General features: G+C 38.5%; 101 protein-coding genes and 1 tRNA gene (2 of these 102 cut by a window edge). 37 read left to right on the top strand and 65 right to left on the bottom strand.

Annotated features, from left to right (window positions below):
• Positions 1-902 carry the start of an ABC-F family ATP-binding cassette domain-containing protein gene (locus BBI00_RS13235; RefSeq protein WP_065399207.1) on the bottom strand. It extends 991 nt beyond the left edge of the window, so only the first 902 of its 1,893 coding nucleotides appear in the window; its start codon is at positions 900-902; the stop codon falls past the left edge of the window.
• A 226-nt stretch (positions 903-1,128) separates the two neighbouring features.
• Here BBI00_RS13235 and BBI00_RS13230 point away from each other — a divergent pair, with 226 nt between their 5' ends.
• Both BBI00_RS13230 and BBI00_RS13225 read left to right on the top strand, forming a co-directional pair.
• Entirely contained in the window at positions 1,129-1,641 is a 513-nt protein-coding gene (locus BBI00_RS13230; protein ID WP_065399206.1) for a 5' nucleotidase, NT5C type, read from the top strand.
• A gap of 147 nt (positions 1,642-1,788) precedes the next feature.
• Complete coding sequence (locus BBI00_RS13225) at positions 1,789-3,438, top strand: alpha/beta fold hydrolase (protein ID WP_065399205.1); 1,650 nt, start codon at positions 1,789-1,791, stop codon at positions 3,436-3,438.
• A gap of 231 nt (positions 3,439-3,669) precedes the next feature.
• Here the strand turns inward: BBI00_RS13225 and BBI00_RS13220 are convergent, their stop codons facing one another.
• Positions 3,670-4,533, bottom strand: coding sequence for a glycoside hydrolase family 25 protein (locus BBI00_RS13220; protein ID WP_185116319.1), 864 nt, complete (start codon positions 4,531-4,533; stop codon positions 3,670-3,672).
• Between the two features lie 65 nt (positions 4,534-4,598).
• On the opposite strand from BBI00_RS13220, the gene BBI00_RS13215 reads away from it, so the two are divergent.
• The 5 genes from BBI00_RS13215 (at position 4,599) to deoC (ending at position 9,089) form a co-directional block, all read left to right on the top strand.
• Positions 4,599-5,861 (top strand): NAD(P)/FAD-dependent oxidoreductase, encoded by a 1,263-nt coding sequence (locus BBI00_RS13215; protein WP_065399204.1) that lies wholly within the window; start codon positions 4,599-4,601, stop codon positions 5,859-5,861.
• A complete protein-coding gene (gene trmD / locus BBI00_RS13210) occupies positions 5,858-6,529 on the top strand; it encodes a tRNA (guanosine(37)-N1)-methyltransferase TrmD (RefSeq protein ID WP_065399203.1) in 672 nt (223 codons plus the stop codon). The genes BBI00_RS13215 and trmD overlap by 4 nt, the downstream gene beginning before the upstream one ends.
• A 371-nt stretch (positions 6,530-6,900) precedes the next feature.
• The gene (locus BBI00_RS13205) at positions 6,901-7,842 is read left to right on the top strand and encodes an endonuclease/exonuclease/phosphatase family protein (RefSeq protein WP_065399202.1); all 942 of its coding nucleotides are present in this window, start codon (positions 6,901-6,903) and stop codon (positions 7,840-7,842) included.
• 28 nt (positions 7,843-7,870) lie between these two features.
• Entirely contained in the window at positions 7,871-8,341 is a 471-nt protein-coding gene (locus BBI00_RS13200) for an Lrp/AsnC ligand binding domain-containing protein (RefSeq protein ID WP_047490188.1), read from the top strand.
• 4 nt (positions 8,342-8,345) lie between these two features.
• A complete protein-coding gene (deoC, locus tag BBI00_RS13195; RefSeq protein ID WP_065399201.1) occupies positions 8,346-9,089 on the top strand; it encodes a deoxyribose-phosphate aldolase in 744 nt (247 codons plus the stop codon).
• 52 nt (positions 9,090-9,141) lie between these two features.
• Here deoC and dusB read toward each other — a convergent pair whose 3' ends face one another.
• Both dusB and BBI00_RS13185 read right to left on the bottom strand, forming a co-directional pair.
• Entirely contained in the window at positions 9,142-10,137 is a 996-nt protein-coding gene (gene dusB, locus BBI00_RS13190) for a tRNA dihydrouridine synthase DusB (RefSeq protein WP_065399200.1), read from the bottom strand.
• A 187-nt stretch (positions 10,138-10,324) separates the two neighbouring features.
• The gene (locus tag BBI00_RS13185; protein ID WP_083988501.1) at positions 10,325-13,552 is read right to left on the bottom strand and encodes a hypothetical protein; all 3,228 of its coding nucleotides are present in this window, start codon (positions 13,550-13,552) and stop codon (positions 10,325-10,327) included.
• Positions 13,553-13,703: 151 nt separating this feature from the next.
• Here BBI00_RS13185 and BBI00_RS13180 point away from each other — a divergent pair, with 151 nt between their 5' ends.
• The 3 genes from BBI00_RS13180 to BBI00_RS13170 all read left to right on the top strand — a co-directional run bounded on the left by BBI00_RS13180 (position 13,704) and on the right by BBI00_RS13170 (position 16,518).
• Positions 13,704-14,642, top strand: a complete 939-nt coding sequence (locus tag BBI00_RS13180) for a T9SS type A sorting domain-containing protein (RefSeq protein WP_065399199.1) — start codon at positions 13,704-13,706, stop codon at positions 14,640-14,642.
• An 89-nt stretch (positions 14,643-14,731) separates the two neighbouring features.
• Positions 14,732-15,598: a lamin tail domain-containing protein gene (locus BBI00_RS13175; protein WP_065399198.1), complete on the top strand. Its 867-nt coding sequence runs from the start codon at positions 14,732-14,734 to the stop codon at positions 15,596-15,598.
• A gap of 116 nt (positions 15,599-15,714) precedes the next feature.
• Positions 15,715-16,518 carry a T9SS type A sorting domain-containing protein gene (locus tag BBI00_RS13170; RefSeq protein WP_065399197.1) on the top strand — a complete coding sequence of 268 codons (804 nt, stop codon included), beginning with the start codon at positions 15,715-15,717 and terminating at the stop codon, positions 16,516-16,518.
• 153 nt (positions 16,519-16,671) lie between these two features.
• Here BBI00_RS13170 and BBI00_RS13165 read toward each other — a convergent pair whose 3' ends face one another.
• The 8 genes from BBI00_RS13165 to BBI00_RS13130 all read right to left on the bottom strand — a co-directional run bounded on the left by BBI00_RS13165 (position 16,672) and on the right by BBI00_RS13130 (position 25,965).
• The gene (locus BBI00_RS13165) at positions 16,672-19,494 is read right to left on the bottom strand and encodes a gluzincin family metallopeptidase (protein WP_065399196.1); all 2,823 of its coding nucleotides are present in this window, start codon (positions 19,492-19,494) and stop codon (positions 16,672-16,674) included.
• A gap of 53 nt (positions 19,495-19,547) precedes the next feature.
• Entirely contained in the window at positions 19,548-20,927 is a 1,380-nt protein-coding gene (gene pyrF / locus BBI00_RS13160) for an orotidine-5'-phosphate decarboxylase (protein ID WP_065399195.1), read from the bottom strand.
• A 121-nt stretch (positions 20,928-21,048) separates the two neighbouring features.
• The gene (locus tag BBI00_RS13155) at positions 21,049-21,390 is read right to left on the bottom strand and encodes a YkvA family protein (protein ID WP_065399194.1); all 342 of its coding nucleotides are present in this window, start codon (positions 21,388-21,390) and stop codon (positions 21,049-21,051) included.
• 85 nt (positions 21,391-21,475) lie between these two features.
• Positions 21,476-22,015 carry a TlpA family protein disulfide reductase gene (locus BBI00_RS13150; RefSeq protein WP_065399193.1) on the bottom strand — a complete coding sequence of 180 codons (540 nt, stop codon included), beginning with the start codon at positions 22,013-22,015 and terminating at the stop codon, positions 21,476-21,478.
• Positions 22,016-22,024: 9 nt separating this feature from the next.
• The gene (locus tag BBI00_RS13145; protein ID WP_065399192.1) at positions 22,025-22,588 is read right to left on the bottom strand and encodes a thioredoxin family protein; all 564 of its coding nucleotides are present in this window, start codon (positions 22,586-22,588) and stop codon (positions 22,025-22,027) included.
• Between the two features lie 17 nt (positions 22,589-22,605).
• Entirely contained in the window at positions 22,606-23,676 is a 1,071-nt protein-coding gene (gene aroC / locus BBI00_RS13140) for a chorismate synthase (RefSeq protein ID WP_065399191.1), read from the bottom strand.
• 50 nt (positions 23,677-23,726) lie between these two features.
• Positions 23,727-25,361, bottom strand: a complete 1,635-nt coding sequence (locus BBI00_RS13135; RefSeq protein WP_065399190.1) for an LIC_10190 family membrane protein — start codon at positions 25,359-25,361, stop codon at positions 23,727-23,729.
• A 52-nt stretch (positions 25,362-25,413) separates the two neighbouring features.
• Positions 25,414-25,965 carry a YMGG-like glycine zipper-containing protein gene (locus BBI00_RS13130; protein WP_065399189.1) on the bottom strand — a complete coding sequence of 184 codons (552 nt, stop codon included), beginning with the start codon at positions 25,963-25,965 and terminating at the stop codon, positions 25,414-25,416.
• Positions 25,966-26,257: 292 nt separating this feature from the next.
• On the opposite strand from BBI00_RS13130, the gene BBI00_RS13125 reads away from it, so the two are divergent.
• Positions 26,258-26,701, top strand: coding sequence for a hypothetical protein (locus BBI00_RS13125; RefSeq protein WP_065399188.1), 444 nt, complete (start codon positions 26,258-26,260; stop codon positions 26,699-26,701).
• A gap of 451 nt (positions 26,702-27,152) precedes the next feature.
• Here the strand turns inward: BBI00_RS13125 and BBI00_RS13120 are convergent, their stop codons facing one another.
• The 8 genes from BBI00_RS13120 to thrA all read right to left on the bottom strand — a co-directional run bounded on the left by BBI00_RS13120 (position 27,153) and on the right by thrA (position 35,509).
• Positions 27,153-27,380 (bottom strand): glutathione synthase, encoded by a 228-nt coding sequence (locus BBI00_RS13120; RefSeq protein WP_065399187.1) that lies wholly within the window; start codon positions 27,378-27,380, stop codon positions 27,153-27,155.
• 963 nt (positions 27,381-28,343) lie between these two features.
• Positions 28,344-28,414: transfer RNA gene (locus BBI00_RS13115), tRNA-Cys, on the bottom strand.
• A 58-nt stretch (positions 28,415-28,472) separates the two neighbouring features.
• The gene (locus tag BBI00_RS13110) at positions 28,473-28,982 is read right to left on the bottom strand and encodes an RDD family protein (protein WP_065399186.1); all 510 of its coding nucleotides are present in this window, start codon (positions 28,980-28,982) and stop codon (positions 28,473-28,475) included.
• Between the two features lie 31 nt (positions 28,983-29,013).
• The gene (locus tag BBI00_RS13105; RefSeq protein ID WP_065399185.1) at positions 29,014-30,378 is read right to left on the bottom strand and encodes a DUF4403 family protein; all 1,365 of its coding nucleotides are present in this window, start codon (positions 30,376-30,378) and stop codon (positions 29,014-29,016) included.
• A 36-nt stretch (positions 30,379-30,414) separates the two neighbouring features.
• Positions 30,415-30,783 (bottom strand): dihydroneopterin aldolase, encoded by a 369-nt coding sequence (gene folB, locus BBI00_RS13100; RefSeq protein ID WP_065399184.1) that lies wholly within the window; start codon positions 30,781-30,783, stop codon positions 30,415-30,417.
• Positions 30,784-30,787: 4 nt separating this feature from the next.
• Complete coding sequence (gene thrC, locus BBI00_RS13095; protein WP_065399183.1) at positions 30,788-32,092, bottom strand: threonine synthase; 1,305 nt, start codon at positions 32,090-32,092, stop codon at positions 30,788-30,790.
• A gap of 21 nt (positions 32,093-32,113) precedes the next feature.
• Entirely contained in the window at positions 32,114-33,046 is a 933-nt protein-coding gene (locus tag BBI00_RS13090) for a homoserine kinase (RefSeq protein WP_065399182.1), read from the bottom strand.
• A gap of 12 nt (positions 33,047-33,058) precedes the next feature.
• Positions 33,059-35,509, bottom strand: coding sequence for a bifunctional aspartate kinase/homoserine dehydrogenase I (gene thrA / locus BBI00_RS13085; RefSeq protein ID WP_065399181.1), 2,451 nt, complete (start codon positions 35,507-35,509; stop codon positions 33,059-33,061).
• 530 nt (positions 35,510-36,039) lie between these two features.
• Between thrA and BBI00_RS13080 the strand changes: the two genes are divergently transcribed.
• The 5 genes from BBI00_RS13080 (at position 36,040) to BBI00_RS13065 (ending at position 37,298) form a co-directional block, all read left to right on the top strand.
• A complete protein-coding gene (locus tag BBI00_RS13080) occupies positions 36,040-36,237 on the top strand; it encodes a hypothetical protein (protein WP_065399180.1) in 198 nt (65 codons plus the stop codon).
• 153 nt (positions 36,238-36,390) lie between these two features.
• Positions 36,391-36,588, top strand: a complete 198-nt coding sequence (locus BBI00_RS13075; RefSeq protein WP_065399179.1) for a bacteriocin-like protein — start codon at positions 36,391-36,393, stop codon at positions 36,586-36,588.
• Positions 36,589-36,638: 50 nt separating this feature from the next.
• On the top strand, positions 36,639-36,809 hold the full coding sequence (locus tag BBI00_RS23345) for a hypothetical protein (protein ID WP_165602521.1): 171 nt from the start codon (positions 36,639-36,641) through the stop codon (positions 36,807-36,809).
• Positions 36,810-36,843: 34 nt separating this feature from the next.
• The gene (locus tag BBI00_RS13070) at positions 36,844-37,053 is read left to right on the top strand and encodes a hypothetical protein (protein ID WP_065399178.1); all 210 of its coding nucleotides are present in this window, start codon (positions 36,844-36,846) and stop codon (positions 37,051-37,053) included.
• Between the two features lie 41 nt (positions 37,054-37,094).
• Positions 37,095-37,298 carry a bacteriocin-like protein gene (locus tag BBI00_RS13065; protein ID WP_065399177.1) on the top strand — a complete coding sequence of 68 codons (204 nt, stop codon included), beginning with the start codon at positions 37,095-37,097 and terminating at the stop codon, positions 37,296-37,298.
• Positions 37,299-37,358: 60 nt separating this feature from the next.
• Here the strand turns inward: BBI00_RS13065 and nadA are convergent, their stop codons facing one another.
• From nadA to BBI00_RS13050, 3 genes are all read right to left on the bottom strand, one after another.
• Positions 37,359-38,378 (bottom strand): quinolinate synthase NadA, encoded by a 1,020-nt coding sequence (gene nadA / locus BBI00_RS13060; RefSeq protein WP_065399176.1) that lies wholly within the window; start codon positions 38,376-38,378, stop codon positions 37,359-37,361.
• Positions 38,379-38,482: 104 nt separating this feature from the next.
• Positions 38,483-39,046, bottom strand: coding sequence for a guanylate kinase (gene gmk / locus BBI00_RS13055; RefSeq protein WP_065399735.1), 564 nt, complete (start codon positions 39,044-39,046; stop codon positions 38,483-38,485).
• Between the two features lie 92 nt (positions 39,047-39,138).
• Complete coding sequence (locus tag BBI00_RS13050; RefSeq protein WP_229049277.1) at positions 39,139-39,984, bottom strand: YicC family protein; 846 nt, start codon at positions 39,982-39,984, stop codon at positions 39,139-39,141.
• A gap of 183 nt (positions 39,985-40,167) precedes the next feature.
• On the opposite strand from BBI00_RS13050, the gene miaA reads away from it, so the two are divergent.
• Positions 40,168-41,088 carry a tRNA (adenosine(37)-N6)-dimethylallyltransferase MiaA gene (miaA, locus tag BBI00_RS13045; protein WP_065399174.1) on the top strand — a complete coding sequence of 307 codons (921 nt, stop codon included), beginning with the start codon at positions 40,168-40,170 and terminating at the stop codon, positions 41,086-41,088.
• A 196-nt stretch (positions 41,089-41,284) separates the two neighbouring features.
• On the opposite strand, the gene BBI00_RS13040 is transcribed toward miaA, so the two are convergent.
• The 4 genes from BBI00_RS13040 to BBI00_RS13025 form a co-directional block, all read right to left on the bottom strand.
• Positions 41,285-42,697 (bottom strand): efflux transporter outer membrane subunit, encoded by a 1,413-nt coding sequence (locus tag BBI00_RS13040; RefSeq protein ID WP_065399173.1) that lies wholly within the window; start codon positions 42,695-42,697, stop codon positions 41,285-41,287.
• A gap of 169 nt (positions 42,698-42,866) precedes the next feature.
• Positions 42,867-46,049 carry an efflux RND transporter permease subunit gene (locus BBI00_RS13035; RefSeq protein ID WP_065399172.1) on the bottom strand — a complete coding sequence of 1,061 codons (3,183 nt, stop codon included), beginning with the start codon at positions 46,047-46,049 and terminating at the stop codon, positions 42,867-42,869.
• Between the two features lie 40 nt (positions 46,050-46,089).
• Positions 46,090-47,250, bottom strand: coding sequence for an efflux RND transporter periplasmic adaptor subunit (locus tag BBI00_RS13030; protein WP_065399171.1), 1,161 nt, complete (start codon positions 47,248-47,250; stop codon positions 46,090-46,092).
• 365 nt (positions 47,251-47,615) lie between these two features.
• Positions 47,616-48,212, bottom strand: a complete 597-nt coding sequence (locus tag BBI00_RS13025; protein WP_065399170.1) for a TetR/AcrR family transcriptional regulator — start codon at positions 48,210-48,212, stop codon at positions 47,616-47,618.
• Positions 48,213-48,511: 299 nt separating this feature from the next.
• On the opposite strand from BBI00_RS13025, the gene BBI00_RS13020 reads away from it, so the two are divergent.
• A complete protein-coding gene (locus BBI00_RS13020; protein WP_065399169.1) occupies positions 48,512-49,066 on the top strand; it encodes a thioredoxin family protein in 555 nt (184 codons plus the stop codon).
• 186 nt (positions 49,067-49,252) lie between these two features.
• Here the strand turns inward: BBI00_RS13020 and BBI00_RS13015 are convergent, their stop codons facing one another.
• Positions 49,253-50,158 carry an AraC family transcriptional regulator gene (locus BBI00_RS13015; RefSeq protein ID WP_065399168.1) on the bottom strand — a complete coding sequence of 302 codons (906 nt, stop codon included), beginning with the start codon at positions 50,156-50,158 and terminating at the stop codon, positions 49,253-49,255.
• Between the two features lie 123 nt (positions 50,159-50,281).
• Here BBI00_RS13015 and BBI00_RS13010 point away from each other — a divergent pair, with 123 nt between their 5' ends.
• From BBI00_RS13010 to BBI00_RS13000, 3 genes are read left to right on the top strand one after another with little or no spacing between them, the layout of a single operon-like run.
• Positions 50,282-51,511: an MFS transporter gene (locus tag BBI00_RS13010; protein WP_065399167.1), complete on the top strand. Its 1,230-nt coding sequence runs from the start codon at positions 50,282-50,284 to the stop codon at positions 51,509-51,511.
• 2 nt (positions 51,512-51,513) lie between these two features.
• Positions 51,514-52,995, top strand: coding sequence for a trehalase family glycosidase (locus BBI00_RS13005; protein ID WP_065399166.1), 1,482 nt, complete (start codon positions 51,514-51,516; stop codon positions 52,993-52,995).
• A gap of 23 nt (positions 52,996-53,018) precedes the next feature.
• A complete protein-coding gene (locus BBI00_RS13000) occupies positions 53,019-55,460 on the top strand; it encodes a TonB-dependent receptor (protein ID WP_065399165.1) in 2,442 nt (813 codons plus the stop codon).
• 182 nt (positions 55,461-55,642) lie between these two features.
• Here BBI00_RS13000 and BBI00_RS12995 read toward each other — a convergent pair whose 3' ends face one another.
• A complete protein-coding gene (locus BBI00_RS12995; protein ID WP_065399164.1) occupies positions 55,643-56,281 on the bottom strand; it encodes an MBL fold metallo-hydrolase in 639 nt (212 codons plus the stop codon).
• 73 nt (positions 56,282-56,354) lie between these two features.
• Between BBI00_RS12995 and BBI00_RS12990 the strand changes: the two genes are divergently transcribed.
• Together BBI00_RS12990 and BBI00_RS12985 are read left to right on the top strand one after the other, a co-directional pair.
• On the top strand, positions 56,355-57,575 hold the full coding sequence (locus BBI00_RS12990; RefSeq protein WP_065399163.1) for a type IX secretion system plug protein: 1,221 nt from the start codon (positions 56,355-56,357) through the stop codon (positions 57,573-57,575).
• Positions 57,576-57,910: 335 nt separating this feature from the next.
• Entirely contained in the window at positions 57,911-59,866 is a 1,956-nt protein-coding gene (locus BBI00_RS12985; protein ID WP_065399162.1) for a M4 family metallopeptidase, read from the top strand.
• A 78-nt stretch (positions 59,867-59,944) separates the two neighbouring features.
• Here the strand turns inward: BBI00_RS12985 and hemH are convergent, their stop codons facing one another.
• The 3 genes from hemH to BBI00_RS12970 are packed head-to-tail and all read right to left on the bottom strand — an operon-like array spanning position 59,945 to position 62,415.
• The gene (hemH, locus tag BBI00_RS12980; protein ID WP_065399161.1) at positions 59,945-60,979 is read right to left on the bottom strand and encodes a ferrochelatase; all 1,035 of its coding nucleotides are present in this window, start codon (positions 60,977-60,979) and stop codon (positions 59,945-59,947) included.
• Positions 60,980-60,994: 15 nt separating this feature from the next.
• Positions 60,995-61,522 carry an NADPH-dependent FMN reductase gene (locus BBI00_RS12975; RefSeq protein WP_065399160.1) on the bottom strand — a complete coding sequence of 176 codons (528 nt, stop codon included), beginning with the start codon at positions 61,520-61,522 and terminating at the stop codon, positions 60,995-60,997.
• 14 nt (positions 61,523-61,536) lie between these two features.
• Positions 61,537-62,415: a NifU family protein gene (locus BBI00_RS12970; protein ID WP_065399159.1), complete on the bottom strand. Its 879-nt coding sequence runs from the start codon at positions 62,413-62,415 to the stop codon at positions 61,537-61,539.
• 163 nt (positions 62,416-62,578) lie between these two features.
• On the opposite strand from BBI00_RS12970, the gene BBI00_RS12965 reads away from it, so the two are divergent.
• Complete coding sequence (locus BBI00_RS12965; protein WP_065399158.1) at positions 62,579-63,115, top strand: gamma carbonic anhydrase family protein; 537 nt, start codon at positions 62,579-62,581, stop codon at positions 63,113-63,115.
• 137 nt (positions 63,116-63,252) lie between these two features.
• Here BBI00_RS12965 and BBI00_RS12960 read toward each other — a convergent pair whose 3' ends face one another.
• Entirely contained in the window at positions 63,253-63,705 is a 453-nt protein-coding gene (locus BBI00_RS12960) for a hypothetical protein (RefSeq protein WP_065399157.1), read from the bottom strand.
• Between the two features lie 81 nt (positions 63,706-63,786).
• On the opposite strand from BBI00_RS12960, the gene BBI00_RS12955 reads away from it, so the two are divergent.
• Positions 63,787-65,913, top strand: a complete 2,127-nt coding sequence (locus BBI00_RS12955; protein WP_065399156.1) for a helix-turn-helix domain-containing protein — start codon at positions 63,787-63,789, stop codon at positions 65,911-65,913.
• A gap of 31 nt (positions 65,914-65,944) precedes the next feature.
• Here BBI00_RS12955 and BBI00_RS12950 read toward each other — a convergent pair whose 3' ends face one another.
• Both BBI00_RS12950 and BBI00_RS12945 read right to left on the bottom strand, forming a co-directional pair.
• On the bottom strand, positions 65,945-66,787 hold the full coding sequence (locus BBI00_RS12950; RefSeq protein WP_065399155.1) for a M12 family metallopeptidase: 843 nt from the start codon (positions 66,785-66,787) through the stop codon (positions 65,945-65,947).
• A gap of 396 nt (positions 66,788-67,183) precedes the next feature.
• Positions 67,184-67,741, bottom strand: coding sequence for a hypothetical protein (locus tag BBI00_RS12945; RefSeq protein WP_123902271.1), 558 nt, complete (start codon positions 67,739-67,741; stop codon positions 67,184-67,186).
• A gap of 308 nt (positions 67,742-68,049) precedes the next feature.
• Here BBI00_RS12945 and BBI00_RS12940 point away from each other — a divergent pair, with 308 nt between their 5' ends.
• Positions 68,050-69,054 carry an LLM class flavin-dependent oxidoreductase gene (locus tag BBI00_RS12940; protein ID WP_065399153.1) on the top strand — a complete coding sequence of 335 codons (1,005 nt, stop codon included), beginning with the start codon at positions 68,050-68,052 and terminating at the stop codon, positions 69,052-69,054.
• A 67-nt stretch (positions 69,055-69,121) separates the two neighbouring features.
• Positions 69,122-70,243, top strand: coding sequence for a 3,4-dihydroxy-2-butanone-4-phosphate synthase (gene ribB, locus BBI00_RS12935; RefSeq protein ID WP_065399152.1), 1,122 nt, complete (start codon positions 69,122-69,124; stop codon positions 70,241-70,243).
• A gap of 169 nt (positions 70,244-70,412) precedes the next feature.
• Here the strand turns inward: ribB and fmt are convergent, their stop codons facing one another.
• The 6 genes from fmt to folK form a co-directional block, all read right to left on the bottom strand.
• A complete protein-coding gene (gene fmt / locus BBI00_RS12930; protein ID WP_065399151.1) occupies positions 70,413-71,363 on the bottom strand; it encodes a methionyl-tRNA formyltransferase in 951 nt (316 codons plus the stop codon).
• Positions 71,364-71,546: 183 nt separating this feature from the next.
• Positions 71,547-73,454: a RecQ family ATP-dependent DNA helicase gene (locus BBI00_RS12925; RefSeq protein WP_065399150.1), complete on the bottom strand. Its 1,908-nt coding sequence runs from the start codon at positions 73,452-73,454 to the stop codon at positions 71,547-71,549.
• A gap of 78 nt (positions 73,455-73,532) precedes the next feature.
• Positions 73,533-74,969, bottom strand: coding sequence for an OmpA family protein (locus BBI00_RS12920; RefSeq protein WP_065399149.1), 1,437 nt, complete (start codon positions 74,967-74,969; stop codon positions 73,533-73,535).
• A 210-nt stretch (positions 74,970-75,179) separates the two neighbouring features.
• Entirely contained in the window at positions 75,180-76,706 is a 1,527-nt protein-coding gene (locus BBI00_RS12915; protein ID WP_065399148.1) for an OmpA family protein, read from the bottom strand.
• Between the two features lie 45 nt (positions 76,707-76,751).
• Positions 76,752-77,867 carry a flagellar motor protein MotB gene (locus BBI00_RS12910; RefSeq protein ID WP_065399147.1) on the bottom strand — a complete coding sequence of 372 codons (1,116 nt, stop codon included), beginning with the start codon at positions 77,865-77,867 and terminating at the stop codon, positions 76,752-76,754.
• Positions 77,868-77,884: 17 nt separating this feature from the next.
• Positions 77,885-78,301, bottom strand: a complete 417-nt coding sequence (gene folK, locus BBI00_RS12905) for a 2-amino-4-hydroxy-6-hydroxymethyldihydropteridine diphosphokinase (protein ID WP_065399146.1) — start codon at positions 78,299-78,301, stop codon at positions 77,885-77,887.
• Between the two features lie 20 nt (positions 78,302-78,321).
• On the opposite strand from folK, the gene sppA reads away from it, so the two are divergent.
• Complete coding sequence (gene sppA, locus BBI00_RS12900; RefSeq protein ID WP_065399145.1) at positions 78,322-80,079, top strand: signal peptide peptidase SppA; 1,758 nt, start codon at positions 78,322-78,324, stop codon at positions 80,077-80,079.
• 78 nt (positions 80,080-80,157) lie between these two features.
• On the opposite strand, the gene BBI00_RS12895 is transcribed toward sppA, so the two are convergent.
• The 6 genes from BBI00_RS12895 to rpmB form a co-directional block, all read right to left on the bottom strand.
• The gene (locus BBI00_RS12895) at positions 80,158-80,412 is read right to left on the bottom strand and encodes a GlsB/YeaQ/YmgE family stress response membrane protein (protein WP_065399144.1); all 255 of its coding nucleotides are present in this window, start codon (positions 80,410-80,412) and stop codon (positions 80,158-80,160) included.
• Between the two features lie 71 nt (positions 80,413-80,483).
• On the bottom strand, positions 80,484-81,437 hold the full coding sequence (ftsY, locus tag BBI00_RS12890; protein ID WP_065399143.1) for a signal recognition particle-docking protein FtsY: 954 nt from the start codon (positions 81,435-81,437) through the stop codon (positions 80,484-80,486).
• Between the two features lie 15 nt (positions 81,438-81,452).
• Positions 81,453-81,920: a RidA family protein gene (locus tag BBI00_RS12885; RefSeq protein ID WP_065399142.1), complete on the bottom strand. Its 468-nt coding sequence runs from the start codon at positions 81,918-81,920 to the stop codon at positions 81,453-81,455.
• 89 nt (positions 81,921-82,009) lie between these two features.
• Complete coding sequence (locus tag BBI00_RS12880) at positions 82,010-82,162, bottom strand: DUF4295 domain-containing protein (protein ID WP_065399141.1); 153 nt, start codon at positions 82,160-82,162, stop codon at positions 82,010-82,012.
• A gap of 20 nt (positions 82,163-82,182) precedes the next feature.
• Positions 82,183-82,365: a 50S ribosomal protein L33 gene (gene rpmG / locus BBI00_RS12875; RefSeq protein WP_002976756.1), complete on the bottom strand. Its 183-nt coding sequence runs from the start codon at positions 82,363-82,365 to the stop codon at positions 82,183-82,185.
• A 6-nt stretch (positions 82,366-82,371) separates the two neighbouring features.
• Positions 82,372-82,614 carry a 50S ribosomal protein L28 gene (gene rpmB / locus BBI00_RS12870; protein ID WP_002976757.1) on the bottom strand — a complete coding sequence of 81 codons (243 nt, stop codon included), beginning with the start codon at positions 82,612-82,614 and terminating at the stop codon, positions 82,372-82,374.
• Positions 82,615-82,856: 242 nt separating this feature from the next.
• On the opposite strand from rpmB, the gene BBI00_RS12865 reads away from it, so the two are divergent.
• Positions 82,857-84,566, top strand: coding sequence for a T9SS type A sorting domain-containing protein (locus tag BBI00_RS12865; RefSeq protein WP_065399140.1), 1,710 nt, complete (start codon positions 82,857-82,859; stop codon positions 84,564-84,566).
• A gap of 84 nt (positions 84,567-84,650) precedes the next feature.
• Here the strand turns inward: BBI00_RS12865 and BBI00_RS23580 are convergent, their stop codons facing one another.
• Together BBI00_RS23580 and lnt are read right to left on the bottom strand one after the other, a co-directional pair.
• Positions 84,651-84,896, bottom strand: coding sequence for a glycosyl-4,4'-diaponeurosporenoate acyltransferase CrtO family protein (locus tag BBI00_RS23580; RefSeq protein ID WP_262487265.1), 246 nt, complete (start codon positions 84,894-84,896; stop codon positions 84,651-84,653).
• Positions 84,897-85,126: 230 nt separating this feature from the next.
• Complete coding sequence (lnt, locus tag BBI00_RS12855) at positions 85,127-86,761, bottom strand: apolipoprotein N-acyltransferase (protein ID WP_065399139.1); 1,635 nt, start codon at positions 86,759-86,761, stop codon at positions 85,127-85,129.
• 55 nt (positions 86,762-86,816) lie between these two features.
• Here lnt and BBI00_RS12850 point away from each other — a divergent pair, with 55 nt between their 5' ends.
• Positions 86,817-87,230 carry a VanZ family protein gene (locus BBI00_RS12850; protein WP_065399138.1) on the top strand — a complete coding sequence of 138 codons (414 nt, stop codon included), beginning with the start codon at positions 86,817-86,819 and terminating at the stop codon, positions 87,228-87,230.
• On the opposite strand, the gene proC is transcribed toward BBI00_RS12850, so the two are convergent.
• From proC to BBI00_RS12830, 4 genes are all read right to left on the bottom strand, one after another.
• Entirely contained in the window at positions 87,220-88,023 is an 804-nt protein-coding gene (gene proC / locus BBI00_RS12845; RefSeq protein WP_065399137.1) for a pyrroline-5-carboxylate reductase, read from the bottom strand. The two genes, BBI00_RS12850 and proC, sit on opposite strands and share 11 nt — an antisense overlap.
• Before the next feature lie 181 nt (positions 88,024-88,204).
• Entirely contained in the window at positions 88,205-89,218 is a 1,014-nt protein-coding gene (gene murB, locus BBI00_RS12840) for a UDP-N-acetylmuramate dehydrogenase (protein ID WP_065399136.1), read from the bottom strand.
• A gap of 6 nt (positions 89,219-89,224) precedes the next feature.
• Positions 89,225-89,719 carry a hypothetical protein gene (locus BBI00_RS12835; protein ID WP_065399135.1) on the bottom strand — a complete coding sequence of 165 codons (495 nt, stop codon included), beginning with the start codon at positions 89,717-89,719 and terminating at the stop codon, positions 89,225-89,227.
• 9 nt (positions 89,720-89,728) lie between these two features.
• Positions 89,729-90,934 carry a pyridoxal phosphate-dependent aminotransferase gene (locus BBI00_RS12830; protein WP_065399134.1) on the bottom strand — a complete coding sequence of 402 codons (1,206 nt, stop codon included), beginning with the start codon at positions 90,932-90,934 and terminating at the stop codon, positions 89,729-89,731.
• 223 nt (positions 90,935-91,157) lie between these two features.
• On the opposite strand from BBI00_RS12830, the gene BBI00_RS12825 reads away from it, so the two are divergent.
• Both BBI00_RS12825 and BBI00_RS12820 read left to right on the top strand, forming a co-directional pair.
• Positions 91,158-93,638, top strand: a complete 2,481-nt coding sequence (locus BBI00_RS12825) for a GEVED domain-containing protein (protein ID WP_065399133.1) — start codon at positions 91,158-91,160, stop codon at positions 93,636-93,638.
• A gap of 310 nt (positions 93,639-93,948) precedes the next feature.
• Positions 93,949-94,404, top strand: coding sequence for a DUF1801 domain-containing protein (locus BBI00_RS12820; RefSeq protein WP_065399132.1), 456 nt, complete (start codon positions 93,949-93,951; stop codon positions 94,402-94,404).
• 283 nt (positions 94,405-94,687) lie between these two features.
• Here BBI00_RS12820 and BBI00_RS12815 read toward each other — a convergent pair whose 3' ends face one another.
• The 4 genes from BBI00_RS12815 to BBI00_RS12800 are packed head-to-tail and all read right to left on the bottom strand — an operon-like array spanning position 94,688 to position 100,670.
• Positions 94,688-95,923 (bottom strand): TolC family protein, encoded by a 1,236-nt coding sequence (locus BBI00_RS12815; protein WP_065399131.1) that lies wholly within the window; start codon positions 95,921-95,923, stop codon positions 94,688-94,690.
• A gap of 22 nt (positions 95,924-95,945) precedes the next feature.
• A complete protein-coding gene (locus tag BBI00_RS12810; RefSeq protein WP_185116318.1) occupies positions 95,946-99,056 on the bottom strand; it encodes an efflux RND transporter permease subunit in 3,111 nt (1,036 codons plus the stop codon).
• A 26-nt stretch (positions 99,057-99,082) separates the two neighbouring features.
• Positions 99,083-100,183, bottom strand: a complete 1,101-nt coding sequence (locus tag BBI00_RS12805) for an efflux RND transporter periplasmic adaptor subunit (RefSeq protein ID WP_065399129.1) — start codon at positions 100,181-100,183, stop codon at positions 99,083-99,085.
• Between the two features lie 4 nt (positions 100,184-100,187).
• On the bottom strand, positions 100,188-100,670 hold the full coding sequence (locus BBI00_RS12800) for an MgtC/SapB family protein (RefSeq protein WP_065399128.1): 483 nt from the start codon (positions 100,668-100,670) through the stop codon (positions 100,188-100,190).
• A 402-nt stretch (positions 100,671-101,072) separates the two neighbouring features.
• Between BBI00_RS12800 and BBI00_RS12795 the strand changes: the two genes are divergently transcribed.
• Complete coding sequence (locus BBI00_RS12795) at positions 101,073-101,924, top strand: EamA family transporter (RefSeq protein WP_065399127.1); 852 nt, start codon at positions 101,073-101,075, stop codon at positions 101,922-101,924.
• Positions 101,925-102,187: 263 nt separating this feature from the next.
• On the opposite strand, the gene BBI00_RS12790 is transcribed toward BBI00_RS12795, so the two are convergent.
• Both BBI00_RS12790 and BBI00_RS12785 read right to left on the bottom strand, forming a co-directional pair.
• Entirely contained in the window at positions 102,188-103,555 is a 1,368-nt protein-coding gene (locus tag BBI00_RS12790) for a HAMP domain-containing sensor histidine kinase (protein ID WP_065399126.1), read from the bottom strand.
• A 7-nt stretch (positions 103,556-103,562) separates the two neighbouring features.
• Positions 103,563-104,264 (bottom strand): response regulator transcription factor, encoded by a 702-nt coding sequence (locus BBI00_RS12785; RefSeq protein WP_065399734.1) that lies wholly within the window; start codon positions 104,262-104,264, stop codon positions 103,563-103,565.
• Positions 104,265-104,365: 101 nt separating this feature from the next.
• Here BBI00_RS12785 and BBI00_RS12780 point away from each other — a divergent pair, with 101 nt between their 5' ends.
• Both BBI00_RS12780 and BBI00_RS12775 read left to right on the top strand, forming a co-directional pair.
• Positions 104,366-105,034, top strand: a complete 669-nt coding sequence (locus tag BBI00_RS12780; RefSeq protein ID WP_083988495.1) for a YiiX/YebB-like N1pC/P60 family cysteine hydrolase — start codon at positions 104,366-104,368, stop codon at positions 105,032-105,034.
• Between the two features lie 157 nt (positions 105,035-105,191).
• Positions 105,192-105,503: an NIL domain-containing protein gene (locus BBI00_RS12775; RefSeq protein ID WP_065399125.1), complete on the top strand. Its 312-nt coding sequence runs from the start codon at positions 105,192-105,194 to the stop codon at positions 105,501-105,503.
• 232 nt (positions 105,504-105,735) lie between these two features.
• Here the strand turns inward: BBI00_RS12775 and murA are convergent, their stop codons facing one another.
• On the bottom strand, positions 105,736-107,043 hold the full coding sequence (murA, locus tag BBI00_RS12770) for a UDP-N-acetylglucosamine 1-carboxyvinyltransferase (protein WP_065399124.1): 1,308 nt from the start codon (positions 107,041-107,043) through the stop codon (positions 105,736-105,738).
• Positions 107,043-107,711: a DUF4290 domain-containing protein gene (locus BBI00_RS12765; RefSeq protein WP_065399123.1), complete on the bottom strand. Its 669-nt coding sequence runs from the start codon at positions 107,709-107,711 to the stop codon at positions 107,043-107,045. Before BBI00_RS12765 ends, murA begins: the two co-directional genes overlap by 1 nt.
• A 187-nt stretch (positions 107,712-107,898) precedes the next feature.
• On the opposite strand from BBI00_RS12765, the gene BBI00_RS12760 reads away from it, so the two are divergent.
• A complete protein-coding gene (locus BBI00_RS12760) occupies positions 107,899-109,338 on the top strand; it encodes an alpha-amylase (protein WP_065399122.1) in 1,440 nt (479 codons plus the stop codon).
• A 166-nt stretch (positions 109,339-109,504) separates the two neighbouring features.
• Here the strand turns inward: BBI00_RS12760 and BBI00_RS12755 are convergent, their stop codons facing one another.
• Positions 109,505-109,915, bottom strand: a complete 411-nt coding sequence (locus BBI00_RS12755; RefSeq protein WP_065399121.1) for a thiol-disulfide oxidoreductase DCC family protein — start codon at positions 109,913-109,915, stop codon at positions 109,505-109,507.
• 3 nt (positions 109,916-109,918) lie between these two features.
• The gene (locus BBI00_RS12750; protein WP_065399120.1) at positions 109,919-110,386 is read right to left on the bottom strand and encodes a heme-binding domain-containing protein; all 468 of its coding nucleotides are present in this window, start codon (positions 110,384-110,386) and stop codon (positions 109,919-109,921) included.
• A gap of 407 nt (positions 110,387-110,793) precedes the next feature.
• Between BBI00_RS12750 and katG the strand changes: the two genes are divergently transcribed.
• Positions 110,794-113,076 (top strand): catalase/peroxidase HPI, encoded by a 2,283-nt coding sequence (gene katG / locus BBI00_RS12745; RefSeq protein WP_065399119.1) that lies wholly within the window; start codon positions 110,794-110,796, stop codon positions 113,074-113,076.
• Between the two features lie 365 nt (positions 113,077-113,441).
• Here the strand turns inward: katG and BBI00_RS12740 are convergent, their stop codons facing one another.
• On the bottom strand, positions 113,442-113,795 hold the full coding sequence (locus BBI00_RS12740) for a hypothetical protein (protein ID WP_065399118.1): 354 nt from the start codon (positions 113,793-113,795) through the stop codon (positions 113,442-113,444).
• A gap of 6 nt (positions 113,796-113,801) precedes the next feature.
• Positions 113,802-115,343: the 3' portion of a DUF6443 domain-containing protein gene (locus BBI00_RS12735; protein WP_065399117.1), read on the bottom strand. It continues 1,941 nt past the right edge of the window; 1,542 of the gene's 3,483 nt are visible here — the last part of the coding sequence; the start codon falls outside the window, past its right edge; its stop codon occupies positions 113,802-113,804.

Raw genomic sequence — 115,343 nt, 5'->3', positions numbered from 1 at the left:
TCTTTCCGGGTATCGGTCTTGGCCACTTTTTCTGTTTCATAGAAGGCATCAATCCTGCTTTTGGATTTGGTTGTTCTTGCTTTAGGCTGTCTTCGCATCCACTCAAGCTCCTTTCTGTAAAGGTTGTTGGCCTTATCAATAGTGGCATTGAGATTTTCCTCACGAATCATTTTATTTTCAAGATAAGTGGCATATGAACCGTTATGAACATAAAGATTCCTGTCTTCCATTTCCCAGATGATATCGCAGACACTGTCCAGGAAATACCGGTCGTGAGTTACCAGCAGCAAGGTGATTTTTGCTTTGTTCAGATAGTTCTCAAGCCATTCTACCATGTCCACATCAAGGTGGTTGGTAGGTTCATCCATGATCAGAAGTGTATGTCTGTGTTCAGCTCTGGTTTCCGTTAATAATTTTGCCAGGGCCACACGTTTGATCTGCCCTCCAGAAAGAGTTCCCATTTTGGCATCCAGATCAGTGATCTTAAGCTGAGACAGAATCTGCTTCATTTCATTTTCCAGATCCCAGGCTTTGTGAACTTCCATATCTGCCAATGCCTTTTCAATGAAGTCCTGATCTGTAGAGTGAAGGGATTTGTGGTAGTTCTTCAGAGCCAGAATAGGTTCCGAGTCCAAAGTCATCATAAATTCCTCAATGCTGAGATTGGGATCATAATCGATCTCCTGGTCAAACAGAACCACCTGAATATCTTTATTGATGATCACAGTACCGCTGTCTGCAATTTCTTTACCCATTAATATTTTCAGAAGGGTAGATTTTCCGCTTCCGTTTTTGGCAACAATGGCAATTTTGTCTCCTTCATTAATGTGAAAAGAAATGTTTTCAAACAAAACTTTGATGCCGTAAGATTTGGTAAGATTTTCTGCAGAAACGTAATTCATTGGAAATTAATGCTTTGGTTTTGAATTAGAATTGAGCCGCAAAAATACGAAAATGTAACCATAAAATTTTCCTGAACACCTTTTTATAAAATGATTATTCACGTTTTTTTAATAAACTGTATCCACTGCCGGCGGAAACTATTCTGTACATTTGATAGGAATATCAGCGAAACAGCTGGTATTCATAGAAATAATTTAATAATAATGTAAAATCCGATTTGAGGTAATGAAAAAAGTAATTGTCGATATGGACGGGGTGATGGCAGATGTATACCATCAGCTGGTACAGTTTGAAAAAAGAGACACAGGAAGAGAGATCGAAATCAGAGAAATAGCCGGGAAGCCCGAAACAGAAGCTTTTCCCAATGGCAAAAGCCATGTCAATGAAGTAGGGTTTTTCAGGACTTTGCCTGTGATGGAAGGCAGCCGTGAGGCGATGGAGTACCTGAACAGCAAATATGAAGTGTATATTGTATCTGCAGGAATGGAGTTTCCGAACAGCTTAAGAGAAAAGTATGACTGGCTTGTAGAGCATTTTCCTTTCATCAGCTGGGAGCAGATTGTCCTTTGCGGAAGCAAAAAAGTAGTATCAGGCGATGTGATGATCGATGATTATCCTAAGAATCTGGATCATTTCTCAGGAGAAAGACTGATCTTTACACAGCCACACAACGAATTGATAGAAAATGATACTTATAAAAGAGTAAATTCCTGGAAAGAGATTATGGATATTCTGTAAAAATCAGGGAAGCATTTATTGTCAGAGTTTTTCAGCCCGCTAAACGCTGAGTTTTTACAATAAATTTAACTAAAAGAAGGAGAATTTTAATATGACTTTATGAATGTCGGCGGTTTTAAATAAATAAGTTTGCATCAAACTTTTAACATGAAAAAACGCAATACCTTATTCTTCCTTTGTGCAGCATCAGTCCTGGATGCCCAGGTAATTTCGGGAACCATTATCTCCAAAAATGAAAACCAACCTGTTCCTTATGTAAAAATTGGAGTAGCCAAGAAAACAACCGGAACGATTTCTGACGGAAAAGGCAACTTTTCAATTGATCTTACCAGTCTGGATCCCGGGCAAAAGGTAAAGATCGAAGTCCCGGGATATGATCTGTATGAAGAAACGGTGGAGAATTTTAAAAAGCATGATCAGCAGAAGATATTTTTAACGGAACGGCCTAAAAATATAAAGGAAATTGCCATCCGGCCTAAAAAGCTTGTAGATAAAAACTGGGGCGTAAACACGAAAACAAAAAGTGTTATGTATTTCGTTAATCCGGAATTTGACCGAAACAAATTTCTTGGGGAAACCGCTCTGGAGTTTAATGCCAGAAAAAGATCGAAGATTAAAAATATCAATCTGAATATTGCCAGTTTTGTTTCAAAGGAGCCGGTTCTGATGAGATATAGCATCTATAGTGAGAAAAACGGTTTTCCGGATAAAAATATTCTGGATGAGGAAATTACCGTAGAACTTACCGAGGATATGATCAAAGACGGAACCTATACCCTTGATGTTAATGATCGTAATATTTGGGTGCAGGGCAGGTTTTTTGTCGGAATACAGTTCCTAAAAGCTTTTGAGGGCAGGATTAAGATAAGCGCAGCTCTTTTCAGAACAGGTTTTTTAAGAGAGTTTTATGGAGACTGGCAAAAAATGTCTATTGCGGCTCCTGCCATTAATATCGATGTAAAGATGGATAAAAACGGAAAAGATACCGGGGAAGATGATAGGGGCTATACAGATGATAGCCAGGAATGGCTGCGGGATAACAGCAAAAATATAGAAGAGGCCAGCCAATCGATATACGGTAAAAATGAAACGGCAGGACATTATCTTGCCCTGAAAGATACTGATCTTTATTATGAAGTTTATGGTGAAGGCAAACCTCTGGTATTGCTGCATGGCAATTCCGGAAGCATCAGGGATTATTATCAGCAGATTCCTGCTTTAGCAAAGCAGTATAAAGTAATTGTGGTAGATACCAGAGGTCAGGGGAAAAGTAAAGACACTTCCAAAAGAGATTTTACCTATAAATTGTTTGCAGATGATGTAAAAGCATTGGCAGATCATTTAAAGCTCGACAAAATCAATATTGCCGGATGGAGTGATGGCGGTAATACCGGTCTTGAGTTTGCCCTGAAATATCCTGAAAAACTTAACAGGCTCGTCATCATTGGAGCTAATGCATTTCCTGAAGGCGTGCAAGATCAACTGATGGAACGCTTCACCACTCAGATGGCACAACTGAATCAGATGGGAGCAGCAGATACCATCAATGAACGCAGACTTTTAAAGATCATGCTGACAGAACCGAACATCAGCAAAAAGGATTTAAATAGAATAAAGAGCCCGGTATTGGTCATTGCCGGAGACAAAGATGTCATCAAACAGGATCATACGGAAATGATTGCCAGGCAAATTCCTGATGCAGAAAAGATCATTTATAAAGATACCACTCACATGGTTCCTTATGAAAGACCGGACGAATTAAATGCGGATATTCTGAAGTTTCTGGAAAAGAACTAGAGACAGGAAACAGGAAGATGGAGTCTGGAAGAATGAACAATGTAAACATTTACAAAGGGATTTCAATTCCATAGGGCATCATTATTATTTGTTAAATGTAACGCTTTTGTGAACGAAAAATATCCGGTGTAATTTTCTTTGCAATTGTAGGGTTAATAAACTTAAAAAAGACTTTAAGTCAATTTTAAACAGATCATAACTTTCACCTTCCAATATCTGTTTTGCTTCCTTCTAATCCAGTGTTAATCTCTTCAATGACCATGAATTTCCATTGTAAATATCAAGATCTACTTTAGTATTGATACCATGAACGATCCCGTTCTCTGTGAATTGCCAGAAATCCCACTGATCATCAGGAGATGGAGTAGGAACGTCATTATAATTGGCCAGCCAGAGCGGATAATCTTCAAATTCGCCTTTCAGGAAATCTTTATAATAATGATAGTAGGTATAGATAATAGGTTTTTTACCGTAAGATTCTTCCACAATCTTGCACCATGTTTTCAGATCCTCTACCAACTTTTTATTGGTCTTTCGTTTAGGGATTTTTTCAATATCTAAAATAGGGGGAAGGTCTCCGCTTTCCAGTTTTACATTCTCCAGAAAATTATTGGCCTGGATCACAGGATCTTCATCGGCTCTGTAAAAATGATAGGCCCCACGGATCATATCGTGCTTTTTAGCTTCTGCCCAGAAGTCATTGAAGTGCTTGTCTGCACTTCTGTTGCCCATGGTAGCACGCATTACCACAAATTCCAGCGGTATGGTTTTGTTTCCGATACTCAGACTGTCCCACTTGATATCTTCCCGGTTCTGATAATGGGAAATGTCGAATCCATAGGTCTTGTCCAGGTTGCTGCTTATGATCCTCTGAATCCTTGCGGCTTCCTTTTCGCTGTTGTGAAGTTTTTTATGCCTGAATTTATTAAAGTACAAAGCGTAATAATAGCTGACAGATTGTTTTAAATAAAATCCGGTACCTATTAAAGCAATTATCAGGATCGCCAGTATTACCCATCTCCGGAAAAAATACTTCTTCCGTCTGTTCTTATGGATCCGTTTGGCAGTTTTTTTGGTGTACTTTTTTGGTGTCATAAAGTTTTGCAAAACTAACTTTTTTCACTGCTAAATGCTAAATAAAATCAGTAAATTTGTGTATTATGGAAACACGCGAAAAAATCATCATTATTGGAGGAGGATTTGCGGGGCTGCAGCTTGCAAAAACATTAAATAATAAGAACAAAAAAGTAATTGTTCTGGACCGGATGAACCATCATATGTTTCAGCCGCTTTTTTATCAGGTTGCCTCAGGAAGGATAGAGCCTTCCAACATTTCTTTCCCCTTCAGAAAGATTTTTCAGCAGTCCAGAAACACACAGTTCCGGATGACAGACGTCAGGGAGATTGATCCGGTCAACAATAAGGTAATTACGGATGAAGCTGAATTTACCTATGACAAACTCATCATTGCAACAGGCTGTAAAACTAATTTTTTTGGTAATAAAGAACTTGAAGGCAAGGCCTTTGGGATGAAAAATACCCAGGAAGCGATCAGCATCAGGAATCACGTTCTGATGACCTTTGAAAAACTGATCATAGAAAAAAGCCGGAGCGATGACGGAAACTGGAATATCGTAATCGTAGGAAGCGGCCCTACCGGTGTAGAGCTCGCAGGAGCCTTCGCCGAAATGAAAAAAGACATCCTTCCCAGAGATTATCCGTATATGAACTTTGACCAGCTGAAGATTATTCTGGTAAGCTCTACTGAAAAGCCTCTTGCCGTCATGAGCCAGGAAGCACAGGACAAATCTGAGAAATATCTGAAAGATCTGGGAGTGACCTTTATGAGCGGAGAAGTAGTGACAGATTATGACGGCGATAAAGTACATCTGAGAAGCGGAAAGGAAATCCCATCCAATAATGTTATCTGGGCAGCAGGCGTTACAGGAAATGTGATAGACGGTTTCCCCGAAGAAAAATTAGTTCGGAACAGATACATCGTTGACAGATACAATAAAATAAAAGGCTACGATAATATATATGCCATTGGTGATATTGCCTATATGGAAACCCCTAAATATCCTCAGGGGCACCCTCAGGTTGCCAATGTAGCCATAAATCAGGCAAAGAACTTAGGTAAAAATCTTTTAAAGAAAAATCAGAACGAATGGAAAGAATATGAGTATGATGACAAAGGCTCATTAGCTACCATTGGAAAGCACAGAGCAGTTGTTGACCTGCCATTTATCAAGTTCCAGGGATTTCTGGCCTGGTATTTCTGGATGTTTCTGCATTTAATGCTAATTTTGAGCGTTCGAAATAAGCTGGCCATATTCTTCAACTGGATGTGGAGCTATATCAACAAAGATTCTTCTTTAAGATTAATTATTATACCTACTAAGAAAAACGGAACATTACAATGAGAATTGATATCATAAGCGTACTTCCTGAACTGATGGAAAGTCCGTTTAAAACCTCTATTTTGAAGAGAGCGATGGATAAAGGACTGGCAGAAGTACATTTTCATCATTTAAGAGACTGGGCTGTCAATAAGCACAGACAGATCGATGATGAACCTTACGGAGGCGGAGCAGGAATGGTCATGATGGTAGAGCCATTGGATAAATGCATTTCAGAGCTGAAATCTCAAAGAAATTATGATGAGGTGATTTACCTGACCCCGGATGGCGTTACCTTGAACCAGAAAATAGCCAATTCTCTTTCTATAAAAAACAACTTGATCTTCCTTTGCGGACATTATAAAGGTATAGACCAGAGGGTGAGAGATCTTCATATTACAAAAGAGATTTCTATCGGAGATTATGTTCTTACAGGTGGGGAGCTTGCTGCGTGTGTGCTGGCCGATTCTATCATCAGACTGCTTCCGGGTGTTCTGAATGATGAACAGAGCGCTTTAACGGACAGCTTCCAGGATGATCTTCTTTCGCCACCTATTTATACAAGACCCGAAAGTTATAAAGGACTTGAAGTGCCTAAAATCTTACTGAGCGGAAACTTCGGTAAGATTGAAGAGTGGCGTCATGAGGAAGCCGTAAGGATTACCAAAGAAAAACGCCCCGATTTACTGTAAAAAATACATATCCCTATTTGAACAATTTCTTTTTAATAAATTACGTTTGTTGTAATTATAAATGGAATAATATTTGTTATAAATGTAGGTGAATAGAAAAATATTAATATTTTCAATTTTAAATTATAATTTTATTTTTATTATTTCACTTTTTGCATAGATTTGTATTTTGAATTATATGTTAAATTGTGGGAATAATTGAAAAATTAATTCGCTATAACTGGTTTTATTAAGATTTTTTGTTATATTTGAAATATTTCTTATTGGAAATTGATTTGACTGCATCGTGCTAAGAATCAATAAAATTTGAAAAAAAATAATAAATTTACATTGAGAAAAAAGAACATAATAAATTAAAAGTATAGAAATTAATGTTGACGGAACTGTTCTCTTTTTATAATGTTGAAAATTTATTTCTCCCTGATCCGAAACCTGTACACAAATTAGATCCTACCCGTTCAGGTTTAAGAAATTGGGATGAAAAGAGATATAAAAATAAAATTTTTAAGATCTCACACGTATATCAACTGATGAAGGAGGAAAATGGCGTCTTACCGTTTATCATTGGGTTATCTGAAGTTTCCGGAAGGAAGGTTCTTGAAGATCTGGTGGAAATGGAGCCCTTTAATTCGGAATACGGAATTGTACATTACAATTCTATGGATGAACGGAAGGTAGACGTAGCCATGTTATATGATAAAAATAAAGTAGAGGTCATAGATTCTGAAACCATTACTTTCTTTTTTGAAATAGGAAATAAAAACACTGGAAATTACGACACCACGCGAGACGTACTTTTTTCAAAAATTAAATATAAAGATGAGATTATTAATGTCTTCATCGCCCATCTTCCCTCTAAGCGCGAAAAAGATATCAATAAACCCAAAAGAGCCTTTATACTGAACGAAATCCGGCAACGGATCTTGAAAATTGTAGATGAAGATAAGGAGCATGTTATATTGTGTGGTGACTTTAACGAAAACCCGGATGATGAAAATTTAGTACAAATTCTCTATGGCAACGATCATGAGAAGGTTTTGATAAACCCTTTTCAACAGTTGTTTTCTGCAAGAAATTATTCTACTTTTCATTATAAATCTGGATTGCTGTATGATCAGATCATTATGTCAAGATCACTTCTTGATAATAAGACCCTGACTTTTCAGGAGGCACATATATTCAATTCTGAAAAAATCAGCAGCAGAACCAGAAATTTTGAAGGACGACCTTTCCGAACGTATGCCGGCACACGGTATCTGGGCGGATATAGTGATCACTTTCCGGTTTTTGTAACATTTAAAAGCTTACAGTAAAAAAACATAAATAATAAAAAAGTAGAAAATGAAAAATTCGAGCAACACAAGCTATCATTTAGATTCCATCGACAAAGAGATTATTTACATGTTGATGGATAATGCTAAAACTTCTTTAGCCCACATTTCTAAAAATGTAGGGATTTCCACCACTGCGGTACATCAGAGAATTAAAAAACTGGAACACGCAGGCGTTATTGAAAACTCCATTTCTTTCCTTAATCCTAAAAAAATAGGGTATAAGGTAATTTCTTACATCGGTGTATTTCTTGATCAGCCAAGTCATTACCCGGATGTGGTAAAATCTTTGCATGACATCAATGAAGTAGTGGAAGCCCATTACACAACAGGAAATTATACCATATTCCTGAAAGTTCTTTGTAAAGATAATGACCATCTGATGCAGATCCTTAGCAAACTTCAGAAACTGAAAGGAGTAACCAGAACAGAAACCTTTATCTCTTTAGAACAAGGTATTTACAGACAATTGAAAGTATAACGATATGAACATAGCCCAATATTTGGATTCAACTTACCTGAAAACACCGGAACAGTCAGGTATTTCCAACGAAGAAACACTTCAGAAAGATAAAGAACTTGCTCAGGAAGCGATCGATAATGGTATTTTTGCCGTAATGATCCGCCCGGATTATGTAGGAGAGATCAAGAAATATATTCAGGAAAGAAATTCAAATGTTGCAGTAGGAACTGTAATAGGCTTTCACGAAGGAACGTATTCTGTTGAAGAAAAGCTTGCAGAAGCTTCGAAAGCAATTGAAGACGGTGCTGATGAACTGGATTTTGTGATCAATTACAAAGCCTATATTCAGGGAGATCTTGAACTGGTAAAAGATGAATTTGTAAAATGTACCGGTCTGGCACTGGAGCATCGCAAAATTGCCAAATGGATCATTGAGATCGCAGCTTTAACAGATGCGCAGATTGCAGATCTTACCCAAAAGATTTCTCAATGGGCAGAAGAACATTTTTCTGAGAATGAGCTGCCTCATATTTTTGTGAAATCTTCAACAGGATTTTATGAAACTACAGGTGGAAAGCCAAACGGAGCAACATTCGAAGGCATAAAAATCATGCTGGACAATGCAGGAAAACTTCCTGTAAAAGCAGCCGGAGGAGTAAGAACGCCTGCAGATGCTGAAAAAATGATCAGCATGGGAGTGAAAAGAATCGGAACCTCTTCCGCCTTGGCCCTGATCAAAGATGAATCTTCATCAGAAGGATATTAATTCAATATGATACCATAAAAAAACCATCAATTCAATTGATGGTTTTTTGTTTTTATACCTGTTCCTGATACTCTTCGTAAAACTGTTGGGTTTCTTTGATCAGGCTGTCCATTTCTTCCAGTGTAAATACTTCAAGGAACCTTTTTCTGAATTCTTTGAAGTGTGGAACTCCTCTGAAATAGTTGCTGTAATGCTGTCTCATTTCAACCAATCCCAGTCTTTCACCTTTCCACTCTGCGCTCCATTCCGCATGTTGGCGTACTGCCAGTAAACGGTCTGAAATCGTTGGTGCAGGTAAATGTTCACCTGTTTTAAAGAAATGTTTGATTTCATTAAATATCCATGGGTAACCAATAGCTGCACGGCCAATCATAATTCCGTCGCATGCATATTTTTGTTTGTAGGCCAGTGCTTTTTCAGGAGAATCAATATCTCCGTTACCAAAAATTGGAATCTCGATATTGGGATTTTGCTTGATTCTTGAAATATGTTCCCAGTCTGCTTCCCCTTTGTACATCTGTGCACGGGTTCTGGCATGTATGGTTAATGCTTTGATTCCTGTTTCCTGTAAACGTTCTGCAACTTCATCAATATTAATGCAGCTGCTGTCCCACCCTAAACGGGTTTTCACCGTTACAGGCAGATGAGTAGAACTTACAACAGCTTTTGTAAGACGCACCATAAGGTCAATATCTTTCAAAACTCCGGCTCCGGCTCCTTTGCATACTACTTTTTTTACAGGACATCCGAAGTTGATATCCACAAGATCAGGATTTACGGTTTCCACAATTCTTGCAGACATGGCCATAGCTTCTTCATCACCTCCAAATATCTGTATACCCACCGGTCTTTCATAATCGAAAATATCCAGCTTTTTACGGCTTTTGATCGCATCACGAATTAAGCCTTCGGAAGAAATAAATTCCGAATACATCAGGTCTGCACCGTGCATTTTACACAAACGTCTGAACGGAGGATCACTTACATCTTCCATCGGAGCCAGCAAAAGCGGAAATTCCGGCAGTTCTATATTGCCTATTTTTATCATGGTGCAAATTTACAAAATTCTAAATATCCCGGAATATGATATTATCTATGGATGTGATGGGTGAATTTTGGCTTTAGGGTTTAAGAGTGGAAGAGTGGAGATTAAGGGGATTTGAGAGAGGTTGAAAGTAATTAAATAGAGCAGAGCCTTTCAGTAAATATTCTGCTTTAAACCTAAAACTTTGAATTTAGAAACTTGCTTTTACCTGCATACTTCCGATATGAATCGTCCTGTCTCCTGAATTTCTTCCTTCATAATTTAAATTCAACTGGATGAAAGAGTTGATCGCCTGCTGAATAAATACACTCCAAACCTGGTTTTTTCCGGGCTTCAGGCCATCCAGCATCTGGTTTCCTACGATACTGAAATTGTTTCCGGTAAAGTTATTGCTGATGAAAGAGAAATTACCACGGATCGATGTTTTTCTGCGCTCCCATTGAATGGTTCCGGTAATATCAAAGGCTTTCAGCAGTTCTTCACCGTCCATTCTCTTCTTTTGGCGGAAAGCAGAAGAAAGTTCAGTCTGAATTGCATCAGTGAATTTATAGGTTGCCTTAGGTTTGGTCTCGAAATTATTTAAGCGGTAATCCCTGGTAGCAAAAAGCTGGGACGAGTTTTTGATGTCGTGTACGGAATTTTCCCAGTCGACCCTGAATTCCTTGTTGAACCAATATCCTACGTTGACAAAATGAGAAGTCTGCTCACGTTCTTCATTACTGAAATTCGCATTGATAAGATTGTCATTGGTGATCAAACGGTAATTTCCGTTCCAACCTGATTTATCAGTGGGATTGAATTGTACGGAGGCCAGAATATTCTGATTTTTAAGGATCTGATCGCTGTTTTTTTCAAACGGGTTCAGCACCAGAACTTTGTCTTTTTTGTAGAAAGAGTTTTGGGAATTCAATGAAATATTGAAATTCCATCGCTTTAAAAATGCATTCTCCGAATTGAAAACAATGGCCGGATTAACAAATAATGCAAGCTGCAGTTTGTTTTTATTGGAAGGAATATATCTTACGGAATTCGTATAAACCCTTATGTATTGGGCAAGGTCGGAATATTCGGCAATTTCAAACTCATCAAGCTGCTGAATGCCATCACCGTTATAATCCGTCCATTTATAAATCCCCTGTCCGTCTGTCACTTTTATGTATTGAAATTCCCTTTGGGCCTCCTGTCCGTTTCCAAGCTCATAAAATGCCTGAAGACGCATCCCGTTCCGGAAAAGCTGCTGATTGTAAAGAATGTTTCCGACAACGAAATCGTTGTTTCTCGTTACATCACTTTCTGCCCCTGAATAGAAGAATTTTCTGTAATGGATCAAAGCATTTAAAGTTGTTTTTTCCGTTTTGATAATCTGGCTTTCTGCCATGAAACCAAGAATATTGTTCATATTCTGCAGCCTGTTGTCACGCACGGAATCGTTGTCACGCATATATACTTTCGCTAAAAGTTTTGTCCGCGTACTGTCACCTATTTTCTTCTGTACAAAAATTTCTTTCCAGCTGAAACTTGTAACATCCATCAGTTGGGTGTCATTGTATTTCTTCTCATTATGTTCCATGCTGCCTCCGATGGCCCAGCTTCCCTTTTTACCTGTGAATTCTGTAGAAACCCCTCCGCGGATGAATTTGGTATCCTGAAGGGTAGCATTGGTACTCAGGTATGATAAATTTCCTTTGGTAAAGAATTTCCCGGTGATCCATCCGAAATCCAGGTCATTCTTAATTCCTTTATAGGAGTTTTGCTCATCCAGATAGTTGATGCGGTAGTTTAAAGTGGATTTATTGTTCCATTTATTCAAAAAGCTGAAAATAAACCTGTTTTGGGTCTTCTTATTAAATTCCTGGGTTAAGTTGAAGTCTCTTGAGAATTCTACATCGTTGATACGGTCCAGGATATGGAACTGTTTGTCGATATATTGATATTCAAAGCTCGGAGTTCCCTTCCATGAATTTTTGGTGAAACTCTTGTTTCCAAATATCCTCCATGCATATCCGATATTCTGATCAGAATCCTTGGATGAAAATAAATTGACATCGTAATTGCTAAGGGAAATATCAGCTCCTATTTTTCCTTCATTCAGTAAATATTCCGAGTTAAGGGAATATACCTGTGATTTCTGAGGTGAAGGAAGTTTTCTTACGGCCCTGTAATCTCCTCCGTTGGGTCCTGCATATTCAAAAACACGCCCGTTATTGGTCGTCTGAGCAATTTTATAATCCCCTTGATTAGCTCCGAAATAGGTAAAGGAAACCTGATAAAGGGTTAAGCTGGGATCTGTGGAAAACTCATAGAAATTTCCGGCCGGATTCAGACGGTATAAAATTTTGTTGACATCGTATTCCGTAACAACTCCTGACGGGGCATACATCAGGTTAGGATCATTTCCGGCTTCCGCTAATATTTGCTCATCCTCTTTGGAAAGGCTTAAGGAAAGCGGTGCGTTTTTATTGTCATTCTCCATAAACCAGTTCAGACCCACCTTGAATTTCTCTCTCTGATGCTCCAGTTTTCCTGTAAATAAATACCTGGAATAATTCCTATTGGCGTAATTATAGGAAATGGTAATGAAATTCTGCTGGAAAATAGGACGAAAACTGGTAAAGGTAACCTCTCCTGTGTTATAATTGATGATATAATCCTGGTTTTCTCCACGTTTCATCAAGATCCCATCAATAAAAACCTGTTCAGATCCTGAAATCAGGGTAATAAACTGTTCTCCGTTTTTACCGGTCAGACGGTAAGGCCCCTGGTTTCCTTCAACCCCCTGAAAACGGATCCTGTGAAATTCACTTCGGGCGACCCCTGCTGAAATGTCTACAAACGTTTTGTTGTCTTTACCGAATTCTGTCTGGAACTGAAGCCCCATACTTCTCCGCTGGTATTTGGCAAAATAATTTTTAGCTTCTACGAGATCAAGGTGTCCCGCTCTGAGAATAGACTTTTCTTTAATGTTAAGCTGCATGTAGATCTTGTCAAACTCTTCTAAAGTCTGGGTATATCCATCAGCCTGAATGGGCAGGTTATGATCTGAAATACTAGCTAAAATTGTCACATCCTTAGAAAGTCTCCCGGAGATCTGAAGATCCATGGAACTCTGTACAGACTGCCCCTGGTTATTACCAAAAGTGATTCCCCGGATAATAGATCCTTTGGAATTAAGCTCTCCTAAAAATCTCTTTTTATCATTTTTTGCCAGGACGGCTTCATCAATGACGATTTTATTATTGGTCCGTATAAAGTCCAGAGTATCTTTGGCAAAAAGGTCCCGCTCGAGCTTTGCAGCGAGGATGCTGTCTCTTTTTACACTGTCTTCAGGAACGTTAGGGTTTTTCCATGAAAATACCTGAGCATTTCCTGAAAATATGCCTAAGAAAAGTAATACGATTAGGATAATAAAATTCCGCAAGTCCTGAAAAATAATGCGTAAAAATAATTAAAAAATGTTAACATCAATAGGTCAACTATTATTAACAGAAATTTAACCCAAATATTGTGAGGTCCAAAAAATTAAATGTAATTTAGCCTCTGAAATTATTAATAACAAAAATTTTTAGATCATGAAAAAACTTTATTCGTTGGCATTGGTTGGCCTTTCAAGTCTAGCTTTTGCTCAAATCAGTCTTACATCTCTTAACACCGCTTACACTCAAAATTTTGATGGATTGGCCAATACAGGAACAGGGTCACTAACTCTAACAGGAAGTCTGGATGGATGGAACGTTGTTGAAACAGGTTCTAATGCCAATGCTACCTATGCCGCAGATAATGGAAGTTCAAACGGTGGAAATACTTATAGCTATGGTGCTACAGGGAGTACAGATAGAGCATTGGGTTCTATTGCCAGTGGAAATTTATTGTCAAGATGGGGTGCTCAATTTAAAAATGATACAGGAGCTGCCATTACAGATCTTTTAGTAGCTTATACTGGAGAAGAGTGGAGAATGGGACAGGCTAATAGAGGGACAGATGATCAGATTACATTTGAATACAGTACCGATGCTACTTCATTAACTACAGGAACCTGGACTGCTGTTTCGGCCTTAACATATAACTCCACTGATGTTACAGGAGTGGTAGGACTTAGAGATGGAAATAATGCTAATTACAGAACAGCTCTTAGTACTACAATTTCAGGCTTGAATATTCCTGCAAACCAAACTTTCTGGATCAGATTTGTAGATGTAAACATTACTGGTACTGATGACGGTCTTGCTATTGATGATTTTTCTTTAACTCCTCAGGCATCCGGAACTTTAGCAACGATTGAAAATAAAACTTCTAAAAAGAGTTTTGTAAAGAATACTTCAGTAGATAACGAAATTTATTTCGGATCTAAGTCTGATGTTAAAATTTTCAATGTAAACGGACAGTTACTTAAAACAGCTTCTGTATCTGAAAACGGAGCATTAAATGTTGCTGAACTTCAAAAAGGAATTTATATCGTAACCGGAACTGTAAACGGTAAAAACGTTTCTGAAAAAGTAATTAAAAAATAGATAATTAACTAATTGTTAAATATATAACGCCATTAAACTTTAATGGCGTTTTTTTTGTAGTTTTATCCCATTATTAAAAAAAATTATTTATGAAAAAGATCTTTACTATTTTGGGATTAATTTCCGCTACGGCATTAATGAATGCTCAGATTGTAATCAATGAAGTATATGGCTCTGGTGGAAGCTCGGCTACAGCGTATATCAATGATTATGTTGAATTGATCAATTTAGGATCTACTACAGCTACTTTATCCAATGCAACATTACAGTATGCTTCTAATACAGGGACATTTAACTCATATGCTTCTTTACCAGCCACAATTACATTGGCACCTGGACAGAAATATTTGATTGAAATGGTGCCTAGCCCGGCTACTACTACCGGAATAGCTCTTCCTACACCGGATTTTCAAGTTACTAATAGTATTAGTTTTTCAAATGGCTCCACTTTTAATGGATTCAATATGTCTTCCAGCAACGGTAAGATAGCATTAGCAACAGGGGCTGTTAAAGTGGTTGCTCCTACCGATGCTCATGTTCTTGATTTCGTAGGATATGGAAGTGCTAATTTATTTGAAGGAACAACAGCTGCTCCTGCTTTAGATAACAGTTCATCTATTACCAGAAATGGTGCTGATACTAATAATAACGGTGCTGATTTTACTAAAACTGCTCCAACTCCTGAGAATTCAACTATGGGAACTCTGGCTGTTGTAGAAGGAAAAAATGCAAAATCAGTAAACTTTGTAAAAAATTCTTTCGTTAAAAACAGCGAAATTACTTTCGGAGCAGATGTTAAGGATGTAAAAGTTTTCAATATGTTCGGACAGCTGATAAAAGAAGCTTCTGTAAAACAAAACGGAACGGTAAATGTTGCTGAACTGGCAAAAGGAAATTATATCGTAACAGGTACAGTAAATAACCAGGCAGTATCTCAAAAGATTCTGAAAGACTAATTGTCTCTGCAGATAAAATATAAACAGTCATTTCATTGAAATGGCTGTTTTTTTATGCCGATTATTTCTTAATTTGGTGGTACCGTTTTTGATATTTTATAATCCAAAATTATTACATGAAAAAAATCTTTACTCTTGTTGGTTTAGTATTCATTACAGCATTTGCGAGTGCTCAAATTGTGATCAGTGAATTTTATGGAGGTGGAGACAATCCGGATCCTGCATCAAAATATAATTATATTATACTCAAAAATATAGGAACCAATCTGGTTTCCTTGACCGGAGCAAGCATACAATATGCTCCGGCTGTAGGCGCTTTTACCCAGTATCATACCTTACCGGATCTTACTCTGGGTCCTGAACAGACTTATCTGATCCAGGAGGCTGCTATTGAAGGAGGTGTCGGAAATCTGCCGGCGCCGGATTTTATTGCTACAACTATTACCAATTTTGACGGAAGTATCAATACATCTTCAGGTATAAAGATGTCAGGAGTATCCGGTAAAATTGCTTTGGCGGGAAATATTGTGCAGGTTACCGGACCAAATTCACCCAATGTCCTGGACTTTGTAGGATATGGAGTGAATGCCGACCAATATAAAGGTGATCAACCTCTGCCATCCCCTAAAATAACAACCATTGTAAGAAAAGATGCGAATGCAGACACGATAACTGATCTTCTGTTTGAGGGAACTGTGAAAACAGGTTTCGTACAGAATCCTTTTATAAAAGACGGTAGGATTCTTTTCGGGACGGAAGTCCGGGATGTAAAAGTGTATGATACTTACAGGCAGGTAGTAAAAAAGTCGCCTACAAAGCTGGCTTCAAGCCTCGATATTGTGGAACTTCCTAAAGGAACTTATGTTGTGACAGGAACGATTAATAATGTTCCGATCTCACAGAAAATTATAAAAGATTAATTCTTTAACAAGCTTGATTTGAGCTCAGCTAAACAGAGTGTTTCTGTGATTGAAAAGATATTATCAATATTATTGCGTTAAATAAAAAGGAACAGCCGGTTAATGAGCTGTTCTTTTTATTTATAGTGTTACAGGATGAATTCTTTTATTTATTTAATACCATCCTCTTCTCGCTGCATTAATAATAGATCCGAGATTAAGTACTAATGTATACCTGATACGTTTTGCATAATCTTTAAAGGAAGGCTCGAAGCCAAGAGAAGACTGTACCGGGAAATAGACTTCCAGGAAATCCGGGATGATCCTCACCTTAATACCACTGTCCCATATAAATTTTGCAGGAAGGTCTTTATTTTTATAAACTCCCGCATCAGCATACACATGAAATATTTTCCAGATGCTGGAATCTACATTCACTGAAGTGATCCATTGGTTCACTGTTCCCGGAAGGAATGATTTGAAACCTCCGTCAGCCAGAATAAACTGCTGTGAAAGTAAACCGCTGCTGGCACTTTCTCCCAGAAGCGTATAAGAGAAAGAATAATTGGAAACCCTTGAAATACCATAGTCGAACAAGTCATTTCTGGTGTTGTTTCTTAAAAAATATCCAGCAAATAAACGTAAGCTGAGTTTTTGCTTAGGAGCAAATTCCCATCTGTAGAAACCTTCAGCAGTTATTTTATTAAAATCTTCCATCCCCTGGGTGCTCAGGCTCAGGCTTTTTTCGTGGATCATCTGGCTGTCACTGTATCCATATCCCAGGCTCCAGAGATTATATTTACTATAATCGTTGTTGGCAATCATTTTAGGACTCAAATCCCTTTCAAAATAATTATAGGAAGCCCCTATACTTCTGCTTACCGTACTTCGGGGATTCTTTCTGAAGTTAAGCGTAGAAGCTATGGATCCCTTTCTGTAGGCCAGGCCGTAATCATAATGAAAATAAGCTCCTGAAACTCCAAAAGTAAGACTCCGGATGATACTTTCAGCCGGCATAATAGAGTAGGATACAGCTCCGGAACCTGTCAGTTTTCCGGTTCCGGTACTGTAAGTGGGAGTCACTGAATACAGGAATTTCTGATCAAAGAAAGACTGATTTTTTAAATTAACCCCAAGAAGGAATTTGTCATAAGTATTATTGAAACGAACCCTTGGACTGATATAAATTTCATTGTATTCAGGATTCGGAATATCTTTTATTAATTTAAGTTTGATCTTTTTTGCATTGGAAAATAACCCTTTTGCATACAGGAAGTTATCCCTGTAGTTTGATTCAGGAAAGATATAGCCGCTATTTAAGGTGACTTTATAAATATTGTCGGAAGCCGGAAGTGATACATTGGTGATACGCTGATTTTCTTCCGTATCTATCCAATACACTTTTTTTTCACCTTCTTTGGTTTCTGTTTCCAGTTTTACAGGAATAGATGCGCTTGTATTTTTAGCAATTTTTATCTGTAGGGAATCGTCTTCCTTTCTGATGTTTCTTAATTTGAAATCAACCCGGTTTTTCTGTTTGAAGAAATCGGACAGATAGCTTGCCGATTTATTTTTAGCAGAAAGATCAGCCAGGAATTCTTCAGGGGTAATTCTTTTCCCTGAATTTTTTGTAACATAGTTTTTTACAATATCATTGAAAGGGCCTTCACCCATTTTCTCGGCAGAATAATTAAAAAGGCTTCCAGTTTCAAAGCTGCTGATGGCCATATCATTAAAATTACTCAAAACCGGGAAATGTTCATCAATCTTCTGATCAAGGTTTTGCAGCATGATATACTGATAGGCCAGTCCATAGCGGTCCAGAAGCTTTACTTTGGAGGCATGAAACAGTTTTAAAGGTTTGATTCCGAATATTTTTGTTTCCGGCAACATTCCTAAAAGCTTTGTGTCCTGATAGAATTTTTTCAGGTACTGAATTTCAAGATATGATTTTAAACCGTTTTTAAACCAGTGGTCTTTCTCTTTGTCAGCAATAACACTTTCATCAAGAATTTTTTTGGTTATGATTCCGAAATAATCAAGGTCTGTCTTTTCAGCGTCAGTAAACAATGGGAACCTGAATTTCCAGAAAGTAATATCATTGTTTCCGAAAAAATCTTCCTTCGCCCTGAATTTATCAGAAATAAAAATACTTTCAGGGAGTGATCCAAGTTTTTCTTTGAGGAATTTTAAATGAAGAGGCAGATAAAACTCAAGGTTTTGCTTTTCTTCGGGCTTCAGATTATAACCGAATTTTACTTCAATATCTGATCCGTCGATATTATTTTTTATGGAAGGATACTGGCTTAAAGAAATCAAAAACTCAGGATCGGAATCCAGATAGCCTTTGAAGGAATTCATCTGAACCTGCGGAAGGTTTCCCTCAACAAAACTATTGACAGGAATATCAAAATTGACTGTCCAGAAAGTATTAAAATTTACAGACTCTTCGATATCATGATAGTTTCTTTTGGAAATATTGTCCGGATCAAAATGATCCGGAACAATAAAGAAATATTTTAGTACAGCAGCCTGGCCTGAAGTTCCGTATCCCGTAAATTTGGTATCGGGAAGCTGCATCCGGTAGTGGATCTGTAAGGTGATGCTTTCTCCGGGTTTTAAAGCTTCTTTTAAAGGCAGAAATAGATTCTCGTCCGAAAGTGCTGCAATGGGAATCGTCTCGTTTTCTGAATTTTTAATATCCAGTTCAAGGAGTTTTCCCAACTGATCAGCTTTCGCAAAATGCAGATCATTATTCCGGTCTTCCAGCTTTCTGTAGACTAAAGAAGTTCCCCGCCTGTTGTAAGCGGAAACCCAATTCAGGAGTTTTACAGTATGAAGGTCTTTATCAGAATGATTGTAATACACAATCTCCTGTTTTACTTCAAGGTTCTTTTTATCAGAAGACAGTTTCGCTTCAATGTAAATACTGTCTTTCTGAGCAGAAACCTGTGTAACTCCCCAAAACAAAATAAGGCAAATGCTGATCTTTTTCAAATATCGGTGATAAAGCCCAAATATAACTTATTTTGTATATACTTTGTAGGATTTTAACTCTGAATTGCTTTTTTTTCCAAAGAATTAATATACGCATTCCAGCCCTCTGTTTTGTAAGTGATGGCAGCGGCTTCAGCATCTTCTGATTTATAGATTCCTCTTCCTACGATGATGAAATCGGTATGCAGGGTCTTGAAAACATGTTCAGGTGTATTGTATTGCTGTCCTTTACCATCACCTGAATCTGCAAGATTAACTCCCGGGGTGAATAGTAAAAGTTCTTCAGGAAGCTTATTCTGTGACACTCCTCCGATAACATTAGGATGAGATTGTGCTACTTTTAATGCTTCTTCACGGTAGCTGGCAGTTGTAAGTGCTCCCTTGGAAGACATTCCCACAATGGCTACAACCCCCACATTGTTGAAACAGTCCAACGATTCAAAACCACCGATCACCTGAGACGTTACAAAATCTGCCCAGTCTGTGATTCTGAAAACTCCGCTGGTAAACTGAAGTTCCTGCGTATTGCCAATATCAGCAAATTTTCTGTCTTCCATCAATAAGAATTGGTGTTTTGCCGCAATTTCTTTTAATGGAGTGATTGTTTTTTCGTAATCAAAATCAGAAATAATATCGATATGTGTTTTTAAAGCGATGATATGTGGGCCTACTTTTTCGGCGAAAGCCAGTAATTCCTGAGTAGTTGTAACATCTGCAGATGCAATCAGGTTAGACTTTTTCATCAATGCAGTTTCCAGTAATTTTTTAGAAACCGAATGTTGGGCATTCTGAAGTTTCTGTTCGTAAGAAGGTCTGATTTCTTCTGCAAACTGGATATGGTTCCCCTGAAGGAAATCCTGAATTCTTGCCACCTCCTCATCAGATAATTCTCCGGTTTCCTGAAGGATTCCGCATACTTCTGAAATGTTGAAAAGAGTATGTACTCTGTAGCCTTTACTTTCCAGAAGCTGTTTTCCGCCTTGCTCTCTGTCCAGCACCACAACGATATCAGAAACTTTAAGGTCTTCCTGTTCCACTTCAGCAATGGTTTCTACCAAAGATTTTCCGGAAGTGATCACATCTTCTACCAAAAGACAGTTTTGGCCTTTCTGGTAGATCCCTTCGATCAGTTTTTTCGTACCGTAGCTTTTTGCTTCTTTTCTTTTAATAATTAATGGAATGTAGCTTTCCAGAGACATTGCGGTAGCCATAGGAAGTGCTGCATAAGGAACTCCACAGATTAAATCAAAATTATCCAACGGAAGCATTTCCAATAAATAATTTGCAAGATTTTTTAAGATTTTAGGATCTGAAGCCAAAGGTCTCAGGTCTACATAAAAAGGGCTTTCGATACCACTTTTAAGGGTAAACCTTCCGAATTTGATGATGCCTAGCTTGTAGCACTCTAAGAAGAATTCTTTTTTACTTTCCATTATTTTTTATTAGATGTTGCAAATTTAAGGAATTGAAATAAGGCTTAAAAATTTATCGCCTATTTGGTCAATAAAAAACCATCCCGGATATTACAGGATGGTTTGAAAATATAATAAACTGTTATTTTACGATTTCAGCATCAATGACTTGGGTTCCCTTATATTTTTGTTCAGCTTCCCAAAGCAAAAACTTGTCTACCTCTTTGATAAGTTTTGGGATCGTCAGTGACAATACTGCCAGATCATCCATTACCCCAAGTACCGGTATGGCAAATTCAGGAAGCAGGTCGATAGGAGAGATGACATACAGGATTCCCAGTAAAGGAAGAATAATGTCTATGGATTTCATAGGGTAGATGCCTTTTCTCCACATTTTGACCATTCTGAAAATATCAGGGATCTTTTTTACAAAGCCCTTGTGACTGATAGCTTCTTTTGCAAGATTTAATTTTGAATATTTCATTTTGTGTTTGGATTTAAATAAATTTTTCAACGCTATAAATTTCACAAATCCTGTACCAACAAATTATAAAATTTCGTTAAAAAAACTATTTGATAATATTGTCAATAAACTGGTGCACAGTCTCTGAATCCCAATCCTTTGATGCATCTTCCTTGATCAGGATTCTTCCGTTTTTGTCCAGAAGAAAAGTAGTGGGAAAAACCTTAGGCAGAATTTTCTCGGAAATAGGGCTCTGTGCAATATAAACAGGAACCGTATAATTATTTTCCTTCAGAAATTTTCTTACGTCTTCTTCTTTATCATTCATGGCGATCAGTACAAAATCTACATGTTCTTTTCTCGAGTCATAAAGTTTCTGAATAGACGGCCATTCTTTTCGGCAGGGTGGGCACCAAGTTCCCCAGAAGTTAAGGAAGACCGCTTTATTCTTGAAATTCTTCAGATTGGTACTCGGAGCATTGATCCCTTTAAGTTCAATATCATAATCTTCTTCACTTACGTGAACTGCTTTCTCAATGGTAGCAACCGGGAAGAACGTATCCTTCATGAAATTTCTTATTCCCGGAACGAAAGCAATGACACCGATAACGATGATCAGTACAAGAAAAATAATGCTTTTTTTCATATCTCTTTTTTACAGCAGATCTAAAATTTCCTGAACAGCATCTTTTCCTCTGTTCTTGGCGTAATATATCTGCAGATCATTATAAAAGCTTTCTTTGGGATAAGCTTCAGGATCTGCTTTATATTTCATTAAAAGCTCATATCCGTATTTCGGACGGGGCCCCCATGAATTTTTCACGTTAAATTCTTTATCCAGGATCAGAACCTTAGGGATAGATTCCGTACCGTTGGTCAGAAACTGATTGATCAGGCTTTTATCACTGTCTCTCAGAAAAACTCTTACCTCGTTATGGCCTTCAAAGAATCTGAACAATGCCGGAACAGTGGCGCTGGCATCACCGCACCATGCTTCGGAAATAATTAAGATTTTTCCATCGAAATTTTTAGCTGCCAGTTCTTTCAGCTGGTCTTCATCCGGAACGTATTTTTTCACCGTTCTGTCCATTCTCTGAAGCCCAAGCTCATAATATTGTTGATATTCAGCCTCCTGTTCGTTGGCTGGATTTTCTAATCTTTCTTTTGCAATCTGAAGGTATTCTTCGAAAGAAATTCCTTTATCCCAGTAATTTTTCATTACCAAAAATATTTATATTAAAAATTATTGATGTTTCTTGTTTTGTTGATCAGGAACAGGTCTGCCAATACAAATGCAGCAAGTGCTTCCACAACAGGTACAGCTCTTGGAACCACGCAAGGATCATGACGTCCTTTTCCTTCTACCACAACAGGGTTCCCATCTTTGTCAATACTGTCCTGAGGTCTCAGAATCGTTGCTACAGGTTTGAAGGCTACACGGAAATAAATATCCATTCCGTTGGAAATCCCACCCTGGATTCCTCCTGAAAGATTCGATTTTGTAGTAAAATCGGTATTGAAAGCATCATTGTGCTCTTTTCCTGTCATTTTGGCACCGCAGAAACCGCTTCCGTATTCAAAGCCTTTGCAGGCATTGATATTCAGCATGGCTTTGGCTAATTCTGCCTGAAGCTTTGAAAATATAGGTTCCCCGATTCCTACAGGAACATTTTTGATCACGCAGGTAATGGTTCCGCCAATGGTATTGCCTTCTTTTTTGATCTCTTTGATTCTGGAGATCATTTTTTCAGCCGTCTCAGCATCCGGACAACGTACATCATTCGATTCAGTTTTAGAAAAATCCAAAGCCTGATAAGGTTTTTCACAGAAAATATCACCTACGGAAGAAACATAAGCATTGATCTCAATATCCGGTAAAAGTTGCTTGGCAAAAGCTCCGGCAACCACCCAGTTCATGGTTTCCCTTGCAGAAGATTTCCCTCCGCCACGGTGATCCCTGAAACCAAATTTCTGATCATAAGTAAAATCAGCATGACTCGGACGATATGCTCCTGCAATGTGGTCATAATCCTTTGATTTCTGATTTTCATTTTCAATGATAAAACCGATAGGGGTGCCTGTAGTTTTTCCGTTAAAAATCCCGGAAAGAAACTTTACTGTGTCGCTTTCCTTTCTTTGAGTAACAATCGCAGACTGTCCCGGTTTTCTTCGGTTCAGTTCATATTGAACCTTATCGAGATCTACCGTTAAACCTGCCGGAAAATTGTTGATGATACCGCCGTAAGCCACTCCGTGACTTTCTCCAAATGTTGTAAGACTAAGAAGATTACCTAATGTGTTGAACATAGTACAAAATTACCTTTTTTTCTTCACATAATAAAGTTTCTGGATTTGTTCTATTTATCAGTGTTTTTGATAATATAGATCACTTTTTCGCCTTCCTTTTTTTGGTCTGAAGTCATTCTCTGCCAGATAAATCCTTTGCTGATATCCTTTTTATCAATAAGCTGAGGGAAAATTCCTGCATTCATATCATCAAAAATATAGCCGGTGGAAATTGCGGGTAACGGAGTTTCAAAGTTATAAGGGTAGTTTTCAGATACGTTGAATTCGAGGTTTCCGATTCTGAATGAATTGAACTTTCTGTATTCATACGCTGACGGCCGGTAGAGCTGTTCTTTTTTTAAACCAGCCATGAAGCCACCCACTCTGAAGCTGGGAATATATGTTTGGATAATGCCCGGAAAAGATAATATTGAAATGATGAGTAATCCGAGACCGGAGCATACTGCTATTGATTTTTTTTTATCAAAGTACCTGTAAAACATCACAAAGAAAATGACGAAAAAAACATCTATGAAAAATCTGTACTGTGCTGAAAACATCAGGACCAGTATACTTTTTATCAAAAGCGAAATGCAGATGAAAGTGATAAGTTTTCTTTTTTTGATCCAGGTGAATACTGAAAACAAAGCAAGGCCGGCGATAAAAAGAATATTGATCTTTGATTTGATGCCTGGTAATGTAAGCCAGTTTTTAATATAATCAGCCGTTGAAAACCTTTGAATTTCTTCATATGTATATTGCATATCATAGGTTTTCATGACGGCATATTGTGACGAAATTTTCAATACTTCAGGATTGGGCTTCCAGAAAACATCCGGATCTGCAATCGCTACAGGGAAAACAGGATACCCGAATGTCCATATATTTTTAATGAAGAATATAATAAGAACCGATATTCCCAAAAGCAGTTGCCGGAAATTTGATCTAAGAATAAAAATACTGTACAAAAAAATAAACACCGGAAGCCAGATCATGGTAGGTTTTATAGCAAAAACAAAGATGGAAAATGCAAAGAGGAAAGTGGTGTTTCTATTTCCGGCTATAGCTTCATTTAAAATAACTAAAGAAAAAATAATGACCGGGAGATCGGGGCTCGGAGATTGTGAGAATAATAGCAGAACCGGCAAAAAACACAGATGTATCCAATGTTTTCTTTCAATACTGTAAAGAGCATAGAAAATCAGTAAAACAGTATTGATTCTTAAAAAAGGATCAGAAAAATTCGAAAAGCCGGACTGAAAAATATGCCAGAGAGACATCTGTCCCAGTGTAAGATCCAGATTGGAGATCCCTTTGACTATTCCATATTCTGTAAGCCATTTAATTGTGGGCACATAATACCCGAAATGATCTAATATATAAGGATGAAAAGATCCCGCCAGTAAAATGATAAAGGAAATAACACTTACCAGCAAACAGTCTTTTTTTGAAAACCTGTACAGATCCTGGTAGAGTTTATATTTAAAAAAACAGAACAGACCCAGCAATACCGTAGGGGTTTCAATATAAATATTCAAGGGTGCAAAGAATGCAATCACTGTCCATAGAAGGCTGATGCTCAGTATTCCGGAAAGGATTTTTCCGGAAATTCCGCCGGACAAACTTCCTGAAATGTTTTCCATGATCTTTCCCCAGCCCATTAAGACCGAAATAATGAAAACGGAGGAAAGAAGAATCAGTATCATAAAAAAAGATTGCTTAAAAATAAGCAATCTTTATATCTTATGGTTAAAAATATTATCTGCGGGGTTGTACTCGTCCGTCTTTTCTGTCCTGAGATCTACCAATGGTATATCCTGTTGCACCTCCTACAACACCTCCGATTACAGCACCAAGTCCTCTGTTTTTCTTAGCAATGATTGCTCCGGCAGCAGCGCCCCCTACAGCTCCAATGATCGTTCCTTTAGCAGCCTTACTCATTCCTTTTTTCTGAGTGGTTCCCTGCGAAGCACCTCCATTGTCAGCATATCCTCCATTACTGCTTCCTGAGCCGGAACCTGAGTTTCTGTCTCTGTATACCGTTCTCGTTTCTCTTATCACGTGTGGTTTTGAATTACTCGCTGCTGCAGCTTTTGCTTTTTTGGTTTCTGAGATACTGTCTGCCTTTTTCTGGGCTTCATATACCAGTTTTTCTTTCTCAATAGCCAGCTTCTGTTTTTCTATTTCAAGTTGTCTTGCCTGGAATTCAAGCTTTTGTGCTTCCAGCGACTTTTCTGCTATTGCATCATCTTTCTTGCAGGCCGTCATTAAAAAAACGGATAAAAATCCTGCTAATACTATCTTTTTCATAATTCAAATTTTAATAAGCTTAAGCCAAAACGGCTTTAGTTTTAGTTTTATTTTCAATTATGAAGCCAAATTTTAGTTAATGAATGTTAAAGTTGATAATATAATGGAGTATGAATGATAATTTCTGATAAATTTTCTACTATTGAAGGGAGATTCAGCAATCCGGGCATAAAGTTTGTTTCCTGCATTTCCGTTAATTTTTTTCTGAAGTAATTGTAAAATATAGTTAATCAATAATTTTTGTTGAATTCATTTGAGTTAGCTATTTTTGAAATACTAAATTACTTTACATATGAAAAAATCAATTTTTACAGTATCAGCTGTTGTAGGATTATTGGCTGTTACAACTTCGTTTTCTTCTACAGATGTGGTAGAAGTTCCATCTAAAGACCGCACAGAAGTATCTCATAAAGATGCAAAAACGAAAACCTATCCGGTTCGTTATGGTCTTCTTTCAAAAAACGGAACAAAAATTCTTTCCGGGTCAGGTTATGATCTTGGTGGTTTTGTTGCAGAAAATACGGTTACAGGAGAGCAGTATTTCAGTATCGGTTATCAGCCCGTACTTCCTCAGTATTCAGAAGAAGACCTTCCTGAAGGAACCTATACTTTTTCCGGGATCCAGGGACAAGGAGGATGGGTAGGTTATGGAACGGTTGTTGCTACTGTTTCTGATGATAATCTTGATGCTGACGGATACATTACGATCTATGTTCCGATTGCATGGGAAGAATAAGTTTGTGAAAACAAAATATTTACCTAACTTTACAAACCCTCAAAATGGGACATTAATCTGAAATAGATAATTACTCATCCTGTAACAGGAAGGAAAAGTAATTATACATAACAATATTCTGTTTGGATTTTTCTAAATAGATTTTTTTCATCATTTGTGTTTTTTAGGCCTCCGCAAGGAGGTCGTTTCTTTTTTAAAAGGTAGATATGATAACTGATCGAAGCCAAAAGACTCCACGATCTGAAGAGTTTTTTGTGACTGCTACAGGTAATAAAAAAACAATTTTATGATTACACTCATAAAATAAAAAAAATGTGTGGTATAAATTTGGAAACAGATTAAGGGATAAAATAATTTTTATTTCTGATATAAAATTTTTTTTCATCATTTGTGTTTTTTGAGGCCTCCTTCGGGAGGCTTTTTCATTATCCTCTCCGGTAAAAAGGATATTTTATACATCAAACAATATTCTGCCATTGAATGGAGAATCCCAAATGATAAATATCTGATCATTGAGTTTTCTTAAAGGTGACTGAACGATCTCATATTCCCCTTTTTCATTTAATCTTTCTACAATAAGATTGGAGCCTTTACCTATTTCACTTACTTTAAAACCCAGCTGATATTCTTTTTCATTGTTTTGAACGAAATCTTCTTTGCTAAAAGTTTTTTGTGCCATGATATTAAATTTTGTGGGTTAGATTACAGACAGAATAAATTATGCCAATTTCTCTGTTTTGCTTTTATAATTATTATTTTTAATGCCATGTGAGAGTATTTTATTTCTCTATGTGAATTTTATTTTAAGTAAAAATGAATTATTTTATTTCTAATGATTTTGATTGAGTTCTGGTTTTATTTGAATTTATTATAAATAATTATGATCCTGTTTTTAAAAATACAATAAAAATGAAATAAAATGATTAAATGATAAAAAACGACGGGCAATGATAAAACAAATTTTTTTTTTGAAAATTATCATTCTTGGCACGATTTTTCAATATAGATATGTAACTCATGTTTAATTTGAGTTTTCATGGTTATTAGTTTTTATCCTCGGAATTTCCGAGGATTTTTTTTTGTGCTATATGACGCTGCTCATAAACTCAGGCTGAGCTATTCTTCTATCTTTGAGTAAGATAATTTTCAATCCATCATCACTTTTTGCATTATTTATCAGGCTCTTCCCATAATGAAGAGCTTGTTTTATGTAGGATAAATGAAAAAAGCTGAGTGACTTATGTACTTAAAACCACACAGAATGAGGAAGCGTAGGTAGAAAAAGCAATGGAAAGTTTATTCTCTTTCTGTTTCTCGGATCCATCTTTTAACGGTTTTTTTTATTAATTTATAAAATCCATAAATGCTAAAGAAGGTGATGGACAGTAATAGAATTAGTGAAATTATAATATGTGTTGATGATATTGATAAAAGCATGGTCAGTTTTAATGGGTATTATTTTTCAACAAATATAAATATATATGTGGTTGCAGCTTGTCTGTTATTGAATTTTATATAGAAATTTAATGAGCTGTTATACTGTTATTTTAGTTAATGAAAAATATAAAGGTTCACTGTAAGGAGTCTGACCTACATCATAGAAAACAAAAAAACCTCTAAAATACATTAGAGGTTTTTTCTGAGGTACCTAGCGGATTCGAACCGCTGTAGATGGTGTTGCAGACCACTGCCTAGCCGCTCGGCCAAAGTACCATTTTTACCATTTTTGAGGTGTGCAAATATAGTAAAAATTCTTTTTGAACAAAAATTTTTAAGCAATTTCTTTTGCTCCAATGTTGTCTATTTCGCTTTTGGCTTGAGTTTCAGCGATATATTTTTTAAGGTTTACCACCCTTGTTTCGCTCCAACTGTCATGCCATCCGTTTTCACCTAAAAAAGAAAGGGCATCAAAAGGAACAATTCTTGAAATATTCCGGATAAAATAATCCTTCATTGTAGGCTCGGTACCATCGATGCGGATAACTTTAGTTCCCGTAATATACTTCCCGACGGTTCTTCCTTTGGTAAGATATTCTATAAAAAAAGTAAATATAAAATATACTACAGAGGTGATCAGGATATCAGTAATTCTGTTTACCTGTGACAACTTTCGGATCATATTGACGAAAATATCAATGTCTGCCCATTCATATAATAAAGATGAAATAAACCCGGCAGCAAAAAAGATAAGCGTAATAATAAATCTATCAATAATAAAATTAGCGAATCTTGTTCCCTTTGGGGCTCTGTTTCGATCCACAACTACTAAATATTTTCTCATGGTTTAGGTATTAGTTTTTTTAGTTATCATTTTAAAATCCGTTGACAAGCAATTTTAATGAGGCATTCGTATCAATTACTGCCGTGATTCCTGTATTGCTGAGCAGAATTTTACTTGGTTTAAGGTTGAAGACTTTTCCGTTCATCTTTAATCCTTTATAGTATTCTTTATTGAAAGCTTCTTCAATACTCTTTCTTGAAGTTTCTTCCAGTTCCTGAGTAGGGATGCCATATTCTTCTTCAATCATTTTTACAATCTTTCCCTGGAAAAGAACTGAAGCTGTTTTATAAAGGATATTGGTTGTTTTCAGTTTAAATTTGGTTTCTGATAAGACAATTTTTCTCTTAGCTTCATCATATACAGGAATTCCTGAAATGATAGAGGTGCCTTTGATGTAACCGTCTGTCTGAGCTTCAATAACAACCCTGTTATCAAGACCGTAAACCCTGATATCAGTTACCTTCACTTTAGAATCCCGGATGTCAAATTCCTTATTTAAAAAAGTTTTTCTGGCCATGCTGCTCGCTTCAGTAAAAGGAATATTGGCCGTAGTTTGTAAAATAAATTTATCCGCAACTGTAGGACTGAAATTAAAGTTGGCCACAGATGTTACCGGCGAAGAAGCTGCCGGCTTACTTCCGGTAAAGGTTTCTGAATAAATATCTACTCCCAGAGTGGCATTGATCTGGTTTCCGTAGAATTTTAGAGGAGTGATATTGACCCCCACAGGGCTCACCTTCAGCCAGGTATTGTACTCTTCCGAAATATTGAATGGCTGCAGGAAGGTATTCCACGCCATTAATGCATATTGCTGAAAATTCAGTTGGGTAGCCATCTGCTGGTCTATTGTTTTACAGAATTTTTCCTGCTGTTCTTTTAAGCTCTTTTCAACAATAGAAGTAATGGGAATCTGGATCCTTCCGTAATCAAGTACAGGTTTGGAAACCCATCTGAACCCGTTGGGCCGGGTATTGGTCGTAATGGTCCAGTTATTTTTAAAATTAACGGTTGTGTTAAAAGACATTACCGTTTCGAAAGTGGTATTCTGATAGGTATACACTCCTAAAGTACCGATGCCTTTTTCTGCCCAGATCTTTAAAGGAACCTCAATCAGTAAATTCTGACTGGTACCGCCTACCAGACGGATCGGTCTTGTTTTCCAAACTTTTACTTTAAACTGATCATTATTGTTATCCGTATAAGAATCATCCTGATAAATCAGATCTTTTACGGAAGCATTGATCATATTGCTTAATTCCGAAAGAGGAATGGTAACCGGCATTGTAATACTGGATCTGATCTTTGGAAAATTATAGCTGGCCAATTGATTATCAACACCGGTCTGGCCAAAAGCATTGATAAAGACTACTAAAAATAATAATTTAACGAGTTTCAATTTTTATGTTTTTTTAAGAATGAAAAAATAAGGATTTTAATTTTGAGGTTTGAAGCTTTTTTCCAATTCTACACTGGCACCTTTCATTTCCCCCTGCATGGGTGGAGCGGTTTTGGTGATTCTCAGTTTTATATAATCGATCTGTGGAAAACTGTCGTGAATTTTGGTAATAATCCTTCCTGCCACATGTTCCAGAAGTTTAGATTTTATCTTCATTTCATTGTGCAGAATATCATTGATGTCTGCATAACTTATCGTGTCATGCAGATCATCAGATCCGGCAGCCTTCCACAGGTCGGTATGAAGCTCTGCATTGAGAATATAATAGGTACCGATAATGTTCTCTTCGGGAAGAACGCCATGGTAAGCATATATTTTTACATCTTCAAGATATATTTTGCTCATTGTTTCAAATTTTATGAAGCAAAAATCGTTTTAATTCTTCAAAATCTGAATTTATTTCTACAGTTTTTTTCTCCTTTTTCATCAGCCCGTTCAGAGATCCGGGAATTTCTATGCTGGTATGAATGGCTTTTTCCACCGCATCAGGGAATTTTACCGGGTGTGCGGTACCCAGAATGAATCCTTTTTTTCCTGGATTCTCTTCCAGATATTTTTCAAGGGAAGCAAATGCTACGGCAGTATGAGGATCAAGGAGATAGTTATACTTTTGATATATCCTGGTAATGGTATTCATGGTTTCCTGATCATTGACAGAGTAGGCAGATACTGTATTTTTTAAAGCATCAAACTGATTTCCGAAAAGTTCCATAATTCTTACAAAATTGCTTGGATTCCCCACATCCATTGCATTGGATAGGGTAGGCACTGCTGTATGCGGCTGAAACTTCTGTGTTTCCAGATAGTCTGGAATGACATGGTTATCGTTACATGCTGCGATGAAATGGTCTGCAGGCATCCCTCTGAAATGGGCAAGAAGCCCTGCACAGATATTTCCGAAGTTTCCGCTGGGAACACTGATGACCGGATTTTCATTCTGCTGCTGAATCCATTGCTGATAAGCGATAAGATAATAAATCTGTTGAGGCAGCCATCTGGCTACATTAATAGAATTGGCAGATGTCAAAAGCAGCTTTGCATTGATTTCCGCATCTGCAAAAGCCAGTTTCACCATATTCTGGCAATCGTCAAAACTGCCGTCAACCTCCAGAGCGGAAATATTTTCTCCTAATGCGGTAAGCTGCTTTTCCTGAACCGGACTTACCCTGTTTTTGGGATAAAGTATGACCACATTGATCCCCGGAAGTTTATAGAATCCATGTGCGACAGCTCCTCCCGTATCGCCTGAAGTTGCTACAAGAACGGTCACTTTTTTCTTTTGATCCTTCAGAAAATAGGAGAGGCAGCGGCTCATGAATCTGGCTCCTATATCTTTAAATGCTAAAGTGGGACCGTGAAATAATTCTAAAACAGCAATTTGATTATTGATCTTTACCAAAGGAATATCAAAGTTCACAGTTTCTGCAACAATTTCCTGCAAAATTTCCGAAGGGATCTCATCACCCACAAAATCTTTCATACACCGGTATGCAATTTCTTCGTGGGTATAGCGATGAAGATTGTGAATAAATTCCTCTTCAAACTGAGGAATCCTTTCCGGGAAGAAAAGTCCTTTTTCATTTCCCTGTCCTTTTATTGTTGCATTTTTGAAATCAATTTTTTCCTGATGATCTTTTAAATTATAGTATATCATTTTCTGTTGTATTGGTAAAGGTTATGGGTAAGCTTCTTCGACAATCTGAATTCCCGAAGGGTTTATTTTAGAAACATAGACAAAGCTTTCAATGCCTGTGCTGTCATAGACAGATTTCATCATCTGTGAAATTTTTTCCGCAGTTTCTTTTTGTTCGGTAAGCATGAATACTGAAGGGCCGGATCCTGATATTCCTCCTCCTAAAGCTCCCATTTCAAGGCTTTTCAGTTTGATTTCGTCAAACTTCGGAATCAGAATGCTGCGGACAGGTTCTATGATGACATCATGAAGGCTTCTTCCTATCAGTGAAAAATCATTTTTCTGAATTCCGGCTATCAGTCCGGCAATATTTCCCCACTGCTCCACAGCGCTTTTCAAAGAAATATTTTTCTTCAAGATCTGTCTGGAATCTGAAGTTTTCACTTCAACCTGAGGATGCACGGCAGCTACGAATAGTTGGGGAGCATTCAAGGGGATGATATCAACAGGATCAGCAGATTTTACCAAGGTGATTCCTCCGTAAAGGCATGGAGCAATATTATCTGCATGACGGACTCCGGAAGCAAGTTCTTCTCCAAACATGGCAAAATGAACCATTTCGTCTTTTGATAGAATGTTTTTTAATAAAAGATTGGCCCCAAAGGCGGCTCCTGCGGCACTTGCCGCACTGGAGCCGAGCCCGCTCCCGGGTTTTATATGTTTCCGGATTATTACTTCAAAACCATGGGACAGGTTAAGGTGTTCCTGAATCTTTAGCAGGACAATCCCTGCAACATTTTCCGAAGCTTTTTCAGGAAGCCCGAATGCATCCTGATGCTTGATGATGATCTCAGGAGTATCCAGTAATTTAAATTCCATTTCATCATAAGGATTATGTACAGCCATTCCCAGAATGTCAAATCCACACACCAGGTTAGCTACAGTGGCGGGTACTTTTAATTTTACTTTTTTCATATACTGTATTTTTTAAATTGAACGGATAATATCTGCAAAAACTCCACTGGCGGTTACTTCAGCTCCCGCTCCTGCTCCTTTTACCACTAATGGCTGTTCAGAATACCTAATGGTTTTAAAAATGACGATATTGTCTTTGCCGTAAAGATGGTAGAGATCACTGTCAGGGGCTACATGCTGTAATCCTACTTTTGCCTTTCCCTCTTTGAACTCTGCCGTATATTTTAATATTTTGCCTTCCTGTTTGGCATTATTAAAAAGGTTTTTAAAATGATCCTCATACTGTGTCAGCTTTTCATAAAAATCATCTACATCTCCCTGCATGCATTCTTCCGGCAGAAAACCGATATTCTCAATATCTTTAAACTCCAGAGGATATCCTGCTTCACGGGCAAGGATCAGGATCTTTCTGGCCACATCAGTCCCGGAAAGATCAAGCCTTGGATCCGGTTCTGTATATCCTTCTTTCTGCGCCTGTGCCACTACTTCAGAGAATGTTCTGCTGCCGTCATAATGGTTGAAGACAAAGTTTAACGTTCCGCTCAGCACTGCCTGAATCGAGTTGATTTTGTCACCACTTTTGATCAGATCACTGATGGTTCCTATAACCGGAAGTCCTGCTCCTACATTGGTCTCAAAATAGAAACTGCAGTTGTGGTTTCTGGCGGTATTTTTGAGTGCTTTATACACTTCAAAATCTGATGAAGCCGCTATTTTATTGCAGGCTACGATATTGATGCTTCTTTCCAATAAGCTTTGATAGACCTTCGGGACTTCGGGGCTTGCTGTGACGTCAACAAATACGGAGTTTCTTAAGTTCCGAGATATGATCTCCCCGGCAAAATCCTGAACAGAGGCTTTTGTACTCTGATCATTCCAGCTGAGGTAGTTTTCGTAAGAAATCCCCTGATCTGAAAACAGCATATTACGGCTGTTGGAGATCCCCGCAATTCTAAGATTGATTGAAAAGTTTTCCTGCAGATAAGCATTCTGATCATAAATCTGCTGGATCAGCTTTGAACCTACATTTCCGATTCCGCAGATGTAAAGATGGATTTGCTTTATTTCCGACTCAAAGAATTCTTCATGAAGTACATTCACCGCTTTTTTACTGTCCTTTTCTGTAATGACAATACTGATATTCCTTTCGGACGAGCCCTGTGCTATGGCTCTTATATTGATGCCGTTATTTCCGAGGCAGCTGAACATTCTGGCGCTTACACCGCTTCTGCTTTTCATATTTTCTCCTACCAGTGCTACAATAGAGAGTCCGGTTTCAATTTTTACAGCATACACTCTTTTCATATTGATATCATCAGCGAATGCCGAATTGATAGCATTTTCTGCCTGGAAAATATCTTTTTCATGAATGGCAATTGTTATAGAATGTTCGGAAGATCCTTGTGTGATAAGAATGACATTGATTTTTTCCTGGCTGAGACAATGGAATAACTTTGCGGAAATTCCCGGAATACCTACCATTCCGCTGCCTTCTAAAGTAAGGAGGGCAATACGGCTCATATTGGAAACTCCTACTGCTACCTGCTGTTTTTCACTTTCTGACACTTTAGGATGATGAGAAATCAACGTTCCCGGTGCTTCAGGAGCAAATGTATTTTTTATAAAAAGATCAATGTTTCTGATCATTACAGGCTGAATGGATGGCGGATAGAGTACTTTGGCTCCAAAATGAGAAAGTTCCATCGCTTCATGATAAGAGATCTCTGCAATGGGTTTGGCATTGGTTGCCAGACGGGGATCAGCAGTCATCATACCGCTTACATCTGTCCAGATCTGTAATTCTTTTGCATCAATAGCTGCCGCAATGATAGAGGCTGTGTAATCAGAACCGCCTCTTCCCAATGTTGTCGGGCTATTTTTCTGATCACTGGCAACGAATCCCGGTCCGATAATGACAGCGTTCTGATGTTCGTTGAGATAGATTTTTAGATTATTTTCGGTGATGGCGAAATCTACTTTGGCATTTGTAAAATTGCTGTCTGTTTTGATAAGTTCTGCAGAGTTCATCCATAAACAGTCCAGCTCTTCATGCTGAAGTCTTGCTGCGATAATGCTGGAAGAAAGAAATTCGCCATAGGAAGTAATTCTGTCTTTTATTTTATCTGTCAGTTCACCCAGCACAAAAATACCATTGCAGATGTCTTCAATATCATTGAAATGTTTTTTAACAAAGCTTAACCATGAACTTTGTGCCAACACGGGGATCAGTTCTTTTACGAGATTAATATGTTTTTCTTCGAGGGCTTTGATGATCTGAAGATAAGTTTCATCTTTCGCAGAAGCAGATTCTGCCCCTTTGATCAGTTGATCGGTAACGCCGTGAAGTGCAGATACAATTACAACAATCCTGTCTTTCAGTGATTCTTTTTTTATAATCTTTTCTACAAGAATAATATTTTGAGCATTGGCGACAGATGTTCCGCCGAATTTTAAGATTTTCATCAATTATTTATTTAGGGTTAGGTAAAAGTGAAATAGTTACTCTTCAAAAAAAGAGTACAGGGTACCGGAAATAATATGTGAAAATTTACCCCGTTATGGGGTAGTTGTTGTAGTTGTTGTGAATGTAGAAACAGAAGATACTCCTGAAATAGGTGATTTCAGGATAGAAATATCAGATATGTTTCTAAATAAACTCATTGTAACGGAACAAATGTACAAATTTTTTTGAAACAGGCACGTTTTCTTCAAAAATTAAATCATTAAAAATCAATTACCTGTGTTAAAAGGGTGTTTTGTTTTCCAATAATATAAGTTAAAAGCAATTATTGATGAATTCTTTTGCATCATGTTTCATATCGAATAATCGGGACGATTCTGTTTTAAATTCAGTCGTGAAAATTGTAGCACTCCCTTACCTAATTAAAAACATTTTTACAATCCTTTATTGTTAAATCTTATGGTTGTGATTAATTTTTTGCATACCACAAAATGTTTTGTTATATTTATAAGGCAAACTAAATCAAATCATTATGAAAAATTCAAAAAAATTAAACAGAGAAAGTTTAAGAGCTATTATTGGGGGTACAATGGACAGCTGTGCTGTTGATCTTGACTGCGGGCCGAAAGGTTGTGCAATATGCACAGATTTAAGAGGACGTAAAGTCTGTTTTTATCTTTATCCTTATGATCCGTCTGTTCCGGGGAGCTGTATGGTTCTTGAAGGTTAGAAAGATTGATCAAGATTGATTCAGGACCTGAGACTCAATATCAGAAAGCGATATTTTACGGTGCTTTTCTATTATTTCTACCGATTGTGATTAATTTTTGCTTACAGTACAATGTTTTTATTATATTTATAAAACAAACTAAATCAAAACATTATGAAAAAATCAAAGAAATTAAACAGAGAGAATTTAAAATCAATTAATGGTGGTCATGATATCAACGACTGTTTTGAATATTGTCCTGCCGGACCTTACGGACCGGATCAGCCGAGATCATGCGCCGATTATTATGCTTTACCTGAGTGCTGCAAAATGAGGGTTTTGGTAAGCTATGAATGCTTTGACCCCCGTTAAGGAAAAGTAATAGAAAATTAAATCCATTATCAACTTAAAATCAATAAATCATGAAAACAGTCATTAAAAAATTATCAAGGGAGGAAAAGAAAAGTATCAGTGGCGGCTTTACTGCTATCCAGATTGAAGCCTGTGGCGGTGAACAGTTTGTATGCTTCCGTCAAGGCGGATGGGGCTGCTGGCTGAAGCCGGGAGGAACCTGCTATGCTCCGATGCTGTAATATGTATTAAAATAAATCAAATAAACTTAACAATATGAGAAAATTATCAAGAACAAAATTAAAAGATATTAAAGGTAAAGGAATGGCAGGATGCGCAGGATGCCCAACAACAGGAAACTATGGGGACGGACCTGAATATACCCATAACTGCTGGAACTACTGGAGTTTACCGGCTAACTGCAGAAACTGTGTAGATGTAAGTGCAGATTGCTATGGCCCTGATTATTCTGACTTTTATAACTAAAAAATTAAAGGTCGATATTAACGGATAAATTAAAAACGGCTATGAAAAATTTAAAGAAACTGAGCAGGCAGCAACTGGGCGAATTACAGGGAGCTGCAGGGGCCAACTGTACAGGATGTCCAAGAAATACAACTTATGGAAACGGTCCTAATGATGCTCCGTGTGATGCCTATCATATGCTTCCTTTACGCTGCAAAATGTGCGTTATCGTAAGTATAGAATGTATGGATGGGGGAGTGTCTTAAAAAAAGATTATGACCTCAACAAAAATAAAGCTGCTGCCTTTCTGAGGCAGCCGCTTCGTTTTATTTTATGCTTTTTGAAAGATCAAGCATGGCCTCAATAGGTTTCAATGCTTTTAATCTTAATTCTTCGTCGATGAGAATCTCAGGAAGTTCATACTTCATACATAAGTACAGTTTCTCCATGGTGTTGCGTTTCATGTAGAAACATTCTGAACAGTTGCAGCTTTCATCAAAAACAAGGGCAGGAATTAATTCTTTATGAGGAGCACGTTTTCTCATTTCGTGCAGAATACCTTCTTCTGTAGCGATGATGAATTTCTGGCAGTCGTCTTTCTCTACATAATTCAACAGGGCAGAAGTAGAACCTATGAAGTGGGCCAGCTTAAGAACAGCCTCTTCACTTTCAGGGTGCGCAATCAGTTTTGCATCCGGGTTGTCTGCCAGTTGTTTTGCAATTCTTTCCATAGAGAATGCCTCATGCACTACACAGCTGCCATCCCAAAGGATCATATCACGGCCGGTTTTCTTAGAAAGATATCTTCCAAGGTTTTTATCCGGTGCAAAAATGATAGGTCTGTCTTTTGGAAGGGCTTCAATTACTGTTTCAGCATTTGAGCTGGTGACGATGATATCACTTTCGGCTTTGGTTTCTGCATTACAGTTGATGTAAGTGGCGATCAGGGCATTGGGGTGCTGTTCACGCATCTTTCTCAGTCCTTCTCCGGAACATCCGTCTGCCAGAGAGCAGCCTGCCATAGTATCCGGAAGAACTACTTTTTTAGTTGGGTTCAGGATTTTGGCAGCTTCAGCCATGAAGTGTACTCCACAGAATACGATCATGTCAGCATTTGTTTCTTTAGCCTGTCTTGCCAGCTGTAAAGAATCTCCAAGGAAATCAGCGATATCCTGAATTTCTCCCGGCTGGTAATAGTGAGCAAGAATGACAGCATTCTTTTCTTCTTTAAGCTTAAGAATAGCTTTTACCAGTTCTTCTCCCTGAGGAATGGCAATATCTTTTATATCCAGAAAACCTTTTACAGGAATTGCAGATTTAGCTTTTTCTAATGTTTCGGTACTCATATCAACCTCAATTTTTTATGATCAGAAGTTAGAGGTTAGAAATCAGAAGTTAGATTTTGAGAGTATTTGATTACTTCCATCTTCTGGCTTCCATTTTCCAGCCATTAATTACTGATAAAACTTTTTATTAAACTTTCTATTTCTTTTTTTGCTACATCAAGATCGGTATTGATAACGATCCTGTCAAACTCGCCGGCATAGGACATTTCTTCTTCTGCCTTTGCTACACGGGTTTTGATGGTTTCTGCATCATCTGTGTTTCTGGAGATCAATCTCCGTTCCAATTCTTCAATGGAAGGGGGTTCTATAAAAATAGACAATGCTTTTTCTCCGAAATATTTTTTCAGTGAAATCCCACCTTTTACATCCACATCAAAAATAACAACTTTTCCCTGATTCCAGATCTTTTCCACTTCAGATTTTAAAGTACCGTAATATTTATCAGTATACACTTCTTCAAATTCTACAAAGGCATCTTCTGAAATCTTTTGTCTGAATTCATCGGGCGTTAGGAAATGATAGTCCACGGCATGCACTTCACTTCCTCTCGGTTGCCTCGTTGTACAGGAAATCGAAAATTTCAGCTCAGGAAATGTTTCCAGAGAATGTTTTACCAATGTAGTTTTTCCGCTCCCTGATGGTGCTGAAAATATAATTACTTTATCCATTTTTTTTGGTTCGGGTTTCAGGATTGTGAGTTTCAGGCTGTAATTCTGCAGTCTTTGCATCCGGAATTACCTCGCATCCCTAATCCTGTAACTTATAATACGTTTAACGTTTGCTCTTTTATTTTTTCCAGATCATCCTTCATCATCACGACCAGTTTCTGGATCGCTGCATGGTTGGCTTTTGAACCTAATGTATTGATCTCTCTTCCGATCTCCTGAGAAATGAAGCCCAGTTTTTTTCCGTTGAAAGATTCATTATCCATTACATCTTTATAATATTTCAAATGCTGGGTAAGCCTTACCTTTTCTTCTGAAATGTCAAGCTTCTCAGTGAAATAGGCCATTTCCTGGTAGAAACGGGTTTCATCTACGTTTTCAAATTCTTTCAGAGCCTTTTGATACCTTTCTTTTACGCTTACAATTCTTTCTTCTTCAAAAGGAATCACTTCACCAAGATATTTTTCAATATTTTCAATGTTCCTGTTCAGTTCTTCATGCAGAATATTGCCTTCGGTTTTTCTGAATTCTTCGAAACGGTCTACAGCGGCATTGACGATCTTAGCCAATGCTTCCCATTCACCATCAGTCAGTTCATCAGGTCTTGAGCTGATCGCATCAGGAAGTCTTACCGCCATTTTAAGGTATTCGAAATCGGGACCGTCTGAAGCAATGTTTTTAAGTTCATTGATATAAGAATCAATTAAGCTTTTATTGATTTTTACATCATTAGATTCTTCAAGATTCTCTAAATTGACGTAGCAGTCTACTTTTCCACGGATAATTCTATCATTAAGAATTTTTCTGATCTCAAATTCTTTCTCTTTATAACGTAAAGGAATTTTGATATTCAAATCAAAGCTTTTGCTGTTCAGAGATTTAATATCTATTGTTATTTTTTTTCCTTCAAAAACACCTTCGGCTCTACCGAAGCCAGTCATTGATAAAATCATAGTTTTTTATTGTTCTACAAAGATATACATTTAAGTCTATATTTTGGTTAATGTTGAATAGCTGTAAGATGGAGACAGAAAGCAGGAAGATTGCTGTGAATATAAATGATATCTCCGGCCTCAGACTTACATCCGCCGGTAAATTAAAACTCATTTTTGTAAATTAGCGCAGTGAAAAAGAAAAATTTGATTTCTGTAGTAGGTCCCACCGGAATTGGTAAAACAAAACTGGCCATTGATCTTGCCCGGCATTTCAATACGGAGATTGTTTCCTGTGATTCCAGACAGTTTTTTAAAGAAATGAAAATCGGAACAGCAGCACCCTCCGAGGAAGAGCTGGCGGCCGCACCTCATCATTTTATCGGAAATCTTTCTGTGGAAGACTATTATTCCATAGGGCAATATGAAGAAGATGCCTTACAAAAACTCAGTGAACTTTTTAAAACCCATGATACCGTTATCCTGGTTGGTGGAAGCATGATGTATGAAAAAGCCGTGATTGAAGGTTTGAATGATCTTCCTGAAGCCAATGCCGGAAACCAGGAGAAACTTCAGAAAATAATGGATGAGGAAGGTATTGAAAAGCTTCAGAATATTTTGAAGGAGCTCGATCCGGATTATTTCAGTATAGTGGATATTCACAATCACAGAAGGCTTCTGCGTGCGATAGATGTTATCTGGCAAACGGATAAAAAATATTCGGAACAGATTGCCGTTTCACAGGACTCCAGGGATTTCAACGTAATCAGGATAGGAATAGATGCTCCGAGAGAAGAGTTGTATGACAGAATCAACCGCAGAGTAGATATCATGATGGAGAAAGGGCTGCTGGATGAGGTGAGGGGATTGGAAAAATTCAAAGGGCTTGCCGCTTTAAACACGGTTGGATATGCTGAGCTATTCAAATATTTTGATGGAGAATGGGATCTTGATTTTGCCGTTTCAGAAATCAAAAAAAATAGCCGCAGATATGCGAAACGTCAGCTGACCTGGTACAGGAAAGCGGATGATATTCATTATTTACCATTAGGGTATTCTGAAAAAGACTTTGAAGATTTGCTGCAATGGATTGCGGAGGAGTTTGAAAAGTAAATATTTTTATATTATTAAACACTTTAAACATTGAAAATATAGATTCCTACGGAATGACAAACTGGGATGCTTAGTTTATCCATACACTATGTCATTCCGTGGGAATCTAAGTTTAAATTCATATTGTAATAAACAGAAACAATACAAAAATGCGGCTCTGAAAAGAACCGCACCTCAAACAATATAATTAAATTTACTACTTCCAACCGCCGCCCAGCGCTCTGTATAAATCTACAATGCTGCTTAATCTCTGTCTTTTGATGGAAGCAAGATTGAGTTCTGCCTGTAATGAATTCCCCTGTGCTGTAATCACTTCCAGGTAATTGGCTGAACCTCCTTTGTAAAGAAGCTGCGCACTTTTTATTCCGTCTTTAAGGGTAGTAGATTGTTCTGTGGCCTTTTGCTCCTGAATTTTTAAATTTTCATTGGAAACCAGCGCATCGGAAACTTCACCTACAGCGTTCAGTACAGACTGACGGAATGCCAGTACATTTTTCTCTCTTTGAATTTTAGCTACTTCGAAATCAGTTTTCAACTGTCTTTTCTGGAAGATCGGTTGCGTAAGTCCTCCCAGAACTGATCCGAACAGTGAGGCAGGAATCTGAAACCAGTTATCAAATTTAAATGAGTTGACCCCACCATTGGCTGTAATCTTTAATGAAGGATACATGCTGGCCTGGGCAATTCCCACCATCGCATTGGATTCCAGCAAAGCCAGTTCCTGCTGACGGACATCCGGTCTGCGGCTTACCATAGCTGCCGGAAGTCCTGCCGTGATAGTCTGAGGAAGAGAAGTATCAGACATTTCAATCGTTCTGTTTACTTTATTAGGAAGTTCGCCTACCAGAATACTCAATGCATTTTCCTGGATCGCAATATTCTGTTCAAGCTGGGCAATCAGAAGTTCCGTTGCTTGCTTCTGTGCTGCTGCCTGTTGTACTCCCAAAGAAGTGTTATCACCGCTTTCCCACATTTTTTGAGTCATTAACAGGGTATTGCTGGTCAGTTCCAGATTGGATTTTGCAATAGCCAGTTGTTTGTCAAGCATCAGCAGGTTGTAATATCCCTGCGCAATAGCTGCTACCACCTGAGTCTGAACAGCTTTCGAGCCTTCATAAGTCTGAAGATACTGCATTCTTGCAACTTCCTGCTGGTTTTTGATTTTTCCCCAGATATCTGCTTCCCATGAAAGGTTGAAGGCTGCATTATAATCTTCAACATGGCTTGATCCTAAAAATAAATTTAAGCTTTGTCCGTTCATGCTGTTTTTGGAAGGTTTTGAAATCTGTCCGCTTACTCCGAACCCAACATCCGGATATTGCATATATTTTGCCTGTTTCAGTTTTTCCTGTGAAGCGGCTACCTGCTTTAAGGCAATCTGAAGATCATAATTATTTTTAATTCCTTTTTCAATCAGTTCCTGCAGAATAGGGTCGTTGAAAAACTGTTTCCACTCCAGGTTGGCAATACTGGCTGTGTCAGCAGTTGCCGTATACTGAAACTTTTCAGGAAGCGGAAGGTCCGGTTCTGTGTAAGCCAGTTTTGACACGCACGAAACAGAACCTATGGCTATCGCAAATGTTAAAATAATATTTTTTACTCTTTTCATAGTTTTTAAACTTTTGAACTGAATACAAAACTTAGAGAGGTTCTGTTGATACAAAAATTATCTTTAGTAGGAGAAAATAGTTAGCTTTTTGAACCATTAAGAAAAGGACAGTGAATAATTGATCCTTTGATCTTAAAATTTTCTCTAAGTTTTTGTAATTCATTTTTTATTAGTGTGTAGCAGCTAAAAGTTCTTCTTCCATCTGTTTTTTTAGAAGTCTTTTCTTTTTTCTGCTCGGCATTTTTTCATGCAGGTACTGGAAGACTACGTACATCACAGGAATAATAAAGATTCCGAATACAACTCCTGTCAGCATTCCTCCTACAGTACTGTAACCGATAGAGTGGTTTCCTTTTGAAGAAGCACCCTGAGTCCATACCAGCGGAAGCATTCCCACGATGAAGGCAAAAGAGGTCATTAAGATCGGTCTTAAACGTAATCTTGATGCCTGAAGGGCAGATTCAATCAATGTTTTTCCTGCCTTTCTTCTCTGTACGGCAAATTCAACAATCAGGATGGCATTCTTCGCCAATAGCCCGACAAGCATGATCAATCCTACCTGAACGTAAATATTGTTATCGATTCCGGCTAATCCCGTAAAGGCAAATACTCCGAAAATTCCTGTAGGAATTGTAAGAATAATGGCAAACGGAAGGATATAACTTTCATATTGAGCAGCCAGAAGGAAGTATACAAACAGAATACTCAGGAAGAAAATAAATGCAGTCTGCCCGCTGGTTTTGATCTCTTCACGGGTAATCCCGGTCCATTCATATCCATATCCTCTCGGAAGGGATTGCTGGGCTACTTCTTCTACAGCTTTAATAGCATCTCCTGTACTGTATCCGGGTTTTGGAGTTCCGTTAATCGTTACGGCATTGAAAAGGTTATTTCTTGTCACTGTTTCAGGACCGAAAGATCTTTTCAGGGTTACCAATGTTTTAGCAGGAACCATTTCTCCGGATTTGTTTTTTACATAAATTCCTTCTAAAGAGTTTACATCCGTACGGTAAGGAATATCAGCCTGGGCCATTACCCTGTAATATTTTCCGAATCTGTTGAAGTCCGATACAAAACTACTTCCGAAATAGATCTGCATAGTCTGCATAAGCTCTGTAACGGAAACGCCCAATTGATTCGCTTTATCCGTATCCACATCAATCGTATATTGCGGATTTCCTGCAGCATAAGTGGTGAAAGCAAAAGCTATCTCGGGACGTTTCATCAGTTCTCCAATGAATTGCTGAGTGGTTGTTCCCAGCTGTTCAAAAGACCCGTTCGTTTTATCCTGCAGCATGAATTCAAACCCGGAGACGTTACCGAAACCTTGTACCGTAGGGAAGTTGAAGAAGAATGCATTGGCATCTTTTACCTGGCTTACTTTCCCTGTCAGGGTTGCTGCAATCTGATCAGGGTCCTTCATTTCTCCACGTTTGTCGTAATCTTTAAGTTTAATAAACCCTGCAGAATAAGGAGATGCGTTGGCATTACTGATAAAGTTCATCCCGTCTGCCACCCAAAGGTGATTGGTTGCTTTTTCTCCGTTGATGATCTTATCGATCTGTTCCGTAGCCCTGTGGGTTCTTTCCAGTGAACTTCCCGGAGGAGTATTCACGGCGTACAATACAAATCCCTGGTCCTCAGTAGGTATAAATCCTGACGGAGCTTTTTTGATCAGGAAGACACTGGCTGCTGTAATGACAACAAGACCTCCTATCGCTACCCATTTGTTTTTAATTAAAAATTTAAGGCTGTAGATATATTTTCTGGTCATGCTGTTGAAGCTCGCATTGAAGGCATTGAAAAATCTTGCTCCAAAACCTTTCTTTTGACCGTGTTCACCGTGTTCCCCCTGAGGATCATTCAGGAACATAGCACATAAGGCAGGACTTAATGTTAATGCATTCACTGCTGAGATTAAAATCGCAATAGCTAATGTAAAGGCAAACTGTCTGTAGAAAACCCCTGCAGGCCCCTGCATGAAACCAACCGGAATAAATACGGCACACATTACCAGTGTAATGGAAATAATAGCACCTGAAATTTCACTCATGGAATTCATCGTGGCATGTTCTACAGGCATTCCCGTCTGTTCCATTTTTGAATGGACGGCCTCTACCACAACAATGGCGTCATCCACTACAATACCAATGGCCAGAACCAATGCAAACAGTGTAAGCATATTGATACTGAAACCAAACAACTGCAGGAAGAAGAACGTTCCGATGATGGCTACCGGTACTGCAATGGCCGGAATTAATGTTGATCTGAAATCCTGAAGGAAAATATAAACAACAATAAATACAAGAATAAAAGCAATAACAAGTGTTTCCACTACCTGATGGATCGAAGCATCCAGAAAGTCTTTCGAGTTATACATGATAATGGGTTTTACTCCTTTTGGAAGAGTGGTTTCCATTACTTCAACCTGTTTCTCAATTTCAGTCAGGATTTCATTGGCATTGGATCCTGCTGTTTGTAAGATGGCAAATCCCGCAACCGGTTTTCCGTCTACTCTGTTTGTCGCAGTATAAGTATAAGAACCGAATTCTACCCTTGCTACATCTCTTAACCTTAGGAAAGAGCCGTCACTGTTTGCTTTGATCGCAATATTTTCATAATCTTCATCCTTATTCAGTTTACCTTTGTATTTAAGGATATATTCGTAAGTTTCCTTACTTCCCTGGCCAAGACGACCCGGCGCTGCTTCAAGATTGTGGTCTTTGATGGCTCCCAGAACTTCCTGTGGAGAAAGATTGTTGCCGGCCAGACGATCCGGTTTCAGCCAGATCCTCATGGAATAATCCCTTGTTCCGAATACCTGGGCCTGAGCCACCCCCGGAATACGCTGAATCTGCGGGATAACGTTGATCTTCAGGTAATTTTGAAGGAATAACTCATCATATTGTTTGGCATCTTCACTGGTCAGTCCCATGAACATGATCATACTGTTCTGTACTTTCTGCGTAGAGATTCCGGCCTGCACTACTTCCTGGGGAAGCTGGCTCATGGCTTTGGATACACGGTTCTGAACGTTGACCGCAGCATTATCCGGATCAGCTCCCTGTTTGAAGAAAACACTCAGGGTCATGGTACCGTCATTACTGGAGTTAGAGGTCATGTAGGTCATATTCTCAACCCCGTTCACTGCTTCTTCAATAGGCGTTGCCACCGAACGGGCCACCACTTCAGCATTGGCTCCCGGATAGAAAGCCGTTACCTGTACACTGGGCGGGGCAATATCCGGGAAGAGGGCAATCGGTAAATTAAAGAGAGATAAAGCTCCCAATAATAAAAGTATGATGGAGATGACCGTTGAAAGGACCGGTCGTTCTATAAATTGTTTTAACATAAGAAGTTTATTTTTTTAAGTCTTCTGTATTCAAAAAGAATTACAAAGGTTTAGCTCTCAGCAAGCTGTCGGAAGAAATATTCTTCGGGTTGATAGAGGCACCGTCCTTTAAGTTTCCAATCCCTGTGAATACAATTTTTTCTCCCGGAGAAAGCCCTTCGGAAATGAAGTAATAGCTGTCTGTTTTTCCTGAGATTTTAATAGGTCTTCCGGTTACTTTTTTGTTCTTATCCATGATGTATACATAGGTTTTATCCTGAATTTCGAAAGTAGATTCCTGTGGGATGACCACTGCATTGGAAATCAGCTGAGGCATACGTACTCTTCCTGTGTTTCCGGTTCTCAGGGTTCCGCTTGCATTAGGGAATACTGCACGTACACTGATGGCTCCGGTGGTTTTATCAAACTGTCCGTCTACAATACTCAGTTTTCCTTTTTCAGGATATGTGCTGTTGTCGGCAATCACCAGATCTACCATAGGCATATTTTTCAGTTTTTCTTCTAAAGTAGCACCCGGATATTTATTCTGAAATGCAATGAAATCAAGCTCACTCAGAGAGAAATAAGCATAGATCTCACTGATGTCGGATAATAGCGTCAACGGATTGGGATCTGTTCTGGAGATCAGGCTTCCTTTTTTGTAAGGAATTCTTCCAATATATCCGCTTACCGGAGCTGTAATGGTAGTAAATCCTACATTGATTCTGGCGCTTCCTACAGATGCTCTGGCCTGCGCTGCGGCTGCAACGGTTGCTTCGTAATTGGCTTTCGCTGTTTTCAGCTGTACATCAGAGACTACTTTAGCGGCTACCAGAGGCTGAAGTCTGTCTACCTCCACTCTTGCTTTCTGTATATTGGCGTTGGCTGCCTGCAGGTTGGCCTGTGCCATATTCATCTGTTCGCCATAGCTTCTGGAGTCTATTTTAAATAACGGCTGTCCGGCTCTTACATAAGCTCCTTCCTCTACATATATTCTGTCCAGGTAACCATCTACCTGGGATCTGATTTCAACGTTGTTTTTCCCTTCTAAAGCAGTGGGGAATTCCTGATAGGTAGTTGCGGGGGAGGTGATAACGGTATAAACCGGAAGCTCTGGAGCCGGTGGTGCGGCATTGGATCCTTCTGCGGCTTTGGTGCAGCTCTGTAAAAGAATGATACTTGAAATAAGTACAATTAATCTTGTTTTTCCAGGTATTTTCATTTTGGTTTAATTTTTTTAATGAAGTGTTAGATTGTAAGTAAAGTTCTTGTGATAAATGCTGTTTTTTTTCCTAACAGTGTTAATGATTTGTTCAAAAAAAATTACAGAATTTTTAATGTCCGATAATGTCAATAGCTTCCATAAGTGAAAATTGTTTTTAATAATTTAAATATATAATGAAGGTGTAAGGTGTGTTAATTTTGCTAACGGTGTTAATTGATAAGTAAAAAATGATTACTTTTAACCCCTGAATGTATCTGTTTTACTTAAACAATATTTTTAGTTTTCAATTTGTTCGTTAGAATGATCTGAATTAATTCAGTGTTATTTTTCCTAACGGTGTTAATTTTTAATTCAAAAAAAATTTACAAAGACTTCACAAAAGCCGAAACAGTTTCGTCCAAAGTTGTTTTATTCATTGTTGAAGGGATATCTGCAGTACGCATCATCATAATGGAAATCATTCCGTGAACTGCTGAAAACAAAGCATGAGACATATGACATGCACTATCCGTATTCGATCCGTTTTTCTTGATAATGTTATAAGTGCATTCGTAGATCAGATCCTGGAATGAAGAAAATTCCTTCTTCATCTGGCCTTTTCCGCAGCATTGCATTCCCAATCCAAACATAAGCTGGTAATATTCTTTATTCTTAAAAGCAAAGTTCCAGTAGGCATCCACTATGGCAACAAGTTGTTCCTCAGGGGTATCATGCTTTTGCTGAGCTTTTAAGAGTTCAATATGCAGCTTGTGAAAGCCATCCAGAGAAATCTCAAACAAAATAGCCTCCTTGTTTTCAAAATAATCATATACCACCGGAGCACTGTATTCAATAGCATCAGCGATCTTCCTGATGGAAAGTGAACCCCAGCCTTCAGTTTTAGCCAAAGTAAAAGCCGCCTGCAGGATATTTGCACGGATGGATTCTTTTTCTCTTTGACGACGTTCATGTAGGCCCATGATATTTTTTTACTAACAGTGTTAGCAAAACTACAAACTTTTTAATATAACTTCCAAGAGATATTGTAAGTTTTACAGACGAGGCAACTATTTAAAGAAAAATTGTTCAAAGGCAGGAACCTGCAAGAATGGGGCTGGAAGTTGGTTTGGATCAAAAAAATACCATTAATAGAATTTGACTATAACTATTTTTTGAGGACTCAAATCTTCCTTATCCTACAAAAATAAAATGCCTGTTTGCAGAACTCATTTCAATTAATAAAAGAAATAATTATCTTTGTGAACTAAAGAAAAAAGGTATGAATACTCCATCAAATATGCTGGCATTAGGAACCAAGGCTCCGTTTTTTGAGCTTCCTAACCCGTCAAAAACGAATGAACTTCAGTCTTTGGAAGAGCTGAAAGGAGAAAAAGGAACATTGGTGATCTTCATGTGCAACCACTGTCCGTTTGTTCTTCATGTGATCGATAAGATCAATGAGCTATACGAAGATTATAATGATAAAGGGATTGAATTTATTGCGATCAATGCCAATGATATTGAAAAATATCCGGCTGATTCTCCTGAAAAAATGATTGAATTCCAGATCGAAAGGAGATTTGATTTTCCTTACCTGTTTGATGAAAGCCAGGCAATCGCAAAGGCATATGATGCAGCATGTACACCGGACTTTTATTTCTTTGATGATAAACTGGATCTTATCTACAGAGGGCAGATGGATGATTCAAGACCGGGAAATAATAAAGATGTAACGGGAGAAGACCTGATCATCGCTTTTGAAAATCTTTTGGCAGGGGAACCGCAGGAGGAAATTCAGAGACCAAGTATGGGATGTAATATTAAGTGGAAGTAAGTAATTATGCCGGTTGCTGTTTGTATAGTTGCTGGTTCTTATTATTATAGTATAAAGCTGCTCTTTCGGAGTGGCTTTTTTTATGACACGTAGTTTTGTAAGGTTGGATTCCTATGGTATGATGAATATGAAAGTACGCTCTATTCATATACTTTATTCCGTAGGAGTCTCAGTATAGCTTATCTGTCAGAAACTTACCTTAGTTTTAGTCTCTTTTTCAACCTTCAGATCTACATTCACCTTATTATGAGAATAATTCTTAATAAACTCAGAAGGTGTCTTTCCCGTATACTTTTTAAACATTCTGTTGAAGTAGGTCACATTGTTAAAACCACAGTGGTAGCTGCATTCTGAAATGGATTTGTCCTGAGCCATCAGTAAACATGCTTTATTGATGCGGTAGCGGTTCACAAATTCAGTAAAAGTGATCTGTGTGGCCTTTTTAAAAAAATTACAGAAAGCAGGCAAGGTCAGATTGGCCAGTTTTGCAACTTCTTCAATATCTATTTCTTTATCATAATGATGTTCTACATAAGTGAAAATATTCTCAAGACGGGTTTTATTTTTCGAAATAATGGTATAGGGCATGATCTCTTTATTCAAAAGTTCATAATCTTCACATTTCGAAAGTTCAAAAAGGATCTCAAGCAGCAGCAGATATCTTTTATAACCTTCCGATTCAAGCATCAGTTTCAGCCTGGGAAGCATGTGTGTTTTTACTTTGGGATGAAAATGTATCCCGTATTTTGAAAGTTCGAGTAGATTTTTGATCGATCTGGCTTCCACTTCCTGCTCGGGGAACTGAAGAATTTCTTCTTTAAACTGAAGAACGATTTCCTCATGTGGATCAATAGAATTCAGGCCAAATCCCGAATGCGGAATATTGGAACCGATCAGCACCAGGTCACCATTGGAATAATTACTTTTATGATAGCCCACATGCCGGGTACCACTTCCGGAAACAACGCATACCAGCTCAATTTCGGGATGATAATGATACTCCCATTTGAATTCCGAAATAGGGGAATTGTTGTGAATCGTCCGGAATGAGCTTTTATCATTAGGGATTACTCTTTCAAAAGTGACTTTCATTTAATTAATCATATTTAATTACTAAAAATACTAATTATATTAATATAGTTCAAATATTGATTTACTGTGTTAAATTATTGTGAACACAAATGCTTATATCTTAGCCAGCAAGAAATATCCTGAATGAAAAACAGTAACATCAAGGCCGTTTTATTTTTAAACTATTTTGTCTTTGCCATTCTCCTTAATTCTGTGGGAACAGTTATCCTGCAGGTACAGCAGAATTTTGGAATTTCAAAATCTTCGGCCAGTGTTCTGGAAGGATTCAAGGACCTTCCGATTGCGATATGTTCTTTCATTCTGGCATCATTTCTTCCGAAGATCGGGATCAAAAATTCCATGCTGACGGCTTTGCTGCTGGTAAGCGGTATGTGCTTTGTGATGCCGTTTGCCAATGATTTCTGGTTCTTTAAATTATTATTTGCAATGGTAGGAGTTTCCTTTGCACTGATCAAAATATCTGTTTTTACCTCCATTGGTCTGGTAACGGAAACGGATAAGGAACATTCCAGTTTTATGGGATTTTTAGAAGGGTTCTTTATGATCGGGGTATTGGCAGGAAACGTTCTGTTCAGTTTATATATTGATGATCATAATCCGAAATCTACTCACTGGCTGAATGTTTATTGGCTGCTTGGCGGGCTTTCATCATTATCATTTTTGTTTTTATTCTTTTCTGAATTGAATGAAAAAGAAGCGAAAAGTGAAAAAACGGATCTCTTGGGCGATCTGAAAAACAGTATAAGCCTGTTCAGCTACAAAAAAGTATTGTGCTTTTTGCTATGTGCTTTCCTATTTGTACTGGTAGAGCAGAGCTTTCAGACCTGGACACCTACTTTCTATAAAGAAATTTTAAAAGTTCCGACCTCAATGAGTATTCAGGCAGGGGCTGTTTTGGCGGGTGCTTTTGCTTTGGGAAGATTTTTATCCGGATTTTTCTCTAAGAAATTCAGCTGGATCTATGTGGTTTCATTCTGTGTCATTGGTTTTGCAATAAGCTTACTTCTTGTTTTACCACTTACGCACAATATTCATATTGATACCCAAACAAATTGGCTGAATGCTCCCCTGGTAGTGTATTTATTTCCTTTGATGGGTGGGTTGCTGGCCCCTATTTATCCAAGTATCAATTCAGTGATTCTGGCATCAATACCCAAATATTTACACAGTGCCATGTCCGGGCTGATCGTTGTTTTTTCAGCGATTGGAGGAACCATCGGATCAGTAATTACGGGTTTTGTATTCCAGGAGTTCAGTGGGCAGCAGGCATTTTATCTTTCCCTGATTCCGCTTTCATTACTGATCACGGCCGCCGTGTTCATGAATAAATTAAAAATTAATCCTAAACAATAAAAATGAGTAATCAGCTATACATCAGCGAAATTCAAAATCTTTTTGATGCCGTTCAGAGATCTGAGATTTTTGAAGACCAGAAAATGATGACCGATGCGGTTCCGCTATTCCCAATTGCGAAGATCAATGAAGACTATGAAAAGGCAAAAGATGCTGAAGGTTTTGACCTGAAAGATTTTGTACTGGCTCATTTTGATTTTCTGGGCGCAAAAATTTCCATCCAAAGAGAAGACCATCTTCCGATCAAGGAACATATTGAAAAGCTCTGGGATGAACTGACCCGTACTGCTTATGAAGAAAGAGGTACCCTCTTGAAGTTGCCTAAACCTTATGTAGTGCCGGGAGGGCGTTTCAATGAATTTTTCTACTGGGACAGCTATTTTATTATGTTGGGATTAAAAGCCTCAGACAGGGTAGAAATGATGGAAAACATTGTTGAAAACTGTTCTTACCTGATTCAAAATGTAGGGTTTGTTCCGAATGCAAGCAGAACTCATTTTTTAAGCCGGTCACAGCCCCCTTATTTTTCGCTGATGCTCGACCTGCTTTTTGAAACCACCCATAAAGAAGACATTTATATACAATACCATGATACGCTGGAAAAAGAATATGCTTTCTGGATGAATGGTGAAGAAGAACCTGAAAATAATTCAGGAGTTAAAAGAGTCATCAGAACGGAAGACGGAAATATCCTGAACCGTTATTATGATGCAGAAAATGCTCCCCGCCCTGAAAGTTATCTGATCGATATCGAAGATCATGAAAAAGCTTCAGGAGATGAATTCTACAGAAATATAAGAAGCGCCTGTGAATCCGGTTGGGATTTTTCCAGCCGTTGGTTCGCAGACGGAGAACATATACAGACGATAGAAACGCTGAACCTTGCACAGGTTGACCTCAACTGCCTTTTATGGCATCTGGAAATAACCCTGGCAAAATCCTCGGCGCTTCAGAATCTTTTTGAAAAAGAAAAATATTTTTCTGAAAGAGCAGCAAAGCGAAGACAGATGATCAACAAATACTTCTGGGATGAAAGAATGAAGATTTACAAAGATTATCATATTAAAAAAAACACAACAACCCCGTCTGAACATATTGCTGCTCTTTACCCTTTATTCCTCGGAATTGCAGATCAGGATCAGGCCGAAGCTGTAGCACAGGCTCTTGCCGAAAAGTTTTTATATCCCGGCGGGCTGGTGACCACTACCAAAAACTCAGGACAGCAGTGGGATCTTCCCAATGCATGGGCACCTTATCAGTGGCTGGGCTTCAAAGCAATGAAGAACTACGGGTTCCATGAACTGGCAGAAAAAATTAAAAATAACTGGTGTTCCAATGTGGAAAGAGTCTACATAAACACCGGAAAACTGATGGAAAAATACAATGCATTAGATACAGAAACAATAGCAGGCGGCGGGGAATACCCTAATCAGGACGGATTCGGTTGGACGAATGGAGTGTATTTACAATTACAGCAAAACTGAAACTAACAATAAAAAATAAGGCTATGAAAAAAAAATCAATCTTTTTAATCGCCGCAACAGCTACGTTATATTTTAATAATGCTTATGCCCAGGAAACTCCGCAGGATTCTGCGAAAGTATCCTCTATCGATCAGATTGTCATTACCGGAAATTCCAATCCGAAGAAAAAAATAGAATCCAGTACTGCCATTTCTACTTTTAATGCCAAAGAAATTCAGAAACAGAATCCGATAAGTGCTGCTGCCCTGCTGCAGAGAGTTCCCGGTTTTGCCGTGGAAACTTCAGGTGGAGAAGTGGGGAATAACCTTTTTGCAAGAGGAATTCCTTCTGCCGGGGCTTATGAATTTGTACAGGTACAGGAAGACGGTCTTCCGGTTTTTGAGGATGGGGCACTTCAGTTTGCCAATGCAGATAATTTCTTCCGGGTAGATAATTCCGTGAGCCGTCTGGAAGCTTTGAGAGGAGGCTCAGGTTCAATCTATGCCAATAATTCACCCGGCGGTCTTATCAATTTTATTACAAAGGAAGGATCTAATGATTTTAAAGGAACTGCCAAGCTTGAAACCAGTACTTATGGACTTATGCGCGCAGACCTTAATCTTGGTGGAGCTTTGGTAAAAGATAAGCTGTTTTTCAATGTCGGAGGTTTTTACAGAACGGATGACGGAATCAGAAAAACAGGGTTTAAAGCCAATAACGGAGGACAGATCAGAATGAACCTGAAATATGTCTTTGATAAAGGCTATGTGAAAATGTATTATAAAAAGCTGGATGACAGAAATACATTCTATCTCCCAATCCCTTTACTTCAGGATGGAAATACCCTGAAAGAATTTCCAGGGTTTGATGCCAATTACGGAACATACAGCTACAGAGGAATCGGGCAGCTTACTATTCCGCAGGCCGGAGGCGGCTTTTTCAGCAGAGACCTGGAAAACGGGATCCATCCGAAAGTGGATGTTGTAGGCGGGGAGTTTAAATATGACCTGGGAAGTAATTTCACAGTTTTAAATAAGACCCGTTACACCAATATCGATATGAATTATACAGGGATTTTCCCTGCAGGAGCTCCGTATACCGCTGGTGATTTTGCGAAACGAAGCGGTATTGCCGGAAATAATTATCAGTATTCATTAGTGAGCGGCGGAGCAGTGGTGAATCCTGCCAATGTTCAGGAACTGGGGTTCTGGGCTATTGACAAAAAGATGAATAATTTTGTGAATGACCTTCAGTTCAGTTATAAATTTGATAAAGGAAATGTGACCGCAGGTTTTTATAAATCAAACTGGAAATCGACCCAATACTGGAACTGGAGTAATATTTTAACAACAGCTACAGACAGACCACAATTGCTGAATCTGGTAGATACCTCTCTTACTCCTTCAGACAATGGTTACTCCAAAACATATAACGGTGTTACGAGTATGTCTTTTCTGATCAGAAATTCACAAATCCAGGGAAGTCTGAATGATGTCTACCTGAATTTAGATTATAATATCACAGATGACTGGAGCTTTAACGGCGGAATCCGCTATAGCCGTGATTATTATAAAGGTTATGGCGTGAATACAACAAAGGCGAATCTTAATAATTCCGGGCTGACCATTGACGGTACACACAGCTTTGCTACCACAACAGCAGATGACAATATGTCTGTTTTGGGAAATCAGTACACGTATTGGTATTATGATGTAAATAAGGTTTCCTATACTTTAGCCACCAATTATAAGATCAATAAAGAAAATGCAGTGTATGCCCGTTTTTCCAGTGGTTTCAGGTCTCCTAACGAAGAAGCATATTACAACAATATGGCAGATCTGAGCCAGATCAAACCAGTATCCACCAATCAGCTTGAAGTAGGATATAAATACTATTCCCGTACATTTGATATTGCGGTGATTCCGTTTTATTCCACATTGAAAAACCTTTCATTTACAGATGTCTTTTCAGACGGAACTTCTGAGAACAAATTTGCCAATACCACCAATCTTGGGGTAGAAATTGAAGGGTATACAAGACTGTTCAACAATATTCTTGAAGTTACTTTTAACGGAACAATTCAGAATCCGAAATACAAAGATTTCAGAGGAAGAAACGCAGACGGAAGCACCTTTGATTACGATGGAAATGTAGTGCGAAGAATGCCGAAGTTCTATTTTAATATTTCCCCAGCCGTGAATATTACCAAAGAATGGAGAGCTTATGTAAGTATGAATTACTATGGCAAGCGTTTCCAGAATGAAGGAAATACGGATGATAATATTCTGCCTTCGTTCACCGAATTTGGAGCAGGAATGTCTTATCAGCTTGGGAAAATCCGTTTTGCTGTAGACGGAACCAATATCTTTAATACGATAGGGATTACGGAAGGAGATCCAAGATCAACCTCTTCTGTTGGGAACATCAGAATGGCAAGACCTATTATGGGTGCAGCTGCCAGAGCCTCTATCACTTTAGATTTTTAAACTCTATTTCTTTATAAACAATGAAACCGGCAGGATTTTCCTGACGGTTTCTGTTTTTATGGATGATACAGATGATCTGTTCGTAAAAATATCTGCGTCATCTGCTCAATCTGCGGGAGTCTTTTCAATTATTGGAAGTATATCAAATTTAAATCAAACTCTCAGATAGTCAAACCCAATCATTATCTGAAAAACGGATTATACTGCTTTTCAAATCCAATCGAAGTAGGATTTCCGTGACCGGAGAAAACCTGAGTGTCATCATTTAAAACAAATAGTTTGGTTTTGATCCCGTCGATCAGTTGCTCGTAGTTTCCTTTATACAGATCTGTTCTTCCGATGCTGCCTTCAAAAAGGACATCACCTGAGATCATGAATTTCTGGTTTTCATTATGATAAACCACACTTCCCGGAGAATGTCCCGGAACATGATAGATTTTGAATTTCTCTCCATCCAGTTCCAGTTCGTCACCTTCTTTTACATATTCAATATCTGCTTGTACAGGATCAACTTTCATCCCGAATCTTACTCCGCTTGCCTGAAGCATATCCAAAACTTCCTGGTCTTCCTCATGCATGCTTACCGGAACCTTAAACGTGTCAACAGCCCACTGAAGTCCCAATACGTGATCAATATGGGCATGGGTAAGAAGTATTTTCCGGATCGTTAAGTCTTTTTCTGTAATGAAGCTGGCAATAGCCTGCGTTTCCTGCGGGTTCATGTTTCCCGGATCGATGAGCCATGCATTTTTATTTTCGTTGTAAATGATGTATGTATTTTCGCTGGCGAAATTGAAGACGAAGCCTTGGATCTGAAGCATATCTGAATTATTTTTTTATTTCAAAAATACAATATTATTAAGAAAATGACGATTTTTCGCTATCTTCGTCATAATGAAAACTTTGCGAATACTCTTACTCTCTTTGGGCGGACTGGTTTATGGACAAAATATCCAGAGTATCCAGCTGTTTAACCCACAGACCAATGATGAAACACCGGTCATCAAATTCGGTGAACAACTGGTTTTAAGCTTTGACGATCTTACCAACAGAAGTGATATCTACAGGTACACCATCAAGCATTATGACAGAAACTGGAATGACGATAATCTGTTTTTTACAGAATTTGCAACCGGAAGTATGAATGCGCTTCTGGATCAGTTTCAGTATTCTTTCAATACCCTGCAGGCGTATACCCATTACAAACTTACTTTCCCGAACGATAAGATTCAGCCGAAGATTTCAGGTAACTATGAACTGATTGTCTATAAAGATTCAGCCGATAAACCTCTTTTCAAAAGAAGATTTTATCTGGTAGAAGATATGGCCACTCTGGGATTGAATATCTCCAGGATTGCTGATGCAAAGAATCCCAACCTGAATCAGAGGGTAGAAGTGAAAGCCTCTCCGAAAGGAGGAGATATTTCCTCCAATGTCAACTCTATGACCCTGAATGTCATGCAGAACAATAACCCGAATATGGTGATAGCCAATCAGAAGGCAAGTACTGTTTTGGGAAATCAGCTGCTTTTCCAGCAGATGAACCTGGTATTTCCGGGAGACAATGAATTTTATTATTTCGATAATAAAAACATGAATATGGCCGCAGATATGGTTCGTGCTACTGAAATAAAAGATGATGTCAACCAGACCTATCTGCATCCGGTATGGGCGTTTCCGCTGAATTATCAGTATCAGCCTGATGTAAACGGGGCATGGTATTACAGAAGAAATGATCTGGGAAGAGAAAGGGATGCCGAAAGAGAAGCCGATTACTCATGGGTGCACTTTTATCTGGAATCTGATCCTGTAGATAAAGAGATTTATGTGCTGGGAGGGTTTAACAACTTTACACCAAGCAAAGAAAACCAGATGCAATATGATGCTGCAACCAAGCAATACGTTGCCAGAATATTTCTGAAACAGGGTTTTTATAACTATGTTCTGGTGACCAGAGAAGGGAACGGACCTTTAAATTTCGGGGAAGTTAACGGAAACTTCTGGCAGACGGAAAACCTTTATCAGGCCTTCCTGTATTATGCTCCTTTCGGAAGAAATTATGATGGGCTGATGGGGTATGGAGAATTCAGAACACCTGTTTCCAGTAAACGTTAATTTGATTTCTTGGTGAATCTTGAATAATTTTACAGATTTGCATTTAAAATAGAAATAAAGGCTGTCTCTCAGGAGATAGCCTTTATTTTTTTACTTAAAAATTATAATGCACTGAATAGTGAAAAAATAATAATCACAAAATTGTGATTTTAATTAATTAAATTAATCAAAAATATTCATAAAGATAAAATTATTATTAATTAATTCTCTTCTTTTTAAAATCATTATTGTGTTTTGTTTAATGATTTATATTTTCAATTGAATTTTATTCAATGTATGTGCTTTTGTATTGTGAAAAGTTTATAAATTCGTTTTCACATTTAACAAGTATTATTATGAAAACAAAATTTATCTTAGTGGCAAGCATTGCTGCCTGCTCTTTTATGTCCGGACAAAATACACCATCCAGAATAATTCCGGGAAAAAGCGGATTACATGCAGAATTTATGCGTTTTGATAAAAACGGCCCCACTTTTCAGGGAAGTCCTGTTTTATTTGATGAAGCTACCCAAAGACTTTCTCCGGGGCAGGGACTTAAACTGGGACATGAAAAAGACGCACTGGGATTTGAAACCCACCGCTTTCAGCAGACGATCAATGATATTCCTGTAGAATACGGTATGATGGCTGTACAGACCAGAGACGGTAAAATTGTAGGACAGTCCGGAAGCTGGGTCCTTACAAGTCCTAAGGCAGAAAAGAAAGCCAATATTTCTGAAAAGATAGCACTGCAGAGTGCATTGGCATTTGTAGGGGCAGACTCCTATAAATGGCAGAATAAAGAAGAAGAGGATTTTTTAAAAAAAGAAATGAATAGCGCAGAGGCCAGCTTCGCACCCAAAGGAGAACTGGTTTACTATTCGGATCCTTCAGATGAAAAATTAAAAGACCTGAAACTGGCTTATAAATTTGACATTTACTCAGAAAAGCCCATCAGCAGACAATACGTTTTTGTAGATGCCAAAAATGGAAATGTGCTGGGGACAGATGCCATTATTCATGAAGTGAATACACCCGGAACTGCAACAACAGTATACAGCGGAAACAGGGATATTGTTACAGATTCTTACAACGGAAGTTACAGGTTGAGAGAAACAGGAAGGAACGCAGGAACGGCTGTAGAAACCTATAATGCGAGAAAAAGTACCAACTTATCCGGAGCGGTAGATTTTACAGATTCAGATAATGTATGGAATAATGTGAATACCAATAAAGACCAGTATGCTACCGATGCCCATTGGGGAGCTGAAATGACCCTGGATTATTACTATTCAAAGTTCGGGCGCAAAAGTATAGACAACAATAATTTTGCAATAAAATCCTATGTACATTATGGAAATAATATATTCAATGCCTATTGGGACGGATCGAGAATGCTTTATGGCGATGGCAGTTCCACCACAAACGGAGGAAAACCATTGACAGCCATTGATGTCTGCGGTCACGAAATCACTCACGGGCTGACTACCAAAACGGCTAATCTTGTATACCAGAGAGAGCCCGGAGCTTTGAATGAAGGTTTTTCAGATATTTTCGGGAATACAATAGAACGCTGGGCAAGACCTACTAAGGCAAGCTGGACATTAGGAGAAGATTTCAGTTATGTGATCAGAGATATGTCAAACCCTAATGCTTACCGTCAGCCGGATACCTATAAAGGAACCTATTGGAAAGATGCAACCACTACAGGATGTGCCGTTCCGGGACAGACAACGAATGACTATTGCGGAGTACACACCAATTCCGGAGTTCTGAATTTCTGGTATTATTTATTGGTAACCGGAGGATCAGGAACCAATGATAACGGTTTCGCCTATAATGTTTCAGGAATAGGATTGGATAAGGCCGGAGCTATTGCCTACAGAACCCTGACGACGTATCTTACTTCTACCTCTACCTATGCAAATACAAGAACTTATTCTCTTCAGGCTGCAGCAGATCTTTACGGAGCCGGCAGTAATGAGGTGACTCAGGTTACCAATGCATGGAATGCAGTAGGGGTAGGCGGAGGAATTTCTTCTGCAGGACTTGTGGCAGCTGCCAATAATGCTTCCTCTTATACCATAAGCCCAAATCCGGCAACAGACAGATTTACGGTAAGTTTTGAAGGAAAAGCAGGAAAAGGAGCTGTAGAACTGATCAGCCTTACAGGGAAAAGAGAAATCTCTGAAAAAGTAAATATAGCTGATGGAACGAACAGGGTGGAAATACAGATTCCGTCCAATATCCTTCCAGGGGTATATATTGTAATGGTGAACGGAGAAAAGGCAGGAAGCCTTATTAAAAAGTAAACCAAATTTTTAGTATATTTTTTCAAAAAGGCCACAAGTATTTCTTGTGGCCTTTTGTATATTTTGGATGAATGCGATTTATACGAGATAAAAATCATTCAGCTTTTCTTCGCAAAGTATTTTTACAACATCTATCCATCGGTCTTCATCGTTCAGACAAGGGATATAGTGAAAATTCTCACCGCCTCCATGCATAAACTGTTCTTTTCCTTCCTCAGAAATTTCTTCCAGGGTCTCAAGACAGTCCGAAACAAAAGCCGGACATACGATAGCAAGATTCTTGATTCCTTTTTTAGGAATGGTTTCCAGTGTTTCATCCGTATAAGGCTCAATCCATTTATCTTTTCCTAATCTTGACTGGAAAGAAACAATGGTCTTTTCTTTTGGAAGTCCCATCCTGGCAATCACAGCTTCCGTTGTTTTATAACATTGGTGTCTGTAGCAATATGCATTGTGGGTATCCACCTGGCTGTTGATACAGTTGGCATCATCAATTTTACAGGTATTGGAAGGATCGGTTTTGTAAAGATGTCTTTCCGGAACTCCGTGATAGGAAAACTGAAGAGCATCGAAATTTTCAGGAAGTTTTTCTTTAATGCTGTCTGCCAGGCAGTTGATGTAAATATCCCTGTTGTAGAAAGGCTGGATGTAATTGATCTTCACTTGCGGGAATTTCTTTTTCCTTACCTCCTCAGCTTTTTCAATGACAGTCTCCGTCGTACTCATCGCATATTGAGGGTATAAAGGGAAAAGAACGATTTCTGTAATTCCCTGGTCTACCAGTTTCTGAATACCGGTTTCAATGCTGGGTTGTGCATAACGCATCCCGATTTCTACCGGAACATCTACCAGTTTCTGAAGCTTTTTCTGAATCTTTTCTGTAATGACCACCAGTGGTGAGCCTTCATCTGTCCAGACTGTTTTGTAAGCTTCGGCAGATTTTGCAGGTCTTGTTTTCAGAATAATACCCTGAACAAGAAGTGCACGGAAGATCCAACGGTAATCAATTACCCTTTCATCCATCAAAAATTCATCAAGATATTCCTTTACATCGTTTACAGCAGTAGACCTCGGCGATCCGAGATTTACCAGTAAAATTCCTTTGTTATTCAATATTTTATATTTTAATTATAAAACAGAAGTTGTAAAATCTGTTACTAATTCTGATACTCTGGCAAAGGTATCACTTTCAACCGAGCCATCAGGCTCCAGTTTACCCTTTATTCCTTTTATTAAAAGCTGATGTTTATCATCAGTCTGAGCTCCCAGTGTTGTTAAAAGCAATAACAGTTCTTCATGGCCTTTCTCTCCATTGGCAGAAGCTGTAATCACAGCGACCGGTTTTTCGGAAAAAACTGTTGTGGAAACACACCATTCCAGCAAATTCTTCAACCTGCCGGGGATACTGAAGATATATTCAGGAGTGGAAAATATAATCCCTGCCGAATCATCAATGTCTTTTCTGATTTTAACGACTTCCTCCGGAATGTCAGAATCCGTCAATGCAGTATCAAAATGCGGAAGGACTGAAAGATCATCATACCTCTGAAAATCAATCCCGGGATAGTGTTTCAATACCTGTTCCATGAGTTTCTGATTGCTGGAGTTTCTGGTAGCACTTCCAATGATCACCAGAATTTTCTTTCCGGACTGCATTCTGACAACTGGTTTTATCCGTTTACGGCTTCCACTCTTTCAACCAAATCAGGAACGAATTGCTTTAAAATATTTTCAATTCCGTTCTTTAAAGTGGCCGTAGAGCTTGGGCAGCCTGAACATGCACCCTGTAAAAGCATTTTTGCCGTTTTATTCTCCTGATCATATTCCATAAGAGAAATCTTTCCGCCGTCATTTTCTACAGCTGGAGCTACATATTCATTTAAAATGTCAGAAATCTTCTGCTCATCCTCCGTATACTCTCTGTTAATGATTTTTTCAACCGGATTTTCATGTTTCTGAGGCTCAATTTTTGAGATTTCACCTCCGTTTTGAAGATATTCGGCAATAAGGGCACGAACGGTCATCATCACCTGGTGCCATTCTACAGAATTGTCTCTGGTAACGGCCACGAAATTATCAGAAATGAAAATTTCCGTTGCAAAATCAAATTCTTTGAAAATAGCCTGTGCCAAAGGAACCTCTTCAGCAGCTTCTTTCGATTTCACTTCCACAAAACCGTCCATCAGCAATTTACTTGAAACGAATTTCATTACATTAGGATTCGGGGTCATTTCAGCATAGATCTGATACATTTCTTTCTTCTTCTGAAGATAAATTCTCGGGTTGGCCAATAATTCATCCTCAATTACATTTTTCAGACTTTCTGCTACATGTTCCCATTCAATAGTATCCTGTTTGGCCACTGCTACAAAATTGGCAGTAATGAAAATTCTTTCCACAAACGGATAGTTGAAAAGTTCCTGTGCCAAAGGAATTTCTGAAATATCTGAGTTTCTGTCCAACTCTAAAGACCCCGGAATCAAGTTGTAATCTGCAACAAATTTCATCACTTTCGGGTTTTCGGTTGGTTCTATAAGTACGGTACGCATTTTTTCGTTAAATTTGAGATACAAAAATACGCATTAGAAGTCAGAAGCTGAAAATTGGGAGTTAGATTTTTGCTATCGCTGTAATTTAGAAGTTATATACCTGAATTCAGAAGACAGTAATCATTATTCTCAAATGGGCTTTTCAAATTTTCAAATTAAAACTATGGCACTTGTAAAAGAACTTTTAGGGAAAATACCACAGATCGGAGAGAATACTTTTTTAGCTGAAACCGCTACGATCATCGGAGATGTAGTAATGGGAAGAGATTGCAGCGTTTGGTATAATGCTGTCATCAGAGGAGATGTTCACTATATCAGAATGGGAGATAAGGTCAATGTGCAGGATAATGCAATGCTGCACTGTACTTATCAGAAACACCCGCTGAATATTGGGAATAATGTTTCTATCGGGCACAATGCGATTGTTCACGGATGTACGATCAAAGATAATGTACTGATCGGAATGGGAGCTATTGTCATGGATGATTGCCTGGTAGAAGAAAACTCTATTGTAGGAGCAGGCTCAGTAGTAACTCAGGGAACCCATATCAAATCCGGAGAAGTCTGGGGTGGTGTTCCTGCGAAAAAGATTAAAGATATCAATGCCCAGCTGTTAGAAGGTGAGGTAAACAGGATTGCAGACAATTATGTGAAATACTCGTCCTGGTATAAAGAGAATGTGAAGGATCATCAATTGTAGTCTGCTATTGGAAACCAATAAATAATCTATTCTTTGTAATGGTCCGTTTTTTACGGATTGATACTGATCGGAATATATAAAAGCTCTGTCCTGAGACAGAGCTTTTTTCGATTTGATATAAAACCTTTGTTTTGTTTTTATTTGTTGTCAGCTGTGATAAGCCTGATTTTTCCTTTAATACATTTCAGAGAGGTAGGAGGCAGGATAGCCATACAGTCTGATGCAATATTATATTTTTCATTAAAAACCCTTACTTTATCCGTATATTCATTCACTCTGGGTAAAAAAGTCTCTTCTATTTTTTTAGGATAGGCAATATATTGCTGAGGCCCGCCGCAGGCTTTTGTTCCCATGGGAGCAAATGTCCATTCGGTTGCATCTTTACATTCCAGCCCGCTCACTTCAGATTCAATAGATGCTTTTAATTTATCCAGCTGAGCCTGATCATATTTCTGACTGTCTTCATCAATGGGTCTGTCTGCAATATCAACCGGAAGATTCGTGTTGAGGTTTTTCGAGGTATTACAGGAAACCAACGTAAGTGTAGTAGATAATACTAAGACAGAAGTGTATGATAAAATTTTTTTCACGACAGACTTTTTTCTTTTTAAGAATTTTCAAAACTTATGCCAAGGTAAGAAATTCAATTGATTTCCGTATTTTTGACAACGATGAACAATCATTTTTTTGACTTATTAGAGTACACCAGCAGAAGCGTTTTTCTGACGGGGAAAGCCGGAACAGGGAAAACGACATTTCTTAACGACTTTGTAAAACGGACCAAAAAAAAGCATATTGTGGTAGCTCCTACAGGAATTGCTGCGATCAATGCGGGCGGGGTGACCATTCACTCTATGTTTGGCCTTCCGTTGAGAACCTTTCTTCCTACTACAGAAAGGATAGATACCAGTTTGGCCAATAATATTGCCGATCTGATGCCTCATTTTAAATATAGAAAAGATAAGCTCAAGCTTTTAAGAGAAGTTGAGATCATTATTATTGATGAGGTTTCCATGTTGAGAGCTGATGTGCTGGATATGATGGATTTTTCTTTACGGTTTATCAGGAGAAATAACCAAAGATTCGGAGGGGTGCAGATGCTGTTCATTGGTGACCTGTACCAGCTGCCGCCGGTGGTAAGGGATGAGCATATCCTGAAAATGTATTACAACTCACCGTTCTTTTTCGATAGTCATGCAATCAAAGATATTCCGGTGGTTACCATTGAGCTTACAAAAGTGTATCGCCAGTCTGATGAAGAATTCCTTGAGATCCTGAACGCCATTCGGGATGGTGATGTGGCCAATATCGATTTTGATCATCTTAATAAAAGATACGATCCTGATTTTGATATGGGAAAAGAATCCTATGTTTATCTGTGCTCTCACAATAAAATGGCAGATGAGATCAATCAGGAAAAATTAGCAGAGATCAAAGTGGATGCCCAAACTTATGAGGCGAAGCTTGTAGGAGACTTTAAAGAAAATCAGTTCCCGAATGAGCAGTTTCTCGAACTGAAGATCGGAGCACAGATCATGTTTATCAGAAATGATATTTCAGGAGAAAAGAAATATTTCAACGGGAAGCTGGGAGAAATCATAGGGCTGGATGAAAATGAAATCCGGGTAGCTCTTGACGGAAGTCAAAAAGAAATTATTGTAAAGAGGGAGACCTGGGAGCAGAAAAAATACTTTCTTGATACAGATAAGAACATTCAGGAAGAAGTACTGGGAAGTTTTGAGCAGTTCCCGATAAAACTGGCCTGGGCGGTTACAATCCATAAAAGCCAGGGTCTGACGTTTGACAGAGTGATCATTGATGCAGGAAAAAGTTTTACTGCAGGTCAGGTATATGTGGCTTTGTCCCGCTGCAGAACATTGGAAGGAATTGTTTTAAAATCAAAAATTACTCCTGAAGTTATTTTTAAAGATGACAGGATTCTGCATTTCCATACGGATACAGTAGCCAATGATCGTGTTGAAGCCATCCTGAACCAGGAAAAATATGATTACAGCATAAGAAAAGTACTTCGTACGGTAGACTGTCTCTGGTTTCTAAAAGAAGTCGAAGACTGGAATAACCTTTCGATCGTTACCAAAAACCTCGATCATGTCAAAACCAATCAGCTTTATCTTCAGCTAAAACATGAAGCGGTTAATCTCGGGAAAATCTTTGAAAAACTGGAACGGGTGATCTTTCAGAAAGTCAATAACTTTATTGAGCAGAAAGAAGAATGGTCGGAAATTGAAAGCAAATCAAAAGGAGCGGTTAATTTTTTCTTTACAGAAACCAGGAATAAGATCTTCGATCCTTTGAAAGAGTTTTATGCTGAGATCAAAGGAGCTAAAGGTTTAAAGCAATACAACGAAGAATTTAAAAGCTGGCTGGAAGATATCGAGGAATATTTAAATAATTTAAAAGACGTTCATCTTCTTGAAACAAAACTTTTAGATGAAAAAAATGATAAGGAAGTCAGTTTGAAAATTGCCAAAGTTCCTTCTCAGGTTCTGACGTTCCAGCTGTTTGAACAGGGAAAAACCATTGGCGAAATTGCATTGGAAAGAGGTCTGGTAAAAGAAACCGTCATCGGGCATCTTGCTAAATTTGCCGAGCAGGGATTGCTGGATATTTCAAGAGTCATTACCTCAGATAAGATCAAAGCTTTCGAAACAGAATTCTACAAAAATCCACATGAAACCTTAACAGAGTGGAAGAATGCGCTGCCAAGTAATTTTGAATTTAATGAGATCAGAATTCTGATCAACCACTATAACTATAAAAAAGAAAAGAATTCGTAACGGATTCTTTTCTTTTTATACGGAGGTTTCTTTAAGGATACATCGCATTGATGGTGTTGATATCTCCTGTTGTGAAGCCTGTTCTGTTGTAAGTAAAGGTTGTGTTGTTCGCTCTTTTAATCGTAGGCAGTCCGTTTTTAGAATAAGAATTAGGCCAGTACATCATTACTGAATTGATATTAAAAGGCCCTATATCCGTTCCTGAGCTGTAAATATTGAAATTATAGGCCTGCCCGTCCTGAATATTACCCCATTGGATGCTGAGATACTGATCCCTGTCTTTACGGCAATGCTCGTGATAAAGTCCAACAGTATGGCCCATTTCATGAATGACTGATCCCACAGAAATATACTGATCCAGGGAAATGTTCTGCTTACCTCCCTGATAGCCGATATGAGCCCATCCGTCTGATCCGGATGAACTTCCGAAAATAAATTCTACATAATTGCTCTGTGTGGTACGGGGAATCCATTGCGTATTGGTTTTGGAATTATATTCATTAACAGCGCTGGTGATTTTATTGGCGTTGATGGAACCCATATTGCCGGCAACGGTATAATAAATCTTACCTCCAGGCCATCTTGAAAAACTGGCACCGCCTTTATTGGCTGTTGCACCTTCTTCCAGCTGTTTATCCGAAAGAACAATATCACCCTGGAAAAAATTCAGTCCGTCTTTTTTGATATAAGTAACAGGCTGTCCGTTTAATTGCCCTTTTCTGACTTCTTCCTTCCGGGAAGACTGATCCGGGCTTGTCATCAGGTCGTCATTGCTTTTATCACAGGAAAATAAGAGAGCCGTCATAAGGCTCAGTCCCATTACTTTTACAGCCAATGCTTTGGAGTAAAAAAATACACTAGGTTTTGTTTTCATATTAATATTTTAAAATGGTTGGTTATACGAATTTAATAAATAATTCTCTTTTAAATGAATTAATCACACTGAAATGCTTATTCTGCTAATAAGTTTATAATTCATATGCGTATTGAGGTGGATTTACTGTTGTATGTTGAAATAAAAAGGTTTGGCCAATGACTGTGAGAGACTCTTATTATAGAAATTTTAATATTGACAATTAGCTCTTTTGAACTAAAGATTAGGGTAATATTGATAGTGGAAATATTGAGCAGACCGGAGATAATAAGAATTGGTAATCAAATGGTCAATTTGATCAACAAGAGCATTCATCTTTTTTATTCTTTCAATTTTATTTTGTCCCGGAGATTCAAAATCAATTTTATTTTCATCTTCAATGATTTGCCTTAAAGTCTACATATAAAGCTTTTTTTGTTTTGAAATATCATAAGGATCTTTATTATTCTCTTTTTCTTTATCCGTTGAACCCAAATAAATTAAATATTCGGCGTATCCAGGAATTCTGTTCTGCTGATGAACAAAATAGGTCCCTCCATACGCAACATAGCCAAATATTGAATTGATGTTTGAGAAAATGACAATAAGTTTCTTACGCTGTTCTGCATGTTTATCAATCCCATTTCGCTGCTTCAAAAAATAGGAATATAAAGTATAATAGTAATCCTGTCCCGCTTCACTTCCAAATTCTAAATTATTGCCAAAACAGAAATAAAGCCTGTCTGGGTTTTCAGGGAAATCATCAATAAATTCAGGATGATTATCTATCAATTCATTGAATTTTTTTTGGCTGTATTTAATGGTATCATCAGTTTCCGTCGTAATGACTACCGTATCCAGTTTTGTATAATACTTTGATTTTGGATTCTTTTTAGAAAGACTTTCCTCTGCATTTTTTGAATGACAACAGATTAAGCACTTTATAGAGATTAGTATAAGAATAAGTTTTTTCATGGTAGTGGTTATGATCAAATATATAAATGAAAAATGAATAACGAAATTGGATTTGAAAAACTTTCTCTGTTTTTTACTTATCTGTGGAAATTTATTGTAGAAATTTAACATTTATATATTTATCTCAGGAAATTTTGAGTGTTTATCCAATAGTTTTTCCCTGAATTAACCCATTGTTTTTATTAATTACAAAAAGTAACTAATGCAGTTTTTATGTTATAAATTTGTTTTTGATTTTAAAAAACAATTTAAAATTATAAAATCGGTAAAGACGGCTTCGTTCATCTTTAGAAAAATGAATATCTCATATGAAAAATTTTGAAATTTCTGTTTTAGATCTTGCCCCGGTGAAGCAGGATAAAAGCATTCATGATACTTTTCAGGACAGCTTATCATTAGCTAATCACACTGAAAATTTAAACTATAAAAGATTCTGGCTGGCAGAGCACCATAATATGGAAAGCATTGCCAGTTCTGCTACCTCAGTTTTGATTGGTTTCATTGCCAACGGAACTAAGACCATCAGAGTAGGTTCCGGAGGAATTATGCTTCCGAATCACAGTTCGCTGATCATCGCAGAGCAATTCGGTACACTGGAATCCCTGTTCCCGGGCAGAATTGACCTTGGACTGGGAAGAGCACCCGGTACAGATGGATTAACGGCCCAGGCTTTGGGAAGAAATCCTGCTATCATCAATGAGCAGTTCCCAAGACAGATTCTGGAACTTCAGAGATATTTTTCCAAAGAGAATGCAGATGCGATGGTTCGGGCTATTCCGGGAGAAGGCCTGGATATTCCGCTGTATATTTTAGGATCCAGTACAGATAGTGCCTGGCTGGCCGCTGAATTAGGATTGCCTTATGCTTTCGCAGGACATTTCGCTCCTGAGCAGATGGAAATGGCTTTTAAAATTTACAGGGAGCATTTCGAACCGTCAAAATATCTTGATCAACCTTATATTATTGCCTGTGTAAACGGTGTGGCAGCGGATACTTCTGAAGAGGCCCACAAAATTTCCACCACTTTATTCCAGGCATTCATCAATATCGTAAGAAATGACAGAAAACCTTTTGCCCCACCGGTAGATGATATGGATGAGATCTGGTCACCTATGGAAAAATCAATGGTTTTGCAGAAGCTGAGATATACCTTTATAGGAGATCAGGCTGAAGTTGAGCAGAAACTTAAAGATTTTCAGGAAAGATTTAATGTAGATGAGCTGATGATCAACTCACATATTTATGATCACCGGAAAAGACTGAGATCTTACGAGATTTTCAGGGAAGCTGTGAACTCTTTATCCGAAGCGTAATAAACCATTCATATTAATTGGCAGATGCTTATTTTTATGAGTATCTTTGCACAAATAAAAAGTAAAGATGTCTGATATTAAATTAAATACTATTCCGGAGGCCATCGAAGACCTTAGAAATGGGAAAATAATCATAGTAGTAGATGATGAAGACAGAGAGAACGAAGGAGATTTTCTTTGTGCGGCGGAACTGACAACGCCGGAAATTATCAATTTTATGGCACTCCACGGAAGAGGGCTGATCTGTATGCCGCTTCCTGAAAAAAGATGCGATGAGCTTGGGCTTGAAGTAATGGTAAGCAGAAGCAGCGATCCTAAAGAAACTGCTTTCACCGTGTCTGTTGACCTTTTGGGGAACGGAACTTCTACAGGTATTTCTGCAGGAGACAGAGCTAAAACTATTTTAGCATTGATGGATGAAAAATCCAAGCCTACAGATTTCATGAGACCTGGCCACATTTTCCCGCTTCGTGCAAGAAAAGGAGGCGTTCTGAAAAGAGCAGGACATACGGAAGCTGCCATTGATCTTACCCATTTGGCTGGTTTAAAAGAAGGCGGAGTGATCTGTGAGATCATGAATGAAGATGGTACGATGTCACGTTTGCCTGATCTTCAGGCTTTCGCGCAGAAACACGATATGAAAATCGTTTCTATTGAAGACCTGATCCATTATCAGCTTAAAAAAGGAAATCTGGTTGAAAGACTTGAAGAGAAAAAAGTGAAAACGCACTATGGTGAGTTTGATTTTTATGCTTTCAGAGAGACTTCCAATGATCAGATCCATTTTGCTTTGACAAAAGGAGCATGGACGGTAGATGAACCGGTCTTAGTAAGAGTGCAGTCTTCTGATTCGTATTTCGATGTATTGACAAGACTGAATAACGGCGAAAAACCTCTGCTGGAAAAAGTTACCAATATGGTGAATGAAGCAGGAAAAGGAGCGATCATCTTTATCAACAATGTTTCGAACTCTGAAAATACATTAAGAAAACTTCAGCAGTTCCTGAACTATCAGGATGGGCAGGAGCAGCATCCTACATTAGCCTATAACTACAGGGATTATGGTATCGGAACACAGATTTTAAAGAATCTGGGAATTAATAAATTTAAAGTAATTACTCAAAACCCAAATATCAAACCTCAGGTTGGAGGATATGATGTAGAGGTTACCGAGCTGGTACAGCTATAATATACAGTCAATTCAGGTTTACTTCCTGTACATGATTGTTTACCATTAAAAAAAGGTTTAGAATTTTTCTAAACCTTTTTTTTGAGAGTTCACGAAAGGATAAAAATCAAATATTTTCAAAACTTAAGTGTTTCATCTTTATCTTTTGCAGTTAAAACTGACAGGTATATTAATCTAATAAGCTGATTTCGTCAAAGTTTCTGAAACCGTTCAGGAAATCTTTCACATTCATTCTTTTTTTCCCTTCCAGCTGAAGTTCCTGTGGATAATAGACACCGTCTTCTGTATAGATTTTAAATTCATTCTTTGAAATCTCCAGCGTTGCAGAATGTTGGGCATGATCTGACAATTCAAATCTTCCGCCGAATATCTTTAGTCCTTTTTCCTCATTTCCTATTTTTAAAGTAGTGAAAGCAGCAGGATAGGGAGACATTCCAAGGATAAACTGATGAACGGTTTTCGAAGGGGCATTCCAATTGATCCTGGTATCTTCTTTAAATATTTTATAAGCATTTTTAGGTTCAGCAACCTGTGGCTGAGGCCTTTCTTCAATTGCATTTTCTGCAAGACCATCCAATGTCTTAACCACCAATTTAGCACCCATTTCCATCAGTCTGTCATGAAGGCTTCCTGCGTTTTCGTCCGGTAATATGGGCAGTTCTTCCTGAAGAAGGATATTTCCTTCGTCAATTTTTTCATTGATAAAGAATGTGGTTGCTCCGGTTTTTTCTTCTCCATTGATGACTGCGTAATTGATAGGAGCTGCTCCACGGTAATCCGGAAGTAAAGAGGCGTGAAGGTTGAATGTTCCCATTGCAGGCATTTCAAAAAGAACTTTAGGCATCATTCTGAATGCGACCACAACGAAAACATCGGCTTCCAACTTTCTGAGCTCTTCCAGAAACTCTGGATTTCTTAATTTTTCAGGTTGGAAAACAGGAATATTATTTTCGGATGCATATACTTTTACCGGTGACTGATGAATTTTCTGTCCCCGTCCGCTGGCTTTATCAGCAACAGTTACTACTCCTACTACATGATGGTGAGATTGGTGAATGGCTTCCAATGAAGTTTTGGAAAACTCAGGAGTCCCTAAAAAAACAACTTTCAATGATTTCATAATGCAAAGATAAGTTTTTGATTTGACGTAGAAAGATGGCTGAGCCAGAGAGTGAGAGGGTTTGAGGGCAGGAGTGTTTGAAAAGTGTATCTTGTGAATGAAAATATCAGGCTTCAATACCTGGTTGAGCTCTGCTTCTTATTACCCATTACTCATCACTCATCATTCATCATTCATCACTCATTACTCATGATTAAGCATATAAGTTCTGAAATTCAGCATTCTTACTTTCCCCGAATCCAAAAGGAAGATCAGGTTTTCCAGAATATTTTCTTTAGAATGATAACTCAGCTGTATAGAAAGTTCTTCGATAGTGGAAGGTTTTTTTGCCAACAGATTGATGATCTGCTGGGAAATATTCTTTCCGAAAATAGATTGTTTATTCTTTTCACAAACAGAGCAGTGGCCACAGTTTTTTGAGTTTTTTTCTCCAAAATAAGCGAGAATGAGCTTCATTTTGCAGTAACTGTTGTTCTCTGTATAAAACTTCATTTCTTCCCATTTCTGGATTTTATTTCTTTGAATATGCTCAAACAACTTCCAGTAAGCACTATGGACAGCTCTTTCATCACGGGGTTTCAGAAACTTTATACTAGACAGTGCACCGTCGATATATTCAAGATAATTTTTTTGCTGAAGTTCCTTCAGACGCTCTTTGATCAGGGGAGTGCTGACATTGATCTTATTGCTCACCTGCTGTTCACTGAACATCACTTTATGAGTGGTAAGTCCAGATACGGTACGAAATAAAAGCTCTATAAAATAAGCATCTTTCTGTGGCAGCTGATCTATTTCATCCGACTTAATGAACAGTTCCAACGAAGATAAACTCTTGTTGTCATTATAATAGATGATTTCCTGATTATGAAGGAAATTCAGGACATTACTGATTTTTGCCTTCGACAATCTTGTGAAATTCTGAATACCGTTGATGTTCAACTGGAAAGTTTTCTCCGGAAGCTCGAATTCTGCAACCTGGAAAATAGAGTAGAGATAACTGATTATTTTCAGAAATTCTGCCTTGTTGGGAATCTGATTTTTTAAGATCTGATCAAAATTCAATAGCTCCTGTTTATTCCAGAGCATAAACGCAAAACTTTCTTTTCCGTCTCTTCCGGATCTTCCGATCTCCTGATAATAATTTTCCAGGGAGGCAGCAGGAGAATAGTGAATAACGAAACGTACATTGTCTTTGTCAATTCCCATTCCAAAAGCATTGGTTGAGATCAGAACGTGATTGTCGCTGTTATTCCAGAGATTTTGTTTTGCATTTTTCTCTTTAGTGGTCAGTCCGGCATGGAAATAATCCACATTTTTCAGCTGATTTTTTTTCAGAAATTCTGACAGCTGTTCCGCTTCTTTCCGGGTTCTCACATATACAATTCCGGAGTCGTTATTATATTTTAAAATATCGAAAACACGTTGGAATTTATCAGAAACTTCTTCTGTGAAAATTCTGATATTGTTTCTTTTAAAACTTTTCTGAAAAACAGATGGATTTCTCAGCTCCAGTTTGTTTTTAATCTCATCCAATACTTTGGGAGTTGCGGTTGCCGTCAGAGCCAGACAAGGAATTTCAGGATTATTACTTCTGAACCCTTTGATATTCTGATAACTCGGACGGAAATCCTGCCCCCACTCTGAGATACAGTGGGCTTCATCTACTGCTATAAACGAGAGCTGAATATCTTGTATGTTCTGAAGAAACTGAGTATTGGTCAATCTTTCAGGAGAAATATAAAGTAATTTTGTGAGTCCTTCCTTGCAGCGGTTATAAATATCTTCGGCATCATATTCATCAAGTTCGGAAGATAGATATTCTGCTTCTATGCCTCTGAACTTAAGCTGGTTTACCTGATCTTTCATGAGAGCCAGCAGGGGAGAGACTACCAGACAGGTTCCTTCTTTCAACAAGGCCGGTAGCTGATAGCATAATGATTTTCCTGCCCCTGTAGGTAACAGGACCAATGTATCTTTTTCTTTGATGACAGCATCGATGATTTCTTCCTGAGAATCCCTGAAGCCGGTATAGCCCCAGAAATACTTAAGAGTATCATATTTTAGTTTTTGAAAATCCTGTGGAGAAATCATGTTGTAAAAATAAGGAAAGTATGACAACAAAAAAAGCCACGCAGTGCGTGACTTTCATATAATAAATTAATAAGTTTATTATTTAGCTTCGAAGTATACTCTTCTGTTTGCTCTGTTTTTCCATTCAGGACATTTTGTTGCCGGTTCACACTCAGGGTATTTAAGGTCTTTTTCACCTTTACCGATAGCGTTGATTTTACCAGACTGAACCCCGTTTTTGATCAGATAGTTCTTAACGTTGTTGGCTCTTCTTTCAGATAGTTTCTGGTTGTATGCATCAGTACCTCTTGTATCAGTGGCACCGATTACGCTGTAAGAACCATTTGAAGAATTGATATAGTTTACAGCATTGTTCAGGATTGGAGTATTTGAAGGTAAGATTCTGTCAGAATTTAAGTCAAACTCAATTCCTTCCAGTTTAGTTTCTGTTTCTACTACTGGTCCTGTTGTAGCTACCGGGCATCCGTTGTTTTCAACAGGTCCTGGTACTGTTACACACTTGTCGTAAAGGTCAATTACGCCATCAAGGTCTGTGTCAAGAGCAACTCCGGCACCATCCACTCTTGCACCTGCAGGAGTATCAAGCTGTCTGTCCCAATCGTCACACACTCCGTCGTTATCAGCATCTCCTTTCTTACATACTTCGATATCCTGGTTTTTGTTAGCCAGTACATCCAGTTTGTAATAGATTTCCTGTAACGGGTCATGCCACATTAAGTGAGACTCATGTTTTCCTAATTTTAAGGAAAGACCTAAAGTTGCGTTGAAGAAGTTGTCAGAAACCTGCTCAGAACGTTTATTGACAGCACTGTACGCATCACCGCCTCCGTCGAATTCATCGTCACCGGTTACAACATACATCAATCTACCTTCAATGTCGATTCTTCTGTTGACTTTAAATTTCAAACCGGCACCAGCCTGCATGAATAATGAACCTAATTGGAAAGGTTTTATTTCAGTCATTAACTGCTGACCCTGGCTTGTTTTCTGATAAGCTCTGTAAGCGATAGTACCAATACCTGCATAACCGTGAAGTGCCCATCTGTAAGGAGAATGGTTATCAACTCTTCTTAACAGATTAGAAAAGTTAACATCCCCTAATAAAGAGATGGCATCATACTGAGTTCTACCAGCTACTGCAGAAGCATCAGGTGCTGCATCTTTGGTATTGAACCATCCTTGTCTGGTTTCACCTCTGTCATATTGTAAATTGATTCCGAAAGCATGGGTAATTGCTTTATCAATACTTACATAAGCAGAATATCCGAAAAGGTTTTTACCGTTACCATTTTTGATAGACGTTAAATCTGCAGACTGAAGAAGTGGAACACCAACCCCGGCAGAAATTGACCAATCGTTAAATCTCTTGGATTGATTGGTGAATGGGGAAACATTGGCAGACCCAGAAGAAAATGTATTGGGATACGCTCCATTTGAAACTGCCGTTGAGTCTTGTGCATAGCTGGCAGTAGGAATAGCCAAAGCTAAAGCAACAATTGCTAAACTTAATTTCATAGTGTTATTTTTTTTAGTTAAGTTATTTTAAATGATTTTTTACGTTAAAAAGTGATTTTTGTATAATATTTTTCAAAACAATAGTTCTGATATTCAATTTAATCAATACGTATTGCCCTGAAAATGATATAAAGGTATGTAAAAAATTTCGTAGTAGAAAAAAAATAAACCGAAAAGACAAATTCTTTCCGGTTTAAAGGGTTATATTGATTATTTTTTCTTTTTCTTAGCCGGTCCTTTTTTTACCGTTTTTTTCACAGGAGCATCTTCATAATCTTTCTTTTGGATCGCATCCCATTGTGAACTTTCTATGAACTTTACAGTAACTTTTCTGTCTGCCATTCTTTCCGCATCAGAAGCTGAAGCCGGGATAGTAGCCTCTGCAGAACCTACCCCTCTTGATTTCAGTACATTTTCACTGACTCCTCTGTTTTCTAAAGCGCCTACTACAGCGGCCGCTCTTTCTTTAGAGAGTCTAAGATTGTAAGCTGCATTTCCTTTGATGTCGGTATGTCCTGTAAGCAGATAGTTTCCTCCATTTTCCTTGATGATGGAAGCTGCAAGATCAAGCTTACTGTTAGATTCAGGTCTGATCGTAGCTTTGTTGAAGTTAAAGTAGATATCTTTAAGAGTTTTCTCTACTTCTACTGCAGTCTGATTATTATCTTTTTTCTCTACCGGGCATCCGTTGTTTTCAACAGGTCCTGGTACTGTTACACATTTGTCGTAAAGGTCAATTACGCCATCAAGGTCTGTGTCAAGAGCAACTCCGGCACCATCCACTCTTGCACCTGCAGGAGTATCAAGCTGTCTGTCCCAATCGTCACACACTCCGTCGTTATCAGCATCTCCTTTCTTACATACTTCGATATCCTGGTTTTTGTTAGCCAGTACATCCAGTTTGTAATAGATTTCCTGTAACGGGTCATGCCACATTAAGTGAGACTCATGTTTTCCTAATTTTAAGGAAAGACCTAAAGTTGCGTTGAAGAAGTTGTCAGAAACCTGCTCAGAACGTTTATTGACAGCACTGTACGCATCACCGCCTCCGTCGAATTCATCGTCACCGGTTACAACATACATCAATCTACCTTCAATGTCGATTCTTCTGTTGACTTTAAATTTCAAACCGGCACCAGCCTGCATGAATAATGAACCTAATTGGAAAGGTTTTATTTCAGTCATTAACTGCTGACCCTGGCTTGTTTTCTGATAAGCTCTGTAAGCGATAGTACCAATACCTGCATAACCGTGAAGTGCCCATCTGTAAGGAGAATGGTTATCAACTCTTCTTAACAGATTAGAAAAGTTAACATCCCCTAATAAAGAGATGGCATCATACTGAGTTCTACCAGCTATTGCAGAAGCATCAGGTGCTGCATCTTTGGTATTGAACCATCCCTGTCTGGTTTCACCTCTGTCATATTGTAAATTGATTCCGAAAGCATGGGTAATTGCTTTATCAATACTTATATATGCAGAATATCCGAAAAGATTTTTACCGTTACCATTTTTGATAGACGTTAAATCTGCTGACTGAAGAAGCGGAACACCAGCTCCTACTGATACAGACCAGTCATTAAATCTCTTGGATTGATTGGTGAATGGGGAAACATTGGCAGATCCTGATGAGAATGTATTGGGATATCCTCCGGTGGAAACTGCCGTTGAGTCTTGTGCATAACTTAAGGCAGGGAAAGCCAAAGTTAAAGCAACAATTGCTAAACTTAATTTCATCGTGTATTATTATTTGATTTTTTTTCTTAAAGAAAATGAGTGGTATTATTTCACCGGACATCCGTTGTTTTCAACAGGTCCAGGTACTGTTACACATTTATCATAAAGGTCAATAACACCGTCAAGGTCCATATCCAAAGCAACTCCGGCTCCGTCTACTCTTGCTCCTGCAGGAGTATCAAGCTGTCTGTCCCAGTCATCACATACTCCGTCATTATCTGCATCACCTTTTTCGCAAACCACAAAATCAGTTGAGGCATTTTCTAAGACGTTTGTTCTGTAATATGCTTCCTGAAGCGGATCATGCCATGCCAGGTGAGAAGGGTGTTTTCCTAATTTGAAAGATAACCCTAAACTTACTGTCCATGCATTGTCTGATCTTCTTGCGTTCAGCATATTGTATTTTGAACCTGGGGTAGAAGTGTCATAATCGTTAGGATCTGCCCATCCGCCACCATCAAATTCATCATCACCACTGATGATGTACATGGTTCTTGCTTCAATGTCAATAAGTTTGGAAACATTGTATTTGATCCCTATACCTCCCTGATAGAAGATAGAGTTGATATCAATGTCCTGCTTAATGAATAAAGGAGTTCTTCTTGGAACGTTACTCCATCTGAATTGATCATTATCATGCAATGAAGTTCTGAATCCCTGCACACCGATACCCATATATCCGTGGAAAGCCCATCTGTATGGAGAGTGGTTATCAACTCTTCTGAAAAGGTTCGAGAAATTGATATCTCCCAATAAAGATATATTATCGAATTGTGTGGTAGCAGTAGCAATTCCTGATGTCTGACCTGCAGCGCCTGGAAGTTGTGCCGTCTGTTTTGTTTCTCCTCGCATATACATTACGCTTAAAGCGAATGCATGTGTGATCTGCTTATCTACACTTACGTAAGCATTATATCCCCAGTTGGTCTTATCTTTACGAATAGACTTCAGGTCAGAATGTACCATAAATGCAGGACCTCCTCCAACAGAAATAGACCAGTCTCTGAAGCGTCTGGATTTGTTGTCGAAAGTTTGTACGTTAGCTGATCCCGATGAGAATGTGTTAGGATACTCGGTAGAAGAGTTTACTGTAGTGCTGCTGTTCTGTGCGAAAGCGGCAATCGGCAATGTTGTAGCCAATAATAATAAACCTAATTTCATACAATATGTTTTATGTTTTATATAAAATCCTTTAATAATACTCTGGAAAAATCCCTTTCAAAAAGATGCTTTTTATGAGGGATTTCTAATCTTTCTGATATAAAATTTAATTCATTATACTTAATGATATCAATATCTATAATCCTGTCAGTATAACCTCCGGATACCTTTGAATCATTAATTCTTCCCATTTCAACTTCAATATTCTTAATACAATCAAGCAGTTGAATTGGTGAAAGATGCGTGAATATTATTGTTGCAATATTACAAAAAATATTGGAACTGGCAAATTCTACGGGATCAGACATTAAATATTCGCTGGTTTGTGATATTTTGTTTCCGGCATCACGTATTTTCTGTAATGCAAGGTCAATATTTTTTTTTTGCTCTCCGAGGTTACTTCCTAGTAACAAAACTACCTTTTGCTGCGACATATTGGAAAATTGATTGATTTATGAGAAGCTTTTTTAAAAATGTTTTAGCAAATATAGTAGCAATACTCCTACTTTGCGCTGTTTTTTTCATCTTTTTCATTATGATGCTTGTGTTTAGTTCTATGGGGAATGAAAAGTCTGTGGTGGTAAAAAAGAATTCGGTTCTTACGATTAATTTAAAGACAAATATCATAGACAGCCCTACCGAGGAGGAAATGGGACTGTTTAATATAGGCAGTCAGAACAAAAATGTTCTTCTGTATGATGTCCTGGAAGCAATTAACAAAGCGAAAACCGATGATAATATTAAAGGGATAAGTATTGAAGCTGATGATCTGAATGCAGGTCTTACTCAGATTGATGACCTTAGAAATGCTATTGAAGATTTCAAAAAAAGCGGAAAATTTGTGTATGCTTACGGAAACGGTGTATCTCAGTCTGCATACTATCTGGGATCAGTAGCTGACCAGTATTATCTGCACCCTGCAGGAGGTATCGAACTGAAGGGACTTTCTACTGAGGTTACATTTTTTAAGGATTTTGCTGATAAATACGGAATCGGGATTGAAGTGATCCGTCACGGTAAATTCAAATCGGCTGTAGAACCTTTTTTAAGAAATGATATTTCTCCTGAAAATAAAGAGCAGTTGAGTACGCTCTTGAATGACCTTTGGAAAAATACCTCTTATAAGATGGCTGCTTCAAGAAAGATTGATACTGCTCAGTTCAGAACAATTGTTGACAGTTTATACGGAATGATTCCTGAACAGGGATTGAAATATAAACTTGCGGATAAGCTGATCCAGAAGTCCGAATACGAAAATCTTCTTAAGACTAAATTAAGCCTGAAGGATAAAGAGAAACTGAATAAAATTTCATTGGCTAATTATATCAGTTCTTATGCTGATGATGATAAATCCGGTGAAAAAGTGGCAGTGCTGTATGCTTCCGGATCTATTAATAACGGAGACGGCTATAATGATATTCACGCAGAGAAGTATGTGAAATACATCAAGAAGCTTCAGGAAGATGATAAAGTGAAGGCTGTGATCTTCAGGATCAATTCTCCGGGTGGAAGTGCCAATGCTTCAGATGAGATCTTATTTGAATTGCAGCAACTGAAAAAGAAAAAGCCTTTGGTTGTTTCTTTCGGTGATTATGCAGCGTCAGGAGGATATTATGTGGCTATGGCAGCTGATAAAATTTATTCAGAACCTAATACGCTTACCGGTTCCATAGGAGTTTTCGGAGTATTGCCTTATTATAAGGATATTGCCAACAAAAACGGAATCCGTGCAGATGTGGTGGCTACCAATGCCAATTCTATGTATTATTCAGGATTGAACGGGGTGACACCTTATGGAGTGAATATGATGACGAGAAGTGTGGAGGGAACGTATAAAAGGTTTGTACACTTCGTTACTCAAAACAGAAAGCAAACTTTCGAGCAGATTGATAGTGTAGGAGGCGGTAGAGTATGGAGCGGAGTCCGTGCCAAGCAGATTGGTCTGGTGGATGAACTGGGAACATTGAATGACGCAGTAAAGTTTGCCGCTCAGAAAGCAGGATTGAAATCTTACCACGTAGAAGGTTATCCTAAGAAAATGTCGCCGTTTGAGCAGCTGTTCAAAGATCTGAATGAAGAGGATGTTTCTGCGAGAATCATTAAAAATAAAATTGGAAAATCCAATTATGAGATCTTACAACAGATCACAGATAAGAAACTGCAGGCTGAAGTAAAAATGGAAATGCCTTACCAGATCAGAATCAACAACTAACTAAATTTATATATTGTACACAGAAATCCCGGGTCTGAATTGAGATCCGGGATTTTATTTTTTTTAAGCGTTGCTATATCAGCTTTTCCTTGTTGCCATTCCGTAAATCCAGAGGACAATGAGTGACCCTCCGATGGCAAGCAGCATACTTCTGAAGTCGAAACTGTCAACTGTTCCCCAGCCGATTAAATTTCCTACAAATCCTCCGACAAATGCTCCTACGATTCCCAGGATAATTGTCATGAGCCATCCGCCTCCCTGAGTACCCGGCATTATTAATTTTGCAATAGCTCCTGCGATAAGACCAAATATGATCCAGGTTAAAATTCCCATAGTTTCAAATTTTTTAATTGTTAATATTTAAAAGTGATTTGTTTGCTAAACAAGGGAAAATATGATATAAATCATCTTTTCTTGAAGAATGAGTCTACAAATTCCGTACCATTAAAAAGTTGTAAGTCCTGCATTTTCTCGCCAACGCCTATATATTTTACAGGAATCTGAAACTGATCAGAGATCCCGATAACAACACCTCCTTTTGCTGTTCCGTCCAGTTTGGTTACGGCCAGGGCATTCACTTCCGTAGCGGCTGTAAACTGCTTGGCCTGTTCAAAAGCATTCTGCCCTGTAGAACCGTCAAGAACCAATAGAATCTCATGCGGTGCATCAGGAATTACCTTCTGCATCACTCTCTTGATCTTGGAAAGCTCATTCATCAGGTTTATTTTGTTATGCAGCCTTCCTGCCGTATCAATAATCACAACATCTGCATTTTGAGCTACAGCACTTTGTACAGTGTCAAATGCAACCGATGCGGGATCAGAGCCCATTCCCTGTTTTACGATGGGAACGTCAACCCTTTCACTCCAGATGGTAAGCTGGTCAACTGCCGCAGCCCTGAAGGTGTCAGCTGCTCCCAGAACAACTTTTTTGCCTTCTGATTTAAACTGATGGGCCAGTTTTCCGATCGTGGTGGTCTTTCCAACTCCGTTTACCCCTACTACCATGATAACATAAGGCTTTTTGGACGTATCAATATTTCCTGTACCGGCATGAGGGTTTTCCAGCAATAATCCTGAAATCTCTTCACGAAGAATCGTATCCAGCTCGTTTACCCCTACATATTTGTCTCTGGCAACACGCTCTTCAATTCTTTCTATGATTTTGATTGTGGTAGAGGCTCCTACATCAGATGCAATCAGAACTTCTTCCAGATCATCCAGGACTTCATCATCTACTTTACTTTTGCCGACTACGGCTTTCGTCATTTTTTCAAAGAATCCCTGGCTGGATTTTTCCAATCCTTTATCTAAGGTTTCTTTTTCTTCCTTTTTGAAAATATTTTTAAACCAACTCATAGTTTTAGTTTATTCTTATTTATTTTTAATCACTGCTGTGGCTTCCACTTCTATAAGGACATCATCTCTGAAAAGCCTGCTTACTTCCACAAGGCTGCTTACAGGAGGATTCTGAAGATTGACATACATATCCCTGACCTTTCTGAAATCAGGAGCTTTGGAGATATCTGTCATAAAGATTCCCAGCTTTACTACGTCTTTTCCTGTTCCTCCGTATTCCTTCAGAATATTCTCAATATTTTTGAAAACCTGCTGAGTCTGTTCCTCTACATTTTTTCCCACAAGGTTACCTTCCGAATCCAGAGGAACCTGACCGGATAATAAAATCATTGCAGCGCTTCCGCAATCAATACTTACTGACTGTGACAGCCCTTTGATGCTGAAAACTTTTGACGAACTTTTATACGCTGTAGGGTTCATTGTTTTCTGACTGAATGAAAATAGAAAAGTTGCGGTGCCAACCAGAACAAGAATCTTTCTCATACTTTACTGATTAATAATCTGGTGCACAAAGATAACAAAAAAACTACCCAAAATATGAGTAGTTTTTTATATTGTAAATAAAGTATTGATTATTTTTTCAAAAAACCATCTACTTCATCAGCATTCATTACTTTTTCTTCGAAAACGTAAGCTCCTGATTTAGAAGACTTCACCATTTTCACCACCTTAGTCATTTTTTTAGACTGACCGCTTTGTAGGGTTGCTACTACTTTCTTTGCCATGGTAAGTTATTATTTATAAATTACTTAATTTCTTTGTGAATGGTAGATCTCTTAAGAACAGGATTGTATTTTTTCAATTCCAATCTCTCTGTAGTGTTCTTTTTATTTTTTGTAGAAATGTATCTTGACATTCCTGGCATACCACTTTCTTTGTGCTCTGTACATTCAAGGATTACTTGAACTCTGTTTCCTTTTTTTGCCATGATTTATTAATTCTTTTTAATCAATCCGTTTCTTGTAGCTCTTTCAATAGCTTCCTCGATTCCAATCTTGTTAATCACTCTCAATCCATGAGCTGATACTTTCAGTGTTACGTGCTTATCTTGCTCCGGAAGGTAAAACTTCTTCTCTAATAAGTTAATTTCAAAACGACGCTTCGTTTTGTTATTAGCGTGAGAAACGTTGTTACCAACCATTGCACGCTTTCCTGTTATTTGGCAAATTCTTGACATATCTCGATGTTCTTATTTGTATAATATTTGAGAGTGCAAAATAACAAAGAATTTTTTAGATAGACAAATCTTTTGGAAAATATTTGCAAATAAGTGGCTGATTAATAATATTGAATTTTTAAAATACCCGAATTTCCGGGATCTCACAGAAAATCAGTGCTGATATATTTCATACAGGCTTTTTTTACCCGCAATAATTTAATATTCTATCTTTGTTTTTAATTAATCTAAATAAAAATAGAATGAAGAGAATTTATATTTTATTGTCGATGCTTCCTGTAGGTCTGGCTGCACAGAACTTTACTGAAGTACAGACCGGTATGAAAAACTTTTATTACTCAGCAGCTGATATTGCTGATATTGATAACAACGGGACACTGGATATTGTACTGAATGGAGCTATAGATTCTGATGGTGACGGAAATGTAGACAGCACGTATAATGAAGTATATCAGAATAATGGTTCAACATTGCTGCCGTATGCAGGTCTGGGCGGAGATGTAACCCATATGGGAGATATCCGTTTTATGGATTTTAATAATGATGGCCTGATGGATATTGTTTCTACAGGACTCAGCTATATGGATATTGTGAATTATAAACAGTACCGTTTCAGAAATACAGGAACAGGATTTGTGAAAGAAGCTGAAATTCCCGGGAAAGTTTACAGTTCATTGGAAGTTTTTGATTTCAATCATGACGGGAAATCGGATTATGCACTTAACGGTACTCAATATATCAATGGAGCAGGTTTCAGGAATACCCTGGACTATTATCAGAATACCGGGACGGGTTTTGATATGACCGGGCATTGGCTGGAAGGGACCCAGAGCGGTAGTTTTAAGCTGGTAGACCTCAATAACGACAGGCTTCTGGATCTTGTGATTATAGGATCAGATGTCAACCAGAACCCGGTCAGTAAGGTTTATATGAATCAGGCAGGAACATTGGTGCCGGCGCAGGACCTTGATCCCTTATCAGCAGGTAAAATTGAGTTTGCAGATTTTAATGCTGACGGTTTTCAGGATCTTGTTGTCATAGGAAGGGATGGAAATGATGACGGATATTTTGCCGTCCTGATGAATGACGGTACGGGAACGCTCACAGCCCAACAGATCAGTATGCCCGATATTTCTGATGTTTCTTTAAGCGTTGGAGATCTGAATAATGACGGTTATTATGACTTTATTGTCACAGGGAATGAAAATTACACGGCAGTAGTGAAGACATATATTTATAATGTTTCCAATCAACAGTTTACGGAAGGTACAATCAACGGTTTATCCAATCTTGGAGGGCCTGGTACCGTACATCTGTTTGATTTTAATAATGATCATCACCTGGATATTTTAATGGGTGGATTCGACTGGGATAAAACAGACCTGCCGTCTCTGACAAAAGTTTTTAAAAATAATTCAACAGAAGCCAATTTAAAACCAACTCCTCCTACAGATCTGAATCTGACCAGAAACGGAAACCGGTTCAATTTTTCATGGAGTGGCGCTACAGATGACAAAACCCCGGTGAATGCTTTAAGGTATGAAATAACGGTAGGAACAACGCAGGGAGCCCAGGATATCGCCAAATATATAGTAACGACTCCTTCATGGTTCCTTGACCTTGACCCGGCCGTAGAAAATGTATACTGGAGTGTAAAATCGATTGATGCCTCCAAAGTATATTCCGATGCTTCTGTCAACAATACACTGGGGGTAAAAGACATCAAGGCTGCAACAAAACTTGTTATCTACCCGAATCCTGTATCTGATAAAGTATATATAAGAGGCGAAAAAGTTTCTGAAGCTGAAATGTATTCAATGGACGGAAAAAAACTGAATATTATTGTAAATGGGGACCAGTCAATTGATGTTTCTCACTTACCTAAAGGAGTATATTTACTAAAACTGAAGATAAAAAACGAAATAACCACCAGAAAACTTACGATTAAGTAATTGAATCAATTCTATCTTCTATCAATGAGAAAAGCCAGACGTCCAGCTGGCTTTTCTCTTTTATTTATGTAATAAAGGTTTACATTATATTTTTTTTATGAATTTATCAATTCTTCTTTTATTTTCTTGCTGCAGTAAAGATGGGTACAAATTCATCATTATATTTACAATCATGATGATCATTGCAAAAATAAAATTGTTTCCTAAAATTTTAAGAAAAGCAAAAACACTTACAAAAACAAATCCAATCAAATGATCTATTTCAGATTTTGTCATTTCATTTCTTAAAATGATTAAATTACTTTTCTGAATTTTGCTTTTAAGTTTCAATTTTTGATTAAAGAATTTAAAAAAAATAACCCAATAGATTTATTAAATTTTTCACTTTTTATAAAATTCAGATTGGAGAGTTTTTATTATAGAAAGTTGTATTTTTTAGAAAGGCATTCACAAACATTCCAACAATCCAGGAAATAAATGTTATTGAAATACTAAAGGTGAAATATTTGATGACCATATCTAAAAGAGTAATTTTTTGATTGTTTAATCTTACCTGGAAATTATGATTTTTTTGTTCTGTTTCGGAATTTTTCAATAAGATAATAAAACAGTAAAAAGCCTAATGCAAATATTGAAAATCTTGAAAGCAGATCCCCGGCTCTTGTATAAAAGGTCATCGTGTCATACAGGTTTACTTTGGCAAACAATGCGGTTTGATCTCCATAAAAAGTATCGGCTGTTATTTCTCCTTTTGCGTCAATATGGGCAGAAATACCACTGTTGGCAGCACGGGCAATCTCTCTTCTCGTTTCAATGGCTCTTAATCTGGCATAGGATAGAAGCTGTTTGTGGCCTTCCGTCACTCCCCACCAAGAATCATTGGTCATAATTCCTAAAAAGTTAGCTCCCTTTTTTACATAATCCGTTACAAACTCCCCATAGATGCTTTCATAGCAGATAATAGGAGCCAGTTTACCTTTATTATAAGGGTTTGAAAAAGCAACTCTTTCTTTGTCCGTCCCTAAGGAAGCTACCGTACCGCCAAGATTAAGCATAGCATTACCTAAAATAGGTTTCAGAACGGTGATGTAAGGGAAAATTTCAACCCCGGGAACGAGTTTCCCTTTATGATAGGCCTGTACTTTCTGATTCGGGGCAAGCTGAATCGCTGTATTGTAACTGGTGATCCAGAGTCCCAGGTTGATTTCATAGGCTTCTTTAGGCATTGTTGCCGGATCACGGTAAAAACGGTGTGATGAAATTCCTGTTGCAAAAACAGATCCCGGATGTTTGGTCAGGAATCCTTTGATGTTATTTAAAAGTAAACTTTTTTCAAAAGCGGTTTCAGAAATGGAGCCCCTGCCTGGAAGCGCCGTCTCAGGAGCCATATAGTAATCAATTTTACCGGTTGAGTTTTTTTCAGCAAGTGAAAGTAAATCCTGTTCGATCGTAAGGCTGTCTTTAGAATATTTTTCAGCATAAGGATCAAGGTCCGGCTGCAGCATCAATACATTAACCTGTCCGGTAGGTTTTTCATCAAAATTATTGTACTTAATGACTGAAATAATCATCGGAAGTGCTATCAAAGCTGCTACAACTGATGAATTTTTAATCAGGTCCTTTCTTTTTCTGCCGGCTTCCCATGTTCTGACCGTATAAAAGATCAAAACATTGATCAGGAGGATCCAGAAGCTTCCCCCGGTGGCTCCCAGCGTATCATACCACTGGATCAGCTTAGGGTATTCTGAAAATACATTTCCTAAATTCAGCCAGGGCCATGTCAGTTCCCAGCCCAGATGGAATTTTTCAAAACTCATCCAGATCGCAATGAAGAAACCCAGTCCCCAATAGGTTCCCTGGGCATTTTTATACCAATGGTAACACTGGAATACCAGTGAGTAGAGCAGGGAGTTGACCATTACAGGAAATACAACGGCCATCAGAGAGTGGCTTCCGTCAGGATTTTTAGAGCCATAAAGCCATCCTGTAGTCACTATATTCCAGATAACAAAACAAAGGTAAGACAGCCAGAAGACCACCCAGCCTTTCCTTTTATAATCTGAAAATTTTGAAACGCCATGTTCCATCATCAGAAGCGGAACAAGTGCGAAAAATATAAAAAACGGAACCCCATAAGTTGGCCATGAGACCGACAGCAGCATTGCTGAAATAAGTGTAAGCAGAACGTATTTCATTAAATTATTTTAATACACAAATTTAATGTTTTTGAAATGAATATATTAGCACCTGATGTTAAAGAAAATTTACAAGGCCGTTATTGTACCCTATACTTTGTTTCTGCTCTACCTGATGTTTCTGGGGATGGGCCGTTTTCAGTATGAGGACAACCTGATCAGGGTGGAACCTGTATTTTCTACCATAGAGTTTATTCAGAACAGTTTAGACTGGAAATATATCCTCATGATTGTTTTCGGTAATATCATTATGTTTATTCCATTTGGGTTTTCAGGGTGGGTTTTTCCTGAGCTGAAAGATCTTAAGACACTCATCTTTGCATTTATTTCTACAATTGTCATCGTGGAAGCTCTCCAGTATTTTACCCGAATGGGAATATTTGAGGTAGACGATATCATCCTGAATACTTTTGGGGTATATCTGGGATGGCTTATGTGCAGGTATATTGAAAAGAGGTTTAACTATTGAGTTCTTTCGCGCGTTTTTCAGCATTCAGAATTCCCTGCTTTAAAATGTCTTTGAAACTGTTTTCTTCAAAAGTTTTTAAGGCAGCTTCTGTTGTTCCGCCTTTAGAGGCTACATCTTTGATCAGTTCCTCAAGATTTTTCTCAGAATTATTGATCAGGTGATAAGCTCCCAGCATGGTCTGTTTTACAAAAAGTTTGGAAAGGTTTTCTTCAATTCCCATTTCAATTCCCGCTTTGATCATAGCATCAATGATATAATAAAAATAAGCAGGTCCGCTTCCGGACAGAGCGGTCACACCATCCAGAAGTTCTTCATTTTCCAGATAAACAGATCTTCCTGTGCTGTTCAGCAGCCTTTCTATACTGATAAGCTGACTGAATGAAATGCCATTGGCTGCTGTATAGCCTGTAATTCCCATTCCAAGAAGAGTAGGAGAGTTGGGCATGGCTCTTACCACAAGAGGATGGTTCAGGAGTTTTTGAATTTTTTCAATATTGATTCCCGCCATGATGGATAAGATCATCTGGTTTTCTTTAAAGGTAAACCGGATGTTCTGGGATACCGTCTGAAAATCCTGAGGCTTTACAGCAATAATGATCAGGTCAGCATCCAGGTCACTGACTTCATCAAAGGTGGAAATTTTTGATTGGGGAAATTCTTCAGCTATTTTAGAGATTTTTCCAGGATTTCTGAGGATCAGGTGAAGGTTTTCAGGTCTGATCAGCTCATACTTTAAGAATGATTTTGAAAAAGAAAGTCCCATATTTCCGGCTCCAAGAATAGCTATTTTCATCACAAATTGTAATTTTTAAGCTAAAGTAATGATTTTTCGGGAGGTAGAAATAACGAAAACCTATAAAAAGAACTGTTGCGGGCAGCGTAAAGACATAAAGATTTGAATAATGATGCTGTTTTGGTATACCGCAAGTAAAAAAGGCTGTATTCCAGTCGAATCAGCCTTTATATGTTTTTTATTAGATAATATTCACTTCCCGTTCAAGTTCAATTCCGAATTTTTCTTTCACAGAATTGATGATCTCTGTAGAAAAATCAAAGATTTCCTTTCCGGTAGCATGCCCTGTAGCATTGATGATAACCAGTGACTGTAATTTGTGGGAGGCTACATTTCCGATTTGTTTGCCTTTCCATCCGCACTGTTCGATCAGCCATCCGGCCGGAACTTTTACCATGGCTCCATTCGGGTATCCCTGAATATTTTCAAATTTTTGTTTTAAATCTTCAAACTGCGCTAGAGGAATCGTTGGATTTTTGAAAAAGCTTCCGGCATTCCCAATTTCTTTCGGATCCGGCAGTTTGCTTTGTCTGATGTTGATCACTGCTTTGGAAACATCCTGGATGGTAGGATTTACAATGCCCAGATTTTCAAGCTCGGATTTAATAGCACCGTATTCTGTTTTGATGTGATGTTCTTTTTGGGTAAGTTTAAAGGTAACTTCAAGAATAACATACCTTCCTTTTCCTTCCTGTTTGAAGATCGAATCTCTGTAACCAAACCTGCACTGTTCAAGATCAAAATCCGTAAGTTCAAGGCTGTTAAGATCCAGCACCCGGCAGCTGACAAAAACATCTTTGATCTCAGTTCCATAGGCTCCGATATTCTGCATCGGGGAGGTTCCTACATTTCCTGGAATTAAAGAAAGATTTTCCAGTCCGCCATAGTTTTTTTGTAAACAGTACATAACGAATTCATGCCAGTTTTCGCCTGCTTTTGCAGTGATAAGAACTTCATGATCATTGATGCTTTCTTCAGAAATTCCTTTTAAATTCAGCTTAATCGCAAGACCCTCAAAATCTTTTGTCAGCAGGATATTGCTTCCGCCACCCAAAAATAATAGTTGAAGAGACTGTTCTTTTGCAAAAGTGAGTGCATCTTTTAATGCTTCAATGCTGTTCACTTCAGCGAAGTATCTGGAACTGGCTTCAACACCGAATGTATTATAAGGTTTTAATGAAAAATTTTCTAGCATGTTGTATTATTGGTATTCTTTGTATTCTTTAGGAAGAATTTTGTCTAATTGTTCTTTAAACAGCTGAAGCTGCCTGTAGTGGGCAGTATCTGCAAATGAGTTAACATAGATATGGGATTTTTTCGGAGTACGGATCTGAAAGGTTTCATCAATTCCGTCTACCGACTGCTGGCTCGGAGAACTTTTAATATCATCAAGGTCTTCTGTATTGATGGAGAAGATAAGCGATTTCCAGGTGTCATGACTTATGGCTGAACGCCATTCCTTATGGGTCTGGCTGGCTGTAGTTCCTTTTTCTGCAAACACAGAATCCTGGGTTGCTTTAATGATTCTGTAGTCTCCAAGGATCCCGCCGATATGTGATACACTGATTGATGTTATTTCGCCCGGGCTTTTGTGGGAAACAGTTTTCTCCTGTTTCTTGGTTTCACAGGAAAAAAATGCCGACAGCAAAAATATCGAAAACAGTATTTTCAGATGGATGTTTGTTGTTGTCGGCATGATTGTATTTTATAGGCTGAACTCTTCTCTGTACTTTTTTAAAGCTTCTTTAAGAATCTCAGCACTTCTTTTTAAATCTTCTTCTTTCAGAACGTAAGCTATTCTTACCTGTTTTTTCCCCAGTTCCGGATCACTGTAGAAACCTCCTGCAGGAGCTACCATGATTGTTTCGTTATTAAGGGAATATTTTTCAAGCAGCCACTGGGCAAATTTTTCTGTGTCATCTACCGGAAGTTCTGCCACACAATAGAAAGCTCCTCTCGGTTTAGGACAGATCACCCCAGGAATTGCATTCAGGAGATCTACCAATACATTTCTTCTGTGGGTATATTCTTCTCTTACAGCTCTGATGTAAGGTCCGTCATTCTGGTGTGCAGCTGTAGCGGCAATCTGTCCCAAAAGAACCGGGCTTAATCTCGCCTGTGCAAAAAGCATAGCTGCATTACGGATTTTTTGAGAACGGGTCACCATGCATCCGATTCTTACTCCACACATGGAATAACGCTTAGACTCAGAATCGATGATGATGCAGTTTTCGCTCAGTTCAGGGAATTCCAGCATTGATATCTGCTGTTTTCCGTCATATACATATTCTCTGTATACTTCGTCAGAGATCACAACGATATCATATTTTAAAGCAATTTCCGCAAGCTTCTGAAGTTCTTCACGGGTGTACAGATATCCTGTAGGGTTCCCCGGGTTACAGATCACGATTGCTCTTGTCTTTTCTGTAATCTTTTTCTCAAATTCTTCAATAGGAGGAAGGGCAAAACCAGTATCAATAGTAGATGGTACAGCTACAACATTTACATCAAAGGTGCTGGTAAAACCGTTGTAGTTGGCATAGTAAGGTTCAGGAATAATCACTTCGTCTCCCTCATCACATAAAGTGGAAATAGCAAAATTAAGCGCTTCAGACCCTCCATTGGTAACGATGAAATTATCAGGAGTAAGATCCGAAAATCCTAATGAATGATAATATTCTGTAAGGGCTTTTCTGTATTCAATATTACCTTCAGAAAGTGCATATTCCAATACTTTTAAATCAATATTTTTTAAGGCATTCAAAGCCGTTTCCGGAGTTTCAATATCAGGCTGTCCGATATTAAGGTGATATACTTTTATTCCTTTTTGTTTTGCTTGTAACGCAAAGGGAACCAGTTTTCTTACCGGTGATGCCGGCATATGCAGTGCTCTGTTTGAAATATTTGGCATTGTTCAAAAAATTTGTATGACAAAAATAGGATTTAATTTCCCAATAATAAAATTCTGAGTCAATAAGAAAAATACAATAAGTGCATGTTCTCTTTAAATCTTACTATTTTTACTATTGTTTAATATTAATATTTTATACATTTTGAGTTAATGTTAGTATTTTTGTAAAAATAATCTTTTTGTATTATAATTTTTCTTAATTTTCGGCTCAAATGTGAATAAAATGACAATAAATTTATTTTCTAGAGTAGTACCTGCTATTGCTCTGTTATCTGCCACTACAATGATGGCTCAGAATTATCAAACCATGCCGGTTGCTTCAGGCTATACTGCTGATGTAATTGCAAATGGTATAGGTTCTTCAGCAAATTCTACGAATAATGATGTAGATGGGGTTTCTTATGCTTTTGTAGCCAAGGATTTTCAGCTGACCTCCACAAGTCCTGCGATTACCTATGGTATTCCGGTGGACGGAATTATTAATTCTGTAGTGGCAGGAACTCCGGGACTTAGTTATGTTTTGGGAAATTTAAGTGGAAATAACTCGCTAAGACTGGTTGCTGCCAATGACAGCGGAACGCTTACTTTCACCACTCCTAAACCTGCTTTTACATTGTATATGCTTTCTACCAGTGGAAGTGGAACATCTACAGTGAACATAACGGTTAATTTTACGGATGGAAGCAGCCAGGTATTTTCTAATATAAGTCTTTCTGACTGGTATGGCGGAAACAATTTTGCCATCCAAGGAATCGGAAGAATTAAAATAACTACAGATGCTTTAGAATCCAGTACTTCAGATCCGAGACTTTATCAAAATGCATTGGTAATAGATGCAGCGAACCAGGCAAAACCTATACAAAGTGTGACGGTAACTAAGGCAAGTGGTTCAGGTTATCCTAATATTTTTGCTTTTTCAGCAGATGTCTATTCAGACTGTACTCCTCCAGTATTGCAGACTGTTTCCGGTATCACTGCTGATTCTGCCTTTATTTCATGGACAGGGCCTACCAATGCGGCAAGCTATGATGTGTATCACAGCACGTCCAGTACCATACCTTCCAGTACAGTATCTCCTACCTATCCAAATGTAGCAGGCACAAGTACAACTATAGGAAGTCTCAATTCAAATACAACCTACTATTATTGGGTAAGAACCAACTGTAGTTCTGCTACAAGCCAGAGTGCATGGTCTTTTGGCGGAACATTTAAAACGGCTTGTTCTACTTTCACTACACCTTATACGGAGAATTTTGACACTACAACTACAGGCTCTTCAAGTAGTACAAATGCTCCAAGCTGCTGGGCGTACCTGGAAAGTGCATCATTTTCGGGCTATGGATATGTAAATGCATCAACAACAAACAGCTATTCGGCACCTAATGCCTATTATCTGAATAATTCAACAGCTACCAGCGGCAGTCAGATGCTGGTTTCACCTCCAACGACGAACCTTTCAAACGGAAACAAACGTGTAAGGTTCTATGCAAAAGGAGGATCAAGTAACTATACCTTATTGGTAGGGACTTTATCAAATCCTGCAGATCCTGCTTCTTTTAACCAGATTGGAGCTCCTGTTGCTTTAACGACTTCTTTTGCGCAGTATACTGTTAATATCCCGGCAGGTTCAGATCTGCAGCTGGCATTTAAACATGGTTTAGGAGGCACTTCCAGAGGTATTTACATTGATAATATTACAGTTCAGGATATTCCAACGTGTTTAGAACCTACTGCTGTTACTTCATCCAATGTGACAATGAATTCAGCAACTATCGGTTGGACGGTACCAGCTTCAGTTCCTGCAAACGGATACGAAGTATACTACAGTACAACGAATACTGCACCCGATGCTACCACTGTGCTGAACGCTTCCAATTCTACAACTTCTTCCACAACCTCCGCTCCGTTGAATTCATTATCTGCAGATACAAATTATTATGCATGGGTAAGGTCTGTATGCAGTGGCAGCGACAAGAGTATCTGGAGTGAGCTTACTGCCTTCAGAACAGGGTATTGTCTGCCTTCATCTTCCAATCAGAATTCATGGCTTTCTGCTTTCACTTCTACGGGAAGTCTTATAGATATGGCTTATTCATCAGGTTCCAGTGTGGCAGGTGGGTATCAAAACCTGACAGCAACTAATAATAAGATCATCAATGCTCCGGGAGCTACTACTTCAGTATCCTTCACCGCCGGAGGTCCTACATGCGGAATCGGTGTTTGGGTAGACTGGAATAATAACTTAACTTTTGAGGCTTCAGAAAGAATGTTTGTTACTAACACTTATATAACAAATACTTCAGGAACTATTACTGTGCCTGCGGGAACACCGGTAGGGAATTACAGAATGAGAGTGGTGACTGATTATAACAGTACAGCTCCGTCAAACCCGTGTACGGCTATTGTAAGAGGTGAATTCATTGATTTTACATTTGAAGTGGCTACTTCCTTATCAACTTCAGAAACGGCGTTGAAGAAAAAAGAAATCAGTGTATATCCTAATCCTTTCAAAGATGTTCTGTATATTTCAGATATGAAAGATGTGAAATCTGTAACCGTTACAGATGTTGCAGGAAGAGTGGTGAAAACTATTGATAATCCGTCAAAAGAACTTCAGTTAGGAGAATTGAACAGCGGTTTATATCTGGTGACGATGAACTTTAAAGATGGTTCAAAATCAACAGTAAAGGCTATTAAGAAATAATTTTTTGAGTTAATAATTTCTGTAGGCAGTTGCATTGATGTGGCTGCCTTTTTTATTAAAATTAATGTGAATTCTATTATATTTAATGGGTTTTTTCAGGGGGGGAAGCCGGGAGCAGGAAGCCATGAAACCATGAAACTCATAAGAATAATAAGCCTCCTGTATTGTAATGATTATTTTATAGTGATCATTACACTGAAAATAACTTCTAAGTTCTTTCTATCTTTCAGCGGCTTACGCTAAACCGAAATCACGTTAAAATTATAAAAACAGTTTCACAAAATAATTGTACTTTAGAAAAAAACTAAATATGCAGATCCAGGCAGTTTCCATTGAGGATTATATTTCAAAGATCCCTGAAGAAAGACAAGACGCTTTCAGAAAACTTTTTGAAACCATTCATAACAATCTTCCGGAAGGTTTTGAAGAAAACCTCAGTTACGGAATGTTAGGCTGGGGTGTTCCATTGAAAACTTATCCGGCAGGGTATCACTGTACTCCGGGAACACCTTTGCCTTTTATCAATCTGGCGTCCCAAAAAAACTTTACAGCGCTGTATCATATGGGACTTTATTCTACCCCTGAGCTTTTGGATTGGTTTGTAGCGGAATATCCGAAACATTCGAAGAGAAAACTGGATATGGGTAAATCCTGTGTCCGTTTCAAAAAAGCAGATGATATCCCTTTTGAACTGATTGCTGAACTGAGCCGGAAAATGACACCGGAAGACTGGATCAGAGTTTATGAATCTCAGTATAAGAAATAGCAAAAGCCCTGAAGTCACATGATTTCAGGGCTTTTTTAGAATGAGGGAGGTGAGTTGGAGTTGATCAGGTTAAGCGCATTAAATTTTCTTATATACAAACATCTGCACAATCTGCTTTATCTGCGGGAAATGAAATAATAACCACATCATTTAATACGTTTAACCCGTCATTTGAAGGGGGGAGATTTTCGCTTTATATTAAAACGATAATCTGAATTAGATTTGATTATTGACATACAGTGATTTTCCGACTTCAAATAGCTTCCAGTCTGCATCTTTCCTCCTAAAACTGAATATCCCAGATTCCCACCCTGCGCTCCAGCTCTATGAGGGCTGCCGCATTATCCGCAAGTGCCTGATAGTAGTCTTTTCTTATTCCGTTGTAGGTTCTCTGGGCACTCAGAACTTCCAGAATGGAACTTTCCCCCCGTTTGTAGCTGTAAGTAATTCCTTCCAGGATGCTTTTAGCTTCTGTGAGCATACCATTGTGAAACTGCTTCACCTGCTTCTGGGTTGCTGAATATTGCTGATAAGCCTGCATGACCTCAGCCTGTATTCCCTGTTCAATCTGCTGATATTCTACTTCGGCCTGTGAATGAGCCATTTCAGCGATTTTCAGCCCTGCATTTCTTCTGTTTGAAAATTTAAGGGGAATACTGAATCCTAACTTTACAGCATTTACGGTAGGGGAAGGAGCAATTTCATTCGTGGCTTCGGTGTGGTGCTCTGCTCCGGCACTGATGCCTAAATCCAGCACACGGTTGGCCTTTTCAAGACTGATCTGGCTTTTGGCAACCTGTGTGTTTTGTTTAGCTGCCAGTAAATCTGCACGCTCATTCAACGCCTGCAGAATAAGGTCATCAATGTTAAAATCTCTGTTGAAAGCATTAAAGTCCCCATCCACATTTCTGCCGGTAAACCGGTGATCGCTAAGAAATACAGCCAAATTGGTCAGAGACTGTTGTTCGGCACTTTCAGCCTGATATACTTCGTTCAGAAGAGAAGCAGCCTCTAATTTGCTCTGCTTTGAGGTTACCAGAGATATTGTTCCCAGCCTGTACCGGATGCTGTCTGATTTTGCCAGCTGCAGAATGTTTTGATACGAATCCTGCTGTACTTCCAGCATAGCTTTGGACCGTAAAGCATCAATATATCCTAAACTTGCATCTGCCCGAAGGTTTCTGAAGAAATCCTGCAGCTGTATTTTACTGAGCTCCGACTGATTTTTGGCAAGATTTATTCTGGCTTTCCTTTTTCCGCCCAGTTCCAGCGTCCAGCCAATGGAGGTTCCGTAGACATAGCCCATATTTTTATTCACTCCGTTGTTGCTGGTTTCCACTTCCAGTTGCGGATCAGGAAACATACCTGCAGTCTGGATGGCCGCTTCAGCTATACTTACATTATATTTCCGGGAAGCATAGCTGAGGTTTTTATTTCCGACAAGGCTCAGATATTCTTCAAAAGATAAAAGTTCTTTTTCCTGCGCTTTTAGAGTACCTGTCATGCCAGGTAATACCATAACTATTAAAATAAAGCAGGCGTTAAATGTGATCTGTAGGTGCTTCATCTGATTCCGAATTTTGTTTTTTGTTGCTGCGCTCAGCCATGAAATAAATGGCCGGAAGCACAAAAAGGGTTAAAATAGTAGAGAACATCAGTCCGTAAACAATTACCGTTGCGAGAGGCCGCTGTACGTCTGAACCGATTCCTGTAGCCAGTGATGCCGGGAATAATCCGATGACAGCAACCGTGGCAGTCATCAGTACCGGCCTGAAACGATCCTGTGCTCCTTTGATGACGGCAGGCTTCAGGTCATATCCTTTCCTGCGAAGATCATTGATATGGGAGATCATGATCACCCCGTTCTGGATGGCTACTCCGAATAAGGCAATAAAACCTACGGCAGAAGATACATTCAGGGACATTCCACGGGTATTGAGTGCCAGCATGCCTCCGAACAAAGCCAGTGGTACAACAGACATCAGTACCAAAGCCTGCCTGAAGTTACCGAACGCTCCGTACAATAACAGGAACATAACAGCCAGGGCCAGCGGAACAATAAATGCCAACCTTGAATAAGCTCTGTTTTGGTTTTCAAACTGACCTCCCCATTTAATCTGGTATTTTTCGTGGTCATACCTGATTTCTTTTTCTATTTTATCCTGAGCTGTTTTCAGGAAAGAAGAAAGATCGGTACCCCTTAAATTCAACTTTACGGTAAGGTGACGTTTATTCATTTCACGGGTAATGGTACTTTCTCCGGTACTTAATTTTACTTCTGCCACCTGGGATAAAGGAATTTTAGCTCCGGTAGCTGAAGTCAGCATCAGGTTTCCGATTTTATCGGGAGTATTCCGGCTGTCTTCGGTGTACCGGCAGGAAATATCATAGACTTTATTACCTATAAATATCTGGGAAATAGCCTTTCCGCCTAAAGCAACTTCAATAAGGTCTGCAACATCTGCAACATTCAGTCCGTACTGTGCAATTTTGTCCCTGTTGGCAATGATCTGCAGTTGGGGTAATGGCGGTTCCTGATCAATGGCAAGATCTGCTGATCCCGGAATCTTATTTAATGTGGATAAAATATTTTCAGCAATTCTTCTGGTCTCTTTAAAATCTTCACCATATACTTTTACCACCAGTTCACTGTGGGCACCGGAGATTTTGTCCATTACCCCATCAATCATCGGCTGTGAAAATCCAACGGTGAATCCCGGCATTTCCTTATAATCAGCTGCCAGTTCTCTGATGAGGTCTGCCTTTGTCTTTCCGGAAGGCCATTCACTGTAGGGTTTTATTCCTACGGAAACTTCAAAGTGAGAAGCCGTCCATGGGTCTGTACCATCATCATTACGGCCTGCCTGTACCATCATATAAGTAACTTCGGAATGTTTTAACGTTCTGGCCCGCAGCGTATCACTCATTTCTTTTGCTTTGGCCAGTGAAATTCCAGGCGGAAGCTGTACCTGAAGCCAGATGGAACCTTCGTCCAGCTCCGGAAGAAAGTCTTTTCCTACGGTATAGGACAGGATTCCGGCGGACAACAGAACAATGCTTACAGGCAATATCACTTTTTTAGGGGCCTGCATGATTTTATCAATTCTTCTTCCGTAGGCATAGCTGATCTTTTCAAGCCATTTATTGTGATAAATTTTCTGTGGTTTGCGGTAAATCACATAGGCCAGCCCCGGAATCAGAAGTAATGCGACAGCCAATGCCCCTAATAAAGCATAACCTACTGTAAACGCCATAGGAGTAAATAATTTTTTTTCCACTCTTTCAAAAGCAAATAAGGGAAGATAAGCGGTAATAATGATAATGGTGGAAAAGAAAATCGGTTTGGCTACTTCAATCACCCTTTGGGTAATGGTTTTTTCCTCCAATGTCTCTTCCTGATCTTCTTCTCTTTTTTTCAGAATGGTTTCCAGCATTACAATGGCTCCATCCACAATAATTCCGAAATCAATGGCTCCAAGCGACAGAAGATTGGCGGGTATATTGGTAATATGCATTAAGATAAAGGCAAAGAGTAAAGAAAGCGGAATCGTTACCGCTACCAGTAATGCACCCCGCCAGCTGCCGAGAAATACGATCAGTACAATAATTACAAGTACAATACCTTCGGTAAGCGTATGGGAAACCGTGGTCAGTGTTGTTTTTACAAGATCAGTTCTGTCCAGGAAAGGATGGATTTTTACTCCCGGAGGAAGAATTTCATTATTCAACTCATCAACGGCTGCATGAACGCCTTCCAATACCTGCGAAGGATTTTGTCCCCGGAGCAGAAGCACGATTCCTTCTACACTTTCAGCGTAATTACGCTTTCTGTCAGTATATCCCAGGATTCCTTTTCTTTCAAGGTTTCCGTATTTTAATGTTCCTACATCATTCAGGAAAACAGGAACCCCATGTTCGGTTTTTACTACAATTTTTCCAAGGTCATCCAGATCTTTTACCAATCCGATTCCACGAATAACATAAGCTAAATTTCCCCGTGGGAGCATACTTCCTCCTGCGCTGACATTATTTTTGGAAATGGTTTCGGTCACTTCAGATAAAGAAAGTCCATATTGCTCCAGCTTGTGAGGATCAAGCTCCACCTGGAACTGAGTGGTAATACCTCCGAAGTTGGTAACATCTGCGATCCCTGAAACCTGTTTGATCCGGGGAATAATAACGAATTTCTGTAAATCCGTGAGCTCCCGCAGGCTGTGGGTATTGCTTTCAATAATGTACCGGTATACTTCGCCGATAGGAGAGGTGAGGGGATCAAGCCCCGGCTGTGCACCATAGGGCAGGGTGACATCAGATAATCTTTCCTGAATGCGCTGTCTGGCCCAGTAATCGTCAATTCCGTCATCAAAGACTATAGTGATCATGGAGAGCCCGAAAGTACTTTTGCTCCGCATCACATGCATTCCGGGAAGCCCGTTCAGTGAACGTTCCAGGGGAATTGTGATCTGTTGTTCTACTTCTTCAGCTGCCAGTCCCGGAACCTGTGTCACTACCTGTGATGTGACATCGGCAATATCGGGATAGGCTTCTACTGATAGTCTGGTCCAGGAATAATATCCGAAGAATCCCAGTAAAAGGAAGAGTGCGAGCATCAGCCATCTCTTCTGTATAGAGAGTGTAAGTAATTGTTTCATAATTTTTCTTGAGGTAAAGAGTTACATTATTTTGCATCCAGCATATAAATTCCGCCTTCGGTCATAATGGTTTCCCCGGCTTTTAATCCGGAAAGTACCCTTGTTGTTTTCTGATCTGTTTCTCCTGTGGTAACCGGGCGTCTGACAAATTGATTTTTTCCTGTTTTTACCCATACATACTGTGAACTGTCATTCTGCATCAGAGCAGTGACCGGGATCATGATGGCTTTCTCCGGAAGGGTAGAAAAACTGACGGTAGCATACATTCCGGGCTTTAATCTTCTGTCCGGATTATCACATTCGATAAGGACTTTTATACTTCGGGTGTTCTCATCCACAATTTCATTGATGTGATATACTTTTCCGGTAATATTCCGGTCCGGATATGCACTTACTTTTACCGATACGTGATCACCGGTATTGACAAAACGGATGTCTTTTTCTTTCACATCCCCGGAGATCCATACTTTGGACAGTTCTGCAATGATGATCACCGGATCAGCATCATTTCTCAGGTATTGACCGTTTACAATGGTATTGGAAATGATCTCCCCGCTGATCGGTGCTCTTACAATAAGCGGACTTCCTATGCCTCCTCCTTTACTGTTGTATACTTTTAAGGCTGATGCAGCATTGGACAATGATGTTTTTTTATTTTTAAAATCCGTTTCTGATTCGTCCAGTTCTTTCTGAATTCCTACACCGTGCTTTACCAGATCCTGCTGGCGTCTGTAATTTTTCTCTGCAAGCTGTACATCATTCAATGCATCTGTGTAATCTTTCTGGACCGAAAAGTAATCGGAAGACAGAATTTCAAAAAGAGGACTGCCGGCTGAAACATTCTGCCCAAGCTGTATAAAGGATCTGGTAATTCTTCCTGAAAAAGGGCTGGCAATTTCAGCATAATGATTAGGGATCGCCTGAATCGTACCAGCAGAAACAATACCATCACTGTGTTCCTGCTCAGCAACCGTTTCAGTTTTGATTTTTTGGAAGGCAGGATGTTTTTCCGGAATGATCACCTGTCCGTTTTTGAGGGTGAGTTCCTCTGCATGATCTTTTTTTGACGAATCATCTTTACAGGCTGTTGTAAAGAGAATGATAATGCTTAAGATTATTTTTTTCATGATCTTAATAAAATTGAGTGCTGTTGCTGATTTTTGTTTTTGTATTGTTCTTTTTCTTCACGGTGACCAGTTTTTGGTTCCGGGCATTTTTTTGAGCAGATAAAGAAGGTCTGAGAAATATATTGGTGGAAATGATAAATAAGACGGTAATGAGAGCTTCCATAGAGTACCCTAATGCACACAAAGCACCTATAGCAGCAGAACACCATAAAGTAGCAGCTGTATTCAGTCCACGGACGGTTAAGCCGTCTTTCATAATCACGCCGCCACCCAGAAATCCGATGCCACTGACGATATAAGATGTAATTCTCCCGGCAGCATCACCACCAATTTTAATAGCAATCAAAACGAAAGCTGCGGAACCGATACAAACGAGGGTATTGGTACGCAGTCCTGCATTTTTTTTGCGCCATTGTCTTTCAAAGCCTATCCCTGCACCTAAGCAGAAGGCTGTGAGTAAACGGAGGGTAAATTCAAATGTATTCATAACTTTTCCTGTTTTTACAAAGCTTTTCAGCTGTACGGGAAAAGTTGTACAACGAAAGCTTTTAAGATTGATAATTACTGTAAGGATCTGAGTCCATATGCTTTATTTTTTACTGTGCAAAAGTAGAAATGAAGGCTTTTTTTTACCGTTAGAAAAGCTTTAGAATGTTATTAGAAAATCATTAGAGAAAATTCCTTTGTTTTTTAGATGATTCCGCAAGGAATAATTATTTATTATATCCAATTAATATGTGTAAACTGTACCCATGGTAAGAGATAAAATTTCAATACATTTGGAGGCTGTTTTTTTGTATGATGAATTTCACAGTCTGTCATATAAATAAGAGCTTGTTTAAACCCGGAAATTTCCCTCCAAACCCTTTTTGAATTATATATTTTACCAATGAAAAAATCAAATATCAATATAGCGATACCTGCAACGCTGCTGGCTATTATCTGTGTACAGGGGGGAGCTTCGATCGCCAAACAGCTTTTTCCGGCTATCGGAGCTATTGGTACCGTGACCTTAAGAATTGTACTCTCTGCCATTTTACTTACGATCATCAACCGTCCGAAATTTTTAACGTTTACGAAACAGAAATGGAAGTATTGTGCAATGTACGGTATTGGTCTGGCTGCCATGAATCTTATCTTTTATATGGCGATTCAGCGTATTCCTTTGGGATTGGCGGTTACTGTAGAATTCGCAGGACCTCTATTCCTGGCATTGGCTTTATCCCGTAAATTGTTGGATGTTGTGTGGGCGCTGTTGGCCTGTGTCGGGATTTTGCTTATTGTACCCTGGAAAAGTGATCACATAGATCTGGTGGGATTAGGGCTGGCATTTCTGGCTGGCGTGTTCTGGGCAGTATATATTGTCATGGGCGGAAAAGTTTCTAAAATAATGGATGGGAAAGATGCTGTTACTACAGGAATGCTGTTTGCAAGTTTGGTCATTATACCCTTTACCATATGGGATGGAGCGGTATTTAATCTTACTCCGGCTATTTTCGTGAAAGGTCTGGGGGTAGCCATTCTATCGAGTGCTTTGCCGTTTTCTCTGGAAATTATGGCACTGAAAAGGCTTCCTGCAAAGACTTTCAGTATCCTGATGAGCCTTGAACCTGCATTTGCAGCTCTTTCCGGGCTGGTATTTCTTGCTGAAGAACTTACTTTCTTACAATGGATTTCGATTGCGTGTGTGATAGCGGCCAGCATTGGAACAACTGTTTTCAGCAAAGTTTCAGGAGATTAAAACTATTGATAAATTGAATTGGGGTTATAGCAATAGGCTGGAAGCTGGAAGAAAAAAGCTTGAGCTACTTTAGTATTATGATCATTGTAAAACAATCATTAGATACTGAGCCTTATAATTCTTTATGGGTTTCATAACTTCCTGCTTCCTCTTAAAACATGGCTTTTGATTTTAAATCGATATTAAATCATTGAAAATTAATTGATTGTTATCGCATTTGCGTTAATGTTCCTTAAGGGTTTAAAAAATATAGTTCAAAAAGCTCAAGCCTTTTCAGGATCAAATATCACGGTAAAAACGGTTTTATTATTTTCAGAGCTTACTTTGATGGCTGCATGATGAAGGTGAATAATTTTTTCTGTAAGGAAAAGCCCTATTCCGTATCCTTTTTCTTTTTTGGAGGTTTCACTTCGGTAAAACGGTTCAAAAATATGCTGTAAGTCTTCATGTGATATCATAATACCTGTATTGGTAAAGCGGATATGGAGTTTTCCCATAACTGCTTCAACATCGATGGAGCACACATGTTCCGGTGAATATTTACAGGCATTGTCAATGAGATTATTAAAGGCCACCTTCAGCAGGTATTCATTTCCCTGAATAACCAGCAGATCTTCATCAACAGAATTTTCAATATTCAGGCTGACTTTATATCCCGGATTTTCTTTTGTAATCTTTGCGTAAGATTCCAGGAGAACTTCGTCAAGCCTTACGTCATAAAAGCTGATTTCATTAGGGTCATAGCTTGCCTTGGCGAGGTCCATCAGGCTGTTGGAAAGTTTTGCCATATTACGGGCATCATCCAGTGCATTGCTGATGGTCTGCTGATATTGATCCTGACTAAGCTCCTTTTCTGAAGCCAGTTCAAGTTCTGTAATGATCGCAGACAGCGGGGTACGAAGTTCATGGGAAATGTTGGAGACAAAGTGTTTTTGGGAATCAAAAGAATTTTCCAGTCTTTCCAGCATACCGTTGAAACTTTGGGCAAGTTCATTCAGTTCATCTTTTTCTTTGGTTGTTTTTAATCGGAGCTGTAATTTTCCTGCCGTAATTTTCCTGATCTGATTTACCATTTCACTCAGGGGGCTTAATGCTTTTTTAGAAAGAAAAATTCCCACAAGATAGGTCAGGATCAGAATACTGATGAAAGCAATGATGCTGATAGTCAGCAGATGGCTGATCGAGCGGTATCCGTATTGGTCATAGCCTGCGGCTGTTACGATATATTCTTTTCCGTTGTGGGGATAAACCATTCCGATGGCCTGAAGGTCATCCAGCAAAAAACTGATCTCTTTCTTTTTCAAAATACCGGAAAGCATTTCTGCATCTTCTTTTACATAATCCACCTTTGAATCATCGTGATAGATGAGGTTGAATCCCGGATCATAAATAGCAACCTGAACTTCGTTGAGGGTTTTTGTATTGTTTTTGTACAGGCGGTGCATTTCTTTTTCACTCAGCGTGCTCTGGAAAAAAAGATTGGCTTTGGCTACCGCTTCATTGCTGAGCTGGGCATAAAATGAATTTTCCCGTGCTTCGGCAGAAGAATAATAGACGGCAATACCGTAACATACCATCAGCATTGCTGTGACAGAAGTAAAGAGTAAAGTAAGCCTTGTTCTGACTTTCATATTAATACTATTGCTGGTGTTCTTCGTACCCTTTTTTTAAAATAAAGCCCATTCCTGCTTTGGTATGGATCAGTTTATTCTCAAAATCCTTATCTATTTTCTTTCGGAGATAATTGATATATACATCTATAAAGTTGGTTCCGGTATCAAAATGAGTGTCCCATACCTTTTCTGCAATTTCGCTCCGGGAAAGTACTCTTTCGGAATTTTCGAGCATGAATTTCAATAGATTGAATTCTTTGGGAGTGAGTTTAACGGGTACCTGATCCCGGCTGGCGGTTTTCTGTTCCAGATTCATTTCAATCCCTTCATATCTGATTACAGAGACTTTTTGCTGTGGCTGATGCGAAAAACGTTTCAGAAGTACTCTGATCCTGGCGGTCAGTTCACGCATTTCAAAAGGTTTGGTCATATAATCATCGGCCCCGGCATCAAATCCTTCCAGCTTATCATCAGTGGTTCCAAGAGCGGTAAGCATTACCACAGGAAGATTGGGTTTTAAAGCCTTTATTTCAGTACAGAATTCAAGACCGTCTTTTCCGGGAAGTACAATGTCTGTCACTACGAGATCAAAATTCTTTTGCAGAACCAGTTTGAGACCTGTCATTCCATCGTAGGCTGCCGTCACTTCAAATTCAGATTCCTGAAGCCCTTTTGTGATCAATTGGGAAAGCCTGTTGTCGTCTTCCACGAGTAAAATGTGTGGCATAAGAATGTTGGAATGTTTGGTTGATATATAGAATAGCTCAATACTCATCACAAATGTAATAAATTCTATTTTGTAATTTTGATGCAGAACAAAACAATCAGATGGCAGAATCTAAAATATCTTTTAAGAAAAAAATAAAAAAAGCTGCAACAGCCGGAATTCTATTTCTTCTCATGACCCTTCTGGTACATTGTGTTTCTTCCGGGACAGGCTCACTTAAAAATGGAGATCTGCTTTTTGTTACTGCAAAGGAAACAGGACTGTCTGGAGCCATTAATAATGTGACTCAGAAACAGAAAACAGCTTCTTTTGATCATATCGGGATCTTGGAAAAAGAAGGAAATAAGATGTTTGTACTGCATGCAGCTCCCAAAGGAGGCTCTCAGAAACAAGATTTTAAAGATTTTATAGAAGATCAGAAGACGGACGGACAAAATGTTGTGGTATACCGCTTAAAACCGGAATATCAGAAAGCCATCCCGAAAGCACTTGAAAAGGCAAATTCAATGTTGGGTAAGCCTTATAATTTCAATTATATTCTGGATGAAAATTCATATTACTGCTCAGACTTCATCGAGAGAGCTTTCAGGGATGAATCTGTTTTTAAACTGGAACCGATGACCTTCATTGATCCGAAGACCGGAAAAACCAATACATTCTGGGAAGAATTTTATAAGAAGAAAAATGTAAAAGTACCTGAAGGAGAACCGGGATGTAACCCCAATGGACTGGCAGGTTCTGATAAATTGGAAAGAGTAAAAGTATTGTAAAAAATAAAAGAGAAGCTGATAAAGCTTCTTTTTTTGTTAAATTTTAAAAAATATTAGTCTACTAATTTGGTGGACTAATATTTTTTTATATTTTTGTCACAGATTTAATGCAGAGAGCAAGACGATCTGAAAATGTTTAATCCAAAAATGTTTAGCAATGATTACACTGAATCCCGGCCTGCAGGTTTTGCAAAATAAACTGAACCTGCCTAAAAAAGAACTGATCCTGGAAATAGAACTGAATGGCAAAATGAAATTTGAACATTTGATGAATACGATCTACAATCAATTGGGTATCTGCCATAGAGTGTTGTCTGCTAATATAGAATACGTCAACGGCTACAGCTTTGGAACCGTGCAATTATACATTAATGTCAATTCAGAAGATTTTCAGCAGCTTGAGTTCTATCTGAATAAAAATAAACTTATCAGTACTTCGGTGGAATATACCTGCAGAAAGTATTTTTAGGTGAGATTCATATAGTTTTAATTACCAAAGTGTCCGGTTTTTTCCGGGCACTTTTTATTTCGTAAAAAGAGTAAAATATCCAATGGAAAATCTTTGATTCCGGCTGCAGTTACAAATGAAGCTGTGAGAATTTCCCTCTTCAGGAGGGGTGTCAAAATTATAGATTTGACGGGGTGGTTAAAAAAAAGCGCTCAGATTTCTCTGAACGCTCTATCGTAATAAAAATAATTTTTTAGATTCTTTCAATATCAGCACCAATAGCTCTTAGCCTTCCGTCGATATTTTCATATCCTCTGTCGATCTGTTCGATGTTGTGAATAATTGATTTTCCTTCCGCAGAAAGAGCTGCAATAAGAAGGGCATTTCCGGCTCTGATATCCGGGGAAACCATTGTTGTTCCTCTTAACGGAGCTTCCTGGTTCAGTCCGATTACCGTTGCTCTGTGAGGATCACATAAAATGATCTGTGCTCCCATATCGATCAGCTTGTCTACAAAGAACAATCTGGATTCAAACATTTTCTGATGTACCAGAATACTTCCTTTTGCCTGGGTAGCTACTACCAGAATAATAGATAATAAGTCCGGAGTAAATCCAGGCCATGGAGCATCCGAAATGGTAAGGATAGAACCGTCGATGAATTTCTGGATTTTATAATGTTCCTGAGCAGGAATATAAATATCATCACCACTTTGCTCCAGCTGAATTCCTAATTTTCTGAATGTGTTCGGGATAACCCCTAATTGGTTCCAGTTGACATTCTTAATGGTAATTTCAGATTTTGTCATAGCGGCAAGACCGATCCAAGATCCGATTTCTACCATATCAGGAAGCATGGTGTGCTCTGTTCCTCTGAGGTATTCCACTCCTTCAATGGTAAGAAGGTTAGAACCTATTCCTGAAATATTCGCTCCCATTCTGTTCAGCATTTTGCATAATTGCTGAAGGTATGGTTCACACGCAGCGTTATAAATTCTTGTTTTTCCTTTTGCAAGAGCGGCGGCCATTACAATATTAGCTGTTCCGGTTACAGAAGCTTCTTCCAGAAGAATAAACTTTCCTCTCAGTTCTGTAGCCTTTAAAGAATAAAAATATTCCTCTTCGTCATAATTGAATTCTGCGCCAAGTTCTACCAGTCCCTGGAAGTGGGTGTCCAGTCTTCTTCTTCCGATTTTGTCACCTCCCGGAGTCGGCATGTAGGCTTCTCCGTAACGGGCCAGCATAGGACCCATCAGCATGATGGAACCACGCAGCTTTGCTCCGTCTTTTTTAAATTCGCTGGATTTGATATAATCAAAGTTGACCTGATCTGCTTTGAAGGTATAATCTCCCTGTCCGTTCTTAGTGACTTTTACGCCAAAATCTCCAAGGATTTCAATCAGCCTGTTGACATCGTGAATATCAGGAATATTTTTAATCCTTACTTCTTCATCGGTCAACAGAACAGCACATAAAATCTGTAGAGCCTCATTTTTGGCTCCTTGTGGAGTTATTTCACCCTGCAGTCTTTTTCCTCCTCTTATTTGAAATGTTCCACTCATTATTTTCTGTTTTTATGATTGTTATTGTGCCTTCTCTTGTTAGGCTGGTTCTGATTTTTGTTATTATTGTTGTTGTTCCGGTTATTATTACCGCTATTATTTCTGTTGTTATTATTGGTATAATAGATCTTACTTTTTTCAAGAGAATCAATTCCTGTAAGATCCAACCTGTTTTCAGAAAGTTCCTTCAGGTGGCGGAAGATCACATCATCCGTCACATGTTCTTTATTATAGACATTATAAGACTTCTTCATATTGTTGGCAATAACCTCAATAAGGGCTTCTTTTTCGTCACCCGTTTCAAGTTCAATTGCTTTTTCTATCAATTGAAGAATACTTTTTCCGTAAAACTTAAAGTCACCCTGAAGTTTCGGATATTCCATTCTTTTAGGTTTTTCTGCCAATTGTTCCATCGTTGGAAAAGGATAAGGAGAATCTACATCCAAATCATAATTAGCCAGAATATAAAGATGGTCCCAAAGTTTATGTTTATAATTTTCTTCGTCACGAAGTTGCGGGTTTCTCTGACCCATAAAATCGATGATTGCCATAGCCATTTCGTTCCTTTCCTCTTTGGTAGGAAGTTCTTTGCAGCGCTCAACCAACTGTTGTATAATTCTGCCATATTCCGGCATATGAAGCTGAGTTTTTTGGGTATTGTATTCCATAGTATGCAAATATATGGATTAATAGAAAAATTGTTTCGGGAATCTTAAAAATTTATGATTTTTTAATGAAAATTTCAAATGGCTTTCCCGTTGAATCATTATTTAAAATGAAAATATTTCCCTTTGATTTGAATTTGTTTTCAATAAAATTGTAACTTGGTTAATGAATTGATAATTAATTATTACGATGAAAAAAACATATTTTTTCCTTTCCTTACTGGCTTTAGCAATAACGAATTCTTGTCAGAGCAATGATGAACTGATTACGGAAACTTCTAAAAAGGAAGAAGTACATGACAGGATTGTAAATGTCACCAATCATGACGGCCGTCCTTTCAGTACCGGTAAAGAATCCGGTTCTGTTCAGGGTAAATTTGTTGCCGGCCCGGGTGGAAGTGTTCTTATGCAGGGATTTTACTGGGATGTTCCGGATGGCGGGAACTGGTGGAATACCGTGAAAGATAAGCTGACAGCCTGGTCTGATGCAGGAATCGGTGCGGTGTGGCTTCCTCCTGCTTCAAAAGCACAGAACGGAGCTTATTCCATGGGGTATGATCCTACAGATTATTATGATTTCGGAGACTTTAACCAGAATGGAAGCGTTGAAACCCGTTTCGGATCAAGAACTGAGCTTGAGGCGCTGATTACCAAAGCCCATGCTGAAAATATGCAGGTCTATGCAGATATCGTGATCAATCATAACAGTGGCGGACAGTCTGAGGCCAATCCTTTTACAGGAACCAATACCTGGACCAATTTTTCAGGGGTAGCTTCCGGTAAATTTAAAAGAAACTATAATGACTTCTATAAAAATGCTTACGGAAATAATGATGAAGGGGCTTTCGGCGGTTTTCCCGATCTTTGTCATGCCAATCCTTATGTACAGGACTGGCTGTGGGGGAGAGATGATTCTGTAGCCAAATACTATAAAAACGTCATGAAATTTGACGGCTGGAGGTTTGATTATGTAAAAGGCTTCGGACCGTGGGTAGTAAATACCTGGAACTCTAAAGTCGGCGGGTTTTCTGTAGGAGAATTATGGGATTCCAATGTGAATACCCTTGAATGGTGGGCCAATAACGCCAACAGTTCCGTATTTGATTTTGCTGCCTATTATAAAATGGATGAAGCTTTTGATAACGGAAACTTAAATGTGCTGAATGATGATATGATGTGGAAAAGAAACCCTTACAAAGCCGTAACCTTTGTTGCCAATCATGATACCGATATTATATACAATAAAATGCCTGCCTATGCTTACATTTTAACCCATGAAGGATACCCTACCATCTTTTACAGAGATTATGAAGAATGGCTGAATAAAGAAAGGCTGAATAATCTGATCTGGATTCATAATAATAAAGCCACCGGAACAACTTCTATATTATATACCGATAATGATGAATATATTGCAAGACGTAATGGCTATAACGGAAATCCAGGACTCGTAGTTTACATCAATACTTCCTCAAGCTGGCAGGAAAGATGGATTCAGACCAATTGGGCAAGCCAGCAGGTTAAAGATTTTACAGGGAGCTCAAGCTGGTATCCTACAACACAGGCTGATAAGTGGGTGAAAATTCAATGTGCTCCGAATTCCTATTCTGTATGGTCACTGAATCAATAAGTAATGAGCAATGAGTAATGAGTAATGAGTAATGAGTAATGAGTAATGAGTAATGAGTAATGAATGGATTCAGAACTTATACTTTATAGTTTATAATTCTATTTCTCGCAGATTTATTGTAAAATAGACACATTTGTGACCTATTTCAGATCTGCGGGAAATGATATTAAACCTGAATAAATTTCTTTTTCTGATGCTGATCCGGAAGATAACATTTCTGATTGGCCAGTTTCATCCGGTTTCTTGAAATCATATCATAAGCCTTATCCCTGATGAAAGACGGTAAGATTTTTCCAACAGCAGAAAGCTTATAAATACCACCTAATATATTGGCAATAGCTAATACAGCCTGTGATTTGATCAGGTAATACCGTCCTGGTTTCCATAGGTACATGGTATTGAATTCTTGGGTATTCAGTCCTCTTTCAGAAAGAAACTGCTGCCCGAATTCTGACTGTAATGAAGCAAACATAAACTGATCCTTCCTGTCTCTTTCCAGGATCCACTGAACCCAGAAATTACAGACTCCGCAATCTCCATCAAAAAATACGATATGTTTTTTTTCCCAGCTTTCCATGATTTATTGATTAAGTCTGACCTTCCTTTCTGTATCTTCTTTTACCCTTTTAAAGTATTGAACAAGTTCTGCACGCTGCTCATCTGAGAGTTTGGCGTCCTGATGACCTATATAATAAGACTCAAGCGGCATTTCTTTTTTTTCCACCATTTCTATGCACTCTTCCAGTTTATGAATCTGTCTTTTAGGTTCATATACTGCAAAGGTAGAGAAATTCAAATGTTTTCTGCCTTCGTTGATGTGATTTTTTACCCACCATGATGCCGGAGAAATATTGGAATACCATGGATAGATGGTTTCATTGGAATGACAGTCATAGCAGGATGTCCTGATGATCTTAGCCGTTTTTTCCGGGGTATCTTTAATCTTCAGAAAGTCCATTCCGGGAGTTGGAGCCGGGTTAGTCTTATCAATGGGGAAAAATTGGATGATGACAAATGCAACAAGCAGAACAACAATTATTTTTTTCATAGCAGGAATAAATTCATGTTATATAAAGATAAGTAAATTATTTTTAGAAAATACTGAAATTGAATAAGGTTAGAAACACGGAAAATGAATTGATCTGTAAATGCTGTTTTTTATTTTAGGATAAAACTACAAAAGACGGGCAACTTCCAATGGCAGATCTTCTTACGTTGAGTTATTCTAAATAGGAGAGTATATTGCTGTTTTTGATTTAATTAATATGAAAAATGATTAACTTAATACCACAATTATGTCTTAGCCTTAATGCTGTCGGAAATATTTGTTTATAGTTTTTAACTATCGTTGAAATAAAAATTAATAGATTGTATTTATTGACTAAACGTTGTAGGTTTGTCACAGTCTTACAACAGAGAATTTAAACTGTATTATCAATAATAAAATAAACGACAATGGAAAAAGATTTGAATGACATCAGCAAATGCCCGTTTCACAACGGAACAATGAAGAAGAACAACGTTGCAGGTGGAGGAACACAGAATTCGGATTGGTGGCCTGACCGGCTTAGAGTAGATCTTCTGCGCCAGCATTCATCACTGTCTGATCCTATGGATAAAGATTTTGATTATGCCAAAGCTTTTGAAAGCCTTGATCTTGAAGCCGTAAAAAGAGACCTTCATGCATTGATGACCGATTCGCAGGACTGGTGGCCGGCCGATTTCGGACATTACGGACCTTTGTTTATCCGTATGGCATGGCACAGTGCCGGTACCTATCGTGTGGGAGACGGAAGAGGAGGAGCAGGAGCAGGACAACAGCGTTTTGCCCCTTTGAACAGCTGGCCGGATAACGTAAGCCTTGATAAGGCAAGAAGATTATTGTGGCCGATCAAACAGAAGTACGGCAGAAATATTTCCTGGGCAGATCTTCTGATCCTTACCGGAAATGTTGCCCTTGAATCCATGGGCTTCAAAACATTCGGATTTGCAGGCGGCCGTGCAGACGTTTGGGAACCGGATGCCGATGTGTACTGGGGATCAGAAAAAACATGGCTGGGAGGCGATATAAGGTATGCTCATGGCTCAGAAGGGGTAGTAGAAGGGAAAGCAGCGGTACTTCCTACAGATGATAACGCAGATGGTGATATTCATTCCAGAAATCTTGAAAATCCTCTTGCTGCAGTACAGATGGGATTAATCTATGTAAACCCTGAAGGTCCGGACGGAAATCCTGATCCTATTGCAGCAGCTAAAGATATCCGGGATACTTTTGGACGTATGGCAATGAACGATGAAGAAACCGTTGCCCTTATTGCCGGAGGACATACTTTTGGAAAAACCCATGGTGCAGGACCTGCAGATCATGTGGGCAAAGAACCGGAAGGAGCTGGAATTGAACAGCAGGGATTAGGATGGGCGAGCAGCTATAAATCAGGAAGCGGAAGAGATGCCATCTCCAGCGGATTGGAAGTGACCTGGACAGAAACTCCAACGCAATGGAGTAATTATTTCTTTAAAAATCTTTTTGAGAACGAGTGGGAACTGACCAAGAGCCCTGCCGGAGCCCATCAATGGGTAGCAAAGGATGGAGCGGAAATCATTCCTGACGCCTTTGATTCCTCAAAAAAACATAAACCTACAATGCTTACCACAGACCTTTCACTGAGACTGGATCCTGTTTACGAAAAAATTTCAAGACATTTCTACGAAAATCCTGATGTCTTTGCAGATGCTTTTGCAAGAGCATGGTTTAAACTTACCCACAGGGATATGGGACCCCGTGCCCGTTATCTCGGACCGGATGTTCCGCAGGAAGAATTGATTTGGCAGGACCCGATTCCGGCAGTGGATCATGAGCTGGTGAACGAGGCTGACGTTGATGCACTGAAAGCGAAGGTTCTGAATTCCGGACTGGGCATTTCTGAATTGGTTTCAACAGCCTGGGCTTCAGCTTCTACCTTCAGAGGCAGTGATAAGAGAGGAGGAGCCAACGGAAGCAGAATAAGACTGGAACCTCAAAGAAGCTGGGAAGTAAACAACCCGCCACAATTGCAAAAGGTGCTGGGAGTACTGGAAGGCATTCAGCAGGAATTCAACAGCACTCAGGGCGGAAGTAAAAAAATATCATTGGCAGACCTGATTGTTTTGGCAGGAAATGCAGCTGTAGAAGCCGCAGCAAAAAATGCAGGCCAAGAAGTGAAAGTTCCTTTTGCGCCGGGAAGAATGGATGCTTCGCAGGAGCAGACTGATATAGAGTCTATGGGATATCTTGAGCCGGCTGCAGACGGATTCCGTAATTATCTGAAAAAAAGATTTACAGTATCTACAGAATCTTTACTGATTGATAAAGCTCAGCTATTGACTCTTACTGCACCGGAACTTACGGTTTTGGTAGGTGGAATGCGTGCATTGGATACCAATTTCGACGGTTCCAAACATGGAGTATTCACCAGCCGCCCGGGAGCTCTTACCAATGATTTCTTTGTAAACCTTCTTGATATGGGAACCCAATGGAAAGCAATGTCAGAAGATAAAGAACTGTACATGGGAAGTGATCGCACAACAGGTCAGCCCAAATGGACTGCTACCCGTGCTGATCTTGTTTTCGGTTCCAATTCTGAACTGAGAGTGGTAGCTGAGGTATATGGCAGTGCCGATGCACAAGGGAAATTTGTAAAAGACTTTGTATCTGCATGGACTAAGGTGATGAATCTGGACAGGTTTGATCTGGCTTAATAAAGTAATCTTAAAAATAGTAAAAGACAGCAGTGGTGCTGTCTTTTTTTGTTTCTGAAGAGAAATCAGAAGGACATCAGGGATTATCAGCTTTAAATAATTATGATATCTTCATCAAAATAATAACCCGTAAGTCTTAATTATGAGGTTTTCCGTATTCATGATGATTCTGTTTTTCAGGAATAAAAATATGAATTGGAGTAAAGTACGCAGGTATATTTATTGGTATTTGCTGCGATTAGATTTGTTTAATTAAAACTTAAAAAAACTCCCATGCTCTTACAATTAAGAATATGGGAGTTTGAAGTAGTTACCTGAAAATACGGTAAATGCTTGTGTAAGCACTGGTATTAAGCTGAACCAAACTATTTAGGCTTTTGAAAAGTATATTTTAACATAACGCCATTTTGTCTTACTAGAGTAATGGTATCCTGAAAAGGTCTTTTTATAACTTTATCCCCCTTTTTAGCCGTGGCAATGAAAATGTTGTTTTCATTAAGTTCACTTGTAATAGGGTAAAATATAACTTCTCCATTATCTAAATGTAACTTTACTCCTCTGGCATATTCATTTAAATCCAGGATTGTACCGTTTATTGAACTTTTATTAAATTGATTATAGTATTCCCTTCCCTTATTTTCCATGTAATTTCCACCATAATAAAAATAAAGTATTACTATAATAGCAATTCCTGCTAAGATTAATATTTTTTTGTTCATTATTTTTTATTTAAAATCATGTATTAAGTAAGTATTTGAAACACCACCGGAGCCATTAAAAGGAACAGGACCTAATGGAAGTCCTAAGCCAACATTCACCTGACCGCCAATTAAATAATTACCATCACTCATTTTAGTTACCGCTCCTGTTACTCCAATATTTCCACCAGCTGATAGGGAAGCGGATCCCCAGGCTGTAGGGATATCTCCTTTTGCAGTATTTGTTACGAGCATACTTCTTGTAATTTCAGAGGCTGGCCCTGTATAATTAACATTACCAACATTAAATGTTGCATCAACATTATAACCACCTCCTACTGAGGTTGTTGTTGTGATAGCTGGATAGAAGCTCGCTTCTGGTCCATGCAATACCCAGTTTAATTCCCAGCTAGTTCCTGCACCTCCAAAAGCAATACCTGAAAAACCAACCCCAACATTCAGGAAATCGCCCGTAAAACTTCTCGTAAAATTACTGTCCCATCCTCCTGCTAATTGTGAAGCCATAGCAGATGTTGTTCCTGAAATAGCATCTCTAAACCAGTTTGATAATCCTAAAAGTCCTGCCGATCCATTACTGTCAGCCGGCATATAAGATGCCTGGCCATTGAATCCCAAATAAGTTTGGCCTGTATTTCCTGCTTCCTGTCCCTGTATAGGAGTATTATCAATTACGCTTCCGTCTTCTTTAAATTCTGTAAACCCCTCCTGTTGATAGTTTTGAGCCGTTAAATTGGCATCCCAGCTCCAGACATTGTCTTTCAGACCCCAGCCTAAACCTTCTCTACCGTCAGGGTCAATAAAATTTATAGGGTTATTAAATGCATAGTTATAAGGGCTATGTCTTCTCATCTTTTCAGCTAGTGGATCTACAACACCCCATCTTCCTAAGTCAGGCATATAAAATCTGGCTCCGTAATCATATGCTGCTGCATAATTTTGATATTCTTTACCATTGTACTCGTACCGGTAGGAAGAATAGTCACTCACATTATTATATCCATGGTATTTATATCCTAACGGGTAATAATTATTCTCGTCTATGATGTCAATTCCTGAATTTCCTGTTTTTTTTGTATAGCTCAGTCTGATATTTCCTAAGTGATCTGTATAATTATATACATATTTACCTTTTTCAAAATCATAATATCCTTCTGAAGTAGGAACAAAACTTAAAGCCGTATTGATGTATTGAAATCCATCCAGATAATCTGTTTCAGTTGTTTTATTACCAAAAACAAACCATTCGGTCTTCTTTACTTTTATTCCTGTTCCAGTATAAAGATATTTGGCATAATCATATCCTTCACCATCATATAGATTAGGTAAATTTAAAAAATTATACTCAATGTTCCCCCTGCCTTTATCTTTCATTTCTTTAATACTGCCATTCTCATCATAAAGCATTTTATTTCCCTGTGCATAATATCCTGATGGGTTATCGGGAGCTCCGTTGGCTACTGTCACCAAATCAAGTTTATTACTAAGATTGTTATTCTGATAATGATACTTAAGGTTATCTATAAGCTCTGCTGTAGTTCCGGATGAAGG

Origin of the sequence: Chryseobacterium arthrosphaerae, assembly GCF_001684965.1 — a bacterium.
GTDB classification, from domain to species: Bacteria; Bacteroidota; Bacteroidia; order Flavobacteriales; family Weeksellaceae; genus Chryseobacterium; species Chryseobacterium arthrosphaerae.
The sequence above is the reverse complement of the archived record's forward strand: the minus strand, read 5'-3'. Positions and strand labels throughout refer to the sequence as shown.

Bases quoted from the DNA above. Each gene is read 5' to 3' on its own strand.
- BBI00_RS13230 (WP_065399206.1), top strand. From the start codon at position 1,129: ATGAAAAAAGTAATTGTCGATATGGACGGGGTGATGGCAGATGTATAC.
- BBI00_RS13225 (WP_065399205.1), top strand. From the start codon at position 1,789: ATGAAAAAACGCAATACCTTATTCTTCCTTTGTGCAGCATCAGTCCTG.
- BBI00_RS13220 (WP_185116319.1), bottom strand. From the start codon at position 4,533: ATGACACCAAAAAAGTACACCAAAAAAACTGCCAAACGGATCCATAAG.
- BBI00_RS13215 (WP_065399204.1), top strand. From the start codon at position 4,599: ATGGAAACACGCGAAAAAATCATCATTATTGGAGGAGGATTTGCGGGG.
- trmD (WP_065399203.1), top strand. From the start codon at position 5,858: ATGAGAATTGATATCATAAGCGTACTTCCTGAACTGATGGAAAGTCCG.
- BBI00_RS13205 (WP_065399202.1), top strand. From the start codon at position 6,901: ATGTTGACGGAACTGTTCTCTTTTTATAATGTTGAAAATTTATTTCTC.
- BBI00_RS13200 (WP_047490188.1), top strand. From the start codon at position 7,871: ATGAAAAATTCGAGCAACACAAGCTATCATTTAGATTCCATCGACAAA.
- deoC (WP_065399201.1), top strand. From the start codon at position 8,346: ATGAACATAGCCCAATATTTGGATTCAACTTACCTGAAAACACCGGAA.
- dusB (WP_065399200.1), bottom strand. From the start codon at position 10,137: ATGATAAAAATAGGCAATATAGAACTGCCGGAATTTCCGCTTTTGCTG.
- BBI00_RS13180 (WP_065399199.1), top strand. From the start codon at position 13,704: ATGAAAAAACTTTATTCGTTGGCATTGGTTGGCCTTTCAAGTCTAGCT.
- BBI00_RS13175 (WP_065399198.1), top strand. From the start codon at position 14,732: ATGAAAAAGATCTTTACTATTTTGGGATTAATTTCCGCTACGGCATTA.
- BBI00_RS13170 (WP_065399197.1), top strand. From the start codon at position 15,715: ATGAAAAAAATCTTTACTCTTGTTGGTTTAGTATTCATTACAGCATTT.
- pyrF (WP_065399195.1), bottom strand. From the start codon at position 20,927: ATGGAAAGTAAAAAAGAATTCTTCTTAGAGTGCTACAAGCTAGGCATC.
- BBI00_RS13155 (WP_065399194.1), bottom strand. From the start codon at position 21,390: ATGAAATATTCAAAATTAAATCTTGCAAAAGAAGCTATCAGTCACAAG.
- BBI00_RS13150 (WP_065399193.1), bottom strand. From the start codon at position 22,015: ATGAAAAAAAGCATTATTTTTCTTGTACTGATCATCGTTATCGGTGTC.
- BBI00_RS13145 (WP_065399192.1), bottom strand. From the start codon at position 22,588: ATGAAAAATTACTGGGATAAAGGAATTTCTTTCGAAGAATACCTTCAG.
- aroC (WP_065399191.1), bottom strand. From the start codon at position 23,676: ATGTTCAACACATTAGGTAATCTTCTTAGTCTTACAACATTTGGAGAA.
- BBI00_RS13135 (WP_065399190.1), bottom strand. From the start codon at position 25,361: ATGATACTGATTCTTCTTTCCTCCGTTTTCATTATTTCGGTCTTAATG.
- BBI00_RS13130 (WP_065399189.1), bottom strand. From the start codon at position 25,965: ATGAAAAAGATAGTATTAGCAGGATTTTTATCCGTTTTTTTAATGACG.
- BBI00_RS13125 (WP_065399188.1), top strand. From the start codon at position 26,258: ATGAAAAAATCAATTTTTACAGTATCAGCTGTTGTAGGATTATTGGCT.
- BBI00_RS13120 (WP_065399187.1), bottom strand. From the start codon at position 27,380: ATGGCACAAAAAACTTTTAGCAAAGAAGATTTCGTTCAAAACAATGAA.
- BBI00_RS13110 (WP_065399186.1), bottom strand. From the start codon at position 28,982: ATGAGAAAATATTTAGTAGTTGTGGATCGAAACAGAGCCCCAAAGGGA.
- folB (WP_065399184.1), bottom strand. From the start codon at position 30,783: ATGAGCAAAATATATCTTGAAGATGTAAAAATATATGCTTACCATGGC.
- thrC (WP_065399183.1), bottom strand. From the start codon at position 32,092: ATGATATACTATAATTTAAAAGATCATCAGGAAAAAATTGATTTCAAA.
- BBI00_RS13090 (WP_065399182.1), bottom strand. From the start codon at position 33,046: ATGAAAAAAGTAAAATTAAAAGTACCCGCCACTGTAGCTAACCTGGTG.
- thrA (WP_065399181.1), bottom strand. From the start codon at position 35,509: ATGAAAATCTTAAAATTCGGCGGAACATCTGTCGCCAATGCTCAAAAT.
- BBI00_RS13080 (WP_065399180.1), top strand. From the start codon at position 36,040: ATGAAAAATTCAAAAAAATTAAACAGAGAAAGTTTAAGAGCTATTATT.
- BBI00_RS13075 (WP_065399179.1), top strand. From the start codon at position 36,391: ATGAAAAAATCAAAGAAATTAAACAGAGAGAATTTAAAATCAATTAAT.
- BBI00_RS23345 (WP_165602521.1), top strand. From the start codon at position 36,639: ATGAAAACAGTCATTAAAAAATTATCAAGGGAGGAAAAGAAAAGTATC.
- BBI00_RS13070 (WP_065399178.1), top strand. From the start codon at position 36,844: ATGAGAAAATTATCAAGAACAAAATTAAAAGATATTAAAGGTAAAGGA.
- BBI00_RS13065 (WP_065399177.1), top strand. From the start codon at position 37,095: ATGAAAAATTTAAAGAAACTGAGCAGGCAGCAACTGGGCGAATTACAG.
- nadA (WP_065399176.1), bottom strand. From the start codon at position 38,378: ATGAGTACCGAAACATTAGAAAAAGCTAAATCTGCAATTCCTGTAAAA.
- gmk (WP_065399735.1), bottom strand. From the start codon at position 39,046: ATGGATAAAGTAATTATATTTTCAGCACCATCAGGGAGCGGAAAAACT.
- BBI00_RS13050 (WP_229049277.1), bottom strand. From the start codon at position 39,984: ATGACTGGCTTCGGTAGAGCCGAAGGTGTTTTTGAAGGAAAAAAAATA.
- BBI00_RS13040 (WP_065399173.1), bottom strand. From the start codon at position 42,697: ATGAAAAGAGTAAAAAATATTATTTTAACATTTGCGATAGCCATAGGT.
- BBI00_RS13035 (WP_065399172.1), bottom strand. From the start codon at position 46,049: ATGTTAAAACAATTTATAGAACGACCGGTCCTTTCAACGGTCATCTCC.
- BBI00_RS13030 (WP_065399171.1), bottom strand. From the start codon at position 47,250: ATGAAAATACCTGGAAAAACAAGATTAATTGTACTTATTTCAAGTATC.
- BBI00_RS13025 (WP_065399170.1), bottom strand. From the start codon at position 48,212: ATGGGCCTACATGAACGTCGTCAAAGAGAAAAAGAATCCATCCGTGCA.
- BBI00_RS13020 (WP_065399169.1), top strand. From the start codon at position 48,512: ATGAATACTCCATCAAATATGCTGGCATTAGGAACCAAGGCTCCGTTT.
- BBI00_RS13015 (WP_065399168.1), bottom strand. From the start codon at position 50,158: ATGAAAGTCACTTTTGAAAGAGTAATCCCTAATGATAAAAGCTCATTC.
- BBI00_RS13010 (WP_065399167.1), top strand. From the start codon at position 50,282: ATGAAAAACAGTAACATCAAGGCCGTTTTATTTTTAAACTATTTTGTC.
- BBI00_RS13005 (WP_065399166.1), top strand. From the start codon at position 51,514: ATGAGTAATCAGCTATACATCAGCGAAATTCAAAATCTTTTTGATGCC.
- BBI00_RS13000 (WP_065399165.1), top strand. From the start codon at position 53,019: ATGAAAAAAAAATCAATCTTTTTAATCGCCGCAACAGCTACGTTATAT.
- BBI00_RS12995 (WP_065399164.1), bottom strand. From the start codon at position 56,281: ATGCTTCAGATCCAAGGCTTCGTCTTCAATTTCGCCAGCGAAAATACA.
- BBI00_RS12990 (WP_065399163.1), top strand. From the start codon at position 56,355: ATGAAAACTTTGCGAATACTCTTACTCTCTTTGGGCGGACTGGTTTAT.
- BBI00_RS12985 (WP_065399162.1), top strand. From the start codon at position 57,911: ATGAAAACAAAATTTATCTTAGTGGCAAGCATTGCTGCCTGCTCTTTT.
- BBI00_RS12975 (WP_065399160.1), bottom strand. From the start codon at position 61,522: ATGCAGTCCGGAAAGAAAATTCTGGTGATCATTGGAAGTGCTACCAGA.
- BBI00_RS12970 (WP_065399159.1), bottom strand. From the start codon at position 62,415: ATGCGTACCGTACTTATAGAACCAACCGAAAACCCGAAAGTGATGAAA.
- BBI00_RS12965 (WP_065399158.1), top strand. From the start codon at position 62,579: ATGGCACTTGTAAAAGAACTTTTAGGGAAAATACCACAGATCGGAGAG.
- BBI00_RS12955 (WP_065399156.1), top strand. From the start codon at position 63,787: ATGAACAATCATTTTTTTGACTTATTAGAGTACACCAGCAGAAGCGTT.
- BBI00_RS12950 (WP_065399155.1), bottom strand. From the start codon at position 66,787: ATGAAAACAAAACCTAGTGTATTTTTTTACTCCAAAGCATTGGCTGTA.
- BBI00_RS12945 (WP_123902271.1), bottom strand. From the start codon at position 67,741: ATGAAAAAACTTATTCTTATACTAATCTCTATAAAGTGCTTAATCTGT.
- BBI00_RS12940 (WP_065399153.1), top strand. From the start codon at position 68,050: ATGAAAAATTTTGAAATTTCTGTTTTAGATCTTGCCCCGGTGAAGCAG.
- ribB (WP_065399152.1), top strand. From the start codon at position 69,122: ATGTCTGATATTAAATTAAATACTATTCCGGAGGCCATCGAAGACCTT.
- fmt (WP_065399151.1), bottom strand. From the start codon at position 71,363: ATGAAATCATTGAAAGTTGTTTTTTTAGGGACTCCTGAGTTTTCCAAA.
- BBI00_RS12925 (WP_065399150.1), bottom strand. From the start codon at position 73,454: ATGATTTCTCCACAGGATTTTCAAAAACTAAAATATGATACTCTTAAG.
- BBI00_RS12920 (WP_065399149.1), bottom strand. From the start codon at position 74,969: ATGAAATTAAGTTTAGCAATTGTTGCTTTAGCTTTGGCTATTCCTACT.
- BBI00_RS12915 (WP_065399148.1), bottom strand. From the start codon at position 76,706: ATGAAATTAAGTTTAGCAATTGTTGCTTTAACTTTGGCTTTCCCTGCC.
- BBI00_RS12910 (WP_065399147.1), bottom strand. From the start codon at position 77,867: ATGAAATTAGGTTTATTATTATTGGCTACAACATTGCCGATTGCCGCT.
- folK (WP_065399146.1), bottom strand. From the start codon at position 78,301: ATGTCGCAGCAAAAGGTAGTTTTGTTACTAGGAAGTAACCTCGGAGAG.
- sppA (WP_065399145.1), top strand. From the start codon at position 78,322: ATGAGAAGCTTTTTTAAAAATGTTTTAGCAAATATAGTAGCAATACTC.
- BBI00_RS12895 (WP_065399144.1), bottom strand. From the start codon at position 80,412: ATGGGAATTTTAACCTGGATCATATTTGGTCTTATCGCAGGAGCTATT.
- ftsY (WP_065399143.1), bottom strand. From the start codon at position 81,437: ATGAGTTGGTTTAAAAATATTTTCAAAAAGGAAGAAAAAGAAACCTTA.
- BBI00_RS12885 (WP_065399142.1), bottom strand. From the start codon at position 81,920: ATGAGAAAGATTCTTGTTCTGGTTGGCACCGCAACTTTTCTATTTTCA.
- BBI00_RS12880 (WP_065399141.1), bottom strand. From the start codon at position 82,162: ATGGCAAAGAAAGTAGTAGCAACCCTACAAAGCGGTCAGTCTAAAAAA.
- rpmG (WP_002976756.1), bottom strand. From the start codon at position 82,365: ATGGCAAAAAAAGGAAACAGAGTTCAAGTAATCCTTGAATGTACAGAG.
- rpmB (WP_002976757.1), bottom strand. From the start codon at position 82,614: ATGTCAAGAATTTGCCAAATAACAGGAAAGCGTGCAATGGTTGGTAAC.
- BBI00_RS12865 (WP_065399140.1), top strand. From the start codon at position 82,857: ATGAAGAGAATTTATATTTTATTGTCGATGCTTCCTGTAGGTCTGGCT.
- lnt (WP_065399139.1), bottom strand. From the start codon at position 86,761: ATGAAATACGTTCTGCTTACACTTATTTCAGCAATGCTGCTGTCGGTC.
- BBI00_RS12850 (WP_065399138.1), top strand. From the start codon at position 86,817: ATGTTAAAGAAAATTTACAAGGCCGTTATTGTACCCTATACTTTGTTT.
- proC (WP_065399137.1), bottom strand. From the start codon at position 88,023: ATGAAAATAGCTATTCTTGGAGCCGGAAATATGGGACTTTCTTTTTCA.
- murB (WP_065399136.1), bottom strand. From the start codon at position 89,218: ATGCTAGAAAATTTTTCATTAAAACCTTATAATACATTCGGTGTTGAA.
- BBI00_RS12835 (WP_065399135.1), bottom strand. From the start codon at position 89,719: ATGCCGACAACAACAAACATCCATCTGAAAATACTGTTTTCGATATTT.
- BBI00_RS12830 (WP_065399134.1), bottom strand. From the start codon at position 90,934: ATGCCAAATATTTCAAACAGAGCACTGCATATGCCGGCATCACCGGTA.
- BBI00_RS12825 (WP_065399133.1), top strand. From the start codon at position 91,158: ATGACAATAAATTTATTTTCTAGAGTAGTACCTGCTATTGCTCTGTTA.
- BBI00_RS12820 (WP_065399132.1), top strand. From the start codon at position 93,949: ATGCAGATCCAGGCAGTTTCCATTGAGGATTATATTTCAAAGATCCCT.
- BBI00_RS12815 (WP_065399131.1), bottom strand. From the start codon at position 95,923: ATGGTATTACCTGGCATGACAGGTACTCTAAAAGCGCAGGAAAAAGAA.
- BBI00_RS12810 (WP_185116318.1), bottom strand. From the start codon at position 99,056: ATGAAACAATTACTTACACTCTCTATACAGAAGAGATGGCTGATGCTC.
- BBI00_RS12805 (WP_065399129.1), bottom strand. From the start codon at position 100,183: ATGAAAAAAATAATCTTAAGCATTATCATTCTCTTTACAACAGCCTGT.
- BBI00_RS12800 (WP_065399128.1), bottom strand. From the start codon at position 100,670: ATGAATACATTTGAATTTACCCTCCGTTTACTCACAGCCTTCTGCTTA.
- BBI00_RS12795 (WP_065399127.1), top strand. From the start codon at position 101,073: ATGAAAAAATCAAATATCAATATAGCGATACCTGCAACGCTGCTGGCT.
- BBI00_RS12790 (WP_065399126.1), bottom strand. From the start codon at position 103,555: ATGAAAGTCAGAACAAGGCTTACTTTACTCTTTACTTCTGTCACAGCA.
- BBI00_RS12785 (WP_065399734.1), bottom strand. From the start codon at position 104,264: ATGCCACACATTTTACTCGTGGAAGACGACAACAGGCTTTCCCAATTG.
- BBI00_RS12780 (WP_083988495.1), top strand. From the start codon at position 104,366: ATGGCAGAATCTAAAATATCTTTTAAGAAAAAAATAAAAAAAGCTGCA.
- BBI00_RS12775 (WP_065399125.1), top strand. From the start codon at position 105,192: ATGATTACACTGAATCCCGGCCTGCAGGTTTTGCAAAATAAACTGAAC.
- murA (WP_065399124.1), bottom strand. From the start codon at position 107,043: ATGAGTGGAACATTTCAAATAAGAGGAGGAAAAAGACTGCAGGGTGAA.
- BBI00_RS12765 (WP_065399123.1), bottom strand. From the start codon at position 107,711: ATGGAATACAATACCCAAAAAACTCAGCTTCATATGCCGGAATATGGC.
- BBI00_RS12760 (WP_065399122.1), top strand. From the start codon at position 107,899: ATGAAAAAAACATATTTTTTCCTTTCCTTACTGGCTTTAGCAATAACG.
- BBI00_RS12755 (WP_065399121.1), bottom strand. From the start codon at position 109,915: ATGGAAAGCTGGGAAAAAAAACATATCGTATTTTTTGATGGAGATTGC.
- BBI00_RS12750 (WP_065399120.1), bottom strand. From the start codon at position 110,386: ATGAAAAAAATAATTGTTGTTCTGCTTGTTGCATTTGTCATCATCCAA.
- katG (WP_065399119.1), top strand. From the start codon at position 110,794: ATGGAAAAAGATTTGAATGACATCAGCAAATGCCCGTTTCACAACGGA.
- BBI00_RS12740 (WP_065399118.1), bottom strand. From the start codon at position 113,795: ATGAACAAAAAAATATTAATCTTAGCAGGAATTGCTATTATAGTAATA.